Below are 81,414 nucleotides of genomic sequence, written 5' to 3'. Positions count from 1 at the left end.
CCACCGATGCCGCCGACCCCGCCGCCGCCGCCGGCCCCACCGCTTCCGGCGGTGCCGCTGGCATTGCCGGCGTTGCCGCCGTTGCCGCCGGTGCCGCCATTGCCTGCCTGGCCGCCGGTATCGCCGCTGCCATCGGCGGCATTGGCACCGGCGGCGCCGGTGCCGCCGGCGCCACCGGTACCGCCACTGCCTACGGTTCCGCCGCTGCCGACGGTGCCGGCAAGTCCACCGGTGCCGCCGTTTCCGCCGCTTCCGCCGTTACCCCCGGTTCCGGCGGTGGTGGCACTGCTGCCGCCGGTGCCGCCGACCCCGCCGGCGCCGCCGGCCCCACCGCTACCGGCGGTGCCGCTGGCGTTACCGGCGTTGCCGCCTTGGCCGCCGGCCCCACCGTTGCCTGCCTGGCCGCCAACGTTGCCGCTGCCATCGGCGGCATTGAGCCCGGCGCCGCCGGTGCCGCCCGCTCCGCCGGCCCCACCACTGCCGACAGTCCCGCCACTACCGACAGCGCCGGCAAGCCCGCCGGTGCCGCCGTTGCCGCCCGCACCGCCGTCGCCCGCGGTCGCAGTACCGCCGCCGCCGGTACCGCCGATGCCGCCGGCGCCACCTGCACCGCCACTACCGGCGATACCGCTCACGCCGCCGGCAGCACCGCCGGCACCGCCGTTACCGCCGTGCCCCGCGTTGCCGCCGACGGCGCCCATAGCTCCGTCTCCGCCGTTGCCGCCGACCCCGCCGGCGCCGCCGGCCCCGCCCGCGCCAACGGTGCTGTTCAGGAAGGCTTGCGTGCCTCCGCCGGACCCACCGGCACCGCCGTTGCCGCCGTTGCCGCCGCTGCCGGGTACCGCTCCGGAGGCTCCGTCTGCCCCTGCGCCGCCGATGCCGCCGGCCCCGCCGGCGCCGCCGCCCCAACCGGCCAAAGCCCGACTTACACCACCAACACCACCGGCGCCGCCGTTGCCACCGACGACGCCCACCGCGCCGGCTCCACCGATGCCGCCCGCGCCGCCGAACCCGCCCAGCCACCCGCCGGCGCCACCGCCACCGCCCGCGCCGCCGGTGCCACCGGCCACCGTGGCCGCACCACCAGCCCCGCCGATGCCACCGTTGCCAAACAACCCGGCGTCGCCGCCGCGCCCGCCGGCTTGGCCGGCCGCACCCGAGCCGCCATTGCCGCCGTCGCCGATCAAAATTCCGCCGGCCCCACCGTTGTTTCCGGTTCCCGGTGCACCATTGGTGCCGTTCCCGATGAGCGGGCGACCCAGCAGGAGGTTGGTGGGCGCGTTGATCACGCCCAGCACGGCGTCTTCCAGCCACTGCAGCGGCGACACACTCGCCGCTTCTGCTGCCGCATACGCGCCGGCGCCGGAGGCCAATGTGCGAGCAAACTGCTCGTGAAACAACGCCGACTGCGCGCTGAGGACCTGATACTCCCGGCCCAAGGAACCGAACAACCTGGCGATGGCCGCCGATACCTCGTCCCCGGCCGCGGCCACGACCTGTGTCGTTGACGTCGCAGCGGCGGAATTCGCGGCTCCCAGCGCCGACCCGAGTCCGGTCAGTTCCTGCGAAGCGGCCACCAAGGCTTCGGGTGCGATCAGCAAAGTTGACATACGGGCCCCAATGCTCGAATGCGACAACTGAGAAATTCAGTGGACGGGACTGTACGCCCGACGTGTTGACGAAGTAGCAAATTTTGGAGAACTCAAATGAGTGTCCTAAATAGCAATCTGTCAGGCTCTACAACGTGGCCGAACCCCTCGAAGAGCCGCCGTGTCCGTGCGGCAACCCAGCCGGCTACCCCGCGTGCTGTGAGCCGCTGCACCACGGCCAACGGCAGGCGCGATCGGCCGAGGAGTTGATGCGGTCCAGGTATTCGGCATACGCATATGGCAACGCCGACTACTTGTTTCGCACCTGGCACCCCCGCACGCGGCCCGACGATGTGTCTGTCAACCCGGGTACCACCTGGACCGGGCTCGACGTGATCGCCACAGTCGGGGGAGGCCCCGCCGACGAATTCGGCGAGGTGGAGTTCACCGCCAGCTTCGAGTCCGCGGGCCGCCCTGGCAGCATGCACGAGCGCAGTCGTTTCCAGCGGCGCGCCGGCCGGTGGTTCTACGTCGACGCCATTTCGGATTGACGCCATAACGGATTGAGGAGGCCCCACCCATGACCCCAGACTTGCCCGGCGTCGCACTCGAACTGCGTTCGTTGGTGACCTCGCAGGAGACGCTCGAGCTGTCACTGCACGACGTCGAAATTCCCGACCCCGGCGACAACGAAGTGTTGGTTCGGGTGGAAGCCGCGCCGATCAACCCGTCAGACCTGGGCCTGCTCATCGCCAGCGCCGACATGTCGACCGCGACGGTGTCCGGCACGCCGCAGCGCCCTGTCGTCACGGCGAAGTTGGCACCGGGCTCTCTGAAAGCGCTTTCGGCGCGGGTGGACCAATCGCTTCCGGCGGGCAACGAGGGCGCGGGCACCGTCGTCGCCGCGGGCTCGTCCCCGGCGGCCCAGGCCATGGTCGGCAAGACAGTCGGAATCGCCGGCGGCGCAATGTATTCCCAATACCGGGTGGTTCCCGCTGCCGCATGCCTGGTGTTGCCGGACGGGACCGCGGCACGGGACGGGGCATCGTCGTTCGTCAACCCGTTGACAGCGCTCGGAATGGTGGAAACCATGCGCCGCGAAGGACATTCGGCTCTGGTGCACACGGCGGCGGCGTCGAATCTGGGCCAGATGCTGGTCAAGCTGTGCAACGCAGACGGGGTAGCGCTGGTCAACATCGTCCGCAAGCCCGACCAGGTAGAACTGCTGCGCGCCCTGGGCGCGGTCCATGTCCTCAACTCGACGTCGCCGTCTTTCTCGGCAGACCTTGTCGAGGCGCTCAAAGCGACGTCGGCGACGCTTGCGTTCGACGCCACCGGAGGAGGCACGCTGGCGAGTCAAATCCTCAACGGCATGGAACAAGCGGCCAACGCCACCGCAGCCAACTACTCGCGCTACGGGTCGAGCGTCCACAAGCAGGTGTACATCTACGGCTCGCTCGACACGGGTCCGACGACGCTGACCCGCAACTTCGGCATGGCCTGGGGTGTCGGCGGTTGGCTGCTCACCCCGTTCCTGCAGAGCATCGGCGCCGAGGCGATCGCGCGATTGCGGGCCCGGGTGGCCGCGGAACTGACCACGACTTTCGCCAGTACCTACACCGAGGAAGTCTCCTTGGCCGGCATGCTCCAACCGGACGCGTTCAATCGCTATGTCAAGCGCGCCACCGGCGAGAAGTTCCTGGTAGCTCCGCAGGCACTGACCTAACGCCCAAACCCAAGCCCATACACTGACCCTTTGTGGGCCTGCTCTTTGGTTTCGCGCCCTGGATCGTGTACTGGGTGCTCGTCGGTAACGTCCCCTTCTCCATCGCCGTGGCGGTCGCGCTGCTGATCGCGCTCGCCGTGTTCGCCATCGGGCGCGCTACTCAGAAACCGGGCCGCACGCTCGAAATCGGCGCCGTGGCCACATTTGTGGTGCTGACGGTGCTGACCTTCACGCTCAGCGACGCCTTCATGGCGCGGTGGATACAGCCGCTCAGCAACGCTGGGATCTTCCTGGTGGCGCTGGTCGGCGTGCTGATCGGTAAGCCGTTCGTGCGCGAGTTCGCGGCCGCTGAGCAACCACCCGACGTGGTCAAGACCGAGTTGTTCAATCGGATCACCACGGTCTTGACGTGGATCTGGGTTGCCGCCTTCGCCGGTATGACGGTATCGGCGGCGATCCCGCCGATCGTGCAAGGTAACGCGACGATTCTGGACACCAAGACACCGCTCTCGTTCATCTGCTACTGGGTCATCCCATTCTCTCTGCTCGGCGCGGCCGCCCTGGCGTCGCGCTACCTGCCGGACCGGATGCTGGAAGGTATCGACGACGTCGCGCGGGAGACCTCGTTCGTCGCCTACGACGAAGCCACCATCGACGAGCTGTACTACCTCGCCCAGGAACACGCCAATCGCGAAGTCGGCCCAGCTAAGGAGGCCTACAACGTCAAGGTAGGCGGGATGGGAACTCCGCTGACTGGCGACGAATCGCGAAAATCGTGGCCGTCGTCGTACAAAGTGCGCGACAAGAAGCCCTAGCTCGCCTCGCGTACACCGGCGCGTCAACTAGCCTTGCTAAGCCATGTGCATGGGACGCAAGACGAGATGGTCAATTCCAGCGGGAATTCTGGTCGTTGTGCTGACGGCCTGCGTGCCGCGCACGGCGGACTCCACGACCCCATATCAGGGCAAGGTCGACTTGAGCACCACCAAAGGGACGGCTCTGATCATTCCGCCGGACCGGATGCTGGCCGCCACCGGCGGCGTCACACCGGTTGCGTACGGCAAGCCCAAACACGGCAGCATCGCCTACAGCACGAACGGCGACATGATCTACACCCCCGACGCCGGCTACACCGGGACCGATGAGCTCCCCGTCACCGTCAGTCACGCTGTCAAGCTCTACTCCGAAGAAGCGCTACCGCTGACCACAATGGGTGGCGTCGCCATCAAAGCCGGCGCGCACGGTTCCGCGATCGCCGCGTTGCCGGGCACGGCCGACGAGATCTACGGCCTCACCGACCGCGGCCCCAACGTGGATGGGCGTACCGGGAGCGAGAAAGTCCTTCCGCTGCCCGATTACCACCCGCATATCGCCAAGCTCAGACTGGCCGGCGGTGTCGCGACGGTGGAGCAGACCATCACGCTGCACGCGCCGGACGGCGCCCCGCTGGTGGGGCTCATCGATCCGCACGCCAGCACCGGCGAGGCGCTGGTGGATCTCAACGGCGCGCCGCTGCGCCCCTCGGAATACGGAGTGGATCCCGAAGGCCTGGTCGCCCGGCCCGACGGCACGTTCTGGGTATCCGACCAATACGGTCCGTACATCATCCACTTCGACGCCAAAGGAAAAGAGCTGGAACGTCTTTCACCGCTCGACGGGTCGCTGCCCCGGGAGTTGTCGCTGCGCAGCCCGAATCAGGGTATGGAGGGGCTGACGATGACGCCGGACGGCAACACATTGGTGGGGATCATGCAGTCGGCGATTCAAACGCCGGGTTTGACCGGGCCCGCCAAGTCTGTCCCATTCACCCGCATCGTGACCATCAACCTGGTCGACCGCAGCATCGTGCACGAGTATCTGTATCCATTGGCCAATCCGCAACAGACGAATGTCTCGGTCTCGGATATCACCGCGTTGAGTGCGACCACGTTCCTGATCGACGAACGTGACGACAAATTCGCCCCGGACGCAAACAAGAAGATCTACCTGGCCGATGTCGCCGGGGCCACCGATGTGGGCCCGCACTCGACGGTCGTGGGGTCGTCCTATCTGGCCGAAGCCGGCGGTCTGCTCATCAACAACGTTCCACTGGAGACTTTCGTCGGCGTGACCACCGACGCCGACGCGCTCGCCAAGCTCAAGGCCGCCGGAATCACCGTTGCCACAAAGGACCTCAAACTCGACCTCAGCGAACTGCTGCGCACACTGTCGCCTAAGGGTTACTTCTTCGGCCACGACCAGATCGACGGCCTCATCACCCCGGACGGCGGAAAGACGATAGTCGTCGCCAACGACAGCAATTACGGACTGGCCGGTTTGGCCGCGGACAATCCGACGCTGCGCCTCAAACCCAAGACGCTGCCCAACGGCACTCAGGACAATGGCGAAATTCTCTCGGTGGACACCACGATGCTGCCCGCCAAACCGGAATCGTTGACCATTCCGATCAGCGTGCTGTGAGGCGGAAGATCCTGATTTCGCGTGGCGCACAACTGGTGCGGTAGCTCTCATAGCCGGCGTAGAAGTCGACCGCGTCCGACCAGGCCTGCGCACGGGCGTCGCCGGTGAGCAGCTCGGCGCGGTGCGGCTTGGGCGGACCCTTGAACTCGACCGTGCATTCGGGGTACGCGAGCAGATTGGCGCTCCAGGCCGGGTGATTGGGCCGCCCGTAGTTGGAGCCGATGGCGAGCAGCCCGTCGCCAACTTCCAGCAACGCCAACGGATGTGTGCGCTGCTTTCCGGACTTGGCGCCGATGCTGGTGACCAGACCGACTCTGTCGAACCCGGCCGAACTCAGCCGGCCCCTGGTCCGGGGAATCACCGCCTTGTCGATATGCGGTGCCAGCCTGAGCATGAATACATAACCGGCCCGGCTCATCGCAAAGCGTTCGAACAGCGCCTCAAAGAGCCCCAGCCGTCGTCCCCGAATCGGGCTTTCCCGCCGCAGCGCCACGGCTCGACGGTACTCGATAAGTTGGACGGGCGGCAGCAGTCCAGGGAGCCCAGGGAGCACCATGAATGCGTTCAGTCCAGATGCCATTCGCGCCGAGACGATCACCATCGCCGGCCACGGCGGTGACGAGATCGAGGCCTACCGTGCGATGCCGCTCGCCGAGGATTCCCGGGGCGGAGTCGTCTGGATCCACCACATGCCCGGCTATGACCGCGAGACCAAGGAGTTCGTCCGGCGGCTTGCGGTCAGCGGCTTGCACACCGTCGCGCCGAACCTGTACTCGCGCGAAGCTCCCGGTGCCGAGCCCGACGACGCCGCCGCTACCGCCCGGGCAGCCGGCGGCGTACCCGATGGCCGGCTGGTCGGCGACGTCGCCGGCGCTGTGGAGCACCTGCGCACGTTGCCAGGTGCAAACGGAAAGTTCGGCGTCATCGGGCACTGCTCGGGCGGGCGGCACGCGTTCCTGGCGGCATGCTCGCTGCACTTGAACGCCGCGGTGAACTGCTATGGCGCCTTCATCGTCGAGGACGCGCCAGAAGGCATGCCCAAAACCATGCAGCCGATTCTCGGTCTCGCGGCGAACCTGAGCTGCCCCATGCTGGGCCTGTTCGGTGCCGAGGACCGGTTCCCCCCGCCGGCCAGCGTGGCCACCCTGGACGCCGAATTGACCAGGCTGGACAAACCGCACGAGTTCCACTCCTATGAGGGAGCGGGTCACAGCTTCTTCTCCGTCGACCGTCCGGCGTACCGCCCGGAAGCCGCTGTCGACGGCTGGCGCCGAATCGACCAATTCTTCACCACTCACCTGAAAGGCTAGGCGGCTCAACACATGTGCACATATCTCACCGAACACGTCGAGATCGACGGCAGTGGCAAAGGCGCAACGGGGTGGTTCGGTGCCAGCCGCGCGACGGTATACGTCGACCACCCCGTCCACGCGCCCTACGGTCACACGGTCAACATCGACGTGCTCAACCCCGAACTCGGTCCGTCCGCGCGGGTGGCGCTCGAACTCACCGAGGAGAGCGCGCTGGCGTTGGCCGACGCCATCCATCGCGCCATCGGTCATGCCCCGGCCGGCCTGGCCGCCAAGAAGCAGTAGGAACACATGAGCACCGAACACGACTACCCTCAAATGGCCGCTGCCCGAGGCAGAATCGAACCCGCACCGCGCCGGGTTCGTGGCTACCTGGGCCATGAGCTGGTCTTCGACACCACCGCGGCCCAATACGTGTGGGAAATCCCTTACTACCCAGCGTATTACGTGCCGCTAGCAGACGTCCGCGCGGAATTCCTGCGCGACGAGGACCACCCGCAAAAGGTGCAATTCGGCTCGTCGCGGTTGCACTCTCTCGTCGGCGCCGGCCAGGTGCACAAGTCGGCCGCCCGGGTATTCGACGCCGGCACCGACAGTCCAGTCGCCGGAACCGTGCGATTCGAGTGGGATCCGCTGCGCTGGTTCGAAGAGGACGAGCAGATCTACGGTCACCCGCGCAATCCGTATTCACGGGTCGATGCGCTGCGCTCGCACCGCCATGTCCGGGTGGAGCTCGACGGTGTACTGCTGGCCGACACCCGTGCTCCGGTGTTGCTCTTCGAAACCGGTTTACCCACAAGGTATTACATCGACCCGACCGATGTCGCCTTCGAACACCTGGAACCCACCTCGACGCAGACGCTGTGCCCCTACAAGGGAACGACGTCGGGCTACTGGTCGGTGCGCACCGGCGAGACCGTGCATCCCGACCTCGCCTGGACATATCACTATCCGCTGCCTGCCGTCGCCCCGATCGCCGGCCTCGTGGCGTTCTACAACGAGAAGCTCGACATCATTGTCGACGGCGCCCCGCTGGCCCGGCCGCGCACCCAATTCAGCTAGTGCACGACGTCGTCGTCGCCGGCGCGGGGCCCAACGGTCTGATGCTCGCCTGTGAACTCGCGCTGGGTGGGGTGCGCCCGCTGGTTCTGGACGCGCGCTCGCGGCCCAGCACCGAACGCAAAGCCAATGGCCTTGTCGGGCAAGTGGTTCGAACACTCGACATGCGCGGGCTGTACCACGAGTTCGGGGGTCCGCCCGGAGCGCCGCGGCCGGTGCCCGGCGGGGTGTTCGCCGGAATGGCGCTGGATTACCGCGAGGTAGCCGACAACCCGATGTACTTCCTGCCGATGCAGCAGCCCCGGCTGGTCCGATTGCTCGAGCGACGGGCGCGCGGTCTCGGGGTAGCCATCGGTTGGGGCCACGAGGTCATCGGGCTGGTCCAGCATGATGCCGGGGTGAGCGTGGCGGTCCGCGGACCCGACGGCTCCTACGAACTCGGCACGAGGTATCTGGTCGGGGCCGACGGCGCGCACAGCCTGGTGCGCAAGAGTGCCGGAATCGACTTTCCCGGAAGCACCACCGATGTCGTCGTCCGCATCGCCGACGTGCACATCCCCGACGAGCTGCGCGCCGCAAACGACGCCGTGGGCATTTTCGGGTTCGGTGCACGCAGCATCGAGGTCCCCGGGCTGGGCCGATTGCCGTCCGGGCACCACCGGTTTGCCAGCGGGGTGTTCATCTTGCTGGTCGATGTCGAACCGGGCCGCACGCTGTTGGCGACCATGGAGTTCGGCGGCGAACCAGTGCCCGACGACACGCCCATGACCCTGCCGGAGTTCCAGGCCAGCCTGCGCCGGGTGCTGGGCACCGACCTGCCGGTCGAGCCGCTGCGGCTTCCCAATCCGCTGCGCCGGATGAACGGGCTGAACAGCCGGCAAGCCGACCGTTACCGCGCCGGCAACGTTTTCCTGGTCGGCGACTCGGCGCACGTGCACTCTGCGCTGGGCGGCCCGGGCCTCAACCTGGGCTTGCAGGACGCGGTCAATCTCGGCTGGAAGCTCGCCGCGGCGGTACGTGGCTACGCTCCGGGCGATTTGCTGGATAGCTACCACAGCGAGCGCTATCCGGTGGGCCTGCGGGTGCAGCTGCACTCGGTTGCCCAGCTCGCCTTGATGACCCCCGGGCCCGAGGTGACCGCGCTTCGCTCGCTGCTGGAGGAGTTGCTGATACGGCCGGGCAACGCGGCCTATCTCGCGCACCTGCTGGCCGGCTCCGACGTGCGCTACGACGTCGGTGACCCGCATCGGTGGTCGGGGCGCTTGGTTCCGGAGCTCATCGTGGACAGCGGCCGACAGACGGTGCGGGTCGCCGAACTGATGCGCCCGGCGCGCCCGGTACTGCTCGACTTCAGTGGCGGCAGGTTCGCCGAGGTGGCGCGGGGGTGGGAAGACCGGGTCGACGGGAGGATCGCGACCTGCCCCGACGCCGACGTGGCCGCAGTGCTGATCCGGCCGGATGGCTACCTCGCCTGGGCCGCCGACCAGGCCGAATTGGCAGACAGCGACCGGCTGCGCGCCGCGATTACCCGATGGTTCGGCATGTCAACTGTTTCGCAGAACAGCACGGCAAAATAACAATCTGCGAATCGCGTGTGCGGACCTGTGTGATATTTGCCTCTAAATATCGGTGATTATAATAAATTCTTATCTAGGCCAAGTGAGCGGCTGTGCCGCGTAGTTAACCATGCAGCATATAATAGCAGCTTAACCCGGATCTTATTGGTTGCTATTAAGCGCCTGCTTGAATATTTGGCGGCGATAGTCTGAGCGTAACCTGAGCCCAGAAAGTGACGTAGGTAACAACAATCAAATTGAAATCTTTGCCGCGCTAATTCGCTCGTTAGAATCTGTGCAAAGAAGTCTCAGACGGCGCCTAATGGTGCTGCAATCCGGAAAATCCCGGCGGAGGTTTGACGCTAACAGCAAAGGCGGTGCCATTATGAGCGCTAGCAAGGGCCGGCAGGCCGCTCGAGACGGCGGAGACGTTCAGGTCTTCGATTTCGACCCCGCGCCAGACGCTCCGGTCACCGTCGAAATCGCCGTGAAACACGGTCCGATCAGCGGCATGGACATCAGCGCCGACGGCAGCCGACTGCTGGTGGCCAACCACGGCGACAACAGCGTCTCGATCGTCGACACCGACACCTGCCGGGTCATGCAGACCGTCGCCGGAATCGAGGAACCGTTCGCCATCGCCACGGGCGCCGGCCGCGCATACGTCAGCACCGTGTCAGCGGCGTACGACTCAATCGGCGTCATCGACATGTCCACCAACACGGTCATCGCCAACCACCCGCTGGCGCTGAGCCTGAGCGACCTCACGGTCAGTCCCGATGGAAAGTACGTCTATGCCAGTCGCAACGGCGTTCGTGGCGCCGACGTCGCGGTGCTGGACACCGGCACTGAGCGAGTCGAGGTGATCGACATTGCGACCACACCGGGCACTGCGACCGAATGCGTGCGCGTCAGCTCCGACGGGACTCGCCTCTACGTCGGCACTAACGGACCCGGCGGTGGCCAGCTCGTCGTGATCGCCACCGGCACGCCGGCCGACGACAACGCGGGACGCGGCACCAGCCGCTCGCGGTGGCGCAAGAAGAGCCCCAAATCCCGCAGCAAGGCCACGCAGCCGGGTCTGCGCGTCTTGGAGACCATTCAGATCGGTGCCTCGGTCCGCGATGTCGCGCTGAGCCCCGACGGCGCCATCGCGTACGTCGCCAGCTGCGGCGACGATTTCAGCGCACTGGTGGATGTGATCGACACCCGCAGCTACCAGATCGCCGACACCATCAAGATCAGCGACGTCGGCGGCCTGGTCACCCGGTTGACCGTCGGCGGCAATGGCGACCGCGCTTATGTCGTCAGTGAGGATCGCGTCACGGTGCTCTGCACCCGCACGCAGGACGTCATCGGCACCATCAGGACCAGCCAGCCGTCGTGCGTGACGGAAAGCCCGGACGGCAAGTACCTCTATATCGCCGGCCACACGGGCACCGTCACCCTGACCCCGGCTATGCCGGCCGACAAAGAGCAGCTCGCCCTGGAGGGCAGCAGGTCTGTCGATTGGTTCCTGCCCGAACTGCTGCAGTACGAGCCCGCTTTGGCCTGATCCGGGCCTGATCTGGGGCCCGATCCGGCCGCAACCTCGAAAACCCCGGGCCCGTGCGGCCCGGGGTTTCTCATGGCAGCCCACGGCGATAGCATTCGGCGAGCCGGATATGCGGGCGGATATGAGGGGCGCCGAGACCCATTAGGGCGGTACATCGATGGACAGCACAATGCAGGACTATCCGTTGACTATCACCGCGATCATGAGGCACGGCTGCGGAGTGCACGGGGCGCGCGGGGCCACCACCGCGACCGGCGACGGTTACCGTCACATCAGCTACCGCGAGGTGGGCCAACAGGCCGCGCAGTTGGCGAACGCGTTGCGCCGCTTGGGTATTGACGGCGACCAGCGAGTCGCCACCTTCATGTGGAACAACGCCGAGCACCTGGCGGTGTACCTCGCGGTGCCGTCGATGGGTGCGGTTCTGCACACCCTCAACATCCGGCTTTTCCCCGAGCAGATCGCCTATGTCGCCAACGAGGCCGAGGACCGCGTTGTCCTGGTGGACATGTCGCTGGCCAAGCTCTTGGCGCCGGTGCTGGGCGAGCTGGAAACCGTGCATACCGTGATCGCGGTGGGGGAGGGCGACACCGCGCCGCTGCAGCAGTCGGGTAAGACCGTGCTGTGCTACACCGAAATCATTGACGCCGAAAGCTCCGACTTCGAGTGGCCCGAGATCGACGAGAACTCCGCGGCGGCCATGTGTTACACCAGCGGCACCACCGGTAATCCCAAAGGTGTTGTCTACAGCCATCGTTCGAGTTTTCTGCATACCATGGCGGCGTGTACCACCAACGGTATGGGGGTGGGGTCCAGTGATCGGGTGTTGCCGATCGTGCCGATGTTTCACGCCAACGCCTGGGGCTTGCCCTATGCGGCATTGATGGCCGGTGCCGACCTGGTGCTGCCCGACCGGCATCTCGATGCGCCGTCGCTGATTCACATGGTCGAGAACCTGCGTCCGACGCTGGCCGGTGCGGTACCGACCATCTGGAACGACGTGATGCATCACCTGGAGAGGGATCCGGGCCACGACATGTCCTCGTTGCGGCTGGTCGCCTGCGGCGGCTCGGCGGTTCCGGTGTCGCTGATGCGGACTTTCGAGGACAAGCACGACGTCCAGATCCGCCAGTTGTGGGGCATGACCGAGACATCACCGTTGGCCACCATGGCCTGGCCGCCGCCGGACACCCCCCAGCATCAGCACTGGACGTTCCGCGGGACTCAGGGACAACCGGTATGTGGCGTGGAAACCCGGATTGTCGACGACGAGGGCCACGTGCTGCCCAACGATGGCGACGCCGTGGGCGAGGTGGAGGTCCGGGGCCCGTGGATCGCCGGCGCTTACTACCGGGGACATGACGATTCCAAATTCGACTCCGGCTGGCTGCGCACCGGGGATGTCGGCCGCATCGACGAGTACGGGTTCATCACCCTGACCGACCGGTCCAAGGACGTCATCAAGTCCGGCGGGGAATGGATCTCCTCGGTGGAGCTGGAGAATCATTTGATTGCCCATCCCGACGTGGTCGAGGCCGCCGTCGTCGGGGTCCCCGACGAGCGGTGGGAGGAACGGCCGCTGGCCGTGGTCGTGGTCCGGGAGGGGGGTGCTGTCAGTGCGCAGGAGCTACGAAAGTTCCTCGCGGACAAGGTAGCTCGCTGGTGGCTTCCGGAGCGCTGGGCCTTCGCCGACGAGATCCCGCGGACCAGCGTGGGCAAGTACGACAAGAAGGCCATCCGGGCGCGCTACGCCGACGGCGGGTACGACGTCACCGAGGCGCGCGACTAACACGCGGTAGAAAGGTCAGCATGAGTCTGCGGGTTGTGCAGTGGGCGACCGGATCGGTCGGGGTGGCCGCGATCAAAGGCGTTCTCGAGCATCCCGAACTCGAACTCGTCGGCTGCTGGGTTTACTCGGAAGCCAAGAACGGCAAAGACGTCGGCGAAATCATCGGCACCGCACCGCTTGGGGTGATCGCAACCAACAGCATCGACGACATCCTCGCGATCGAGGCCGACGCGGTGATCTATGCACCGCTGATGCCCAGCCCCGACGAGGTGGCCGCGCTTTTGCGTTCAGGCAAGAACGTCGTCACCCCCCTCGGCTGGTTCTACCCGAATGAGAAGGAAGCCGCGCCGCTGGAAGTCGCCGCCCAGGCCGGAAACGCGACCTTGCACGGCGCCGGTATAGGGCCCGGTGCGGCCACCGAGTTGTTCCCACTGTTGTTGTCGGTGATGTCGACCGGTGTGACTTTTGTTCGCTCCGAAGAGTTTTCGGACCTGCGCACCTACGGCGCACCGGACGTGCTGCGCTATGTGATGGGGTTCGGTGGAACACCGGACAGCGCCTTGACCGGGCCGATGCAAAAACTGCTCAACGGCGGTTTCAGTCAGTCGGTGCGGCTATGCGTGGACCGGTTGGGATTCGCCGCGGATCCCGAGATTCACGCCTCGCAAGAGGTCGCCGTCGCCACCGCGCCGATCGACTCGCCGATCGGGGTGATCGAGCCCGGGCAGGTGGCCGGGCGCCGGTTCCACTGGGTCGCGCTGGTCGGCGACACCGTTGTCGTCGAGATCACCGTGAATTGGTTGATGGGCGACGAAAACCTCGATCCGCCTTGGTCTTTCGGGCCGGCCGGGGAGCGCTATGAGATCGAGGTGCGGGGCAACCCGGACACGTTCGTCACCATCAAGGGGTGGCAGCCCGAGAGTGTCGAAGCGGGACTGATCAGCAACCCCGGAATCGTCGCCACCGCGGCACACTGCGTCAACGCCGTCCCCGCCACTTGCGCTGCACCGGCGGGCATTCAGAGTTTCTTCGATTTGCCGCTCATCACCGGCCGCGCCGCGCCGGGGCTGGGTCGCTGACACCGACGATAGGGGAATCACTTCAATGGCCAAAGATGTAGTCGTCGCCCAATCCCTGGCAATACCAGTCGATGTCGACGAGGCGTTCAGCCGCACCATGCCGGTACCGCTGCCGGTGATCTGTTCCCACTGGTACGGGCTGATCCCACCGATCAATGGCATCGAGGACCAGACCGGCGACTGGGATGCCGCCGGGCAGACCCGCGTCATCACCATGGTCGGCGGTGGCAGCGTGCGCGAAAAGCTGACCAGCGTGGACCGGCCACGCTCGTTCAGTTACACCCTCTCTGGCATCAAGGGCCCATTGGCCCCCCTGGTCGGTTCGGTCGACGGCATCTGGAGCTTCGTTCCCGCCGGCACCGGTACCCAGGTGACCTGGCAGTGGACGCTGCATCCGAAGTCGGCGTTGTCCGCGCCGGTGCTGCCGGCGTTCGGCAAAATGTGGCAGGGTTACGCGCGCCGAACGCTAGAGAAACTGTCCGCGCACCTGTTGGCCTGAGAAATGGCGTTTGCACCGTATATCGGCGTCCGCTTTTTGAAAGTACTGTGATTGCCGTGGTGGAGCTTTATCAACTGCGCTATTTCCAAACCGTCGCCGAAGTCGGCACGCTGCGCGATGCCGCTGAGCGTCTGGCCGTGTCGCAATCGGCGGTCAGCCGGGCCATCGCGATGCTCGAGTCCGAAATCGGGGTTGAACTGTTCACCCGGCGCGGCCGGGCCAATGAACTCAACCGCTTCGGGCAGGCATTCCTGCGCACCAGCCTGGCCGCGCAGCGCAGCCTTGATACCGCGATGTCCGGGGTGCGCCAGCTCGCGGGGGTCGACGCCGGGACGGTGGCCCTGGGGTTTTTGGCCTCCCTCGGGGTTGCGACGGTGCCCAGGCTGATCCGCCGGCATCACGACCAATTCCCCGCAGCGCGGTTCGAGCTGCACCACCGACCCGGTCCCGCGCTGGTCAGCGATCTGGCGACCGGCCTGATCGACGTATGCATCAGCTACCCCATGACTTTCGACGAGTCACCCGGGGTGAAGTGGCACAGCCTGTTCACCCAGCGGCTGTATGCCGTAGTCGACCAGGAGCACCCCTTGGCCGGGCGGGAGTTGATCGGCTTTGAAGAACTCGCGGGCCAACCCTTCATCGTCTTCGACCGCAGTTTCACGTTGCGCAGGATTTTCGATGACGCCTGCGCGCGGCACCGGATCACGCCCTCGATCGCCTTCGAGGGAACGGACATGGCGACCCTGCGCGGCCTGATCGGGGCGCGCCTGGGCGTGGGCATCATGCCACGGGCATCAACCCGGCCCCCCGACATCGTCGAGATCGCCGTCGACGACAAAGACCTGGTCAGACCCATTGCGGTGGGCTGGATGAGCAATAGATACCTGCCGCCCTCGGCGGCCGCGTTTCGCGACACCGCAATCGCGTCGTGCGGCCTTCCCGAGCAGGATCATTAGCCGGCTCCGGCCAGGTCACGACCATGTTTGCACCGCACACAAGAGTTTGATCGAAGTCTTCTGCTAGACGTCAGTGCGTCATCTCCGCAACAATTGGCGGTAATGCAAAGCGGGCGACGGGTGCGCAATTGCGTGGAATTGTCCTGGCCAATGAATAGCCGCCGGCCGGTGGAAACGCATTTCGTTTATTCCTGTCGATACCAGGACCGGGCATTTTCGCTGAGCCGCTGCAAGGCGGTGTCCCCGAGCGTGTCGGTGATCAGGTTGAGGTCGGCCATCGTGAAGGCGCGCGGAGCGCGGGTGCCGGGCAGGTCGGTGCCGAACAGCAGCGCATGCGGATTGACGGCGTCGACGCGGCGCAGCGCATCGGCGATATCCAGCTTAAGGCGACCGAATCCTGTTGCCTTAACCCGGATTCCGCGATCGACAGCGTCGAGCAAGTGGGGCAGACCCGGGTGGCTCAGCCCAAGATGGTCCACGCTTACCCGCGGTAGCTTGCTCAGCTGCGGCGTGAGTTCGGGCAATTGTGCGGCGTCGACGTAGAGTTCGGTGTGCCAGCCGGCGACATCGTGCACACGCATGGCCAAGTCGACGTCGAGGGCCCCGCCGCGCGCGAGCGTGAAGCGCACCGCCCGCACCCCCGCCCGATCCAGCTCGACGATGTATTCATCGGATGCGGCCGGATCCAGTTGGGTGACGCCGACCCATCCGGGCCCGAGCTGGCGTAAGGCGTCGACGAGGTACCCCTGGTCGAAACCCTGAAAGGAACCGGAAACCACCGCGCCGCCGGTGATGTCGTAAGGCGCTGCCTGCCGCAAATAGTCGGCGACCGTAAACGGTTGTGGCACATAGCCTTCGTTGGGGATGAGCGGATGGGCCGGGTCGATGATGTGAAAGTGCGCATCAAATGACACCGTTACCTCCGCTGGTCAAAGATGTTGGGCGGCAAGCTTATCCTCGCCGCAGTCGGCACGCAACAAGTCAGAACCCAAGATGGATTCAATAACTTGTGTTCGGCGCAACGACACGCCGTCATCTGCAAGACGTGGCCCCGCCGTGGACGCCTCGAAAGGGCATGTGGCACAGGGTGACAACGATCACACACGCTTGCAGGCGGCGCAAAGATATCTTCGCAACCTTCTACTAGACGACAGCCTGTCCACTGCCTAGCGTGGGTGGACAACAAGGGGAGTGGGTTGCTGAAATGCCGCTCCACACAGGGTGTTTGTTCGGAGCGGGTGGCCGTGTCGGTATTGCTCGGCCCGAATTGGTCCGGTGGAGTTGGCGGCGACGGTGGCGCCGGCTCCACCTCCAAGCCGGCCCGCGGAACAGCGCTCGGCAAGCCGGGGAGTGACGAAGGGGAAGGGGAGAGGCCACATGTGGAACGAAGCTGCGCCGGTCCACCCCGGCGCAATTCTGCACACCGAGTTCCTCGAACGGTTCGGGATCAGCCAGTACCGGATCGCGCGGGCCATCAATGTGCCACCGGGGCGCATCAACGACATTGTCCACGGCAAACGCGCTATCAGCATCGACACCGGACTACGGCTGGCACGCGCACTGGGCGTAGCGGACATGTTCTGGATCAATCTGCAGGCCTGTTACGACGCTGATCAGGCCCGCGGTCAGATCGCCGCGCAACTGCGCATCATCGAGCCGATCGTCGGGTCACCCCGGGAAAGCGCGCACCATGTCTAGTGCCGGGTCTAGTGCCGGGTCTAGTGCCGGGTCTAGTGCCGGCCCCCTGGCGGGTGTGCGCGGGGTGACGGCGCGCTCGCCGGCACCCTCAAGACCGGTCCCGTCGCGGGCCGACAAGCCCGTATTCGCCGCAGCCAGGGGGCCCGATCCGGCCTCGCCCAGAAGGTTTTCGGCGCCTTCGGAAAGGCGTTAGCAACGCGAACTAAATGCGAGTTCTCGAATCCCTACTGGCCCCGAAGGCCTGGTCAAACCGGGAAAGCCCGCGGGCGAAATGCGAATTGAACGCGACGGACCCGCAAACGGTCAAGTCACTTAAGGAAACTCACAGGAATTTTCTCCAGCGCGCCTCTTGCGACGCGGATCACAGGCCCATAAGCTTCCGAGCCATAAAGTTGCAGTCGGTAACTGTTTGATAGGCAGAAGTTGGGCGGAAGAAACATTCGGATCTAGCAATAATTTAGCAGTCCTGAGCTAATCCCAGCTAGCGACTCGGCGTGTGAGGATGGTCACCCCGGTGTGGGCGCTGTCCCCCAGCGAAGCCGACGAGCGGATGGGCGGAGCGGGTCGTCGCACTTATTGTCATTCGAATTTCCTTCTATACGTTGACTTTTCGGTTATCGCACGGCACAACGGGATTGCCAGTGATTGTCAATCTCGGCGTTCGTCGACAGGAGGACAGATCATGGCAGCTCCGATCACCCATTGCCTTGCGCCATCGATCGACACCGGTGGTTTGACGATTCAGCGTCTGCTCGACGAGCCGCTGATGTCTGCTGCCCGTGTGGTGGCCGGCGCCGACCAACTCGATCGCGAGTTGACCTGGATGCTGCCGCTCACCGAAGTTCCGCCGCGACCGGAGTCGCTTGACGCTGTCGCCCTCTATGCGCGGCCTGAGGCTCTGGCGGCCAACGGCGCCACGCTGACCGCGGCTGCCGCCCGGGGGGCCACCATGCTGGTGGTCGACGGCCGGATCCCGGCCGACTTCCCGCGCAACGGACTGCCCGGTGGGCTGGTCGTCATCGAGCTGGCGTTCCCGGTCGGCTTTGCCGCTCTCAGCCGGCTGCTGGCCGAGCGGACGCTCAGCCAGGAACTGGAGGCGATGCGCTACTCCACACAGGTCTACGCCGCGCTGGCCGGACTGTTCCACCGGGGTGCGGGTCTGCAGATGCTCATTCGCGAGGTATCCAATCTGGCCCGCAACCCCGCACTGGCGCTCAACGCCCGCGGCCAGGTGGTTGCCCACAACGGACTGGCTCCAGAAGCCGTCGAGACGCTGTCCAACTCGGTGCGCCGCATGCTTGCCACCGGTGTGCCGGCCGCGCGACGCCAGAGCGCCCACGGCCCGCGCGTGGAACAAGTGCCCGGTCCCCGCGGCAGCGTGTGGACTTGCATCGCCAGCGCCATCCAGTTCGGCAAGGCATCCCAAGGCTGGGTCGTCATCCTGGTTCCTTCCGCCGCCGTGGGCGGCCAGGACCTGGTCCGGCACCGCATCGTCACCGAACAAGCGACAGCGGTAATCGGGTCGGAGATGCTGCGCCAGCGCAGTGTCGATGAGGCTGAGGAGCGTGCCCGCGGCGACTTCGTCCAAGCCCTGGTGCACGGCAGCTTCTCCAGCGAGCACGAACTGCGCGCCCGCGCCGACCACCACGAGATCGACATCGATTCGCCCTTCGGGGTTTTCGTCGCGCACGGCGCGCTGCCGCATGCGGTGGGCGGCAACCCGGCCGCGGGCATGATCCGGCTGGCCCGCTACGCCGCCAACATCAGCGCGGATGCCTCAGTGCACACCGATGCCACCGTCATCGGCGATGTCCTGGTGGTGGTGCGCACCCTGCAGGAGGGTGACGACGCGGCGTTGGCGCGCCAAATGGCCGATTTCGCCAAGTCCATGTACAGCGAACTGGAGCAGCGCTGCAATACCGCGGTGGCCGTCTCCTACGGCCGGCCCTCCCGCGGTGCGAGCAAGGTCTCCGACAGCTACCGCGAGGCCCGCATCGCGCTGGGCATCGCTCGTCGGCTCGGACGCACCAGCGCCATCTCCTACCAGGAACTGCGCAGTTTCACCGTGCTCACCGAGATCGCCGACACCGAGAACAGCCGGCGACTGGTTCAGGAGTTCATCGAGCCGCTGCGGGGAGGCCCCAACCTGCTCGAGACGCTGACCGGCTACCTGGCCCACGGCGGCAACATCACCGAAGCCGCGCGTGCCCTCAATGTCCACCGCAACACCCTGTTGACCAAACTGGACCGGATTTCCCACACGATCGGCCTGGACATCCGCGAACCGGAGAACCAGTTCACGCTCTGGCTCGCCATCCGGCTCAACCTGCTGGCAGAGGTCACCGCCGCCGCCGACCAGGAGGCCAAGTTCGGCTGACCGCACTGGTCAACGCCGCGCGGTAACGGGGCCACCAGCAGATTCCAGGATCCTGCAAGGATTGCGCACCGCCGGTTGGGCAACGTGTGCCGGCATGGCGCAGTGACTCATAGTCGAACAATCGCTGGTCATACCCGTAGGTGTCGAGGAGGCGTTCGAAAGAACCCTGCCGGCATCGATTCCCGCGATCTTCGGTAACTGGCACGGGCCGCTCCCGCCGGTTAAGCAGGTCCTCGGCCAGGACGGCGAATGGGGTGCGGTGGGACAGACCCGCACCCTGCGGATGGCGGGGTGGCAGCGTACGCGAAGAACTGATCAGCGTGGAGCCGCCGAAGTCGTTCGGCGATCGGCTCACCGACATCAAAGGCCCCTTGGCGCAACTGATTTCGACTCTCAAGGGCGCCTTCGTCTTCCTCTCGGTTAACGGGGCGACCGAGGTCACCTGGCGCTGGACCATCCAGCCCAAGTACGCGGTGTCCGCGCAGGTGCTGCCGATGTTCGCACTGCCGTGGGAAGGCTACGCGCGCAAGGCGCTGCGGGAACTGTCCGGCTTGTTGTCGGTCTGAGCTTCGCTAGCGTCGACATCATGTGTCGACTCTTTGGTCTGCATGCGGGGACCGACGCCGTCAAGGCGACGTTCTGGCTGCTGGACGCCCCGGACAGCCTGGCCGAACAAAGCCGCAGGAACCCCGATGGCACCGGCCTGGGCGTCTTTGACGAGCACGGCCGGCCGCAGCTGCACAAAGAACCGTTAGCGGCCTGGCGAGACCCGTGTTTTGCCACCGAAGCCCACGAACTGACCGGCACCACCTTCATCGCCCACGTCCGCTATGCCACCACCGGCGCCCTCGATGTGCACAACACCCATCCGTTCCTGCAGGACGGCCGTATCTTCGCGCACAACGGCGTGCTCGAAGGGCTGGATGTCATCGACGAACGATTGCGCGAGGTCGGCACCGACGACTTGGTTCTGGGTCAGACCGATTCCGAGCGAGTTTTCGCGTTGATCACCGCGTCGATCCGTGCCCACGGCGGCGACGCGACGGCCGGTCTGGTCGACGCGGTGCGCTGGCTCGCCGCCAACGTGCCGATCTATGCCGTCAACATCCTGCTCAGCACGGCCACCCAGATGTGGGCGCTGCGGTATCCGCAGACCCACGAGCTCTTTCTGCTGGACCGGCGGCGTGACGGGATGCCCGAATTCGACTTGACCACCAAGCGAATCCACGCCCGCTCGGAATGGTTGCGGGAGCGCTCGGCCGTGGTGTTGGCCACCGAGCCGATGGATGACGACCCCCGTTGGTGTCTGCTGGCTCCCGGGGAGCTGGTCCACGTCGACGCCGGGCTGCAGGTCAACCGCAGCGTGGTGCTGCTCGACCCGCCCCGGCGACTGCTGCGCCGCGACGAGCTCAGCAACCCGGTGGAGCGCGCGCAGCACGCGCTGCCGGGCACTCGCCGGCTGCCCTGAGCCGGGCTGGCAGAGTGGGTGGACGTGACCACCCGACGTGCACTTGTCCTGGCCGGCGGAGGAATTGCCGGAATCGCCTGGGAGACAGGCGTTCTGCTTGGCATCGCCGACGAGTTGCCGATGGCGGCCCGGCTGCTGCTGGACTCCGACGTGCTGGTCGGAACATCGGCAGGGGCGACGGTCGCGGCACAGATCAGCAGCGGCCAAACGCTGGAAGCGCTGTTCGAGCGGCAGCTCGCCGAGACGTCGGCGGAGATCGATCCCGGGGTCGACATCGAGGCCATCACCGAGCTGTTTCTGGCGGCGCTGCGTGAGCCGCGTACTGCGGGCCTGGACCGGATGCAGGGACGACTGCAACGCATCGGTGCGGTCGCACTGCAAACCGAGACCGTTCCCGAGCCCGTCCGGCGCGCCGTGATCGCTCAGCGCTTGCCGTCGCATGACTGGCCGCAGCGGCCGCTGCGGCTCACCGCGATCGACACTGAAACGGGCGAATTCGTTGTGTTCAGCCAAGATTCGGGTGTGGAGCTGGTCGACGCGGTGGCGGCGAGTTGCGCGGTGCCGGGCGCGTGGCCGCCGGTGACCATCGCGGGCCGGCGCTACATGGACGGCGGCGTCAACAGCTCAGTCAACATCGCCGTCGCCGACGACTGCGACACGGCCGTGGTGCTGGTGCCCGCGGGCGCGGACACACCGTCACCGTTCGGCGCCGGCCCGGCCGCCGAGATCGAGGCATTCGCCGGCACGACATTGGCGGTGTTCGCCGACGACGACTCGTTGGCGGCATTCGGGCCCAACCCACTGGACCCGTACTGCCGGGTGAATTCGGCGCGGGCCGGACGCCGGCAGGGCCGCCGGGAAGCCGCAGCTGTCGCCCGGTTCCTTGGTATTTGAAGGTGTCTGAACCGTTCGGGGATCAGCTCGAAGCCATCGGCACTTAAGCCGACTGCGCCCGAGTGAGGTTGCTTTGTTCGATGCAGGCATGCCGATGGGCTGCGGCGATGCCGCGGACGGCGGCCAGGACGTCGTCGTCGTTGTGATTGGCCATCACCTGCAGCCGGAAGCGCGCCTGACCCCTGGCCACCGCGGGGAACTCGACAAGATTGGCGGCCACTCCATGGGCGTGCAATTGCCGGCTCACCAGTCTCGCGATCGATTCGGTGCCCATCTTGACGCAGACGATGGGAGAGGGCGCGCCGTAGACGTCGAAGCCGGCATCGGTGAGGTGCCCGCGCAGCAACTGGATGTTGGCCATCAGCTTTTGCCGCAGCTCGTCGCCGGCGGCGCTGTCCACTATCTCGAACGCCTTGAGAACAATGGCGGCCTGGATAGGTGAAAGCGCGTTGGAAAAAGTGTTGGGCGACGCATAGAAACGCAGGTATTCAGTCACCGAGCGATGCTTTGCGACGACAAAACCACCGTTTGACGCGAAAGTCTTGGAGAAGGAGCCCATCACCAGGTCGACCTTGCCCACCATGGACTGCAGCCCCAGCTGCCCGCGGCCGCCCGGGCCCAGCGCGCCGAGGTCATGTGCGACGTCGACAACCAGCGTCGCGCCGAATTCGTGCGCGAGTTGCTGTAGGCCGGCGATATCGGGAGTGTCCGAGTCCATCGAAAACAGTGCCTCGGTCACCATCATGATGCCGTTGGCCCGGTCGGTCGCCCGGATCGCGGCCAGCTGCTCCCTGGCGGAGTCGAGGTCGTTGTGGGCGAACAAATGGATGTTGCGGGTCGCGGCCTGGGCGCCTTCCTGCAGGCAGGCGTGGGCAAGGGCGTCCATGACGATGTGATCGTCGGGCCGCACCAGGCCCTTGATCACCCCGAAGCCGGCGGCCCAGCCGGTGGGGAAGAGGCTGACCTGTTCGGCGCCAAGGAAATCCGCGATCTTGCGTTCCAGGGCGAGCGAGACCGACGTGTTGCCGAGAAGAGCCGGAGACCCCGCACTGTGCACGCCGTACTCTTCGATCGCCGCGCTCGCCGCGGCTTTGACTTCTGGGTGTCCGGACAGCGATAGGTAGTCCTGCGACGCGAAGTTGACGCCGTCCATTCTTCTGCCGGCGTCGTCATAGACGGTGGCAAAGGTCCTGGGGCCGGCTTCGGTCGATCGCCCGTACGGCCACAGGCATTGCTCGCGCCGCAGGTCTTGCCATTGGTAGAAGTGACTGATTCGCTCAAGAATGCTGTCGCCGCTCAGTTGCCGGAAATCTCGCATGCTCCCGTCCAGGGCTGCCGGATCTGTTGGCGTCGCGGCTTGGCTCGTGGTTCGTTCAGCAGTCGCAGGCTCGCCTGCGTCGGTGATGTCCGATATGAGGGTCACTTGCACTCCTTTGCGCTCTTCGGATGTCCCCGTAGGGCCGGTAGATTATGAACCAATCCTTGAATATTTCTTGAATTCCCGGGCGCTTTTTATTGTATTTGTTGAATTTGCACAGCCGCTTGTACAGGCTCATCTTATGTGCTGTAATACGCTATAACCACGTAATTACAGCCGGGTAATACTTGGGCGTTTAAGTTGACCTGCACTAATGAACGACAACGTTTACGATGCCCGCATTCGACGGGCCTTTGTGTTCGAGAAGGAGATGTCGTGATGACGCTAGGGTTCGATGTGCACAGTGCCCAAGTCGATGGCCGGACAAACCCCTTGCTGCGACCGCCGACGGGGCACTCGACCGCCGCGGCGCCGCCGGCACCACGGCCGCCATCGGCCGTGCCGCCGCAGTCGCGACCCGCCCCTGTCACAGATCTGACCAAGGTCTCGATCTATCTTGACGAGCCAACGGACACCTTTCTCGAGACGGTGCGCACCGCCGCCCGCTTCGCCAAGCCGCGCGTGGACGCTACGCGCAGTGCCGTTGTGCGATTGGCGCTCAATCGTTTGGCCGAGCAGCTCCACCCCACCGATCTCATCGCCGAGTTACAGCGCAACGCCGCCAATCACACCGGGCCGGGCCGCAAGCGCGGCTGACAATCGGCAATGCTTTTTCCTGACTGGTGTCAAGTCCGGAATTAGGCAATAAGCGGGTTGCTTATATGCCGATTGAATGGCGTTGTCGCCATTCTTGTACGCCTGTTTGTGTTCAGCCCTCAAGGGCCGGCGGAGCGGGTTTGTGGGCGTCGGCTTGTAGGTCCGCCTCGAGTGCGTCCAATGCGCGGCCGGCCAGCTCGCGGCCCTTGGCGATCACCTCGGCGGCGCGGTGGAATTCCAGGCTCCGGCACGTCGTGCGGGGCACCTCGATCAGCAGGTCCGCCGGGTAAGCCGCCAGCGTGTGGCGCGCCAGCGCGGATTGGGCGATGTCGATCGTCCGGTTCATCACCTCGAAGCTGCCCATCTTGGGCAGCTCCGGCTCGACGGGAGCGTCGAAGGATGCGCCGGGCCCGCCATCGACGGTGTCAGGCTCGCGCTCGGCGTCGTCGGCCCAGGAATGGGCTTCGGGACCCGCGTCTGGACTCGCGTCCGGACCCGCTTCTGGACCTGCTTCTGGCAACGTGGCCCCGAACCGGCTCAGCACGGCGCGCGCGGCCGGGCGGTCCAGCAGCGACCGCGCGGCGCTGGCGTCGAACAGTGCAGAAGTGCTGCGCACCATGCGGTTCAGCCATTCGGCCGTGGCACCTTGTTCTACCTCGCGACTGCCGCCGGCTTCGCTGCCGTTGAGGCTCACCGCGATCGTCAGGTCGGCGTTGACCGCTGCGATCGGCGCCATCGGCAGCGGATCGAGAATGCCGCCGTCGGCCAGCAGGCGCCCGCCGATTTCGTGCGGCGCGATGACACCCGGTATCGCGATGGATGCCCGGATGGCCTCATCCAGCGGGCCACGCTGAAACCACACCGACTTGCCCGCGAGCAGATCGGTCGCCACCGCCGTGTACGGGATGGCGAGGTCCTCGATGTCGACCGGGCCCAGGATGTCGCGCACGGCGTCCAGAATCTTCTCCGCCCGCAGCACTCCGGCCGCAGTGATGGACGGATCCAGCAGGCGCAGGATGGTGCGCTGCGTCAAAGACTGCGCCCAGTCGGCCAGCTCGTCGAGTCGTCCGGCCGCCTGCACCCCGCCGACCACGGCACCCATCGACGAGCCGGCGATTCCCACGATCTCGTAGCCGCGTTCCCGCAGCGTCTGAATCACCCCGATATGGGCATAACCACGGGCGCCACCGCTGCCCAGCGCCAGCGCGACACGAGTCGCCGACGAGGTGCGCGCGCGCACCGGTAGGGGTCCAGACATTCCTTCATTCTGCGCGGCCAGACGTGCCGGCCAGGCACCGGCCGACAATTTTGTGCAGCCCTGATCTCAATTGCGGACCGCTAGCCGCAGCCGTGATCGGCGGCCGCCGCCGCGGCGACGATCACCGCCGATTGTCGCGCCGGGGTCAGGTCCGCCCACCGGGTGTTCCAGCTGCCCGCAACGCCGGAAGCCGACCCCTGAACCATCGCCAGATAGGGCTCGACGAGGGGCTGGCCGGTGTCGGGCTGGGCGTCCATCCACACCCTGGCGGCATGGCAGGCCTGGAAATACTCCTCCTCGGTGGAATCCGCCGGAACGTCGACCCTGGTCGTCACCCCGGCCGGCGAGATGCCGACGGCGCCGGGCGGCAGCGAACCCGCGTGGCTCGACGACTGCGCCGGGGACGTGGTGGCCGTCCGATGACCGCCGCTGTGCGAACACCCCGCGACGGCCGCCAGACATGCCGCCGCCGCGACCAATCCCCATCGCAGGGAGGCAGCACGGCGCCGGCGCACACTGCCAATCTATGCAACACTTTCCTCCGTGATGGAGCGCATCGGATTTTGCGAGTGTTGTCGGCCCTGAACCGCCGCCGCTTGCCCTGTCCGTTTCCGACTCCTTGGAGCTCCTTGCATGGCCATGCCACTTGTCACGCCAACCATCGCCGCGCCCGCGCCGGGGCCTACCCGGTTTAGGGTCCCCGATCTGCTGCACGCCACCGACCAAGCCGCCGACGATGTCCTCAGCGGACGTTGCGACCACCTGCTGCCACAGGGTGGGGTGCCCGACGCCGAGCGCTGGTTCACCCGCATCTACGGCGACGACGAAGTCGACATCTGGCTGATCAGCTGGGTGCCCGGTCACGCGACCGAGCTGCACGACCACGGCGGGTCCCTGGGCGCGCTGACCGTGCTGTCCGGTTCACTCAACGAATTCCGTTGGGACGGAAGGCGATTGCGCCGCCGTCGGCTCGACGCCGGTGATCAGGCCGGGTTCCCGCTGGGCTGGGTGCACGACGTGGTGTGGGCGCCGCGGCCCGCGGACCGGCCGGTCGCCACGTCCAGGGTCGCGGGGTGGTCCGTCGGCTCGGTCGAACCGACGCTGAGCGTGCACGCCTATTCGCCGCCGCTGACCGCGATGTCTTATTACGAAGTCACCGACCGGAACACGCTGCGCCGCCGGCGCACCGAATTGACCGATCAACCCGAAGGGCCGTAATGAGCCGGATCGACCAGGTGCTCGACGCCGCCCGAAAGCGGTATCACCGGCTACCCGCGGATCGAGTGCCCGAGGCGGTGCGCCGGGGTGCGGTGCTGGTCGACATCCGGCCCCAGGCGCAGCGTGCGCGCGAAGGCGAGGTGCCCGGGGCGCTGCTGATCGAACGCAACGTTCTGGAATGGCGGTGTGACCCGACCAGCGACGCCAGGCTGCCCGAGGCCGTCGGCGACGACGTCGAGTGGGTGATCCTGTGTTCGGAGGGCTACACGTCCAGCTTGGCCGCCGCGGCGCTGCTGGATCTGGGGCTACGCCGTTCCACTGACGTCGTGGGCGGCTATCACGCGCTGGCCGCCGCCGGGGTGCTGGCCGAGCTATCCGGCTGACTATCCAGAGTTCTCGCCGGGTGAGCCCAGTGGCTTCGTGCTGGCGTGTAGTAGCGGCCGCAGCTTCTCGGTCTTCTCCTGCGTCCAGCCCGGCGGCGCCAGCACGGCGGCCCACCCGTCGGCGATGTCCTCGACGTAATGGTGTCCGTGCCCGGACGGCACGTCGACGGCCACCGCCATGTCGGCCGAGACTTGCAGGAAGGTCACCACCGGGATCCATTCCGTCTGGGGAAGTACGTCATAGCCACGCGTTTCTCGCAGCCAGTCCGGTTTGCTGAACAGCAGGTCGGGACTCCACCAGGCAATCGGGTCGGAGGCGTGCTGCAAATACACCACCCGCGGTCGGCCCCACTGGGCATCTGGGCGCTGCACGTCACTGGGCCGCGCAATGAATCGAACATTGTGGCCGTCGTCGTAGATGGGCAGCCACTGCGGCGAACCCGGATCGCGTGTCGAGGTCAGGTCCGTCCAGATGGTGTTGTTGAACGTCGGCCCGCTGAACAACGCCCCGTCGGTGCGGGCCAGCACGTTGTTGAGGCTCATGAACGGCGCCTCGCCACCGAACGAGCCCAGGCTCTCGCCGAACACGACGAGCTTTGGGCGCTTGAATTCCGGCATCTGGCGGATCAGTTTGTCGACGGCCTCGAACAGGGCCTGGCCGGCGTGGCGGGCGTTTTCCTTGTCCACCAGGAACGACAGCCAGCTGGGCAGGAACGAGTACTGCATGCTCACGACCGCGGTGTTGCCGTTGTACATGTATTCCAGCGCCGAGGCTTCCGCCTCGTTGATCCAGCCGGTTCCAGTGGTCGTCCCCACCGCGACGACGGCGCGTTGCAGGCCACCGGTGCGCTCGAGCTCGCGCGCTGCGAGCTCGGCCGTCGCGGTGATGTCGTCGGCCGACTTCAACCCGGCGTAAGCGCGGATCGGCTCGGTAGCCGGGGCTCCGTTGAACGCGCTGAGTTCGCGGACGCTCGGCCCGCCCTCCACGAAGATCCGGCCCTGATGTCCCAGCGATTCCCAGGACACCAGCGATTGCGGGCCACCGGATCGCAGCGGGGTTTTGGGTGGCGCGGAGTCGGGGTCCATCTCGTTGTTGACTGCGGCGAAGGTGCCGTTCATCGAGCGCATCGCGAACTTGAGGACCACACCGTTGAGCAGGGTGATCGTCAGTGTCACCAACAGCACCACCACGATGGTCGCCGAAAGGCGGAACGGCGCAATGCGGTCGACCTGCCGCACCAGAAAGCCGACCAGCCAGCGGATGAACTGGCCGATTTCGACGAGCGTGAATAGCACCACCAGCGACAGGCCCGCCGCCAGCGGGTAGTCGTACCACTCCAGGTGCTCGACGCCCATCAGATCGCGCACGTCGTCTTGCCAGAGGTGGAACCAAATCGCCATCAGTACCTGACCCACGGCGCCGACTGCGATCAGCACCAACCATGCCCAGCGCGGGGCCTGCGGGCTGGAAGCTCGCGAGAGCATGTAACGGTTCAGCCAGACGGCAAAGACGCCGAAGCCGTAGCCGATGGCGCCGGAGATGCCGCTGACCAGACCCTGGTACAGCGGGCCGCGCGGCAGCAACGACGGCGTCATCGAAAACCACACGAAGACAAGGCCAACCGCGGTCCCGGTGAACGTATAGTGCCGCACCCACCACGGCTTGCGAGTCCGCGTGCGGGGTTCGGGCTCGACTGCCGCGTCAGCGGATTCTTCGGTGGCAGTCGTGGTCGCCGCCGGCTCGGTCATCGGTGGGTGAAGTTGGGCGGTCGCTTCTCGATGAACGCCGCCATTCCTTCGGACTGGTCAGCTGTCGCGAAAGTCGAATGGAAAAGCCGTCTTTCGTAGAGGAGCCCTTCGGCGAGCGTGGATTCGAAGGCCCGGTTGACGGCCTCCTTGGCCATCCGGGCCGCCGACCGCGACATCTGGGCAATGGTGGTGGCGACGGCCTTTGCCTCGCTGAGTAATTCGTCTGCGGGCACCACCCGCGAAACCAGGCCGCTGCGCTCGGCCTCGGCGGCGCCGATGGTGCGACCGGTCAGGATGAGGTCCATGGCCTTGGCCTTACCGATGGCCCGGGTGAGGCGCTGCGAGCCGCCCATGCCCGGCAGCACACCGAGCTTGATCTCCGGCTGCCCGAATTTCGCGGTGTCCGCGGCGATCAGCACGTCGCACATCATCGCCAGCTCGCACCCGCCGCCCAGCGCGTGCCCGGCCACCGCGGCGATCGTCGGGGTACGCACCGCGGCCAGCTTGCTCCAGGGCGCGAAGAAGTCGGCGCCGAACGCGTCGGCGAATGACAGGCCGGACATCTCCTTGATGTCGGCGCCCGCGGCGAACGCCTTGGCCGATCCGGTGATGATGATCGCGCCGATTCCCGGGTCATCGTCGAATTCTGCTGCGGCAGAGGTGACTTCGTTCATCACCTGAGTGTTGAGCGCGTTGAGGGCCTGCGGCCGGTTCAGCGTGATGGTGCCGACTCGCTGGTCGCGATCGACCAGGATGGTTTCGTACTCGGTTGTCACCGAACCGCCCTTCTAGAAGCTCAAGTCGTCGTCGACCGGTGCGAAGTACGCCGTGACGTCGGCCACGGTGACCTCGGTCAGTGCGGCCGGCGACCATTTCGGATTGCGATCTTTGTCGACCAATTGCGCACGGATACCCTCGACCAGATCGTGGGAGCGCAGCGATGCCGACGACACTCGGTAGTCCTGCACCAGAACATCTTCCAGCGTTTCCATCTTGGCTGCGCGGCGCACCGCCTCCAGGGTCACCATCAGCGAGATGGGCGAGCGGGTGGCGATCACGTCGGCGGCGTCGTTCGCCGCTCCGGAGTCATGGGCGCGCAGCGCGGTCAGAATGTCGATGACGGTGTCGCCGGCATAGCATTCGTCGATCCAGTCACGTTGGGCGGCAAGCTCACTCGGCGGGGGCTCGATCGCGTGGTGGGCCAGCGCGCTCTCCACCCCGTCGGCGGCGATCGCCGCGGTGAAGGCGTCGAGCGCGGCGTGCGGCACGTAATGGTCGGCGAACCCCAGCGCGATGGCGTCGGCACCGGAGAACGGCGCTCCGGTCAGGGCGGCGTGCAAGCCGAGCGCCCCGGGTGCCCGGGACAGCAGGTACACCCCGCCGACGTCGGGGACGAACCCGATCCCGACTTCGGGCATCGCCACCTTGGAGGTATCGGTGACCACCCGGGTATTGGCGTGCGCGCTCACGCCGACGCCGCCGCCCATCACGATGCCGTCCATTACTGCCACATACGGCTTGGCGAAGCGGCCGATCTGGCCGTTGAGCAGATACTCGTCGCGCCAGAACCGCCGCGCCTCGACGCCGTCCTTGCGGGCGCTGTGATAGACCGCCACCACGTCGCCACCTGCGCACAGGCCGCGCTCCCCGGCGCCGGTGAGAACCACCGCGCGTATAGCGTCGTCGCGTTCCCAGCGGTGCAGCACCGTGCTGAGGGTGTCCACCATGTTCTGGTTCAGCGAGTTGATCGCCTTGGGACGGTTCAGTGTCACAAACCCAACGCCGGCGTCGACGCGGGTTAAGACTTCATCGGTTTCCCCGGTGACTGCGCCAACGTCCTCGGTCACGTGCTAGCTCCCCTCGCCGGAATCGGTCGTCGTAGCTGCATGAGTTTGACCAGCAATCTAGATCGTGACTCGCTCAGCGGTCCCCGCGGGGCTAAGGTTTACGAGGGACAATCGAGAAAGCAGCAGCTCCGCCGGGAACCCAGGCGGACCACTTGATCGTTGAGCAGGTATTCGCACAGCTCGAAGCTGTAGCCGTAGTTGGAGCCATTAAGAAGCCATAGGAGAGGAACCGACGGTGCGGGAGACAAGCAACCCGGTATTTCGTTCGCTGCCCAAGCAGCGCGGCGGATACGCGCAATTCGGTGCGGGAGCGTACCCAGCCGACCCGTACCAGCCCTACCAGGGCTACCAGGAAGCTGGTACGGCCCGGGCTTCGCGCCCGCTGACCATCGACGATGTCGTCACCAAGACCGGCCTGACGCTGGCCATGCTGACGGGCACGGCGGTCGTTTCCTACTTCCTGGTCGCAAGCAATCTCGCTCTCGCGATGCCGCTGACCATGGTCGGCGCGCTGGGCGGCCTGGCGCTGGTGCTGATCGCGACCTTCGGCCGCAAGCAGGACAACCCCGCGATCGTGCTGAGCTACGCCGCGCTCGAGGGTCTGTTCCTGGGCGCCATCTCATTCGTTCTGGCCAACTTCTCGGTGGGCTCGGCCAACGCCGGGATGCTCATCGGTGAGGCCGTCCTGGGCACACTTGGCGTGTTCTTCGGAATGCTGGTCGTCTACAAGACCGGGGCCATCCGCGTCACCCCGAGGTTCACCCGGATGCTGGTGGCCGCGATGTTCGGCGTGCTGATCCTGATGCTGGGCAACTTCGTGCTGGCGATGTTCCACGTCGGCGGCGGCGAAGGTCTCGGCCTGCGCAGCCCCGGGCCGCTGGGCATCATCTTCTCGCTGGTCTGCATCGGCATTGCGGCGTTCAGCTTCCTGATCGATTTCGACGCCGCTGACCAGATGATCCGCGCCGGCGCGCCGGAGAAGGCGGCATGGGGTATCGCCCTGGGCCTGACCGTGACTCTGGTGTGGCTGTACATCGAGATCTTGCGGCTGCTCAGTTATCTGCAGAACGACTAGTCTCGCTCGACGAAAAAAGCCGGCACTTGCGTGCCGGCTTTTTTCGTGCCCATTCGCCTGTGTCGACCTCGCGAGCGTCTACCCGCATCGAATGTGTACCTGCGGCGGGCTGCATCGGCGTGTCGCCGCCCTGGACGCACTCTGATTGACCGCAAGGGGGTTGACCGGAAGGACGACCTAGCTGAGTCGCTCGATGATCATCGCCATGCCCTGGCCGCCGCCGACACACATGGTTTCCAGGCCGAACGTCTTGTCGTGTGTGGTGAGGTTGTTGAGCAGCGTGGTGGCGATCCGCGCGCCGGTCATGCCGAACGGATGGCCCAGGGCGATCGCGCCGCCCGCGACGTTCAGCTTGTCCTCGTCGATGCCCAGCTCGCGGGCTGAGCCCAGAACCTGGACTGCGAACGCCTCGTTGATCTCGAAGAGGTCGATGTCGCTGATCGACAGGCCGGCGTTGGCCAGCGCCTTCTTGGACGCCTCGATCGGCCCCAAACCCATGATCTCCGGGGACAGGCCGCTGACGCCGGTGGACACGATGCGGGCCAGCGGTGTCAGGCCGAGCTCCTTGGCCTTGGTGTCGCTGGTGATCACCAACGCGGCCGCGCCGTCGTTGAGGGGGCAGGCGTTGCCTGCGGTCACCGTGCCGTTGGGCCGAAACACCGGCTTGAGGTCGGCGACCTTTTCGTAAGTGGTTCCGGCCCGCGGGCCGTCGTCGGTGCTGACGGTGCTGCCGTCGGGCAGGGTCACCGGGGTGATCTCGCGTTCGAAGAACCCGCTGTTGATCGCTTCCTCGGCCCGGTTCTGGCTGCGAACTCCCCAGTGGTCCTGGTCCTCGCGGGTGATACCGGTCAAGATGGCGACGTTCTCGGCCGTCTGGCCCATCGCGATGTAGACGTCGGGGACGTTGTCGTCGGCGCGGGGATCGTGCCATTCGTCGGCGCCCGCGGCCGCGGCGGTGGTGCGTTCCTGGGCCTCGTCGAAAAGCGGGTTCTTGGTGTCCGGCCATGAGTCGGAATTGCCCTTGCCGAACCGGGACACCGTCTCGACGCCGGCGGAGATGAAAGCGTCGCCCTCGCCGGCCTTGATCGCGTGGAACGCCATCCGCGTGCTCTGCAGCGACGACGAGCAGTAGCGGTTGACCGTGGTGCCCGGCAGGAAGTCGTAGCCCAGCGCCACGGCGACGATGCGGCCGATATTGAAGCCGGACTCACCGCCGGGCAGTCCGCAGCCCATGATCAGATCGTCGATCTGGTGTGGGTTGAGCGCCGGTACCTTGTCGAGCGCGGCGCGCACCATTTGGACGGCCAGGTCATCGGGACGCATGTTGATCAGCGACCCCTTCATGGCGCGGCCGATCGGCGAGCGAGTGGCTGAGACGATGACGGCTTCGGGCATGGCGGGCTCCCTCCATTGGGGTATGGCAGAAGCCGAATCTAACCCGACGGCGATGCGGCCCGAGTAGCGGCCCGGTCGGACCCAGCCGCGGCCACCGGGGTGGTATGCCGGGCCGCGCGGTCCCAAAGTCGCGACACGACGATGCGCCGCTTGCGGCTGGCTTCGAGCGCGGCTGCGGCCGACGGTGCCGGTACCTGAAGCGTTGGAATGCCGAGCTTTTCACTCAGCGCATCGCGCAGGGTGGCTAGCAGCGTGTCAGCGGCCAGGGCATACGCGGCGGCCGATGGGTGGTAGCGGTCGGCGGAGAACATCAGCTCGGGCGTGGCCCGGAACCTAGGACCCAGCAGGTGACCCAGCGGCACCGGCACGCCACCGGCCGCCCGGACCGCGGCCGTCTGTGCGCGGGCCAACTGAACTCCGCGGGTGTGCGCCAGGGAGCGCAGCGGTTGCGGAATCGCGGTGATGGCACCCAGGTCTGGGCAGGTGCCCACGACCACCACCGCCCCGCGAGCGCGCAACTTGCGCACCGAGGCGGCCAGCCGTTGCGCCGACGGCCCGACGCCGTTGAGTCGAGTGATGTCATTGGCGCCGATCATTATCAGTGCCGCGTCCGGCGGCGGGCCGGCCACGAACATCGCGTCTACTTGCCCGACAACGCCTTTCGAGGTGGCCCCGACAATGGCCTTGGTGCTCAGCCGAATACGCATACCGGTCAGGTCGGCTAGCCCGCGGGCGATGATGACGCCGGGTACTTCTTCGGCGGTGGTGCAGCCATAACCGGTGGCCGTCGAGTCGCCGAAGATCATCAGGTGCAGGTCCACGGCCATGCCGCGATACCAGCGCCGCGGCGGGCCCCCGCCACGGCGGTATACGCCGTCGGCGCGGGGCGGGGCGTCGAAGGATTTGGGAATCACCGTGCGCGCATGTGTCGCCTGGCCGACCAGCAGGTTGCGTGCGCCCAGATAGGCCGTTCCCGTCGAGGCGAGCGCACCCGCTGTAGCCAAGGCAACTGTCGAACGCCGTGGCACGCGCATGCTCACAACAATCAGTTTAGGTCGGCTTCGCTGTTTGCGTGGGCGGCTGAACAAAGACGCAATCACGTTGTGGATCAATTGTGATATCGAATCGGCCTCGTTGGATGTTGCCCCTGGAATAAGCTGTCAAGCTAAGTCGGCGGGGTTGGCTGAGCGCCCGGGGGAGTACCTGAACTTCGACGCCAGTCGCTTCGTTTACATGCTGTATCGGACTACAACGGCGTAGGAAGTGTTGAGCATGACTGCACCTAGCAAGGTATCCGGTTCGCCGAGAGATGCTATTCGCCCGCGCGAGTTGCTGAAGGCACGTAGACTCGAGGCACGTAGATTTGCCATCAGCGACGGCGCTCCGGTCGAGGTCGTCGAGTCTGGGCCGAGCGTTGCTGCGCGGTTAGCTACGTTGGCGTCGCGGCTGACCATCCGGCCGATTCTGGCGATTGGCAGCCACGCCCCGCACCTGCCCTACCCGTGGGGGCTCATCGACCATGCGGCGCGCGCCCTGCTTCCGGCGTCAACCACGGTTCGAGCCGAGGTGAGCTTGCCAAATGCGTCGGCTCAGCTGGTTCGCGCGCCGGGTGTGCTGCCCGCCGACGGCACCCGCCGGGTGATCCTCTATCTGCACGGCGGTGCCTTTCTCACGTGTGGGGCAAACTCCCACGGCCGCCTGGTCGAATTGCTATCGAAGTTTGCTGATTCGCCCATCCTCGTGGTCAATTATCGGCTGATGCCCAAGCATTCGATCGGGATGGCGCTCGACGACTGCCACGACGGCTACGGGTGGCTGCGGCTGTTGGGCTACGAACCGGAGCAGATCGTGCTGGCCGGCGATTCGGCCGGCGGGTATCTGGCGCTCGCGCTTGCGCAGCGGCTACAGCGCGAAGGTGAGGAGCTCGCGGCTCTTGTAGCGATCTCGCCACTGCTGCAGCTAGCAAAGGAAGCCAAGCAATCGCATCCCAACATCAAGACCGACGCGATGTTCCCCGCGCGAGCCTTCGATGCGCTCGGCGCATTAGTTGCTAGCGCGGCCGCCAAGAACAAAACCGACGGCAAGCCCGAGGAGGTCTACGAGCCCCTGGAGCACATCGAGCCGGGCCTGCCGCGGACGCTGATCCACGTCTCGGGGTCGGAGGTGTTGCTGCACGACGCACAGCTGGCCGCGGCCAGACTCGCGGCCGCCGGGGTTCCGGCCGAGGTGCGTATCTGGCCGGGACAAGTGCACGACTTTCAGGTCGTCGGGCCGATGGTGCCCGAGGCGGTGCGCTCGCTGCGCCAGATCGGGGAGTACATCCGGGAAGCGACTGGCTGAGCCGCGATTGGCCCGCACGCGGGTGTGCGGGGTCCGAAATCGCCTGACACCATAGGCGCATGCGGATTGCGCAGCACATCAGTGACCTCATCGGCGGTACTCCACTGGTTCGACTGAACTCCGTCGTGCCCGAGCGGGCCGGCATCGTGGCGGTCAAGGTCGAATATCTCAACCCCGGCGGCAGTTCCAAGGACCGGATCGCGGTGAAGATGATCGACGCCGCCGAGGCCAGCGGCCAGCTGAAGCCCGGCGGCACCATCGTCGAACCCACTTCGGGCAACACCGGCGTCGGGCTGGCCCTGGTCGCACAGCACCGCGGGTACAAGTGTGTGTTCGTCTGCCCGGACAAGGTCAGTGAGGACAAGCGAAATGTGTTGCGCGCCTATGGCGCCGAGGTAGTCGTATGCCCGACTGCGGTGCCGCCCGACGACCCGGACAGCTACTACAGCGTGTCCGATCGGTTGGTCCGCGAAATCGACGGCGCCTGGAAACCCGACCAGTACGCCAACCCGCAGGGACCGGCCAGCCACTACGCCACCACCGGCCCGGAGATATGGGCCGACACCGACGGCAAGGTCACCCATTTCGTCGCCGGCATCGGCACCGGCGGCACGATCACCGGCGCGGGCCGCTACCTCAAAGAGGTATCCGGTGGGAAGGTGCAAGTTGTCGGCGCCGACCCGGAGGGATCGGTGTATTCGGGTGGCACCGGCCGGCCCTATCTGGTCGAGGGCGTCGGTGAAGACTTCTGGCCCGCGGCCTACGACCCGTCGGTGCCCGACCAGATCATCGCGGTGTCCGATTCAGACTCCTTCGACATGACCAGAAGGCTGGCGCGTGAGGAAGCCATGCTGGTCGGCGGGTCGTGCGGCATGGCGGTGGTGGCCGCCCTCAAAGTCGCCGAAGAAGCGGGACCGGAGGCGCTGATCGTGGTGTTGCTCCCGGACGGCGGCCGCGGCTACATGTCCAAGATCTTCAACGACGCGTGGATGTCCTCGTACGGATTCCTGCGCAGCCGGCTCGACGGCTCCACCGCGCAGCCCACGGTCGGCGATGTATTGCGCCGCAAGTCCGGAAAGCTGCCCGACCTGGTGCACACCCATCCGTCAGAGACCGTGCGCGACGCCATCGGGATCCTGCGCGAATACGGGGTCTCCCAGATGCCGGTCGTCGGCGCCGAGCCACCGGTGATGGCGGGCGAGGTGGCCGGCAGCGTCTCGGAACGCGAACTGCTCTCGGCCGTCTTCGAGGGGCGCGCCAACTTGGCCGACGCGGTGTCCGCGCACATGAGTCCACCGCTGCGGATGATCGGCGCCGGCGAGTTGGTCGGTGCCGCCGGCAAAGCGCTGCGTGACTGGGACGCGTTGATGGTGGTCGAGGAAGGCAAACCGGTCGGGGTGATTACCCGGTACGACTTGTTGGGCTTCTTGTCGGAAGGAACGCAGCGACGCTAGCCGACACTCCGCTGCCCAACCCCCGATCTCAGGTACGGTGATTCGGCCTAGATCAGCTATTCCTGAGTTGGAAGGTTGCGCATGACCGATCAGCCGCCGCCCGGCGGGGCTACCCGCCGCCGCCGCCGTCGGCCGGCGGGTATGCCCCGCCTCCGCCCGGACCGGCGATCCGCGAACTGCCGGCGGACTCTTATACCCCGTGGATCACCCGGGTACTCGCGTTCGCCATCGACTATGCGCCGGTGGTCGTCGTCTACGGCATCGCGTGGGTGATCGCAATGGTCACCCAGCAGCAGCAGTGCGTAACCAGCGTGAACCAGTACGACGTAGCCCAGTACTGCTATTCGCAGGACTCGATCATCGGTGTGCTGGCCCAAGGGCTGGCATCGCTGGCGATCCTGGCCTACTGGATCTGGAACTACGGCTATCGGCAGGGCACCACGGGATCGAGCATCGGCAAGTCGATCCTGAAGTTCAAGGTGGTCAGTGAAACCACCGGACAGCCCCTGGGCTTCGGAATGTCCGTGGTCCGGCAGCTGGCCCACTTCGTCGACGCGATCATCTGCTACGTCGGTTTCCTGTGGCCGCTGTGGGACGCCAAGCGCCAGACGCTGGCCGACAAGATCATGACGACGGTCTGCTTGCCGCTTTAGCACGCAAACGCCGGGATGCACCCTGGTCGCCGATCGGCGGCCAGGGTGCATTCGCTATTAGGCTGGTCGTCGATGAGCGCGTCAGACCGCAAGGGACACCACGCAATTTCGGGCCTGGCCACCCGAGCCATTCACGCGGGCTATCGCCCGGACCCGGCTACGGGTGCCGTCAACGCCCCGATCTACGCCAGCAGTACCTTTGCGCAGGACGGTGTCGGGGGTCTGCGCGGCGGCTTCGAGTACGCGCGCACCGGCAATCCGACCCGGGCCGCATTGGAAGCCACGCTGGCAGCGGTGGAAGAGGGAACCTTCGGGCGTGCGTTCAGTTCCGGGATGGCCGCCACCGACTGTGCCCTGCGAGCCATCCTGCGGCCCGGAGATCATGTGGTCATTCCCGACGACGCGTACGGCGGCACGTTCCGCTTGATCGACAAGGTGTTCACCCAATGGGGTGTCGCATACACGCCGGTGCGGCTGGCCGATGTGGACGCGGTGCGCGCCGCGATCACCCCGCGCACCAGGCTGATCTGGGTGGAGACGCCGACCAACCCGCTGCTGTCGATCGCCGACATCGGCGCACTTGCGCAGCTGGGTGCTGAAAAATCGGCAAAAGTGTTGGTGGACAACACCTTTGCTTCACCGGCACTACAACAGCCGTTGACGCTGGGCGCCGATATCGTGCTGCACTCGACCACCAAGTACATCGGCGGCCACTCCGATGTGGTGGGCGGTGCATTGGTCACCAACGACGAAGAACTCGATCAAGCCTTCGCGTTCCTGCAGAACGGGGCCGGCGCAGTGCCCGGCCCGTTCGACGCGTACCTGACCATGCGGGGCTTGAAGACATTGGTGGTGCGGATGCAGCGGCACAGCGAAAACGCTGCTGCGGTAGCCGAATTCCTGGCCGAACATGCGGCGGTGAACACGGTGCTGTATCCCGGTCTGCCGACTCATCCCGGCCATCAGGTTGCCGCGCGGCAGATGCGTGGCTTCGGTGGCATGGTGTCGGTCCGGATGCGCGGCGGGCGACAGGCCGCCCAAAAGCTGTGTGCGACGACCGAGGTTTTCATCCTGGCCGAGTCGCTGGGCGGGGTCGAGTCGCTGATCGAGCATCCCAGCGCCATGACGCATGCGTCGACGGCCGGTTCGCAACTAGAGGTGCCTGACGATCTGGTGCGGCTCTCGGTCGGCATCGAGGACGTCGCAGATCTGCTCGCCGATCTCGAGCAGGCGCTCGGCTAAGGCCGCCGACCGTGAACGGCACGACGCGACACGCCGTCGCGCCGTCGTGGGATTCAGATTCGGCGCAGGGGATTAGGAGTGGTACGGCTCCGCGCTGACCAGCGTGACCTTGACGGTGTTGCCGTTGGGCACGGTGTAGCTGCGGGTCTCGCCGACCTTGGCGTCGATCAGGGCGCCGCCCAGCGGTGAGTTCGGCGAGTAGACCTCGAGCTTGCCGTCGTTGACGCCCTCCTGGCGGGTGGCGATGAGGAACGTTTCGCTGTCCGACTTGTCGCCGTTGTAGTAGACCTTCACCACCGAGCCGGGCAGCGCGACACCGGACTGCTTGGGCGCCTCGCCGACCTTGGCGTTGTTGAGCAGGTCCTGCAGCTGGCGGATGCGGGCCTCCTGCTGACCCTGCTCCTCGCGCGCGGCGTGGTATCCGCCGTTCTCGCGGAGGTCGCCCTCCTCGCGCCGGTCGTTGATCTCCGCGGCGATGACGGGACGATTCGCGATCAGCTGGTCGAGCTCCGCCTTGAGTCGGTCATGTGACTCCTGGGTCAACCAGGTCACCTGAGTATCCGTCATCTCGTCGTGCTCCTTGTGTCTCGGTTTCGCGTATTCGCGCAAGTTTTTGATCCCGCCTCCGCGGGTGTTTCGGGTCCCCACCCCGGGTGCTGCCACTCCGTTCTTCTCACGGCCATTAATGCAGCAATACACGGTCCCGGTCAGGACCGTGCATTCACCTATGTTACCACTGCGCAAACGATGGATGACTGACATATTTGCAGTTGGCGCGTTTTTAGGCGGTCAAGATGAACGCAAATAAGCGGGTACGTCTGTGCCGCAGCCATATACGTCAGCCAGCACCGGCGGTTGCGAGGACTTGAGCGTTGTCGTCACTTGCACCGTCGCCTGTCCCGACGGTGGAACCAGCAGCTCGCGCCGGCCGGTCTCGCTGCCGTCCTTGGCCCGGACCCGCACGATGCAGTGCACCGGACGGGACGGGTCGGCACGCGTCACGGTGATCGTCACCGACGCCGTCTCGCCGTCGATGATCTGGTAGCCGGCCAGCGAGCCGCTGACGGGGCTGGTGCCGATCCGGTGATAGCCGACGACGGCGATCGCAATTCCGGCCACCACGACCAGAACCGCGAGCCCGATGGCGACCCGGCGCCGCGTCTTGCCGGACAGTCGCGCCCTGCCGTAGCGGGCTTCCGGACGCTCTATGGGAGGTTGTGTCACGCCTGCTGTCATGCCCTGGTTAGTTGTGAGGTCTGGGGGAACTGGAATTATAGGGGGGGCATGCACAGACTGGGGGCGACCACCGGACAGACAGGGGGCACGTGAGCGAACTGCGGTTGATGGCGGTGCACGCCCACCCTGACGACGAGTCCAGCAAGGGTGCGGCGACCCTGGCCCGTTATGCCGATGAGGGCCATCGCGTGCAGGTGGTGACCCTGACCGGCGGCGAGCGCGGCGAAATTCTCAACCCGGCGATGGATCTGCCCGACGTGCATGGACACATCCACGAGATCCGGCGCGACGAGATGGCCAGAGCGGCGGAGATCCTCGGTGTCGAGCACAGCTGGCTGGGCTTCATCGACTCCGGCCTGCCCAAGGGCGACCCACCGCCTCCGCTGCCCGACGGTTGCTTCGCGCTGGTGCCGTTGGAGGAGTCCACCGAAGCTCTGGTGCGGGCGGTCCGCGAGTTCCGGCCGCATGTGATGATCACCTACGACGAGCACGGCGGCTACCCGCACCCCGACCACATTCGCTGCCACCAGGTGTCCGTCGGCGCCTACGAGGGGGCCGGCGACTACCGCCTGTTTCCCGACGCAGGCGAACCGTGGACGGTGTCCAAGTTGTACTACGTCCACGGCTTCCTGCGGGAACGGATGCAATTGCTGCAGAACGAGTTCATCAAGCGCGGCCAGGAAGGCCCGTTCGGGAAATGGCTGGAGCACTGGCTTCCCCAGCACGACCCCTATGCAACGCGCGTGACGACGCGCGTGGAGTGCGCGGCCTACTTCGGCCGTCGCGACGATGCCCTGCGCGCCCACGCCACTCAGATCGACCCGAATGCCGAGTTCTTCGCCGCGCCGCTGTCCTGGCAGGAGGAGCTGTGGCCGACCGAGGAATTCGAGCTGGCCCGCTCGCGCGTCCCGATCAAACTGCCCGAGGCTGAACTGTTCGCCGGGATCGAGCCGGGCGAATGACCCACCTTTTGCTCAGCGTGATTGCTGAGGGTCCGCACAACAACGGTCCGGATTTCGGCAAGGCCAGCCCGATCGGGCTACTCGTCGTGGTGCTGCTGGTGATTGCGACGTTGTTCCTGCTGCGGTCGATGAACCGGCAACTCAAAAAGGTCCCCGAGTCATTCGACCGCCAGCACCCCGAGCCGGATCAGGCCGCCGACGAGGGAACCGATGCGGTCGACGGGGAGGTTCCAGATCCTGAGCGCAATGGATCCACCCCGCCACCGGGTCGCGCTCATGAACCCGACTGATCCGTCCGGGACCAACACGCTCACACTGGCCACCAGCCCGTATCTGCGCCAGCATGCTGACAACCCGGTGCACTGGCAGCAGTGGACGCCGCAGGCGCTTGCCGACGCGGTCGCCCGCGATGTGCCGATCCTGCTGTCCGTGGGCTACGCGGCCTGCCACTGGTGCCATGTCATGGCGCACGAATCGTTCGAGGACGACGAGGTGGCCGCGGCGATGAACGCCGACTTCGTCTGCATCAAAGTCGACCGCGAGGAACGGCCGGACATCGACTCGGTCTACATGAATGCCACTGTCGCGCTGACCGGGCAGGGCGGCTGGCCGATGACATGCTTCCTGACTCCCGACGGCAGGCCCTTCTACTGCGGTACGTACTACCCGAAAGACAGCTTCCTGCAATTACTTTCGGTGATATCGGAGACTTGGCGACAGCGCCGCGGTGAGGTCGAGGAGGCATCCGACCATATCGCGGGGGAGCTGCGCTCGATGGGATCCGGGCTGCCCGAGGGCGGTGCGGACGTGGCACCGGGGCTGTGTGACCACGCCGTCGCAACCGTGCTGGGCGATGAGGACACCAGCTACGGCGGCTTCGGCGCGCGGGCCGGTTCCGAGCCGAAGTTCCCGCCGTCGGCCCTGCTGGAGGCACTGCTGCGCCACTATGAACGCACCGGATCGCAGGCGGCCCTGGACGCCGTCGCACGCACCGGCAACGCCATGGCCCGTGGCGGGATCTACGACCAACTTGCCGGTGGCTTTGCCCGGTATAGCGTCGACAAGGCTTGGGTGGTACCGCATTTCGAGAAGATGCTGTACGACAACGCGCTGCTGCTGCGCGCCTACGCGCACTGGGCCCGGCGCACCGCAGATCCGCTGGCCCGCCGCGTCACCGCCGAGACGGCGCGGTTTCTGCTCGAGGAGTTTCGCGCAAAAGCAGAAGCCGACGTGTTCGCCTCGTCGCTGGACGCCGATGCCGACGGCCGCGAAGGGTCGACCTACGTGTGGACGCCGGCGCAATTGACCGAGGTGCTCGGCTTCGATGACGGACGTTGGGCGGCAACGGTTTTCGGCGTTACCGAAACCGGCACCTTCGAACACGGGACGTCGGTGCTGCAATTTCCGGCCGATCCCGACGACGCGGCGCGTCTGGAACGGGTGCGCAATGAGTTGCTCGCGGCCCGGGGCACCCGGATCCAGCCCGGGCGCGACGACAAGATCGTCACCTCCTGGAACGGGTTGGCGATCACCGCGCTGGCCGAGGCCAGCGTGGCGTTGGGCGAACCCGAGTTGGCACACGCCGCACAGCGCTGCGCCGGCAAGCTGTTGGACCGGCACATCGTCGACGGCCGGTTGCGCCGCGCCAGCCTCGGCGGGGTCGTTGGCCAGAGCGCGGCCATTCTGGAGGACCACGCGGCACTGGCGACCGGACTGCTGGCGCTCTACCAGCTGACCGCCGATCAGGCCTGGCTGACTGCGGCCACCGGGCTGTTGGACACCGCGGTCAAGCACTTCGGTGACCCGCACCGCCCCGGCCGCTGGTTCGACACCGCCGACGACGCCGAACAGTTGATGCTGCGGCCCGCCGACCCGCTGGACGGCGCTACGCCGTCAGGCGCCTCGCTGCTCGCCGAGGCGCTGCTAACTGCGGCGCACGTCGTCGACGCCCGCCGTGCCGAGCGGTATCTGCAACTGGCTGGGTACACGCTGCGCACTCACGCGGTGCTGCTGGCGCGCGCGCCCCGCTCGGCCGGGCACTGGCTGGCCGTGGCCGAAGCCGCAGTGCGCGGACCGCTGCAGATTGCGGTCGCCTGTGACGGCCCGGAGTCAACGCTGCTGGCCGAGGCGCGTCGGCTGGCGCCCGGCGGGGCGATTGTCGTTGGGGGGCAAGTGAATTCGTCGCCGCTGCTGGCCGGACGGGATCGGGTGGGTGGTGCCGATGCCGCATACGTGTGCCGTGGCCGGGTTTGCGATCTCCCGGTGACCAGCACGGCCGAACTCGCGACCGCGCTGACTCTTTGAATTCCGATCTCTAAATATCGGACTCATTATGCGCTTAGCGCTTTTAGACTGACCGGCACCACAGAATAGTCACAGTTTTTCGTATCTATACACAATAGTATCTATTGGCTACAGTCTTCGCCAAAGCCATTCGTGATGGCCATGACCTCACCGAGGAGGTGAAAGTGGTGGAGGAAATCAAAGAAGCCCGCGAGGGATTCGAGATTCAGATCGAGGAAATCTCGCGGGAGTCGGTTCTTACCCAGGCCATTCCCTACTGATCTCTCAAACCGTGCCCGCCGTGCCGCACATCGGGCGGCACGGCGAGCATGACCCCTTCGATCCGCCGGTTCGCCATGACTGATTTTGCGCCCGTGTTTGCCGGCATCGCGGACACCATCACCGGGCTCTGGGATCGCGCCGACCCCAACCACCTTGTCAATGCTGCGGTGGCCGGGCTGCGTGCGGCCGACCTTGCCAACATCGACCCGTCGTCGTGTCTGGAATGGGCCGTGACCTCCGGCGCACTTCCCGAGCAATCCTGGGACTTCGACTTCGGGCAGCCGGCGATCACCGTCGCGCGCACCCCGGATTTCCGGATCGACCTGCTGTACTGGACGGAGAACGCCAGCGCCGCGCACGACCACGTCACCTGCGGCGCCTTCGCGGCCCTGCACGGCGACCGGGTGCACACCCAATTCGAATTCGCCGAATCCAAGGTCTTCGATGAGAACCTCGCGGGGGGGACGCTCACCCGGACAGGTCTGGAAATCATGCGGACCGGCCAAGTGCGTCCCATCACGCCCGAACTGATCCACGAGATCTACTGGCTGCAGAAGCCGAGTGTGACGCTGGTGGTGCGATGCGAGTCGCATCCCGGGCTGCACCGTCGCCCGCGCGAGTATTGGCTGCCGGGCTTGTCGCATGTGGTGACGGCTTGTCAAACGTCTTCGCTGCTGCGTCGTCAGTCCGAGGCGATTGCGCTGCTGCGCAAGTCCAGCCCGCGGCGCTATCAGCGAGTCCTGGCCGAAGTGCTGGCGCGAGGGACCCCGGCGCTGGCCTACCGTGCATACCTGGATGCCGTAATCACCGAGCCCGAAGTCCTCGACCGGGTGCTCAGCCAGATTGCGCACGACGACGTGCTCATCCCGCTGCTGAACGAATGCCGCCCCGAGTTCGTCCGCCGATCGGTACTCGGCGGGGTGTTCGTGCGCGACCGCGCGGTGCAGCTGGTGACCGCCTTGCGCTGGGCGGGCGCCTCGGCCGCCGATCTGCCCGCACTGGTTTCCCCCCAGGACCTCGACGGCAGATCAATTGCGGAGCTCACCGAGCATGCCGTGGCTTACCTGGCACCGCTGTCCGCCGAGGCCGCGGCGCTGCTGGGTGCCTCGTGAGCGCCGCTGAGCAAGACTGCGCTCTGGTCGTCGCCCCCGGTTTGTTCTGCGCCTGGCATGACGGGCGGGTGCGGGTCGGCTCGGTCACCGACCCGTTTGCGGAGTTCGTCGCCACCCCCGGCGTGGTGTTGCTGCTGAGTCTGTTCAGCGAGCCGCGATTACCTACCGACGCATACCAGCGACTGTCGGAAATGGGCGTGCCCGCGGCCCGGGAAGCAGTAGACCGGCTGGTCGCGATGAAGCTGCTGGTTCCCGCCGAGCGGACGGCCCAGCCGGATGCGGCGGTTTCGGCATACGACGTCGTTCGGCAGCTCGGCACCACGCACGACATCGATGCCGCCGCACCGGAGTTCGCGGCGATGTTCGCCGCTATCCGGCCGTTCACCCTGACGTCCAAACCGATGGCGTTCGCGTTGTATCAGGCCGTCAACTACGTGGTCGCCAATCACATCTGCGGTGCCATCGTGGAATGCGGGGTAGCCAGCGGCGGCAGCATGATGCTGGCCGCGGCGACATTGCGCGCACACGGCGACTGCGACCGCGACATCTTCGGCTTCGACACCTTCGACTGGTCCTGGGAGGGCGCCTCGGAGCGCGATGGTTTCGTCGGGACCCCGGACCGGCTCGATGGCCTCGCCGACACCCCGGGTGCCGAACAGCGACCCTGCGGCGTCGGCATCGACCAGGTGGCGGCCAACCTGGCCGGCACCGGCTACCGGGCCGAGCGCATACGCCTGGTGCGCGGAATGGTCCAGGACACCTTGCCGGTCACGCCGACCGGCGACATCGCAGTGCTGCGGTTGGACACCGACTTCTACGAGTCCACCCTGTGTGAGCTGGAGACGCTTTATCCGAGGCTGGCCCGCGGCGGTGTGCTCATTTTGGACGACTACGGCAAGTTCAAGGGAGCAACCGAAGCGGCTGACGACTACTTCGCCCGCTGCCAGATCCGGCCATTGCTGCACCGCGTGGAGACGCAGGGGCGGATAGCGACGAAACCCTAGAAGACCACGAACCACATCGCGATGTAGTGGCAGATCGCCGCGACCGCGGTGCAGGCGTGGAAAAACTCGTGGAAGCCGAAGGTCGTCGGCCACGGGTCTGGCCAGCGCAGGGCGTAGAGGATGCCGCCGATGCTGTATAGCGCGCCACCTACGAATAACAACACCATCGCGGCTACGCCGGCGTTGTGCAGGATCGTCGCGGTGTACCAGACCGCCACCCAGCCCAGCAGGATGTACAGCGGCACCCCCAGCCAGCGCGGCGCCGAGGGCCAGAGCATCTTCAGCAGGATGCCGGCCGCCGCGCCGCCCCACACGATTGCCAGCACCACATGCCCGTCATGACCCGGCAGGGCCAGCAGCGCGAACGGGGTGTAGCTGCCGGCGATGAACACGAAGATCATCGAGTGGTCGGCCCGCTTCATCCATTTCCGGGCGCTCGGGGACTTCCAATCGACGCGGTGATACGTGGCGCTGACGGTGAACATCACGATCGTTGCCGCGGTGTAGGCGAATGTCGCCAGCCCGGCCTTGGTGGATCCCACCGCCCACGACACCGCGATCAGCGATGCGCCGGCGAACACCGCAGTGCCGGCCGAATAGACGTGGATCCAGCCGCGGAAACGCGGCTTGGTCAGAACGCGGGCGACGCCCTCGACGACCTGATGGGCGGCATCGGCTGGCGAAAACCCGTGCGATTCGGGTTCGGCACTGCTGAGCGTGCTGGTCTGGCTGCTCATTTCTCCTGTTGCCTCGGTTAGGGATTGCCGGTGCTTTTCAGGAATACAGTAACCGCGCCGGCTGTGAGACTCCCGCTAGACGTGGCGTGATATTGCCCGAAACGGAAGCCGGAATTTGGCGCCGGTCACAGTACTGTTGATATTCGTGGAGATCATCCCGCCGCGGCTCAAGGAGCCGTTGTACCGGCTTTACGAGCTGCGTCTGCGGCAGGGACTGGTGGCTTCGAAATCCGAACTGCCCCGTCACATTGCCGTGCTGTGCGACGGGAATCGGCGGTGGGCGCGCGACGCGGGATACGACGACGTCAGCTACGGCTACCGGATGGGTGCGGCCAAGATCGCCGAGATGCTGCGCTGGTGCCAAGAAGCCGGCATCGAAATGACCACCATTTATCTGCTCTCCACCGAAAATCTGCAACGCGACCCCGATGAGCTGGCTGCGCTGATCGAAATCATCACCGACGTCGTCGAGGAGATCTGTGCCCCGGCCAACCGCTGGAGTGTGCGTACCGTCGGCGACCTCGAACTGCTGGGCGAGGAACCTGCCCGCCGGCTGCGCGAGGCGGTGGAGTCTACGCCGGGCACCGCGCACTTCCACGTCAACGTCGCGGTGGGCTACGGCGGCCGTCTGGAGATCGTCAATGCGGTCCGGGCGCTGCTGAGCAAGGAGCTGGCCAACGGCGCAACGGCCGAGGAGCTCATCGATAAGGTGACCGTCGAGGGCATCTCCGAAAACCTTTACACCTCAGGACAACCCGACCCGGACTTGGTGATCCGCACCTCCGGAGAGCAACGGCTGTCCGGCTTCCTGCTATGGCAGAGCGCCTACTCGGAGATGTGGTTCACCGAGGCGCATTGGCCGGCATTCCGCCATGTCGACTTCCTGCGCGCGCTGCGCGACTACACCGTGCGGCATCGCCGATACGGGAAGTGACAATGGCAGCGCTATCGGCGGTGGTGTTCACGCTGAGCGGCTGGCTCGGGCTCTACTTGCTGGCGCGCGATCCGCGTAAGCCGGTGCTGGTCTTGGCCGCTCTCGGGTTGTGCGGGTTTGCGCTGGTAGTGGCCTTGGACGCGGTGCGCAACACCAGTGGTGTGCATGCCCAGCTGCTCAGCCACATCGAGGTCTATCTGGTCGTCATTCCGGGCGTGGCCTGGTTCGCGGTGCTGCTCGAGCTGGGGCGGCCCTGTGATAGCCCGCGGGCACGTACCGGCGAGGTGTTGCTGGTCTGCTGGGTCGCTGCGCTCGCCCTGTTCGGCGCGGCTATGGCCGGCAGCGTCGACGGCCCACTGCGGGCAGGTCACTGGGTGATGTCCGCGGTGATCTCGGCGTCAACGCTCGCCGCGATGGTCGCCGCGTTGCGGCGGCGTACCCAGCCGTTGCCGGTGGCGGGCGTGGTGGTTGTTGCGACGCTGTTCTTCGCGCTGGCCAACGCGATTTTGATCATTCCGCTGGGAGTGTTGCCCAGTTGGCTGGCGTTGGCGTCGACGGGTTTCGACGTGCTGGCGCTCGGGGTTGCGGTGGCCCTCTGGGATGCGTTCGACGAAGGTCAGGCGCTGCGTGCCGACATGGTTCGCTCGTTCGCCGGATCGGTTGCGGTGGCGGTGCTGTTCGGTGGGCAAGCGCTGATCGGCCTGGCGCTGACCCGCAGCGCGCCGTCGGCGCAGACGGCGTTGACTGTGCTGCTGTTCACCAGCCTGGCCATCGCGATCACGGTCCAGGTGCTGGCCGATCCGCTGGCCGGCATTCTGGACCGGCTGGCGTTCTCCAGATCACCCACCTTGCGCGCCGATCGGGCCGCGCTGCGGCACACCGGTGCGGCGTTGCCGCTGCGATCCGACGACCCGCTGAGCGACATCGACGACGACACGTTCGTCAGGCTCACCCGCCGCGCGCTGGGCCACTACGGAGACCTGAGCAAACTGGTCGCCAGCCCGCTGACGTCGTTGCCCGTCATCGACGCGCGACTGGCCGCGCGCGGCGCAGCCGACCACCCGCTGGAGCGGGCCAACGAACTCAAAGCCGTGCTGGCAGACGGCATTGGACGGCTCAAGCCGCGCGACGCCGGGGACTTCGGCACCACCGAGCAGTGGCGCTACTACAACTCGCTTTATTTCCCCTATGTCGTCGGCGTACGGGCGTATGCGCAGAACGCGACCGCCGCCGGATTGGATCCGACTGCCCGCCAGGCCTGGCAGTGGTTGGTGACCGAGGTGCCGCAGCGCTCGCTGCACAATTGGCAGAACGCGGCGGCCCGGCTGATCGCGGCCGACCTACGTGGGCGGGTCAGCGTTTCCAGTGATTGATTAAGCTGCGGCGCTATGGCTTCCAAGGTTCCACCCGCCAAAGTCGTGCGGGTAATCGAACGGGCACGGCACTACCTCGGCGGGCTGCACCGACGTGCGGTTCCGCCTCCAGCGGCGATGATGGAACTGATCCTGGGGGCTTGGTCGGCCCAAGCGATAACCGCTGCAGCGGACCTCGGCATCGCGGACAAACTCGCTCAGGGTCCGCTGACGGCCGAGGAGTTGGCGGTCGCGGTCAATGCCGACGCCGACGCGATCAGCCGATTGCTCCGGGCCTTGATCGGGCGGGGTGTATTTCGTCAGCGCCGCGACGGTCGCTACGACCTGACTCCGCTGGGGAACACGCTGCGTAGTGACGCCGAGGTTTCGGTAGCCGGGATGGCCAGATGGGTGGGCTCGCCCCAGCAGCGAGAGCACTGGAGCCGGCTGACACAGGCTATCCGCAGCGGCCATGACGTTGTCCAAGAACTGCGCGGCAAGCCCTTCTTCGATTACCTCGCCGGCGAGCACGAGCTTTCCGACATCTTCAATCAGGCCATGACGAGCACGTCCGAACTCTCGATCGAACCCGTGGTCGCTGCCTACGACTTCAGTGCCTACGCGACGGTCGTCGATATCGGGGGCGGGCACGGTCGGTTACTGGCCGCGATCCTGGCGGCGACACCGCATGCGCGGGGAATCCTGTTCGACCAACCTCAAGTGGTGGCCGGAGCGCCAGCGGTTCTTGCCGAGTACGGTGTCGCAGACCGGGTTCGCATCGTGGAGGGGTCCTTCTTCGATGCCGACATTCCAGCCGGCGGCGACGCCTACGTACTCAAGAACATCATCCATGACTGGCCGGACGACGACGCTGTGCGAATACTGACGAACGTGCGTACGGCCGGCGGCGACGGTGCCCGGGTGTTGCTCGTCGAGCAGGTGATTCCGCGGCACCAGCGCGACTTCCTGGGCAAGTGGGTGGATCTGGAAATGCTGCTCACGGTCTCTGCACGGGAGCGCACCGCCACCGAATACGGGCAACTGCTTGAACGCGCCGGCTTCCGCATGACGCGCGTGGTTGAAACGGCCTCCCCGTACAGCGTCCTCGAGGCGCGAGCCATTTAGCACCCCAAGCCGGAATACCGGAGCCAACCCCCTGGTCATTTACTGCGTGGCAGTAGTTGGCAGTGCGACGCGTCGATCTGGCAGCGCTGCGCCGGCACGCTCAAACGTGTCCGACTCGTTCGCTTCACAAGGAGAACCGACATGACCGCAATATCCGGTCAAACGACCAGGCCCCTATCCGACTCGACCGACTCGCTGCTGCGGTTCGCGATGCGACTCGATGCCACATTGACCGGACTGATGGGCTTGGCCGTCGCCGCGGCCGCCGACCCGATCTCGAGGCTGACCGGGCTGACGTCTGGCCAGGAATACAGCATGGGCGCCTTCTTCGTGCTCTACGGCCTGGCGGTGTTCAGCCTCGCCGCGTTGCCCAACCTGCGCCGCGCCGGAATCGGCGTGATCGTGGCGAACATCGTGTACACCTTCGCCGCGATCATCGCCGCGGAACTCGTGCCCATGACCGGCACCGGAGTGGCAGCAACACTTGCCAGCGGTGTGTACACCGCGGTGTTCGCGGGTTTGCAATACCTGGGAGTGCGCCGCCTGGCGGTCTAGCTCCCCTTCCCGCTGATGCGGGGCGCCGCCGTGGCAAGTAGCGGCCTGCGCCCCGTATCGGCCTTTTCCCGGCGATTTCACTCCGCTGGCCCGGGTCTGGCCGATACGCTTGCCCCCCATGTCGTTCCTCATTACAGCGCCGGAAACGCTAGCGGCCGCGGCAACAGATCTCGCCAGAATCGGCTCCTCGATCAGCTCGGCCAATGCGGCCGCCGCCTTCCCGACGACCGCAGTGGTGGCAGCGGCGGCCGACGAGATCTCCACGGCGGTCGCGGCACTGTTCGGCACGCACGCCCAGAGCTACCAGACCCTCGGTGCCCAGGCGGCGACGTTTCATGACCGGTTTGTGCAGGCGGTGACCGCCGGCGCCGGTGCGTACTCGAGCGCCGAAGCCGTCAACGTCGGGCAGACCCTGCTCGATGCGGTCAACGCACCGACCATGTTGCTGCTGGGGCGTCCCCTGATCGGCAACGGCGCCAACGGCGGGCCGGGGCAGCCGGGCGGCGCGGGCGGCCTGCTGTACGGCAACGGCGGCGACGGCGGGGCCGGCGGGGCCGACCAAAACGGCGGCGCCGGGGGATGCGCGGGCCTCATCGGTAACGGCGGCAACGGTGGCGCCGGCGGTGTCGGCAGCGGCGGCACCGGCGCCGGCTTGACTGGCGGGCGCGGCGGTTCCGGTGGGCTGCTGTGGGGTGCCGGCGGGCATGGCGGGGCAGGCGGCGCGGCCGTAGCCGGTGCCGGCGGGCTGGGCGGTGCCGGTGGCAGCGCCGGCCTGTTCGGTCAGGGCGGGGGCGGCGGTGACGGCGGCAAAGGCGGCGGGGACGGCAATCCCGGTGGCTCGGCCGGCAACGGCGGCGACGGTGGCTGGCTCTACGGCGACGGCGGCGTCGGCGGGCTGGGCGCCTCGGGTGGCGGTCACGGCAGCTTCGGCGGCAACGGCGGCGACGGCGGCAACGCCAGGCTGATCGGCAACGGCGGAAACGGCGGAAACGGCTCCAATGGCGGCATGGGCGGTCTGGGCGGCAACGGCGGGCTGCTGTGGGGGATGCCGGGCATCCACGGAGCTTCGCCGGTCTGAGGGCCGGTCTGGTTACAGCTTTCGCAGCCGTAGCCGGTTGATGGAGTGGTCGGCGTCTTTACGCAGCACCAGGGTCGCCCGGGGACGCGTCGGCAAGATGTTCTCGACCAGGTTGGGCCGGTTGATCGAGCGCCAGATCTCACGAGCGGCGGCGACAGCCTTCGTGTCGTTGAGGGCCGCGTAGTGGTGGAAATGCGACTGCGGGTCGGCGAATGCGGTGCTGCGCATGGCCAGGAAGCGTGACACATACCACTGCTCGATGTCCTCGATCCGGGCGTCGACGTAAAGCGAAAAGTCGAACAGGTCCGACACCATCAGCGTCGGACCCGTCTGTAACACGTTGAGACCTTCCAGGATCAAGATGTCGGGATGGCGCACCACATGCTTGGCCCCGGGGATGATGTCGTACTTCAGGTGTGAATACACCGGCGCGCAGGCGTAGTCCGAACCGGACTTGACCGAGGTGACGAACCGCATCAGCGACCGGCGGTTGTAGCTCTCGGGAAAACCTTTGCGGTGCATAAGGTTTCGCCGCTCCAGCTCGGCGTTGGGGTAAAGGAATCCGTCGGTGGTCACCAGGTCCACCCGGGGATGGTGATCCCAGCGGGCCAGCAGCGCCTGCAGTACGCGCGCGGTGGTTGACTTGCCGACGGCCACGCTGCCCGCCACGCCGATGATGAACGGCACCGGCCGGTCGGGGTTTTGTTGCGGCTCGCCGAGGAACTCCGCCGTCGCGGCGAACAGCCGCTGGCGCGCGGCCACCTGTAGGTGAAGCAACCGGGCCAGGGGCAGGTAAACCTCTTCGACCTCGAGCAGGTTGAGCTGTTCACCAAGACCACGCAGGCCGAACAGTTCCTCTTCGGTCAGCGCCAACGGGGTCGACATGCGCAGCGCACGCCACTGCTTTCGGTCGAACTCCACATACGGGCTCGGCTCGCTAAGCCGCGGCATGGTGTCAGTCTTGCAGGTGAAGTGCGCGGGCCCGACGGCTGGGCCGCTGAAAGTCTTTGAAAGCGCCGTCAGGGCGCTCGCTGGATAGACTGACGCGCGTGACCGCCGCACCTGATACCCGCACCCAAGTCTCGCTGATGTCCGCGCCGCTGGCCGAAGTCGACCCGGATATCGCCGAATTGCTGGGCAAAGAGCTCAGCCGGCAGCGCGACACGCTGGAGATGATCGCCTCGGAGAACTTCGTGCCGCGGTCGGTGCTGCAGGCCCAGGGCAGCGTGCTGACCAACAAGTACGCCGAAGGATTGCCGGGGCGGCGTTACTACGGCGGCTGCGAGCACGTCGACGTGGTGGAAAACATCGCCCGCGATCGGGCGAAGGCGCTGTTCAGGGCCGACTTCGCCAACGTGCAGCCACATTCTGGCGCCCAGGCCAACGCTGCCGTGCTGCACGCGCTGATGTCGCCGGGGGAGCGGCTACTTGGCCTGGATCTGGCCAACGGCGGTCACCTGACCCATGGCATGCGGTTGAACTTCTCCGGCAAGTTGTACGAGAACGCCTTCTACGGCGTCGACCCGACTACGCACCTGATCGACATGGACGCGGTGCGCGCCCAAGCCCTCGAGTTCCGTCCCAAGGTGATCATCGCCGGCTGGTCGGCCTATCCGCGCATTCTCGACTTCGCGGCGTTCCGCTCGATCGCCGACGAGGTCGAGGCCAAGTTGTGGGTGGATATGGCGCATTTCGCGGGCTTGGTCGCCGCGGGGTTGCACCCCTCGCCGGTGCCGCACGCCGATGTGGTGTCCACCACCATCCACAAAACGCTGGGCGGGGGCCGTTCGGGCCTGATCGTGGGCAAACAGGAGTACGCCAAGGCCATCAACTCGGCGGTATTCCCGGGCCAGCAGGGCGGACCGCTGATGCACGTCATCGCGGGAAAGGCGGTGGCGCTGAAGATTGCCGGCACCCCGGAGTTCGCCGAACGGCAGCAGCGCACCCTGTCCGGGGCTCGGATCCTGGCTGACCGGTTGTTGGCCGACGACGTCGCCAAGGCGGGTGTGTCGGTGGTCAGCGGGGGTACTGACGTGCACCTGGTGCTGGTCGATCTGCGCAACTCACCGCTGGACGGCCAGGCCGCCGAGGACCTGCTGCACGAGATCGGGATTACCGTCAACCGCAACGCCGTTCCCAACGATCCCCGGCCGCCGATGGTGACCTCGGGCCTGCGGGTGGGTACACCCGCACTGGCGACGCGCGGGTTCGGGGATGCCGAGTTCAGCGAGGTGGCCGACATCATCGCGACTGCGCTGGTCGCGGGGCCCGCCCAAGTCGACGTCGCAGCGCTGCGCGCGCGGGTGACCAAGCTGGCCACGGACTTTCCCCTGTACGAGGGCCTCGAAGACTGGAGTCTGGCCGGCCGGTAGGGCGAATATTCGCGGCGCGACACGTGCGCGCCGGATTTCACAGAACCTGTGTATGCGGGTTACAGTTACTGCATGGCACAGAAACCTGTAGCTAACGCGTTGACGCTGGAACTCGAGCCCGTGGTCGAGGCGAACATGGCTCGCCACCTCGCTGGCGAGGACCTCTGGTTCGCTCACGATTACGTTCCGTTCGACCAGGGCGAGAACTTCGCCTTCCTCGGCGGACGTGACTGGGATCCGTCTCAGGCGACACTGCCCAGGACCGTCACCGACGCGTGCGAGATCCTGCTGATCGTCAAGGACAACCTGGCTTCGCACCACCGTGAGCTCGTCGAGCACTTCATTCTCGAGGACTACTGGGGTCGCTGGCTGGGCAGATGGACCGCTGAAGAACACCTGCACGCGATTGCGCTGCGCGAGTACCTGGTGGTGACCAGGGAGGTCGACCCGACCGCCAACGAGGAGGTTCGGGTCCAGTACGTGATGAAGGGCTATCGCGGCGACAGCTACACGCAGGTTGAGACCCTGGTCTACATGGCGCTCCTGGAGCGCTCGTACGCCGTGTTCTGCAAGAACCTGGCCGCAAAGATCGAGGAGCCCATCCTGGCCGGGCTCATCGACCGGATCGCCCGGGACGAGGCCCGACACGAGGAGTTCTTCGCCAGCCTCGTCGATCACTGCCTCGAGTACACCCGCGACGAGACGATCGCGGCCATCGCCGCGCGTGCGGCCGACCTCAAGGTCGTCGGCGCCGACATCGACGCTTATCAGGACAAGGTGGCCAACGTCGCAGACGCCGGGATCTTCGGTGCCGCACAGCTTGCACAGGTGATCTCCGACCGCATCACCGCATGGGGGCTGGCCGACGAACCTGCGCTGAAGCAATTCGTCACCGGCTCGGCTTAATTGCTCGGCTAGATCCCGGATTTCGGCGCGCCTGCCCTGCGGGGGTGTCGCCAGCGGAGTAGCGTCGCATGCGATGGCCAGCGACATTCTCTGCTGCCAGGGCGGCACCTCCCGTCATAAGAAGGGCAGGACCGGCCCCGGTCCTGGTGCCGTGGCCCCCGCCGATTCGCTCGTGTGGGTCCGCCCGGGCGTTTTCCGCTCGAGGAGCGCTCCGTGACCGATATCCGGACGTACGTGCTCGACACCTCCGTGCTGCTGTCCGACCCGTGGGCTTGCGGCCGGTTCGCCGAGCATGAAGTGGTGGTTCCGCTGGTCGTGATCAGCGAATTGGAGGCTAAACGGCATCACCACGAGCTGGGGTGGTTCGCCCGTCAGGCGTTACGGCTGTTCGACGATCTTCGCCTGGAGCACGGGCGATTGGATCAGCCCATTCCCATTGGTGCGCAAGGTGGTTCGCTGCACGTCGAACTCAACCACACGGACCCAGCTGTACTGCCGGCGGGCTTTCGTACCGACAGCAACGATTCACGGATTCTGAGCTGTGCTGCCAACCTCGCCGCCGAAGGCAGGCGAGTCACGCTGGTCAGCAAGGACATTCCGCTTCGGGTCAAGGCCGCGGCGGTAGGCCTGGCGGCCGACGAATACCACGCCCAGGACGTCGTCGCCTCCGGCTGGTCGGGGATGCATGAGCTCGAGACCGCCGCCGAGGACATCGACGCGCTGTTCGCCGACGGCGAGATCGACCTTGCCGAGGCCCGGGATCTGCCTTGTCACACCGGGATTCGCCTGCTGGGCGGCAGTTCGCATGCGCTGGGCCGGGTTACCGCCACCAAGCGAGTGCAGCTGGTACGCGGTGATCGCGAGGTGTTCGGTCTGCGTGGCCGCTCCGCGGAGCAGCGGGTGGCGCTCGACCTGCTGCTCGATGAGTCGGTGGGCATTGTGTCGCTTGGTGGTAAAGCCGGTACCGGCAAGTCGGCGCTGGCACTGTGCGCCGGCCTGGAAGCGGTGCTGGAACGCCGCACGCAGCGCAAGGTGGTGGTCTTCCGCCCGCTGTATGCGGTTGGCGGCCAAGAGCTGGGCTACCTGCCCGGCAGCGAGAGCGACAAGATGGGCCCCTGGGCGCAAGCCGTGTTCGACACGCTCGAGGGCCTGGCCAGTCCCGCGGTGCTGGAGGAAGTTCTCTCCCGCGGCATGCTCGAAGTGCTGCCGCTGACCCATATCCGGGGCCGGTCATTGCACGACTCGTTCGTCATCGTCGATGAGGCACAGTCGCTGGAACGCAATGTGCTGCTGACCGTGCTCTCGCGGCTCGGGAGCGGGTCGCGCGTGGTCCTGACCCACGACATCGCCCAGCGCGACAACCTGCGCGTGGGCCGCCACGACGGCGTCGCCGCGGTGATCGAGAAACTCAAAGGTCATCCGCTGTTCGCGCACATCACGCTGATGCGCAGCGAACGGTCCCCGATCGCCGCACTGGTCACCGAGATGCTCGAGGAGATCACCGGGCCGCACTGACGGTAAACTTCGTGGGTGCCGAAACGACCCGACAACCAGACTTGGCGCTACTGGCGCACCGTTTTCGGTGTCGTGGTGGCCGTCGCGGTGCTGGTCATCGGCTCCCTCACCGGTCACGTCACGCGTGCCGAGAATCTGAACTGCTCGGTGGTCAAGTGTGTCGCGCTGACCTTCGACGACGGGCCCGGCCCATTCACCGACCGGCTGCTGCAAATTTTGAAGGACAACGACGCCAAAGCCACCTTCTTTCTGATCGGCAACAAGGTGGCGGCCAATCCGGCGGGCGCCAAACGCATCGCCGAGGCCGGCATGGAGATCGGCAGCCACACCTGGGAACACCCCAACATGACCACCATCCCGCCCGAGGACATCGCCGGACAGTTTTCCAGGGCCAACGACGCGATTACCGCCGCAACGGGCCGCACGCCGACGCTGTATCGTCCTGCCGGCGGCCTGGCCAACGACGCGGTGAACCAGACCGCGGCCAAGTTCGGTCTAGCCGAAATCCTTTGGGACGTAATACCTTTCGACTGGGCCAACGATTCCAACACCGCGGCCACGCGAGCGTTGCTGATGTCGCAGATCAAACCGGGTTCGGTGGTGCTGTTCCACGACACCTATTCCAGCACCGTTGACCTGGTCTACCAGTTCATCCCGGTGCTCAAGGCCAACGGCTACCGGCTGGTGACGGTCAGCGAACTGCTTGGTCCGCGGGCGCCGGGTAGCAGCTACGGCAGCCGGGAGAATGGTCCGCCGGTGAACGAACTGCGCGACATCCCGGCCAGCCAGATCCCGTCGCTGCCCAACACCCCGTCGCCGAAACCGATGCCTAACTTCCCGATCACCGACATTGCGGGACAGAACTCGGGTGGGCCCAATAACGGTGCCTGAGCCGAGCCTGAGTCCAGGTGAGCCTCGAAAGAGCGCCCGCAGCCTATCGATTCAGTACGGACTCGACCTGGCACTGGCTTACCTTTTCGCCGTCATCGATGCCGCTGCCATCTTGATCCCGCTGCGCGGGCACACCTCGGCGGCAGCCAACGCCGATTTCGCGCAGCGAAACACCGGCGCGGTGGTGGTGTTGATCGTGCTCGGGATGTTCGGCGTCGCGGTCGGCGGGTTCCTCAGCCTTCGTCCGACCGTGCGTTGGTACTCCGCCGGGGCACAACCGACCCCGGCGCAACGAGCCGCCGCCATGCGGCTCGCCGGTCGCCAATCGGCAATCCTGGCCGCGGCCTGGGCGCTGTGTGGCGGAGTTTTCCTGCTGTTGAACTCGAACTCAGGACCCGCGCTGCTGCTGCCGATTCTGCTCGGGGTACTGCTGGGCGGCGCCGCCGCCGCGGGAACGGGTTTGCTACTGGCGCAACACACGCTGCGTCCGATCATGGCCGCCGCCACACGGGGCTCCGAGCAGGGATTGTCGGTACCCGGCGTGTTCGCCCGGCTGGTGCTGCTGTGGTTCTTGTGCAGCGCCCTGCCAATCGGAGTCATCGCGGCGTTTGTCATCCTGCGCTCCTACGGCTGGCTGATTCAGAAGAACGCATCGCTGGATGTGCCAGTTCTGGTAGTCGCGCTGGCGGCATTGGTACTTGGCCTGCCGATCATGATCCTCACCTCGCGATCCATCGCCGATCCGCTCAGCGAAGTCGTCGAGGCGATGGCCCAGGTCGAACACGGCCGCATCGACACCCAGATCGGCGTATACGAGCGGTCCCAAATCGGGCATCTGCAAATGGGATTCAACCGGATGGTGGCCGGCCTGGCCGAACGCGACCGGGTGCGAGATCTGTTCGGACGCTACGTGGGCGTCGATGTCGCGCATCGGGCCATCGAGGAGGGCGCCGCGCTGACCGGGGACGTGGTGGAGGCCGCCGTGCTGTTCATCGACCTGGCGGGCTCCACAAAGTTGACGGAAAGCCTTGCGCCGCAAAAGGTTGCCGGGGTGCTCAACGAATTCTTCCGAATCGTCGTCGGCGCCGTCGACGAACATCAAGGCCTGATCAACAAATTCGAGGGCGACGCCGCGCTGGCCATCTTCGGGGCGCCGCTGCGGACGAACGAGCCGGCATCGGCGGCGCTGGCCGCGGCCCGCACCCTGGCCACCCAGCTGCGCCAGCTACCCGTGGTCGACTTCGGGATCGGCGTGTCGGCCGGCCGCGTCTTCGCCGGCAACATCGGCGCCGAAAACCGTTACGAATACACGGTGATCGGTGACGCGGTCAACGAGGCCGCGCGACTGGCCGACCTCGCCAAGACGTCGGACCGGCGGATCCTGTGTTCGTCGGCGGCCATCGACCGCGCCGACGAAGCCGAACAGCAGCGGTGGGCCGAATGCTATTCGACGGTGCTGCGCGGCCGCTCCGAGGCCACGCACGTCTCTACCCCGGCAGGTTAGCTACTTGGTCACCTTGAGTGCCGCGATGACTTTGTCGATGGTGGTCCGCGAGGCCGCATCCCCGATTGGGAAGGCGCCCAGGAAGATGGTCACCGGCTTGGTGTCGACGGCGATGATGGTCACCGAATCGCCCTTCACGCCTCGTGCGGTGTCACCGATGGTGATGTCCGCGTCGACCCGGGCGGCCTTGACCCCGTCGACCGTGGCCGACGACGTCTTCTTGGCGCCGAGCGTGGGCTGCGATTGGCTGTAGCCGGGGCCGTTGGCCACGCAGTCCATCAATTTCGAGGCCTGCTGGGAGACGTCCATGCTGGTGACGAAGTTGGTAACGGCAACCTCGACCTGCATCATCCATTGGTTGGCGCCCGGTACTTCCGCGCCGACGCCGACGGCATCGATCAGGTTCGGGTTCTGGTCGTCGGAGAACGGCGTCCATCCCGGGGCCGCGCTGGTCGGAAACGACAGCTTGCCGGCATTGATCGTGCTGCGAGTGGCCGACGCGTCACCGCCGGATACGTTCGGGGTGCAGCCGGTCGCGGTCTGCGCGGAGTTGTTCGGCTGCGAGGTCGCCGCGCTTGTCGTCTCCGAAGGGCTGGCTGAGTTCGACGGGCCGCGGTTGGTGAGGGCGACCGCCAGGATCACCACCAACACGATGACACCCAGTACCGCGATACCCGTAATGATCAACCACGGGGTCTTCGACCCTTTGGGCGGCGGCCCGGGCTGGTAGGGGCCGCCCGGCCAGCCGGAGGGATACTGCTGGGGCGCTTGCGGATACTGCTGGGGTGGGTAGGCGCCGCCTGCGTATGGGTCGCCACCGGGCGGGGGGTAAGGATATCCGCCGCCCTGGGGTTGACCTTGCGGCTGGCCTTGTGGCTGACCGCCCCAATACGGGTCCTGCCCATACGGATTCGCCACGTACGGATCCTGGCCGTAGGGACCCTGGCCGTATGGGCCCTGACCGTAAGGGCCGCCCGGGGGAACCGTCATTGGTCGTTCGCCTCGACCTTGGCCATCGCCAACACGTCGAGCCGGCGATCCAGCTCTTCGAGCGACAATTTGTCGCCGATCAGGCCGCGGTCGATGACGGTCTGGCGAATCGTCTTGCGCTCCTTGAGCGCTTGTTTGGCGACGGCCGCGGCTTCTTCGTATCCGATCGCCGAGTTCAGCGGGGTCACGATCGACGGCGAGGACTCGGCCAGCTCGCGCAGGTGATCGACATTGGCCTTCAGCCCGGTAATGCACCGCTCGGCGAACAGCTTTGACACGTTGGTCAGCAGCTTGAACGATTCCAGGATGTTGCGGGCCATCATCGGGATGTAGACGTTGAGTTCGAAGGCGCCGTTTGCACCGCCCCAGGCGATTGCGGCGTCGTTACCGATCACCTGAGCGGCCACCTGGGTAACCGCTTCGGGCAGAACGGGATTCACCTTGCCTGGCATTATCGAGCTACCCGGCTGCAGGTCCGGCAACTGGATTTCAGCCAGGCCGGTCAACGGACCCGATCCCATCCAGCGGATGTCGTTGGCGATCTTGGTCAGCGATACCGCGATGGTCCGCAGTGCACCGGACGCTTCGACCAATCCGTCGCGGGTCGCCTGGGCCTCGAAAGAGTTTGCCGCGGTGCGCAATTCGGATAGTCCTGTTTCGGACACCAGCACCGAGACCACCCGGACGCCGAAACCTTCCGGAGCATTGAGGCCGGTACCTACCGCGGTGCCGCCGATCGCGAGCTCACCCAGCCGCGGCAGGGTGGAGCGCACCCGCTCGATGCCGGCCTCGATCTGGCGGGCATAGCCGCTGAACTCCTGTCCGAGGGTGACCGGAACGGCGTCCATCAGGTGAGTGCGGCCCGACTTCACCACCGTCTGCCACTCCAAAGCCTTGTCCGACAAAGCCTTCTGCAGCACTTCGAGCGCCGGAATGAGATGAGCCACAGCGGCTTCGGTGGCCGCGATGTGAGTGGCGGTGGGGAAGGTGTCGTTCGACGACTGCGACATGTTGACGTCGTCGTTGGGGTGCACGGTCACACCGGCCCTGCCAGCGATGGACGCGATCACCTCGTTGGTGTTCATGTTCGAGCTGGTGCCCGAGCCGGTCTGGAAGACGTCGATGGGGAACTGGTCGTCGTGTTGGCCGTCGGCGATTTCGGCCGCTGCGGCGATGATCGCGTCGGCCTTATCGGCGGCCAGCAGCCCGAGGTCTTTGTTCACCTGCGCGCAAGCGCCTTTCAGCAGACCCAAGGCACGGATCTGGGCCCGCTCGAGGCCGCGGCCGGAGATGGGGAAGTTCTCCACGGCACGCTGGGTTTGTGCGCGCCACAACGCTTTTGCCGGCACCCGGACCTCGCCCATGGTGTCGTGCTCGATGCGGTACTCGGTGTTTTCGTCCGCGTTTGCGGCCATAAAAATACGCTTCCTTTGTTATGGGAGGGGATAGGCGGCATTGCTGTCGCCGGTGAAGTCGATGGCGGAGTATTCGTTGAGCTTGGACAGCCGGTGGTAAGCCTCGATCATGCGGACGGTTCCAGACTTGGAACGCATCACGATGGACTGGGTGGTGCAGCCGCCGGCGTAGTACCGCACGCCCTTGAGCAGATCGCCGTCTGTGACCCCGGTGGCGCAGAAGAAGACGTTTTCCCCGGATACCAGATCCTCGGTGGTCAAAATCTGGTCCAAGTCGTAGCCGGCGTCGAGCGCTTTGCGGCGTTCGGCGTCGTCCTTGGGCGCCAGTTGCGCCTGGATCGCGCCGCCCATGCAGCGGATGGCCGCGGCAGCGATGATGCCCTCCGGAGTGCCACCGACACCGGCCAGCATGTCGGTGCCCGACTCGGGCCGGCACGCCGAGATGGCACCGGCGACGTCACCGTCGGTGATCAGCCGGATCCGGGCGCCGGTGGTGCGAACCTCATCGATCAGCGCAGCGTGCCGTGGCCGATCCAGGATGCACACCGTCATGTCGCGCACCGACATGTCCTTGACTCGGGCGACCGCGCGGACGTTGTCGGCGATCGGCGCAGTGATGTCCAGCACGTGCGCCGCATCGGGTCCGACGGCGATCTTATTCATGTAGAACACCGCCGATGGGTCGAACATCGCGCCTCGATCGGCCACCGCCAGCACCGAGATGGCGTTGGGCATGCCCTTGCTCATCAGGGTGGTGCCGTCCACCGGATCGACCGCGAAGTCACACTCCGGGCCGTCCCCGTTACCGACTTCCTCGCCGTTGTACAGCATCGGCGCGTGGTCTTTTTCGCCCTCGCCGATCACCACGACGCCGCGCATCGAGACTGAATTCACCAGCTCACGTATCGCGTCGACGGCGGCGCCGTCGCCGCCCTCCTTGTCGCCGCGACCCACCCAACGGCCCGCGGCCATGGCGCCGGCCTCGGTGACTCGCACGAGTTCCAGGGCCAGGTTGCGGTCGGGGGCCTCCCCGCGGGACAGCCGGGTTGGCGACGTGGCGTGACCGGCAACAGCGGTCGGCGACGAACCTGATCCCTCAACAGTCATGGTTGCTGATTGTCCCAGAAGCGAAACGCTCGGTTGGAGCTGGGATACTGGCGAGATGACCGCGGAGCCGCAGCCGACGCCCAAGCCGGCCAAACCGCGGTTGCTGCAGGACGGTCGCGACATGTTCTGGTCGCTGGCGCCGATCGTGCTGGGCTGCATCCTGCTGGCGGCCCTGGTCGGGACGTGTTCGTTGCAACTCAGCGGACCCAAGCGCGGACCGGTCCCGTCCTACGACGTGGCGAAGGCGTTGCGGGCCGACGCCGCGACGCTGGATTTCCCGATCCGCATGCCGGTTCTGCCGGCCGGTTGGCAACCCAACTCCGGTAGTCGTGGCGGCATTGAAAACGGCCGGACCGACCCCGGCACCGGACAGCGGCTCAACGCCGCCACTTCGACCGTCGGCTACCTGAGCCCAACGAGCATGTATTTGAGTCTGACCCAGAGCAACGCCGACGAGGACAAGTTGGTCGGGTCCATTCATCCGGGCATGTATCCGACCGGGACGGTCGATGTCAGCGGCACCAACTGGGTCGTCTACCAAGGCGCCGACCAGAACGAGCCGGTCTGGACCACCAAACTGAACAGTCCCGCCGGCGCCACCCAAGTCGCCATCACCGGCGCCGGCAGCCCCGATCAGTTCCGTACCCTGGCGTCGGCGACGCAATCGCAGCCGCCCTTAGCGAGCCGGTAGAAGGGAACATCGCAGTGAGCCCTCTCGAAGCAGACCTGTCCGGGTGGTCGGCGGCACCGTTCACCGGCGGCGACTACACCCACGACGTATATCGCAAGGGTTCTGGTCCCGGGGTGGTGCTGATTCCGGAGATGCCGGGCATCCATCCGGGGGTGCTGGCGCTGGGTAACCATCTGGTGGACAACGGCTTTACCGTGGCCATCCCATCGCTGTTCGGGCAGCCGGGCCGGCCGGTGTCGGCCGGCTATACCGCAGCGGTGATCGCTCGACATTGTGTGGCAAGGGAATTCGCGGCGATGGCTACCAACAAGCAGCGGCCGGTTTCGCTGTTCTTGCGGGCGCTGGCGCGCGATCTCAACGCGTCGACACCGGGCAAGGGTGTCGGTGTCATCGGCCAATGCTTCACCGGCGGTTTCGCGCTGGCCGCTGCCGTGGACAACAGCGTGCTGGCCCTAGTGCTCAGCCAGCCGTCGGTGCCGTTCCCGCTGACCGCCAAGCAGCGCCGCGACCCCGGGCTCAGCGAAGCCGAATTCGGTGTCATCGCCGACCGCTGCGCCAATGATGGCCTGTGCGCCATGGGATTACGATTCAGCGAGGACAAGCTGGCGCCGCGGGAGCGATTCAACACGCTCAAGGAGCGCCTCGGCGACGCGTTCGAGGTGATCGAGATCGACTCCAAGCCGGGCAACGAATTCGGCTTCGCCAAGGCGGCGCATTCGGTGCTGACCGATGAGGTCCGCGAAGTCGACGGCCAGCCGGCCTATGAGGCGCGCAAGCGCGTGGTCGAATTCCTTACCGAGCGGCTGACTTAGCCCGGCGCGGCAGCCATTTGCGACGAACCGGCTTGTCCTCGACTTGCTTTATTTCGACGCCCTTGTATACCGCGAGGTAGACGTCGATGGTGGTGACGATGAGGATCATCAGCACCGGCCCGATGATGATGCCCCATGGGCCGAACATGCCAATGCCGGCGAATACCGAAAGCAGCATCAGCGCCGAATTCAGCCGGGCGTCGCGCGGAACCAGGATCGGACGCAAGAAGTTGTCGATGTTGGTGACCACCAGGAAATGCCAGAGCAGCACGAAAGCGCCGCCGGCGATGTTGCCGAAGAATATCATTCCGATGCCGAACGGAATGGTCACGATCCCGCCGCCCAGCGGAATGATCGACAACGCGGTCAGCAGTATGGCGAAGATGAAGAAGCCGTGATGAAATCCGGCGACGTAGATCGATGCGGCACCGGCGACACCTTGACAAAGCGCGATGACGAACTGCCCGTTGACGGTGCCGCGCACCATCGAGCCCATCTTCTGCAAGTACAAGTCCGTGACTTCCTCGCCCAGCGGATTGAGCTGGGCGATCAAGGTGCGCAACTTCTCCCGGTGCACCAGCAGCGCGACGAACACGTAGAGAAAAATGATTGCCGACGTGACTGCGCCGGCCACACTGCCGACGGCACCCTGCAGAAAATGCAGCAGCCATTGGCCCACGGTCTGGGCCGCGGTGATCAGCGCCTTGCGCAGTTGTTCCTCGGTGACTGTCACATGCAGAAACGGCGCCCGCGCCAGCAGGTCATTGACCAGTTGTAAGGCTTTCTCGCCGAGGCTGCCGGGACCGGTCGACCTGACCCATCCGGCGACCGAGTTGATCATCCGGGCGATCTGAACGATCGCCAGCAGCACCAGGAGTCCAACCGGCACGATCACCATCGCCAGCGCCGATACCAGGGTGCACGCAGCCGACAAACCGGTGCTGAGGCGCTTGTTGAACCAATTGAACAGTGGCGTAAAGAGATACGCGCCCACCGCGGCCACCACTATAAGTACGAAATAGTTGCGCAGGAAGTACGCACCGAACACCACCGCGATCAGCGTGAAGATCGCCAGGGCTCGCTTCTGATTGAGCGTGAATTCGGTGTCCATACTTTGCCCGGGCCGCCCTCCGCGTCGGTGTTGAGCGCAACCTTAGTGGGTAACAGTTTATTGCCGTGGCGCGGCCAAGCGGCCAAGCGGTGTTGTCAGCGTCTCGATCGCCCGCCCGCAGACTGCTGCGGCAGTTCCGCCGCCGACCGGCAATTCAGTTCGCCATTGGCGATGGCTGCTACTCCGAAAGCCCGATCTGCGCAATGCTTTTAAGCGTGTCGGTGTTGGGCAAAGCCATTTGCAGATAAAGGTCGATGTGGTTGATTAGGCCGTCGTCGTTGAAGGTGTACACCGACAGCGAATTGACCACGCTGGTGAAATCGCCTACAGCGCTGGTCTCCTCGAGCTCGAGGAACACTAGGTGCGGGGCTTCGCTGATCCGTTTGAAAGTGCATTCCCACTCCGACGACATAGCCCAGTTCGTCAAGAAAGCGACATACTCAGGCCACGTCATCACTTCCTTGAAAGGACCGACGCGTTCGAACTCATCCACGGCCACCAGATCGGCCAGCGGAGCCCAGCTGTCGACGGTGAAGCCCGGCTTTTTAGCCTCGTCGACGAGGCGCTTGATGACGTGGCTGTATTCCAGCACGCAACGCACCCGGCTGGTGTAGTCCCCGATAACATCCTCGACGTTCTGCTCGATATGGTGCCCAGCCATCACACCGACATTCCGGCGCGTTGTAGGCAGAGTTCGAGCACCTCGACGTACTCGTGGGCGCCCTGAAAGGGGCCGTGCACCCCAATGGCGACGTCCAGGAACGCGTTGTACTCGTCATTGACGTGGGTTTCCCAGCGGGTCAGCTCACCCTCGTCGTTGGTCTCGATGAAGCTGTAGGAGTAGAAGCCCATCCTGACGCCGCCTTTGGTGTGCCCCTCCCAGCGTGTCTTCATGACAACCCCGTTCTCGGCCGGCCAGTACTTGAAATCGGCCGGCTTCCAGTCCGGGAAGGTCAGCGAGTAAACCTTGGCCTCCATCGTCGATGCCCGTGCGGTGTCCTCGGGGAACTCGCTGAATTTGAACACCTGGTCGCCGGTGAAGTACGGCGAGACGTATACACCATCTTCGGCGAATGTCCATGTGTCGGCGAAAGCTTCACCATCTTGGATGCCCTGGCGCAGGTAGGCGTCGCGGTAGGCCTCGGCCATGCGGCGATGATGGGCGAGGCGTTCTTCGACGTTCATTGGTGTCCTCCCTTTCAAGCCGACTCAACCGCTGGTGGTCATGTAGCGGTCGATGACCGAGTGATAGTGCCCGATGACCACTTCCTCGTTGACCAGCGACATGTGATCCAGCCGGCTGTTGCGCAGACCCAGTTGCTGGCGCGGCATCTGCTCGTAATCCTGTTGCAGCGCTTCGAAATACTTGTAACTACCCGGTTCGGTGACCTCGGTCGGCTCTGCCCGGAATGCGTCGCGGTGTTCCGGCGGCAGAAACATGTAGCTGCTGACGTGCCAGATGCAGCGATTCGGGTCGCCGTCGGGGTGTGGAACCGCCATGATGACGTGGCACTCGCCGGCGCGAATTGTCATGAAGTAGTTGGGGAATAGCACCCAGCCCTGGTTGTCACTCATCTGGTTGTCAGTCAAGCCGGTGACGTCCAGGCCCATACCGGTCAAGGTGTCGCGAGTGGCCTGCTGCAAGAGCTTTCGCGCGGTGACCCCGTCGGGAAAATGAACGGATCCGTCCGCCGTGCGGTATTCGGCAACGAGTTCTTGGAATCGGGGGATGACCGCTGCGGTGGACGGAAATGTCTCCGGCAGGTCCATAATGCCTTCGACCTGCTTCTGCGGGTTCGCGCCGCGCACCTCGAACGGCGCAACGGCGACACTGTGATCGGCAAAGAATCGGTAGCGTGTGGTCGACGGATCGATGGTCAGCACGTTCAGCAACTGTGGGTGGATCCCGTTGATGTGGTAGCCCTCTTCGAAGGCGTCCATCACCACTTTCCAGTTGCAGTCCAACGGTTCTCGGACATCCATTACGGCGACCATCTTGTCGAGGTGGTACGGCGCGAGTAGTTCGGCCACCTCTGAGCCCAAGAATTCGCACAGTGGTTGGGCGTCCGGATCGGGGTTGATGAAGATGAATCCGGCGAAGGTGTCCACCGGCACTTGCAGCAACGAGTTTTCGCCCTTATCAGGCAGCCCGGCCATATTCTCGCGCAGCAGGCCGCGCAATCGCCCGTCCAGGTCGTAAGACCATAGATGGTATTGACACACGAAGCCGCGCTTGGCATTTCCGGTCGCGCCATTGCACAGCATGTTGCCGCGGTGCCGGCAGGCGTTGACGAAGCCGCGCAGCTTCTCATCTTTGCCGCGGACGATAACGAACGACTGGTCGAGTATCCGGTACTGCTTCCAGTCGCCGACCGCGGGTAACTCGTCGACGCGGCCCGCGATCTGCCAGACCCGCAACCAGATTCGCTCCCGCTCGAGCTGGGCGTATTCGGGGCGGGTGTATCGGTCTGTCGAAATTCGCATGCTGAAGACGTCGCGACCGATATCGGCCAGGCCGAGTCCCAGTCCCGAGTCCGGTTCTGCCCACTCGCCGGGGCGCAGCGTTTGCTTCAACTCGTGCTCCTCGTCTTGCGGCCTAACCCTCCGGCAGTCCCGAGCATACAGAGATGTATTTTTTATACAAGAGTGTATTTAAGTTAGCTCGCGGCCGGTTGACCATCGTGGTCGTATGCGAGGATTGACGTCGTGCCGCAACGGTGGACCCGGGAAAGACGTCTGGAGCACACCCGAAACCTGCTGTTGGACGCCGCCGAGGAACTCTTCGCCCGCAAGGGTTTGCTCGGGGCGGCGCTGGAAGACATCGCCGATGCCGCGGGATACACCCGAGGAGCGATCTATTCGCACTTCGGCGCAAAAGAAGAGCTGTTCTTGGCCGTCATCGAACGGCAACGGCAGCGGTTCCTCGACGGATTCACCGAAATCATCGAATCGTTTCACCGGCCCAGCGACATTGATCTTGATGAACTCGCCAACCGCTGGAGGGAGATGAGCCAGGGCACCGATCGTGCGGCCCTCGGCTACGAGTTCACACTTTTTCTGTTGCGAAACCCCGACGCTCGCGAACGGCTCGCCGACCAGCGCCGCGAAACCGTGCGCTCGCTGGGCGACTTCATCAGCAAGAACGTCGCCCGCCTCGGCGCGACGCTCACCATTCCGGCCGAGACCCTGGCTCGGGTGATTCTGGCGGTCAACGACGGGATTACCCTGGGCAGTCGCATTGACGAAGAAGACCTCTACCAGCCCTACTTGCAGTTGATCATCTCCGGGATCAGCCCGCCGGCTCAGTCCTAAGACTGCCGATCGAGTCAGGAGCACCAGACGTATGGCGAGCGACAACTGTGTGGCCGAAACCCAATACGGCCCGGTCCGAGGCGCTTATCGGGGCGGCGTCGAGGGGCGCCCGCGGGTGAAGGTCTGGAAGGGCATTCGTTACGCCGCAGCGCCCCTCGGCGATCTGCGCTTCCGCGCGCCGGAACCGCCGCAGGGGTGGACCGACGTCGCCGACGCGACTGCCTTCGGGCCGGCCTGCCCGCAACCGGTTCTTCCCAACGTCCCGCTCGATCTGGGGGCGCCGCAGGGCGAGGACTGTTTGCGGCTGAACATCTGGGCGCCTGCTGACAGCGGGCCGGGCGACGGAAAGCCCGTGATGGTATGGCTGCACGGTGGTGCCTACGTCTTGGGATCGGGCAGCCAGCCGCTCTACGACGGCCGCAGGTTGGCCAGCAGCGGCGACCTCGTGGTCGTCACGGTCAACTACCGCCTGGGCGTGCTGGGCTTCGCTGACTTCTCGTCGTTCGGCACTGAGCGGCGACGGTTCGACTCCAACATCGGACTGCGTGACGTTCTGGCCGCGTTGGCCTGGGTTCGCGACAACATCGCGGCGTTCGGCGGCGATCCCGACAATGTCACATTGTTCGGTGAATCCGCCGGCGCGGGGCTCGTCACCACGATGCTGGCAACTCCAGCGGCCGCGGGTCTGTTTGCAGGCGCTATCGCGCAGAGCTCACCCGCCACTTCTGTGTACGACCGGGACAGGGCCCGGCGCGTTGCCGTAAGCATTCTCGACAAGTTGGGGATCGGCCCGGCCGATGTGGCGGAGTTGCCAGCGGTGCCGACTGCGGCGATCGTCGCCGCGGCGCACGAGGTGTTCAACGAAGTGCCCGTTCGCAACCCTGGCACGCTGGCGTTCGTCCCGATCGTCGACGGGGATCTGCTGCACGACTACCCGGTCAAGGTCGCCCAGGAGGGTCGCTCACACCCGGTCCCGTTGATCGTCGGCACGAATAGGCATGAGGCGGCGCTGTTTCGCTGGATGCGGTCGCCGCTGATGCCGATCACTCCGCACGCGATCACTTCGATGTTCGCCCAGATCGCGGCCGAGCAGCCCGACTTGCAATTGCCGACCGAAGACGAGATCGGATCGGCATACTCGCGGATACGCCGTAGGGCAAGGCCGTTGAGCATCGCCACCGATGTCGGCTTCCGCATGCCGACAGTGTGGTTTGCCGAGGGGCACAGCAAGGTGGCGCCGGTCTATCTTTACCGGTTCGACTACTCGACGCCGGTGCTGAAGCTGCTGTTGGTCCGGGCTGCCCATGCCACCGAATTGCCTTATGTGTGGGGCAATCTCGGGGGACCCAAGGACCCCACACTGAAGCTCGGCGGCGCCAAGACCGCCCGGGCGGTGGGCAGCAGGGTTCAGACTCGGTGGATCAACTTCGCCACCCAGGCCAAGCCCGCCGGCCCGGCCGGTGAACCGGACTGGCCGCCCTACGAAGCAACCGACCGCGCCTGCCTGATCATCGACAATCGCGACACGCTGGTGAGCGACGTCGACGGTCGCATCCGGGCCGCCTGGGGTAACGAGATGGTGGGCTTCCGCTAGCCGCCTGCTCGCATGCCGCTACCGCGACGCTTTTTGACCGCGACTAACGCCCATCACGCCTGCAGCCATGCGCGGTTGCCGTACCCGTCGAGGTGTGCCACTTCCTCGACCGGCTTGCGGGTCGTCGGCCCGTAGCGCCCGCGCGGCCAGCCAAGCGGCACAACGCAGCACGGCGTGATCGTCACCGGCAGGCCCAGGATGCGGCGCGCCGAGGTCACGCTCCACAGCGGCAGGGTGATCAGCGACGCGCCCAGCCCCATGGCGCGCGCCGCCAACAGCAGGTTCTGCACACTCGGGTAGATCGACCCGAAATAGGACGAGTCGGCCAAGAACGGATTCGGCAGGTAGGGCACCCGCATACCCCCGCGCAAGCAGGGCACGACCAGCACCGGGAGTTCGGTGAAGTGGTCGATCTGCCATTGCGTCGCACGCAGGCTCTTCAGCGTCTCGTTGGGCGCGATGCGCTTGGCCAGTGGCCCGTACACCGCCCAGGCCTGGCGATAGCGCCTGGCCAGCTTCTCCTTAACTGCGCGGTCCTTGACGACGACGTATTCCCAGTTCTGGTCGTTGGAACTGACCGGTGCGCGCAGGGCCAACTCGATGCACTTGAGCACGACCGCGTCGTCGACCGGGTCGGGAAGCAGCCGGCGCACCGCGCGCTGGGTCATCATCGCGTCTCGCAGCGGCATGTCCAGCCGGGAAAAAGCGTCGTCGGTAGTGGGTATCGAGCTCACTTCGTCGGGCATTAGCGTCGGTGAACTTCTACCGCGATCCGCTCACCGCCGGCTTGGCTGTGCCGTTTTTGGCCGCGACGGCCTCGGCCTTCATCTGCTTGAACATTCCTACGTAGTAGGGCAGGCATTCGGCCAGCGCCTGTTCGGTGGTGAACAGCGGCTCATAGCCAAGGTCGCGGCGGGCCTTGTCGATCGAGAAGTAGTTGTCCAGGGAAATCCGTTCGATGGCCAGCGGCTCGATCAACGGCGCCGGAAACCCGAACTGGAAGTGCAGCCGCTCCCATGCGGTCATCACCCCTTTGACCAACGGCCCGGAAATCCGCATCCGGGGCCACTTTTCGCCGCAGGCCTCGACCACCGGCCGGGCGAATTCGAACATGTTGACCGGCTCGGCATCATTGATGAAGTAGGCCTCACCGGGCGCCGTGCCGCCGGGCACCAGATGCTCGCCGGCCAGGATGAAACCGTGAATGAGGTTGTGCACGTAGGAGTTATCCAGCAGCACCGACTTGCGGCCGACGAGCACCTTGACGTGGCCTTTGATCACGCTTTCGAAAAGCTTGCGAAACATCGTCTGGTCGCCGGTGCCCCAGATGCCGCTGGGCCGGATCGCACACGTCAGCATGCCGTCAACACCGTTCTGTCCCAATACGAATCGCTCCGCAACCACCTTGGTCTCGGTGTAGAGATCATTGAAACGGGTGGTGTAGGGCATAGTCTCGTCGCCATTGGCGATGTTCTGGCCGCCCATCACCACGCTGTTGGATGCGGTGTAGACGAACCGCTTCACACCGGCCTTCTGCGCGGCGTGCACCAGGTTTTCGGTGCCGCCGACGTTGACCGAGAAGCTGCGCTGCCGATATTCCTTGGTTACCGATGCCCCGCCCATCAGGTCGATGATCGCCGCGGTGTGGATGACGGTGTCGATGCCGTCGACGGCTGCCGTGCAGGTGGCTGCGTCGGTGATATCGCCTTGTAGCACTTCCAGCTGGGGATGCTGTGCCAGCGGTGACGGCGCCCGGTCGAAGGAACGTACTTTGTGTCCCCGTTCGAGCAAGGTGGTGACCAGATTGGCGCCCACGAAACCTGAGCCGCCGGTGACCAGGACGCTGCCGAGTTCGGTTGTCAGTGATGCATCACCCATCGGCGAAGCATAACTAAAACGTGTTCCAGTCCGGAATAAGGATGGACGGCCGAAATCCCACCGGGTCAGGTTTGATCGCGTTCCCCCGCGGATAGCGCGTCGGTCACTCGCTGGCGTGCGCCAGCTAAGTGTTCCTCACAGCGTTTGGCTAGCTGTTCGCCCCTTTCCCAAAGTCGTAGCGACGCGTCGAGATCGAGCCCGCCCTGCTCGAGCAGGCGCACGACGTCGATCAGCTCGTCGCGGCAAGCTTCATAGCCAAGCTGACTAATGGGCGTAATGGATCCAGGTTTGTCTTCGTCAGCCATCGCTGCGCCCCTCGCTCATTGCGGTCAGTGCACCGTCGGCAACCCGCACGCGCAATCTGATGCCCGCCGGTGCGTCTTCGACCGAGCGCAGCACTTGCGGTGCCGAGGCGTCCGGAACCGCCTGCACCACTGCGTAACCGCGCGCCAGCGTGGCGGCCGGCCCCAAGGTGGCCAACCGCGCCGACAGGTGGCCGACGCGGTCGGTCTCGGCGGCGACCAGCCGGGTGATGTCGCGACGCAGCGCCGAGCGGGCGCGATGCACTTCCTCGGCGCGTACCGTCAGTGCTTTGTGCGGATCGGCCAGCACCGGGCGGCTGCGCAATTGCGCCAGCGCCCGTTCTTCCCGGGTGACCCAGTTGCGCAGTGCCTGGGCGCTGCGCCGGCGCAAGTCGTCAATGAGCCGTTGCTCGGCGACGGTATCGGGGACCACCTTCTTGGCCGCGTCGGTGGGAGTGGCGGCCCGCAGATCGGCGACCAGATCGCACAGCGGGTTATCGGGTTCGTGGCCGACGGCGCTGATCACCGGGGTGCGGCAGGCCGCGATGGCGCGGCACAGGGTCTCGTCGGAAAACGGCAGCAGGTCTTCGACGCTGCCGCCGCCACGAGCCACGACGATCACGTCGACCTCTCGGTCATGATCGAGTTCGCGTAGCGCCTCGACGATCTGGACGACGGCGTTGGGTCCCTGCACCGCGGTGTTGCGGACGGCGAATCGCACCGCGGCCCAGCGTGCGGTGGCCACCGTCGTCACGTCGCGCTCGGCGGCGCTGGCGCGGCCGGTGATGAGCCCGATTGTGTTGGGCAGGAACGGAATTGGGCGCTTGAGTCGCGGGTCGAAGAGCCCTTCGGCGTCCAGCAGACGGCGCAGCCGATCGATGCGGGCCAGCAGCTCGCCCACGCCGACGGCGCGAATCTCGCTGAGCCGCAACGAGAATGTGCCGCGTCCGGTGTAGAACGAGGGCTTGCCGCAGACAACCACCTGGGTGCCTTCGGTGAGCTTCACCGGCGCGGCCAGTACCAGGTCGCGTGAACAGGTCACCGACAGGGACATGTCGGCGGCCGGGTCGCGCAGCACCATGAACACCGTGCTGGAGTTAGGCCGCATGGTGATCTGAGCCAACTGGCCCTCGACCCAGACAGTGCCCAGTTTGTCGATCCAGCCCGCGACGCGGATGGCTACCGCGCGAACCGGGAACGGGTTCTCGGCCGAATTCACTTCGCGGTCGCGCGGGTGATCCTGTTGGCGAGCAGCGTCTGGAACGGGGCACGGGCCTTGGTGGCCTGCTCGTAGGCCAGCAGGGCTTCCAGCTCGGCGACATCCAGCGACTGCAACCGCGCTCGCAGCTGAGCCAGGGTCAGCGCCGGATAGTCGAGTTCAGTGGCCACCGCCGGCGCCGGAACGGCCGGGCCGGCCGGTTTCTTCGGCTTCTTGGTGGGCAGCGGCGCGGTGGGGGAGTCGGCTTGGCCGGCATCAGCCGTGTCGGAGACCGAGTACAGCGCGAACCGTCCTTCGGCCCGGCCTCCGGCGTCGATACCGTCGATACCGGGCAACGGGAAGGAACCCCCTTCCAGAGCTTCCAGGTCCTCGTCGAAGGTCGCCCACTCCGGCTGCTCGTCCTTGGGCGGAAACAGCGATTCCAGCGTGCTGTCACCCTTGATCACCAGCTCGGCCAGGTTCTGCTGGAACCGCATCACGATGTGCGCCGCCGTGCTCACCAGCGTCATCGGGTACATCAGGATGGTTCGCGGTAGCTTCATCGTCTCCTCAACGGCGACCGTCGCCGCGCCGACAATTAGCCGAACCCCATACGGTGCAGTAGCCATGAACCCAAGACTGCCTCAACCGGCGGCTAAGTCCAAGCTGGGGGCTCCCAGCGGGCGGGCGCGTGTCCTAAAAGGACGCCAGAACGTACCCTGGATGCCATGGTTCCGACTATCGACATGGGGATTCCGGGTGCCTCGAGCTCGGTAGCCGACTCGCCGACCCGTAAACGGGTGCTGCTGGCCGAGCCGCGCGGCTATTGCGCGGGAGTGGATCGGGCCGTCGAAACTGTCGAGCGCGCGCTGGAAAAGCACGGCGCTCCGGTCTACGTCCGCCACGAGATCGTGCACAACCGCCACGTGGTTGACACCCTGGCGAAGGCCGGTGCGGTGTTCGTCGAGGAGACCGACCAGGTTCCCGAGGGCGCCATCGTCGTCTTTTCTGCGCACGGTGTGGCGCCGACGGTGTACGCGGCCGCGGCCGAACGTAACCTGCAGACCATCGATGCCACCTGCCCGCTGGTCACCAAGGTGCACAACGAGGCCAGGCGCTTCGCCCGCGACGACTTCGACATCCTGCTGATCGGCCACGAGGGCCACGAAGAAGTGGTCGGCACCGCCGGGGAGGCTCCCGACCACGTGCAGCTGGTCGACGGGGTGGATTCCGTCGATAGGGTGACGGTGCGCGACGAGGACAAAGTGGTTTGGCTGTCACAGACCACGTTGTCGGTCGACGAGACGATGGAGATCGTCGAGCGGCTGCGGGAGCGTTTTCCCAAGCTGCAGGATCCGCCCAGCGATGACATCTGCTACGCGACGCAGAACCGGCAGGTCGCGGTCAAGGCGATGGCACCCGAGTGCGAGCTGGTGATCGTCGTCGGCTCCCGTAATTCGTCGAACTCGGTGCGGCTGGTCGAGGTGGCGCTGGGCGCGGGCTCGCGGTCCGCCCACTTGGTCGATTGGGCCGACGACATCGACCCGGAGTGGCTGCAGGGAGTGCAGACCGTCGGCGTCACGTCCGGGGCCTCGGTCCCCGAGGTGCTGGTGCGCGGCGTCCTGGAACGGCTGGCCGAATTCGGCTACGACATGGTGCAGCCGGTGACGACGGCCAACGAGACGCTGGTGTTCGCCCTGCCGCGGGAAATCCGGGCACCGCGGTAGCACCCCAATAGAGCTCGATAGCGCTCAGACGTCGTATTCCCAGGATTCGGCCTGGGGCTGGCGTGGCGGCCGCGGCCGGCTGCGGCGTTCTGCGCGCGGGTCCTGACGCTCGGCGCGGGGCTCGCTTCTCGGAGTTGAGCCGCGATAGCGCACCTGCGAGATCGGATGGTGTGACGGGTTGGTGCTGTTCGTGGGCGCGGCCCGGCGGCGCGGGGGCTCGTAGGGCTCATACGGCTCATACGGCTCGTAGGAGGGCCCGTTGCGCCGGTTGGAAGGCGCCGTGGGCCGGGGCTGCTCGGGTGGCTCGTAGACGTCATAGGGATCGAACCTGCTGCTACGTGGCGCAGGCCGCTCGTAGGGGCTGCGCCGCGCGTGCGGGTCGCGGCGCATCTCCCGCGGCGGCTGGGCACGCAGGTCCGGTTCGCTCGGTGGCCGCGGACGGCGGGCCCGGCGCGGCGGGTCGCCGGGATCGTAATCGCGCGCTTGCGGGGCATATCTGCGGCTCTGCTGGCGCCGCTGCTGTCGCTGCGGATCGGCCGGTGCCTCGCCGTTCTCCAAGCCATCCTCTAACGGTGGCCGGGCGTGGCGGGACCGGGTGCGGTTGGGGCGCTTGGCGTTTCGACTGCTCCGCGTGCTCCGGCTGGTTCTGGAAGTCCGGCCGACGGCGTGCGTGGGCTGTGCTGGGACCTCGTCTTCGGTGTCGTCTGGGTCGCGTGCCAGCAGCCCGCTGAGTTTCGCGATGAGACCGCTGAGCACCGACGCCCGTTCGGTACCTTGCTCGCTGGTATCGGCGGCGTCTGTGGCCTGGCGCTGGCTCATGCCGAAGTACCACCTGGCCAGCCCGATCAGCAGCACACCGCCGGCGGTGCCCAGCATCAACGGGAACCGCTCGATGAGCGGATAACCGCAGTTGATCAGGAGGTCTTTGAATTTGTCGACTTTGCCACCGTGAAACAGCCAATACGAGCCGGGCACCGCGCAGAAAAGTATCAGCGGCGGCTGGATGACCGCGGTGAAGATGCCCGACTGCCGCACGGCCAGCACCGCCGCCAGGCAGCCGGCGACGTAGAGGCCGGCGAAACTGTGGGTCAGCTCCTTGTGGCCGGCGTCGATCAGGTAGCCCACTAGCGTCGCGGTGGTTGCGATGAGAACGGCACCCCACCACGGGACACCTGGGATATTCGGGATGATCGAGCGGTGGTTCGGCTCCACCGCTGACTTCGCCCGCTGCGCTGACACATGTTGACCGTACCGGCTCAGAGCCGAAAGCCCCGTATATAGCTGGGCAGCCGTTGTTGGCGTGCCCCCTAGACTTGCCGTTTTGTGAGCTTGAGTCTGGGAATCGTGGGTCTGCCCAATGTCGGCAAGTCGACCCTTTTCAACGCACTGACCCGGAACAACGTGGTGGCGGCCAACTATCCGTTCGCGACGATCGAACCGAACGAAGGTGTGGTTTCGCTGCCCGATCCGCGGCTGGACAAGCTGGCGGAGCTGTTCGGTTCGGAGCGCATCGTCGCGGCGCCGGTGACGTTTGTGGATATCGCCGGCCTGGTCAAAGGTGCGTCGGAAGGCGCGGGGCTGGGGAACAAGTTCCTGGCCCACATCCGCGAATGCGACGCCATCTGCCAGGTGGTTCGGGTGTTCGCCGATGATGATGTGACGCACGTCGCTGGAGAGGTCGACCCTCGCTCCGACATCGAGGTCGTCGAAACCGAGCTGATCCTGGCGGATATGCAAACTCTGGAGCGCGCACTGCCGCGGCTGGAGAAGGAAGCCCGCACCAACAAGGAGCGCAAGCCCGCTTATGAGGCGGCCGCTGCTGCCCAGCAGGTGCTCGACGGCGGCAAGACGCTTTTCGCCGCGGGAGCGGACACCGCCGTGCTGCGAGAGCTGAACCTATTGACCACCAAGCCGTTTCTCTATGTGTTCAACTCCGACGAGGCGGTGCTGACCGACGCGGCACGAGTGGCTGAATTGCGCGAACTGGTCGCGCCGGCCGACGCGGTATTCCTCGACGCTGCAATCGAATCCGAGCTCACCGAACTGGACGACGAGTCCGCTGCGGAGCTACTGGAGTCGATCGGTCAGACCGAGCGGGGCCTGGATGCGTTGGCGCGGGCGGGTTTTCACACGCTGAAGTTGCAGACCTTCCTGACCGCCGGCCCAAAGGAGGCGCGGGCGTGGGTGATTCACCAGGGTGACACCGCGCCCAAGGCCGCCGGGGTGATCCACACCGACTTCGAAAAGGGCTTCATCAAGGCCGAGATCGTGTCGTATGAGGACTTGATCGCCGCGGGGTCCATGGCGGCGGCCAAGGCGGCCGGCAAGGTCCGGATGGAAGGCAAGGAGTACGTGATGGCCGACGGTGACGTGGTGGAGTTCCGGCACGGAGCAACAACTAAGCCCGCTAAATAGGGTTTTCCGTCGTGCTTCGGCTTTCCTCGACGTCCGGCGAGAGGTTGCGGCGGGTGCATTAAGCAGCGCAGGCGGTACGACAGCAGATACAAACTGGACGCACCCTGCGGGACGCGCTGTGCTCGCCGAATTCCGCGGTGAGTGTGGCGCCCATGCGGCCCCGTTCAACCCTGATGGCAGATACCGCAGCGTAGGCGTCAGAATCCACCGCATCTGCCGTTTTAGACGGGTTCGGGTAGGGACTTACGACCCCCCTTTCGGGGACCAAAAGGAGCCGCATTTCGCTCGAACCGCTGATTACGGTGAATCAGTGTTGGAGTGGCGTTCCTGCGTCCCCGTCATACTGGGCACATTGGCGATCTTGGTCGTCCCGTCGGTGGCCGCGGCACCCGGGGATGACAACAGCCCACCAATGGAAGACCTGGACGTCTATCCGCTGGCCCCGGGCACCTACAGGTCCTCCATTTTCTCCTGGGTTTACTTCAAGACGCCCGATGGGCGGTCATGTGGGATGGCGCCCAACGGCGGCCCGATCGGATGCGACGCGGTGCCGGCCGACGCACCACCGGGGACCAACCAAACCTTCGCCGACGCTGTCCATCCCGCCCAATACCGCCATTCCGACACCCGGACCTTCACCGGCAACTTCCCCGTGCTGCCCGCGGGGTACCGGGTACAGACCTTGGGCGCGGCCTGTGCGATCGACAACCAGGGGGCGGTGCACTGCCGGACCGAGGGGAATCACGGCTTCATCCTGTCGACTGAACATGGTGTGCTGTGGTAGCAGCTCAGAGATAACGCCTGCAGCGGCCGATGGGCTCATCGTGGACTTGGCGCCCAGGCGAATGCGTCCACCTCCGTGTCGACATGCCTGGGGCTGCGGTCCTCCGGATCGGTTACCACCAGCCCGCTATGCGGTGAGGTGTCGAGGTAGGCGACCAGGTCCTCGACGCTCCAAGCGGGCCCCTGAGCAGTGGCCGTGACGTCGGTGACCGTTGTGCGCGGGACGGACGAACCCTTGTCGAGAACCTCGATCGCCTTCGACTTGTCGTCAGCGCCCTGCGTGGTGAATGCCACAGCGCCGGAATTCAAGGCCGCGATGTCGCTGTAGTACGAACCAGGCTTAGTGAGCAACGGAGTGGGAGTGGAAGGCTTTCCGCCGGATCCGCTGGAGACTGCTGCGGCGTAGATGCCGCCGGGTCGGACCGCGAAGGGGGCAGAGTCGACGTCGGAATCCGATACGTCGCCGTTGGCGAACAATATCGACTGTCCGTCCTTGGCATAGGTCATCGAGAAGGCGTTGGTGTCGATGGCGACGGGCGTCGAGGCGCCACCGACGGTCAGTGCATTGATGGAGACGGGCCGTACGTCGCTGCGTGCCTCCGCCCAGGCGATGTGGCTGCCGTCGGGTGCCCAGGCGAAGTTGGATGCGGCGAATAACCGTTGCTGTGTCGACATCAGGGCACCCGTGTCGGCGGCTGCGAGGAGCAAGAGCCCTCCGTCGACCATCCCATCGTTGGTGTTGTCGATGAAGGCGATGTGTTGTCCTGCGGGTGACCATCGGGGACTGGCGATCATCGCGGATGAGTTCCCGGTGCCGTGCGGAAGGGTGGCTGGGTTCACCAGTCGCCGGGGTGGCCCGACGGGTGCGAGTTGCGGCGACAGGTCGAGCACCCATAACTCACCGCCGTATGCGGAGGCTGCCGTCTTGCGGACGAACGCTACATGCGAGAGGTCCGGGGATGGTGCGGGCTGGGTGTCCGCTGGTCCGTCCGTCAGTTTGCGGCCAGGTGTGCCTGCGGGTTGGCTGACGTATAGCGACCCCGACTTGGTGTAGAAGAGAGCAGCAGTCGGCTTGATGGTCGGGCCGGTTGTCGCGGACATCGACGTGGGCGGCGGGGCGGCGGGGCGGGACTTGCCCGCCGAATCACATGCGGCCAGAGCCAGGACGGCCAGCAGGGCAACCCACCGACGACGACGGTGCCGGATCATGGCGACTTAGCTTCTCTCGAACGAAGGGTGTGCATCAGCCCCGGGTGTCTCATCCCTGCGATTGCCCCTGATGCGTGCCGTCGACGTAGTCATCACACACCTTCTTGTGCTTGTTGTCTTCGAAGCAACAGCTTGAATAATGGATTCCTGCATCACCGCTCCAAGCGGAGAATGTGCCGCCGGAGGCTGCGCAATCGCTCTGAATCTGCTGCGTCCGGACCCAATTGAACAGGCTGGTCGGGTACGCCTGACCTTGATATCCAACGTATGCCACACCGAGGAAGTGGGCGGCATCTCGCGTCCACGCCACGGCCCCGTCTCTGGCCTGCCAGTCGGGGCCGGTTCCGCGCCCGCATGCGATAAAGCCGTACTGCTTACCGTCCGATCCCACCACCGCACTGGCGTCCGACGAGTGCATCCCAGGGCATGTCGCGGGCGCCCAGCCCGAACTTTTCAAGTAAGCGGTGAACGCATCATGCATCCCGCTGTAGTCGCTGAACAGCCAGTAGGTCGCGGACGTCGGGCCGTCGGGCAGGGAATTCTCCCCGCAGCTCACCGCGGCTAGTGCGCCCGCTGCATTGAGCGGTTTGCACGAGTCGCTGGCATAGCCCGCCGGCAGCATTTTCATCAAGTCGGATAACGGATCGGCGCCAGCCGGCGCAGCCGCACCGATCGCGGCGACGACGAGAGCCGCAGCTATGCATGATGATGCGCGAGGCATGGAGCTCATGTTCGGCCCGTGCAGGGTCCCCGCCATAGGGACTTTGGCCCCTCACGCGTGCCCCTTAATGCCCTACGCGAAAACGAAGCGCAGCCGGCATCGGCGATCCACCGACCCTGATTCTTGCGCCACGAGACTCGCCGACGCCGATGGACGTGGTCACCCCGACTATTACTCAGCGGCCGAAGGCGATTCGCTTCCCGGTAAAGGGTCAATCTATGAAGATGTCGACTGTAAAGCGAACGAGGCCGTGGCTGGGGCGGTCAGCGAGAGTGCTGGTGGGTGCTGGGATGGTGTTATCCGGTTTCGGATTCGCCGGCGTCCCGTGGGCTGAAGCGTCCCCGGCTCCCAGCTATCACTGGTGCCCGGGTGATCAATGGGATCCGGGCTGGGACACCGTTTACAACTGGAACTGGACTCAGTGCCACGACTGGCAAGGCCGGCCCGGCCAGAGCGGCCCGGCGGGCTGGGGGCCGTGGGGGCCTCCGCCGGGGTGGGCGCCGCCGCAACCACCTCCACCGCCCTGGGCGCCGGGGGCTCAGCTGATGTGGAACCCGACTGCCGCCGCGTGGGGATTCTGGAACAACGGAATATTCACTCCGGTCTAAGCAAACGCCTGCTCTTGTACGCCGGCCGGCTGCACTGATTGGGTGGGTGACGGCGAGGGAGCTGTGCTGGGGGCGGTCGGGGCCTTGCTCGGAAGGCTAGGGGGAGCCAGCGAACCGTATTGGGGACAGTAGGCCTGGATGGCGGCGCCGGTGAAGTAGGCAGCGTTGAGCGGTGGCCAGTCGGTGGCCTTGGTGACCTTGGTGATCAGATCCGCGTTGCTGGTTTTGGGGTTATCGCGCAGGGCCGCGCAGACAACGGTTTTCGCGACCTGGATTGCTTTTTCGGGCGGGCCGTAATTCATGCCGGAGGTGTTGAGGTTGGTGATGAATGCGTCGTCGGTGGCGTCCGCGTAGGCCGGCGCTGCCAACCCGACGAGCCCGGCGAATACGGCTAGCAACGCGATGGCTCTTAACACCATGGTTCCCCTTGATCGAATTCCGCGGCCTTCGGTGACCAGCTATTTTACCTAGCAGCCGGCGCGTGGTTAGGTGAATATATGGTCGCCGCCGACCCTATCGGTGAACTCGATCGCCGCGCAGCTGAGTTGGATGAGCGCGAAGAGGCTTTGGTCCGGCGTGAGATTGAGCTCGCGCGGCGCGAGCGGATCGCCGACGAACGAGATCGCCTCGCCGATGAGCGGGATCGAATCGCAGACGATCGTGAACAGCTCGCGGACGATCGAGAGTTGCGCGCGGACGCGCGCGAGGGTGTGACGGCACAGCGCGAGCGCGACCGGTTACGACGCGCTGACGAGCGCACGGAGCGCGAGCAAGCCGCTGCCGGACGGGAGAACGCTGAAATCAGGCGGGCGGTGGCGGAAACGCGCCGCCGCACCGAAGTCGTTCCTTAAGCGCTGAACGCCACGTCAGTCACACCCGTCACTGCGAGGAGTTGCAGGGACGGTTTCCAAACGCGATATGAGTCCGCTGAATAAATCGGCGTGGCGGTCGGGTGTGGTCGTGTGTTGTCGTTGATGATTCTGGTGTGCA

80 protein-coding genes and 2 pseudogenes are annotated in these 81,414 nt (G+C 65.9%); 51 read left to right on the top strand and 31 right to left on the bottom strand.

Annotated features, from left to right (window positions below; all coding sequences use genetic code 11):
• The coding region (locus AWC27_RS11155; RefSeq protein ID WP_139836907.1) for a PE family protein at window positions 1–1,610 on the bottom strand (1,610 nt) is incomplete at its 3' end.
• A gap of 134 nt (window positions 1,611–1,744) precedes the next feature.
• On the opposite strand from AWC27_RS11155, the gene AWC27_RS11150 reads away from it, so the two are divergent.
• From AWC27_RS11150 to AWC27_RS11135, 4 genes are read left to right on the top strand one after another with little or no spacing between them, the layout of a single operon-like run.
• A complete protein-coding gene (locus tag AWC27_RS11150; RefSeq protein ID WP_085670544.1) occupies window positions 1,745–2,140 on the top strand; it encodes a YchJ family protein in 396 nt (131 codons plus the stop codon).
• A gap of 29 nt (window positions 2,141–2,169) precedes the next feature.
• A complete protein-coding gene (locus tag AWC27_RS11145) occupies window positions 2,170–3,315 on the top strand; it encodes a zinc-binding dehydrogenase (RefSeq protein ID WP_085670543.1) in 1,146 nt (381 codons plus the stop codon).
• Window positions 3,316–3,347: 32 nt separating this feature from the next.
• Window positions 3,348–4,130, top strand: coding sequence for a hypothetical protein (locus AWC27_RS11140; protein ID WP_085670542.1), 783 nt, complete (start codon window positions 3,348–3,350; stop codon window positions 4,128–4,130).
• Window positions 4,131–4,179: 49 nt separating this feature from the next.
• Window positions 4,180–5,775: an esterase-like activity of phytase family protein gene (locus AWC27_RS11135; RefSeq protein WP_085670541.1), complete on the top strand. Its 1,596-nt coding sequence runs from the start codon at window positions 4,180–4,182 to the stop codon at window positions 5,773–5,775.
• On the opposite strand, the gene AWC27_RS11130 is transcribed toward AWC27_RS11135, so the two are convergent.
• Entirely contained in the window at window positions 5,762–6,268 is a 507-nt protein-coding gene (locus tag AWC27_RS11130) for a nitroreductase family deazaflavin-dependent oxidoreductase (RefSeq protein ID WP_245846996.1), read from the bottom strand. The genes AWC27_RS11135 and AWC27_RS11130 overlap by 14 nt on opposite strands.
• A gap of 61 nt (window positions 6,269–6,329) precedes the next feature.
• Here AWC27_RS11130 and AWC27_RS11125 point away from each other — a divergent pair, with 61 nt between their 5' ends.
• From AWC27_RS11125 to AWC27_RS11085, 9 genes are all read left to right on the top strand, one after another.
• Window positions 6,330–7,085, top strand: coding sequence for a dienelactone hydrolase family protein (locus tag AWC27_RS11125; protein WP_085670540.1), 756 nt, complete (start codon window positions 6,330–6,332; stop codon window positions 7,083–7,085).
• A 12-nt stretch (window positions 7,086–7,097) separates the two neighbouring features.
• A complete protein-coding gene (locus AWC27_RS11120; protein ID WP_085670539.1) occupies window positions 7,098–7,370 on the top strand; it encodes a DUF6295 family protein in 273 nt (90 codons plus the stop codon).
• A gap of 6 nt (window positions 7,371–7,376) precedes the next feature.
• The gene (locus tag AWC27_RS11115) at window positions 7,377–8,147 is read left to right on the top strand and encodes a DUF427 domain-containing protein (RefSeq protein ID WP_085670538.1); all 771 of its coding nucleotides are present in this window, start codon (window positions 7,377–7,379) and stop codon (window positions 8,145–8,147) included.
• Complete coding sequence (locus tag AWC27_RS11110; protein WP_372516920.1) at window positions 8,147–9,721, top strand: FAD-dependent monooxygenase; 1,575 nt, start codon at window positions 8,147–8,149, stop codon at window positions 9,719–9,721. The genes AWC27_RS11115 and AWC27_RS11110 overlap by 1 nt, the downstream gene beginning before the upstream one ends.
• A gap of 364 nt (window positions 9,722–10,085) precedes the next feature.
• Window positions 10,086–11,255 carry a YncE family protein gene (locus AWC27_RS11105; RefSeq protein WP_085670537.1) on the top strand — a complete coding sequence of 390 codons (1,170 nt, stop codon included), beginning with the start codon at window positions 10,086–10,088 and terminating at the stop codon, window positions 11,253–11,255.
• Window positions 11,256–11,412: 157 nt separating this feature from the next.
• Window positions 11,413–13,044, top strand: a complete 1,632-nt coding sequence (locus tag AWC27_RS11100; protein WP_085670536.1) for a fatty acid--CoA ligase — start codon at window positions 11,413–11,415, stop codon at window positions 13,042–13,044.
• Between the two features lie 20 nt (window positions 13,045–13,064).
• The gene (locus AWC27_RS11095; protein WP_085670535.1) at window positions 13,065–14,123 is read left to right on the top strand and encodes an NAD(P)H-dependent amine dehydrogenase family protein; all 1,059 of its coding nucleotides are present in this window, start codon (window positions 13,065–13,067) and stop codon (window positions 14,121–14,123) included.
• A 25-nt stretch (window positions 14,124–14,148) separates the two neighbouring features.
• Window positions 14,149–14,622 (top strand): SRPBCC family protein, encoded by a 474-nt coding sequence (locus tag AWC27_RS11090; protein ID WP_085670534.1) that lies wholly within the window; start codon window positions 14,149–14,151, stop codon window positions 14,620–14,622.
• Between the two features lie 56 nt (window positions 14,623–14,678).
• Window positions 14,679–15,578 (top strand): LysR family transcriptional regulator, encoded by a 900-nt coding sequence (locus AWC27_RS11085; protein WP_245846994.1) that lies wholly within the window; start codon window positions 14,679–14,681, stop codon window positions 15,576–15,578.
• A gap of 185 nt (window positions 15,579–15,763) precedes the next feature.
• On the opposite strand, the gene AWC27_RS11080 is transcribed toward AWC27_RS11085, so the two are convergent.
• On the bottom strand, window positions 15,764–16,492 hold the full coding sequence (locus AWC27_RS11080; RefSeq protein WP_085670533.1) for an amidohydrolase family protein: 729 nt from the start codon (window positions 16,490–16,492) through the stop codon (window positions 15,764–15,766).
• Between the two features lie 463 nt (window positions 16,493–16,955).
• Here AWC27_RS11080 and AWC27_RS11075 point away from each other — a divergent pair, with 463 nt between their 5' ends.
• The 5 genes from AWC27_RS11075 to AWC27_RS11055 all read left to right on the top strand — a co-directional run bounded on the left by AWC27_RS11075 (window position 16,956) and on the right by AWC27_RS11055 (window position 22,015).
• Window positions 16,956–17,276 (top strand): HigA family addiction module antitoxin, encoded by a 321-nt coding sequence (locus AWC27_RS11075; protein ID WP_085670532.1) that lies wholly within the window; start codon window positions 16,956–16,958, stop codon window positions 17,274–17,276.
• A gap of 682 nt (window positions 17,277–17,958) precedes the next feature.
• The gene (locus AWC27_RS11070) at window positions 17,959–19,653 is read left to right on the top strand and encodes a helix-turn-helix domain-containing protein (RefSeq protein WP_085670531.1); all 1,695 of its coding nucleotides are present in this window, start codon (window positions 17,959–17,961) and stop codon (window positions 19,651–19,653) included.
• Window positions 19,654–19,907: 254 nt separating this feature from the next.
• A complete protein-coding gene (locus AWC27_RS11065; protein ID WP_245846993.1) occupies window positions 19,908–20,219 on the top strand; it encodes an SRPBCC family protein in 312 nt (103 codons plus the stop codon).
• A gap of 20 nt (window positions 20,220–20,239) precedes the next feature.
• Window positions 20,240–21,121, top strand: coding sequence for a class II glutamine amidotransferase (locus tag AWC27_RS11060; RefSeq protein ID WP_085670530.1), 882 nt, complete (start codon window positions 20,240–20,242; stop codon window positions 21,119–21,121).
• 24 nt (window positions 21,122–21,145) lie between these two features.
• Complete coding sequence (locus AWC27_RS11055; protein ID WP_085670550.1) at window positions 21,146–22,015, top strand: patatin-like phospholipase family protein; 870 nt, start codon at window positions 21,146–21,148, stop codon at window positions 22,013–22,015.
• Between the two features lie 43 nt (window positions 22,016–22,058).
• Here AWC27_RS11055 and AWC27_RS11050 read toward each other — a convergent pair whose 3' ends face one another.
• Window positions 22,059–23,438: an aminotransferase class I/II-fold pyridoxal phosphate-dependent enzyme gene (locus AWC27_RS11050; protein ID WP_211281604.1), complete on the bottom strand. Its 1,380-nt coding sequence runs from the start codon at window positions 23,436–23,438 to the stop codon at window positions 22,059–22,061.
• Between the two features lie 273 nt (window positions 23,439–23,711).
• On the opposite strand from AWC27_RS11050, the gene AWC27_RS11045 reads away from it, so the two are divergent.
• The gene (locus AWC27_RS11045) at window positions 23,712–24,089 is read left to right on the top strand and encodes a hypothetical protein (protein WP_085670529.1); all 378 of its coding nucleotides are present in this window, start codon (window positions 23,712–23,714) and stop codon (window positions 24,087–24,089) included.
• Between the two features lie 112 nt (window positions 24,090–24,201).
• On the opposite strand, the gene AWC27_RS11040 is transcribed toward AWC27_RS11045, so the two are convergent.
• Both AWC27_RS11040 and AWC27_RS11035 read right to left on the bottom strand, forming a co-directional pair.
• Entirely contained in the window at window positions 24,202–25,347 is a 1,146-nt protein-coding gene (locus AWC27_RS11040; protein ID WP_085670549.1) for a patatin-like phospholipase family protein, read from the bottom strand.
• Between the two features lie 80 nt (window positions 25,348–25,427).
• Window positions 25,428–25,862, bottom strand: coding sequence for a lipoprotein LpqV (locus AWC27_RS11035; RefSeq protein ID WP_085670528.1), 435 nt, complete (start codon window positions 25,860–25,862; stop codon window positions 25,428–25,430).
• A gap of 118 nt (window positions 25,863–25,980) precedes the next feature.
• On the opposite strand from AWC27_RS11035, the gene AWC27_RS11030 reads away from it, so the two are divergent.
• Both AWC27_RS11030 and AWC27_RS11025 read left to right on the top strand, forming a co-directional pair.
• On the top strand, window positions 25,981–26,565 hold the full coding sequence (locus AWC27_RS11030; RefSeq protein ID WP_085670527.1) for a cysteine dioxygenase: 585 nt from the start codon (window positions 25,981–25,983) through the stop codon (window positions 26,563–26,565).
• Window positions 26,565–26,948 (top strand): rhodanese-like domain-containing protein, encoded by a 384-nt coding sequence (locus AWC27_RS11025; RefSeq protein WP_085670526.1) that lies wholly within the window; start codon window positions 26,565–26,567, stop codon window positions 26,946–26,948. The genes AWC27_RS11030 and AWC27_RS11025 overlap by 1 nt, the downstream gene beginning before the upstream one ends.
• Here the strand turns inward: AWC27_RS11025 and AWC27_RS11020 are convergent, their stop codons facing one another.
• Genes AWC27_RS11020 through AWC27_RS11010 form a run of 3 tightly spaced genes read right to left on the bottom strand, consistent with a single transcriptional unit; the run spans window position 26,949 to window position 30,544 of the window.
• A complete protein-coding gene (locus AWC27_RS11020; protein WP_085670525.1) occupies window positions 26,949–28,697 on the bottom strand; it encodes an alpha/beta hydrolase in 1,749 nt (582 codons plus the stop codon). It abuts the gene before it with no gap.
• Window positions 28,694–29,473: an enoyl-CoA hydratase gene (locus AWC27_RS11015; RefSeq protein WP_085670524.1), complete on the bottom strand. Its 780-nt coding sequence runs from the start codon at window positions 29,471–29,473 to the stop codon at window positions 28,694–28,696. The genes AWC27_RS11020 and AWC27_RS11015 overlap by 4 nt, the downstream gene beginning before the upstream one ends.
• A 12-nt stretch (window positions 29,474–29,485) precedes the next feature.
• The gene (locus tag AWC27_RS11010) at window positions 29,486–30,544 is read right to left on the bottom strand and encodes an enoyl-CoA hydratase/isomerase family protein (protein WP_085670523.1); all 1,059 of its coding nucleotides are present in this window, start codon (window positions 30,542–30,544) and stop codon (window positions 29,486–29,488) included.
• A gap of 235 nt (window positions 30,545–30,779) precedes the next feature.
• On the opposite strand from AWC27_RS11010, the gene AWC27_RS11005 reads away from it, so the two are divergent.
• Window positions 30,780–31,619: a Bax inhibitor-1/YccA family protein gene (locus AWC27_RS11005; RefSeq protein WP_085670522.1), complete on the top strand. Its 840-nt coding sequence runs from the start codon at window positions 30,780–30,782 to the stop codon at window positions 31,617–31,619.
• Window positions 31,620–31,796: 177 nt separating this feature from the next.
• On the opposite strand, the gene AWC27_RS11000 is transcribed toward AWC27_RS11005, so the two are convergent.
• Both AWC27_RS11000 and AWC27_RS10995 read right to left on the bottom strand, forming a co-directional pair.
• Window positions 31,797–33,014 (bottom strand): acetyl-CoA C-acetyltransferase, encoded by a 1,218-nt coding sequence (locus AWC27_RS11000; protein WP_085670521.1) that lies wholly within the window; start codon window positions 33,012–33,014, stop codon window positions 31,797–31,799.
• Between the two features lie 38 nt (window positions 33,015–33,052).
• The gene (locus tag AWC27_RS10995) at window positions 33,053–34,042 is read right to left on the bottom strand and encodes an SGNH/GDSL hydrolase family protein (RefSeq protein ID WP_139836909.1); all 990 of its coding nucleotides are present in this window, start codon (window positions 34,040–34,042) and stop codon (window positions 33,053–33,055) included.
• 244 nt (window positions 34,043–34,286) lie between these two features.
• On the opposite strand from AWC27_RS10995, the gene AWC27_RS10990 reads away from it, so the two are divergent.
• The 4 genes and pseudogenes from AWC27_RS10990 to AWC27_RS10975 all read left to right on the top strand — a co-directional run bounded on the left by AWC27_RS10990 (window position 34,287) and on the right by AWC27_RS10975 (window position 38,703).
• Window positions 34,287–35,354, top strand: a complete 1,068-nt coding sequence (locus AWC27_RS10990; RefSeq protein WP_085670519.1) for an alpha/beta hydrolase fold domain-containing protein — start codon at window positions 34,287–34,289, stop codon at window positions 35,352–35,354.
• Window positions 35,355–35,413: 59 nt separating this feature from the next.
• Window positions 35,414–36,808: a cystathionine beta-synthase gene (locus tag AWC27_RS10985; protein ID WP_085670518.1), complete on the top strand. Its 1,395-nt coding sequence runs from the start codon at window positions 35,414–35,416 to the stop codon at window positions 36,806–36,808.
• A 93-nt stretch (window positions 36,809–36,901) separates the two neighbouring features.
• Window positions 36,902–37,461 (top strand): annotated as a pseudogene (locus AWC27_RS10980) (RDD family protein); the annotation flags it as partial.
• Window positions 37,462–37,533: 72 nt separating this feature from the next.
• Window positions 37,534–38,703, top strand: coding sequence for a cystathionine gamma-synthase (locus tag AWC27_RS10975; RefSeq protein WP_085670516.1), 1,170 nt, complete (start codon window positions 37,534–37,536; stop codon window positions 38,701–38,703).
• 72 nt (window positions 38,704–38,775) lie between these two features.
• On the opposite strand, the gene greA is transcribed toward AWC27_RS10975, so the two are convergent.
• A complete protein-coding gene (gene greA / locus AWC27_RS10970; protein ID WP_083114507.1) occupies window positions 38,776–39,270 on the bottom strand; it encodes a transcription elongation factor GreA in 495 nt (164 codons plus the stop codon).
• 222 nt (window positions 39,271–39,492) lie between these two features.
• A complete protein-coding gene (locus AWC27_RS10965; RefSeq protein ID WP_085670515.1) occupies window positions 39,493–39,927 on the bottom strand; it encodes a DUF4307 domain-containing protein in 435 nt (144 codons plus the stop codon).
• Between the two features lie 101 nt (window positions 39,928–40,028).
• On the opposite strand from AWC27_RS10965, the gene mca reads away from it, so the two are divergent.
• The 6 genes from mca (at window position 40,029) to AWC27_RS10940 (ending at window position 45,582) form a co-directional block, all read left to right on the top strand.
• Window positions 40,029–40,901 carry a mycothiol conjugate amidase Mca gene (gene mca, locus AWC27_RS10960; RefSeq protein WP_085670514.1) on the top strand — a complete coding sequence of 291 codons (873 nt, stop codon included), beginning with the start codon at window positions 40,029–40,031 and terminating at the stop codon, window positions 40,899–40,901.
• Window positions 40,898–41,191 (top strand): hypothetical protein, encoded by a 294-nt coding sequence (locus tag AWC27_RS10955; RefSeq protein ID WP_085670513.1) that lies wholly within the window; start codon window positions 40,898–40,900, stop codon window positions 41,189–41,191. The genes mca and AWC27_RS10955 overlap by 4 nt, the downstream gene beginning before the upstream one ends.
• Window positions 41,178–43,205 carry a thioredoxin domain-containing protein gene (locus AWC27_RS10950; protein WP_085670512.1) on the top strand — a complete coding sequence of 676 codons (2,028 nt, stop codon included), beginning with the start codon at window positions 41,178–41,180 and terminating at the stop codon, window positions 43,203–43,205. Before AWC27_RS10955 ends, AWC27_RS10950 begins: the two co-directional genes overlap by 14 nt.
• A gap of 104 nt (window positions 43,206–43,309) precedes the next feature.
• Window positions 43,310–43,465, top strand: coding sequence for a hypothetical protein (locus AWC27_RS30960; protein ID WP_169726756.1), 156 nt, complete (start codon window positions 43,310–43,312; stop codon window positions 43,463–43,465).
• Between the two features lie 75 nt (window positions 43,466–43,540).
• Window positions 43,541–44,578 (top strand): hotdog family protein, encoded by a 1,038-nt coding sequence (locus AWC27_RS30955; protein ID WP_169726755.1) that lies wholly within the window; start codon window positions 43,541–43,543, stop codon window positions 44,576–44,578.
• Window positions 44,575–45,582, top strand: coding sequence for a TylF/MycF/NovP-related O-methyltransferase (locus AWC27_RS10940; protein WP_169726754.1), 1,008 nt, complete (start codon window positions 44,575–44,577; stop codon window positions 45,580–45,582). Before AWC27_RS30955 ends, AWC27_RS10940 begins: the two co-directional genes overlap by 4 nt.
• On the opposite strand, the gene trhA is transcribed toward AWC27_RS10940, so the two are convergent.
• A complete protein-coding gene (gene trhA / locus AWC27_RS10935; RefSeq protein ID WP_085670509.1) occupies window positions 45,579–46,319 on the bottom strand; it encodes a PAQR family membrane homeostasis protein TrhA in 741 nt (246 codons plus the stop codon). The genes AWC27_RS10940 and trhA overlap by 4 nt on opposite strands.
• A 145-nt stretch (window positions 46,320–46,464) precedes the next feature.
• Between trhA and AWC27_RS10930 the strand changes: the two genes are divergently transcribed.
• The 5 genes and pseudogenes from AWC27_RS10930 to AWC27_RS10910 all read left to right on the top strand — a co-directional run.
• Window positions 46,465–47,253, top strand: coding sequence for a (2Z,6E)-farnesyl diphosphate synthase (locus AWC27_RS10930; RefSeq protein ID WP_085670548.1), 789 nt, complete (start codon window positions 46,465–46,467; stop codon window positions 47,251–47,253).
• A 2-nt stretch (window positions 47,254–47,255) separates the two neighbouring features.
• Window positions 47,256–48,626: a hypothetical protein gene (locus tag AWC27_RS10925; protein WP_085670508.1), complete on the top strand. Its 1,371-nt coding sequence runs from the start codon at window positions 47,256–47,258 to the stop codon at window positions 48,624–48,626.
• Window positions 48,627–48,641: 15 nt separating this feature from the next.
• Complete coding sequence (locus tag AWC27_RS10920; protein WP_085670507.1) at window positions 48,642–49,730, top strand: methyltransferase; 1,089 nt, start codon at window positions 48,642–48,644, stop codon at window positions 49,728–49,730.
• A 141-nt stretch (window positions 49,731–49,871) separates the two neighbouring features.
• Window positions 49,872–50,285, top strand: coding sequence for a hypothetical protein (locus AWC27_RS10915; RefSeq protein ID WP_085670506.1), 414 nt, complete (start codon window positions 49,872–49,874; stop codon window positions 50,283–50,285).
• A 118-nt stretch (window positions 50,286–50,403) separates the two neighbouring features.
• Window positions 50,404–51,327 (top strand): annotated as a pseudogene (locus tag AWC27_RS10910) (PE family protein); the annotation flags it as partial.
• A gap of 48 nt (window positions 51,328–51,375) precedes the next feature.
• Here the strand turns inward: AWC27_RS10910 and coaA are convergent.
• The gene (gene coaA / locus AWC27_RS10905; protein WP_085670504.1) at window positions 51,376–52,314 is read right to left on the bottom strand and encodes a type I pantothenate kinase; all 939 of its coding nucleotides are present in this window, start codon (window positions 52,312–52,314) and stop codon (window positions 51,376–51,378) included.
• Window positions 52,315–52,451: 137 nt separating this feature from the next.
• Between coaA and glyA the strand changes: the two genes are divergently transcribed.
• The 5 genes from glyA to AWC27_RS10880 all read left to right on the top strand — a co-directional run bounded on the left by glyA (window position 52,452) and on the right by AWC27_RS10880 (window position 58,551).
• The gene (gene glyA / locus AWC27_RS10900) at window positions 52,452–53,735 is read left to right on the top strand and encodes a serine hydroxymethyltransferase (protein WP_085670547.1); all 1,284 of its coding nucleotides are present in this window, start codon (window positions 52,452–52,454) and stop codon (window positions 53,733–53,735) included.
• Window positions 53,736–53,807: 72 nt separating this feature from the next.
• Window positions 53,808–54,641 carry an acyl-ACP desaturase gene (locus AWC27_RS10895; RefSeq protein WP_085670503.1) on the top strand — a complete coding sequence of 278 codons (834 nt, stop codon included), beginning with the start codon at window positions 53,808–53,810 and terminating at the stop codon, window positions 54,639–54,641.
• Between the two features lie 213 nt (window positions 54,642–54,854).
• A complete protein-coding gene (phoH2, locus tag AWC27_RS10890; RefSeq protein WP_085670502.1) occupies window positions 54,855–56,156 on the top strand; it encodes an RNA 5'-3' helicase PhoH2 in 1,302 nt (433 codons plus the stop codon).
• 15 nt (window positions 56,157–56,171) lie between these two features.
• The gene (locus AWC27_RS10885; protein WP_085670501.1) at window positions 56,172–57,047 is read left to right on the top strand and encodes a polysaccharide deacetylase family protein; all 876 of its coding nucleotides are present in this window, start codon (window positions 56,172–56,174) and stop codon (window positions 57,045–57,047) included.
• 49 nt (window positions 57,048–57,096) lie between these two features.
• The gene (locus AWC27_RS10880; protein ID WP_425437476.1) at window positions 57,097–58,551 is read left to right on the top strand and encodes an adenylate/guanylate cyclase domain-containing protein; all 1,455 of its coding nucleotides are present in this window, start codon (window positions 57,097–57,099) and stop codon (window positions 58,549–58,551) included.
• On the opposite strand, the gene AWC27_RS10875 is transcribed toward AWC27_RS10880, so the two are convergent.
• Genes AWC27_RS10875 through glpX form a run of 3 tightly spaced genes read right to left on the bottom strand, consistent with a single transcriptional unit; the run spans window position 58,552 to window position 62,063 of the window.
• Window positions 58,552–59,541, bottom strand: a complete 990-nt coding sequence (locus AWC27_RS10875) for a hypothetical protein (RefSeq protein ID WP_085670499.1) — start codon at window positions 59,539–59,541, stop codon at window positions 58,552–58,554.
• On the bottom strand, window positions 59,538–60,956 hold the full coding sequence (locus AWC27_RS10870) for a class II fumarate hydratase (RefSeq protein ID WP_085670498.1): 1,419 nt from the start codon (window positions 60,954–60,956) through the stop codon (window positions 59,538–59,540). Before AWC27_RS10870 ends, AWC27_RS10875 begins: the two co-directional genes overlap by 4 nt.
• An 18-nt stretch (window positions 60,957–60,974) precedes the next feature.
• Window positions 60,975–62,063, bottom strand: a complete 1,089-nt coding sequence (gene glpX, locus AWC27_RS10865) for a class II fructose-bisphosphatase (RefSeq protein ID WP_139836905.1) — start codon at window positions 62,061–62,063, stop codon at window positions 60,975–60,977.
• 55 nt (window positions 62,064–62,118) lie between these two features.
• Here glpX and AWC27_RS10860 point away from each other — a divergent pair, with 55 nt between their 5' ends.
• Both AWC27_RS10860 and AWC27_RS10855 read left to right on the top strand, forming a co-directional pair.
• A complete protein-coding gene (locus AWC27_RS10860; protein WP_085670497.1) occupies window positions 62,119–62,754 on the top strand; it encodes a DUF4245 domain-containing protein in 636 nt (211 codons plus the stop codon).
• Between the two features lie 14 nt (window positions 62,755–62,768).
• Window positions 62,769–63,566 carry a dienelactone hydrolase family protein gene (locus tag AWC27_RS10855; protein ID WP_085670496.1) on the top strand — a complete coding sequence of 266 codons (798 nt, stop codon included), beginning with the start codon at window positions 62,769–62,771 and terminating at the stop codon, window positions 63,564–63,566.
• Here AWC27_RS10855 and AWC27_RS10850 read toward each other — a convergent pair.
• The 4 genes from AWC27_RS10850 to AWC27_RS10835 form a co-directional block, all read right to left on the bottom strand.
• Complete coding sequence (locus AWC27_RS10850) at window positions 63,547–64,677, bottom strand: AI-2E family transporter (protein ID WP_085670495.1); 1,131 nt, start codon at window positions 64,675–64,677, stop codon at window positions 63,547–63,549. The genes AWC27_RS10855 and AWC27_RS10850 overlap by 20 nt on opposite strands.
• A 178-nt stretch (window positions 64,678–64,855) precedes the next feature.
• Window positions 64,856–65,338, bottom strand: coding sequence for a hypothetical protein (locus tag AWC27_RS10845; protein ID WP_085670494.1), 483 nt, complete (start codon window positions 65,336–65,338; stop codon window positions 64,856–64,858).
• Window positions 65,338–65,862: a hypothetical protein gene (locus AWC27_RS10840; protein ID WP_085670493.1), complete on the bottom strand. Its 525-nt coding sequence runs from the start codon at window positions 65,860–65,862 to the stop codon at window positions 65,338–65,340. The genes AWC27_RS10845 and AWC27_RS10840 overlap by 1 nt, the downstream gene beginning before the upstream one ends.
• 24 nt (window positions 65,863–65,886) lie before the next feature.
• Window positions 65,887–67,251, bottom strand: coding sequence for an aromatic ring-hydroxylating oxygenase subunit alpha (locus tag AWC27_RS10835; RefSeq protein ID WP_085670492.1), 1,365 nt, complete (start codon window positions 67,249–67,251; stop codon window positions 65,887–65,889).
• Between the two features lie 132 nt (window positions 67,252–67,383).
• Between AWC27_RS10835 and AWC27_RS10830 the strand changes: the two genes are divergently transcribed.
• Window positions 67,384–67,989, top strand: a complete 606-nt coding sequence (locus AWC27_RS10830; protein WP_085670491.1) for a TetR/AcrR family transcriptional regulator — start codon at window positions 67,384–67,386, stop codon at window positions 67,987–67,989.
• Window positions 67,990–68,020: 31 nt separating this feature from the next.
• Entirely contained in the window at window positions 68,021–69,583 is a 1,563-nt protein-coding gene (locus tag AWC27_RS10825; protein WP_085670490.1) for a carboxylesterase/lipase family protein, read from the top strand.
• A 53-nt stretch (window positions 69,584–69,636) separates the two neighbouring features.
• Here the strand turns inward: AWC27_RS10825 and AWC27_RS10820 are convergent, their stop codons facing one another.
• The 5 genes from AWC27_RS10820 to AWC27_RS10800 form a co-directional block, all read right to left on the bottom strand.
• A complete protein-coding gene (locus tag AWC27_RS10820; protein ID WP_085670489.1) occupies window positions 69,637–70,329 on the bottom strand; it encodes a nitroreductase family protein in 693 nt (230 codons plus the stop codon).
• 16 nt (window positions 70,330–70,345) lie between these two features.
• Window positions 70,346–71,461: a 3-beta-hydroxysteroid dehydrogenase gene (locus tag AWC27_RS10815; protein WP_085670488.1), complete on the bottom strand. Its 1,116-nt coding sequence runs from the start codon at window positions 71,459–71,461 to the stop codon at window positions 70,346–70,348.
• 65 nt (window positions 71,462–71,526) lie between these two features.
• Window positions 71,527–71,766: an exodeoxyribonuclease VII small subunit gene (locus AWC27_RS10810; RefSeq protein WP_085670487.1), complete on the bottom strand. Its 240-nt coding sequence runs from the start codon at window positions 71,764–71,766 to the stop codon at window positions 71,527–71,529.
• Window positions 71,759–72,982 (bottom strand): exodeoxyribonuclease VII large subunit, encoded by a 1,224-nt coding sequence (xseA, locus tag AWC27_RS10805; protein WP_085670486.1) that lies wholly within the window; start codon window positions 72,980–72,982, stop codon window positions 71,759–71,761. The genes AWC27_RS10810 and xseA overlap by 8 nt, the downstream gene beginning before the upstream one ends.
• On the bottom strand, window positions 72,979–73,590 hold the full coding sequence (locus AWC27_RS10800) for a lipid droplet-associated protein (protein ID WP_085670485.1): 612 nt from the start codon (window positions 73,588–73,590) through the stop codon (window positions 72,979–72,981). The genes xseA and AWC27_RS10800 overlap by 4 nt, the downstream gene beginning before the upstream one ends.
• A gap of 99 nt (window positions 73,591–73,689) precedes the next feature.
• Between AWC27_RS10800 and AWC27_RS10795 the strand changes: the two genes are divergently transcribed.
• Window positions 73,690–74,688: a 4-hydroxy-3-methylbut-2-enyl diphosphate reductase gene (locus AWC27_RS10795; protein WP_085670484.1), complete on the top strand. Its 999-nt coding sequence runs from the start codon at window positions 73,690–73,692 to the stop codon at window positions 74,686–74,688.
• A gap of 24 nt (window positions 74,689–74,712) precedes the next feature.
• On the opposite strand, the gene AWC27_RS10790 is transcribed toward AWC27_RS10795, so the two are convergent.
• Entirely contained in the window at window positions 74,713–75,927 is a 1,215-nt protein-coding gene (locus AWC27_RS10790) for a DUF6542 domain-containing protein (RefSeq protein ID WP_085670483.1), read from the bottom strand.
• Between the two features lie 84 nt (window positions 75,928–76,011).
• Here AWC27_RS10790 and ychF point away from each other — a divergent pair, with 84 nt between their 5' ends.
• Together ychF and AWC27_RS10780 are read left to right on the top strand one after the other, a co-directional pair.
• Window positions 76,012–77,103, top strand: coding sequence for a redox-regulated ATPase YchF (gene ychF, locus AWC27_RS10785; RefSeq protein WP_085670482.1), 1,092 nt, complete (start codon window positions 76,012–76,014; stop codon window positions 77,101–77,103).
• Between the two features lie 352 nt (window positions 77,104–77,455).
• On the top strand, window positions 77,456–77,887 hold the full coding sequence (locus tag AWC27_RS10780) for a hypothetical protein (RefSeq protein WP_245846992.1): 432 nt from the start codon (window positions 77,456–77,458) through the stop codon (window positions 77,885–77,887).
• Between the two features lie 35 nt (window positions 77,888–77,922).
• On the opposite strand, the gene AWC27_RS10775 is transcribed toward AWC27_RS10780, so the two are convergent.
• Complete coding sequence (locus AWC27_RS10775) at window positions 77,923–79,095, bottom strand: TolB family protein (protein ID WP_085670481.1); 1,173 nt, start codon at window positions 79,093–79,095, stop codon at window positions 77,923–77,925.
• Between the two features lie 49 nt (window positions 79,096–79,144).
• On the bottom strand, window positions 79,145–79,816 hold the full coding sequence (locus AWC27_RS10770; RefSeq protein WP_139836903.1) for a hypothetical protein: 672 nt from the start codon (window positions 79,814–79,816) through the stop codon (window positions 79,145–79,147).
• Between the two features lie 290 nt (window positions 79,817–80,106).
• Here AWC27_RS10770 and AWC27_RS10765 point away from each other — a divergent pair, with 290 nt between their 5' ends.
• Window positions 80,107–80,424 carry an Mtp family mycobacterial-type pilin gene (locus AWC27_RS10765; RefSeq protein ID WP_372516936.1) on the top strand — a complete coding sequence of 106 codons (318 nt, stop codon included), beginning with the start codon at window positions 80,107–80,109 and terminating at the stop codon, window positions 80,422–80,424.
• Here the strand turns inward: AWC27_RS10765 and AWC27_RS10760 are convergent.
• Window positions 80,421–80,843 (bottom strand): DUF732 domain-containing protein, encoded by a 423-nt coding sequence (locus AWC27_RS10760; RefSeq protein WP_085670478.1) that lies wholly within the window; start codon window positions 80,841–80,843, stop codon window positions 80,421–80,423. The genes AWC27_RS10765 and AWC27_RS10760 overlap by 4 nt on opposite strands.
• 78 nt (window positions 80,844–80,921) lie before the next feature.
• Here AWC27_RS10760 and AWC27_RS10755 point away from each other — a divergent pair, with 78 nt between their 5' ends.
• Window positions 80,922–81,275: a hypothetical protein gene (locus AWC27_RS10755; protein WP_085670477.1), complete on the top strand. Its 354-nt coding sequence runs from the start codon at window positions 80,922–80,924 to the stop codon at window positions 81,273–81,275.
• Window positions 81,276–81,414 lie beyond the last annotated feature (139 nt).

This window comes from Mycobacterium szulgai (assembly GCF_002116635.1).
Taxonomy (GTDB): Bacteria; Actinomycetota; Actinomycetes; order Mycobacteriales; family Mycobacteriaceae; genus Mycobacterium; species Mycobacterium szulgai.
Note: the sequence above shows the minus strand (reverse complement) of the source record. Positions and strands in the feature narration are given on the sequence as shown.

What these genes read in the sequence shown, in the direction of transcription:
- AWC27_RS11020 (WP_085670525.1), bottom strand. Translation starts at nt 28,697, where the DNA reads ATGACCGAGCCGGCGGCGACCACGACTGCCACCGAAGAATCCGCTGAC.
- AWC27_RS11045 (WP_085670529.1), top strand. Translation starts at nt 23,712, where the DNA reads ATGACGCTAGGGTTCGATGTGCACAGTGCCCAAGTCGATGGCCGGACA.
- AWC27_RS10985 (WP_085670518.1), top strand. Translation starts at nt 35,414, where the DNA reads ATGCGGATTGCGCAGCACATCAGTGACCTCATCGGCGGTACTCCACTG.
- AWC27_RS10760 (WP_085670478.1), bottom strand. Translation starts at nt 80,843, where the DNA reads ATGGTGTTAAGAGCCATCGCGTTGCTAGCCGTATTCGCCGGGCTCGTC.
- AWC27_RS11030 (WP_085670527.1), top strand. Translation starts at nt 25,981, where the DNA reads ATGGCCATGCCACTTGTCACGCCAACCATCGCCGCGCCCGCGCCGGGG.
- AWC27_RS11145 (WP_085670543.1), top strand. Translation starts at nt 2,170, where the DNA reads ATGACCCCAGACTTGCCCGGCGTCGCACTCGAACTGCGTTCGTTGGTG.
- AWC27_RS11120 (WP_085670539.1), top strand. Translation starts at nt 7,098, where the DNA reads ATGTGCACATATCTCACCGAACACGTCGAGATCGACGGCAGTGGCAAA.
- AWC27_RS10795 (WP_085670484.1), top strand. Translation starts at nt 73,690, where the DNA reads ATGGTTCCGACTATCGACATGGGGATTCCGGGTGCCTCGAGCTCGGTA.
- AWC27_RS11090 (WP_085670534.1), top strand. Translation starts at nt 14,149, where the DNA reads ATGGCCAAAGATGTAGTCGTCGCCCAATCCCTGGCAATACCAGTCGAT.
- AWC27_RS10820 (WP_085670489.1), bottom strand. Translation starts at nt 70,329, where the DNA reads ATGCCCGACGAAGTGAGCTCGATACCCACTACCGACGACGCTTTTTCC.
- AWC27_RS10815 (WP_085670488.1), bottom strand. Translation starts at nt 71,461, where the DNA reads ATGGGTGATGCATCACTGACAACCGAACTCGGCAGCGTCCTGGTCACC.
- AWC27_RS10915 (WP_085670506.1), top strand. Translation starts at nt 49,872, where the DNA reads ATGACCGCAATATCCGGTCAAACGACCAGGCCCCTATCCGACTCGACC.
- glyA (WP_085670547.1), top strand. Translation starts at nt 52,452, where the DNA reads ATGTCCGCGCCGCTGGCCGAAGTCGACCCGGATATCGCCGAATTGCTG.
- AWC27_RS11095 (WP_085670535.1), top strand. Translation starts at nt 13,065, where the DNA reads ATGAGTCTGCGGGTTGTGCAGTGGGCGACCGGATCGGTCGGGGTGGCC.
- AWC27_RS10860 (WP_085670497.1), top strand. Translation starts at nt 62,119, where the DNA reads ATGACCGCGGAGCCGCAGCCGACGCCCAAGCCGGCCAAACCGCGGTTG.
- AWC27_RS10755 (WP_085670477.1), top strand. Translation starts at nt 80,922, where the DNA reads ATGGTCGCCGCCGACCCTATCGGTGAACTCGATCGCCGCGCAGCTGAG.
- AWC27_RS10925 (WP_085670508.1), top strand. Translation starts at nt 47,256, where the DNA reads ATGGCAGCGCTATCGGCGGTGGTGTTCACGCTGAGCGGCTGGCTCGGG.
- AWC27_RS30955 (WP_169726755.1), top strand. Translation starts at nt 43,541, where the DNA reads ATGACTGATTTTGCGCCCGTGTTTGCCGGCATCGCGGACACCATCACC.
- AWC27_RS10920 (WP_085670507.1), top strand. Translation starts at nt 48,642, where the DNA reads ATGGCTTCCAAGGTTCCACCCGCCAAAGTCGTGCGGGTAATCGAACGG.
- greA (WP_083114507.1), bottom strand. Translation starts at nt 39,270, where the DNA reads ATGACGGATACTCAGGTGACCTGGTTGACCCAGGAGTCACATGACCGA.
- AWC27_RS10840 (WP_085670493.1), bottom strand. Translation starts at nt 65,862, where the DNA reads ATGAACGTCGAAGAACGCCTCGCCCATCATCGCCGCATGGCCGAGGCC.
- AWC27_RS10845 (WP_085670494.1), bottom strand. Translation starts at nt 65,338, where the DNA reads ATGGCTGGGCACCATATCGAGCAGAACGTCGAGGATGTTATCGGGGAC.
- trhA (WP_085670509.1), bottom strand. Translation starts at nt 46,319, where the DNA reads ATGAGCAGCCAGACCAGCACGCTCAGCAGTGCCGAACCCGAATCGCAC.
- coaA (WP_085670504.1), bottom strand. Translation starts at nt 52,314, where the DNA reads ATGCCGCGGCTTAGCGAGCCGAGCCCGTATGTGGAGTTCGACCGAAAG.
- AWC27_RS10990 (WP_085670519.1), top strand. Translation starts at nt 34,287, where the DNA reads ATGACTGCACCTAGCAAGGTATCCGGTTCGCCGAGAGATGCTATTCGC.
- AWC27_RS11070 (WP_085670531.1), top strand. Translation starts at nt 17,959, where the DNA reads ATGGCAGCTCCGATCACCCATTGCCTTGCGCCATCGATCGACACCGGT.
- AWC27_RS10875 (WP_085670499.1), bottom strand. Translation starts at nt 59,541, where the DNA reads ATGACGGTTCCCCCGGGCGGCCCTTACGGTCAGGGCCCATACGGCCAG.
- AWC27_RS10810 (WP_085670487.1), bottom strand. Translation starts at nt 71,766, where the DNA reads ATGGCTGACGAAGACAAACCTGGATCCATTACGCCCATTAGTCAGCTT.
- AWC27_RS11060 (WP_085670530.1), top strand. Translation starts at nt 20,240, where the DNA reads ATGTGTCGACTCTTTGGTCTGCATGCGGGGACCGACGCCGTCAAGGCG.
- AWC27_RS11105 (WP_085670537.1), top strand. Translation starts at nt 10,086, where the DNA reads ATGAGCGCTAGCAAGGGCCGGCAGGCCGCTCGAGACGGCGGAGACGTT.
- glpX (WP_139836905.1), bottom strand. Translation starts at nt 62,063, where the DNA reads ATGACTGTTGAGGGATCAGGTTCGTCGCCGACCGCTGTTGCCGGTCAC.
- AWC27_RS11125 (WP_085670540.1), top strand. Translation starts at nt 6,330, where the DNA reads ATGAATGCGTTCAGTCCAGATGCCATTCGCGCCGAGACGATCACCATC.
- AWC27_RS11040 (WP_085670549.1), bottom strand. Translation starts at nt 25,347, where the DNA reads ATGTCTGGACCCCTACCGGTGCGCGCGCGCACCTCGTCGGCGACTCGT.
- AWC27_RS10825 (WP_085670490.1), top strand. Translation starts at nt 68,021, where the DNA reads ATGGCGAGCGACAACTGTGTGGCCGAAACCCAATACGGCCCGGTCCGA.
- AWC27_RS11135 (WP_085670541.1), top strand. Translation starts at nt 4,180, where the DNA reads ATGGGACGCAAGACGAGATGGTCAATTCCAGCGGGAATTCTGGTCGTT.
- AWC27_RS10955 (WP_085670513.1), top strand. Translation starts at nt 40,898, where the DNA reads ATGACCCACCTTTTGCTCAGCGTGATTGCTGAGGGTCCGCACAACAAC.
- AWC27_RS11100 (WP_085670536.1), top strand. Translation starts at nt 11,413, where the DNA reads ATGGACAGCACAATGCAGGACTATCCGTTGACTATCACCGCGATCATG.
- AWC27_RS10770 (WP_139836903.1), bottom strand. Translation starts at nt 79,816, where the DNA reads ATGCCTCGCGCATCATCATGCATAGCTGCGGCTCTCGTCGTCGCCGCG.
- AWC27_RS10765 (WP_372516936.1), top strand. Translation starts at nt 80,107, where the DNA reads ATGGTGTTATCCGGTTTCGGATTCGCCGGCGTCCCGTGGGCTGAAGCG.
- AWC27_RS10950 (WP_085670512.1), top strand. Translation starts at nt 41,178, where the DNA reads ATGAACCCGACTGATCCGTCCGGGACCAACACGCTCACACTGGCCACC.
- AWC27_RS10975 (WP_085670516.1), top strand. Translation starts at nt 37,534, where the DNA reads ATGAGCGCGTCAGACCGCAAGGGACACCACGCAATTTCGGGCCTGGCC.
- AWC27_RS10850 (WP_085670495.1), bottom strand. Translation starts at nt 64,677, where the DNA reads ATGGACACCGAATTCACGCTCAATCAGAAGCGAGCCCTGGCGATCTTC.
- AWC27_RS11000 (WP_085670521.1), bottom strand. Translation starts at nt 33,014, where the DNA reads ATGCCCGAAGCCGTCATCGTCTCAGCCACTCGCTCGCCGATCGGCCGC.
- AWC27_RS10800 (WP_085670485.1), bottom strand. Translation starts at nt 73,590, where the DNA reads ATGGCTACTGCACCGTATGGGGTTCGGCTAATTGTCGGCGCGGCGACG.
- AWC27_RS11115 (WP_085670538.1), top strand. Translation starts at nt 7,377, where the DNA reads ATGAGCACCGAACACGACTACCCTCAAATGGCCGCTGCCCGAGGCAGA.
- AWC27_RS10870 (WP_085670498.1), bottom strand. Translation starts at nt 60,956, where the DNA reads ATGGCCGCAAACGCGGACGAAAACACCGAGTACCGCATCGAGCACGAC.
- AWC27_RS10895 (WP_085670503.1), top strand. Translation starts at nt 53,808, where the DNA reads ATGGCACAGAAACCTGTAGCTAACGCGTTGACGCTGGAACTCGAGCCC.
- AWC27_RS10775 (WP_085670481.1), bottom strand. Translation starts at nt 79,095, where the DNA reads ATGATCCGGCACCGTCGTCGTCGGTGGGTTGCCCTGCTGGCCGTCCTG.
- AWC27_RS11075 (WP_085670532.1), top strand. Translation starts at nt 16,956, where the DNA reads ATGTGGAACGAAGCTGCGCCGGTCCACCCCGGCGCAATTCTGCACACC.
- AWC27_RS11025 (WP_085670526.1), top strand. Translation starts at nt 26,565, where the DNA reads ATGAGCCGGATCGACCAGGTGCTCGACGCCGCCCGAAAGCGGTATCAC.